Annotated in this window: 91 protein-coding genes (2 of these 91 running past the window's edge); 57 read left to right on the forward strand and 34 right to left on the reverse strand. The window is 45.6% G+C overall.

Annotation, left to right across the window (positions count from 1 at the left end; all coding sequences use genetic code 11):
* From D2V93_RS10860 to D2V93_RS10870, 3 genes are all read right to left on the reverse strand, one after another.
* Nucleotides 1-741, reverse strand: partial view of a TonB-dependent receptor gene (locus D2V93_RS10860; RefSeq protein ID WP_119619501.1) — the 5' portion only. It extends 1,827 nt beyond the left edge of the window; the window shows 741 of its 2,568 coding nt (coding positions 1-741); the start codon lies at nucleotides 739-741; the stop codon falls past the left edge of the window.
* A complete protein-coding gene (locus D2V93_RS10865) occupies nucleotides 719-1,633 on the reverse strand; it encodes a FecR family protein (protein ID WP_119619502.1) in 915 nt (304 codons plus the stop codon). Before D2V93_RS10865 ends, D2V93_RS10860 begins: the two co-directional genes overlap by 23 nt.
* A 128-nt stretch (nucleotides 1,634-1,761) precedes the next feature.
* The gene (locus D2V93_RS10870; protein ID WP_119619503.1) at nucleotides 1,762-2,259 is read right to left on the reverse strand and encodes an RNA polymerase sigma factor; all 498 of its coding nucleotides are present in this window, start codon (nucleotides 2,257-2,259) and stop codon (nucleotides 1,762-1,764) included.
* 114 nt (nucleotides 2,260-2,373) lie between these two features.
* Here D2V93_RS10870 and D2V93_RS10875 point away from each other — a divergent pair, with 114 nt between their 5' ends.
* The 4 genes from D2V93_RS10875 (at nucleotide 2,374) to D2V93_RS10890 (ending at nucleotide 6,787) form a co-directional block, all read left to right on the forward strand.
* Nucleotides 2,374-4,113: a hypothetical protein gene (locus D2V93_RS10875; RefSeq protein WP_119619600.1), complete on the forward strand. Its 1,740-nt coding sequence runs from the start codon at nucleotides 2,374-2,376 to the stop codon at nucleotides 4,111-4,113.
* A gap of 104 nt (nucleotides 4,114-4,217) precedes the next feature.
* Nucleotides 4,218-5,549, forward strand: a complete 1,332-nt coding sequence (ffh, locus tag D2V93_RS10880) for a signal recognition particle protein (RefSeq protein ID WP_119619504.1) — start codon at nucleotides 4,218-4,220, stop codon at nucleotides 5,547-5,549.
* Nucleotides 5,550-5,603: 54 nt separating this feature from the next.
* On the forward strand, nucleotides 5,604-5,867 hold the full coding sequence (locus tag D2V93_RS10885; protein ID WP_119619505.1) for a four helix bundle protein: 264 nt from the start codon (nucleotides 5,604-5,606) through the stop codon (nucleotides 5,865-5,867).
* Nucleotides 5,868-5,899: 32 nt separating this feature from the next.
* On the forward strand, nucleotides 5,900-6,787 hold the full coding sequence (locus tag D2V93_RS10890; RefSeq protein WP_119619506.1) for a bifunctional 5,10-methylenetetrahydrofolate dehydrogenase/5,10-methenyltetrahydrofolate cyclohydrolase: 888 nt from the start codon (nucleotides 5,900-5,902) through the stop codon (nucleotides 6,785-6,787).
* Here the strand turns inward: D2V93_RS10890 and D2V93_RS18665 are convergent.
* A complete protein-coding gene (locus tag D2V93_RS18665) occupies nucleotides 6,784-6,942 on the reverse strand; it encodes a hypothetical protein (protein WP_177190063.1) in 159 nt (52 codons plus the stop codon). The genes D2V93_RS10890 and D2V93_RS18665 overlap by 4 nt on opposite strands.
* Before the next feature lie 119 nt (nucleotides 6,943-7,061).
* On the opposite strand from D2V93_RS18665, the gene D2V93_RS10895 reads away from it, so the two are divergent.
* Nucleotides 7,062-7,688 (forward strand): DUF2306 domain-containing protein, encoded by a 627-nt coding sequence (locus D2V93_RS10895; protein WP_119619507.1) that lies wholly within the window; start codon nucleotides 7,062-7,064, stop codon nucleotides 7,686-7,688.
* A gap of 5 nt (nucleotides 7,689-7,693) precedes the next feature.
* Here the strand turns inward: D2V93_RS10895 and D2V93_RS18670 are convergent, their stop codons facing one another.
* Both D2V93_RS18670 and D2V93_RS10905 read right to left on the reverse strand, forming a co-directional pair.
* Entirely contained in the window at nucleotides 7,694-8,116 is a 423-nt protein-coding gene (locus D2V93_RS18670) for a VOC family protein (RefSeq protein WP_182849985.1), read from the reverse strand.
* Between the two features lie 32 nt (nucleotides 8,117-8,148).
* A complete protein-coding gene (locus tag D2V93_RS10905; RefSeq protein ID WP_119619509.1) occupies nucleotides 8,149-8,988 on the reverse strand; it encodes an alpha/beta hydrolase in 840 nt (279 codons plus the stop codon).
* Between the two features lie 98 nt (nucleotides 8,989-9,086).
* Between D2V93_RS10905 and D2V93_RS10910 the strand changes: the two genes are divergently transcribed.
* Nucleotides 9,087-9,509, forward strand: coding sequence for a winged helix-turn-helix transcriptional regulator (locus D2V93_RS10910; RefSeq protein ID WP_083569722.1), 423 nt, complete (start codon nucleotides 9,087-9,089; stop codon nucleotides 9,507-9,509).
* Between the two features lie 20 nt (nucleotides 9,510-9,529).
* Here D2V93_RS10910 and D2V93_RS10915 read toward each other — a convergent pair whose 3' ends face one another.
* Both D2V93_RS10915 and D2V93_RS10920 read right to left on the reverse strand, forming a co-directional pair.
* A complete protein-coding gene (locus D2V93_RS10915; protein ID WP_119619510.1) occupies nucleotides 9,530-10,078 on the reverse strand; it encodes a hypothetical protein in 549 nt (182 codons plus the stop codon).
* Nucleotides 10,079-10,083: 5 nt separating this feature from the next.
* Entirely contained in the window at nucleotides 10,084-11,592 is a 1,509-nt protein-coding gene (locus D2V93_RS10920; protein WP_072881324.1) for a helicase HerA-like domain-containing protein, read from the reverse strand.
* A gap of 145 nt (nucleotides 11,593-11,737) precedes the next feature.
* Here D2V93_RS10920 and D2V93_RS10925 point away from each other — a divergent pair, with 145 nt between their 5' ends.
* The 3 genes from D2V93_RS10925 (at nucleotide 11,738) to D2V93_RS10935 (ending at nucleotide 15,506) form a co-directional block, all read left to right on the forward strand.
* Nucleotides 11,738-12,190, forward strand: a complete 453-nt coding sequence (locus tag D2V93_RS10925; RefSeq protein ID WP_119619511.1) for a Rid family detoxifying hydrolase — start codon at nucleotides 11,738-11,740, stop codon at nucleotides 12,188-12,190.
* A gap of 98 nt (nucleotides 12,191-12,288) precedes the next feature.
* Nucleotides 12,289-14,826, forward strand: a complete 2,538-nt coding sequence (locus tag D2V93_RS10930) for a T9SS type B sorting domain-containing protein (RefSeq protein ID WP_119619512.1) — start codon at nucleotides 12,289-12,291, stop codon at nucleotides 14,824-14,826.
* Between the two features lie 47 nt (nucleotides 14,827-14,873).
* Nucleotides 14,874-15,506, forward strand: coding sequence for a 7-carboxy-7-deazaguanine synthase QueE (locus D2V93_RS10935; protein ID WP_119619513.1), 633 nt, complete (start codon nucleotides 14,874-14,876; stop codon nucleotides 15,504-15,506).
* A 9-nt stretch (nucleotides 15,507-15,515) separates the two neighbouring features.
* Here the strand turns inward: D2V93_RS10935 and D2V93_RS10940 are convergent, their stop codons facing one another.
* Nucleotides 15,516-16,343 carry a hypothetical protein gene (locus D2V93_RS10940; protein WP_072881332.1) on the reverse strand — a complete coding sequence of 276 codons (828 nt, stop codon included), beginning with the start codon at nucleotides 16,341-16,343 and terminating at the stop codon, nucleotides 15,516-15,518.
* Nucleotides 16,344-16,385: 42 nt separating this feature from the next.
* A complete protein-coding gene (locus tag D2V93_RS10945) occupies nucleotides 16,386-17,096 on the reverse strand; it encodes a class I SAM-dependent methyltransferase (RefSeq protein ID WP_119619514.1) in 711 nt (236 codons plus the stop codon).
* Nucleotides 17,097-17,170: 74 nt separating this feature from the next.
* Here D2V93_RS10945 and D2V93_RS10950 point away from each other — a divergent pair, with 74 nt between their 5' ends.
* Entirely contained in the window at nucleotides 17,171-17,665 is a 495-nt protein-coding gene (locus tag D2V93_RS10950; protein WP_072881336.1) for a YkgJ family cysteine cluster protein, read from the forward strand.
* 21 nt (nucleotides 17,666-17,686) lie between these two features.
* Nucleotides 17,687-18,517 (forward strand): sterol desaturase family protein, encoded by an 831-nt coding sequence (locus D2V93_RS10955; protein ID WP_119619515.1) that lies wholly within the window; start codon nucleotides 17,687-17,689, stop codon nucleotides 18,515-18,517.
* 194 nt (nucleotides 18,518-18,711) lie between these two features.
* Here D2V93_RS10955 and D2V93_RS10960 read toward each other — a convergent pair whose 3' ends face one another.
* Complete coding sequence (locus D2V93_RS10960; protein WP_119619516.1) at nucleotides 18,712-19,938, reverse strand: exo-beta-N-acetylmuramidase NamZ family protein; 1,227 nt, start codon at nucleotides 19,936-19,938, stop codon at nucleotides 18,712-18,714.
* Between the two features lie 3 nt (nucleotides 19,939-19,941).
* On the opposite strand from D2V93_RS10960, the gene D2V93_RS10965 reads away from it, so the two are divergent.
* Together D2V93_RS10965 and D2V93_RS10970 are read left to right on the forward strand one after the other, a co-directional pair.
* Nucleotides 19,942-21,183, forward strand: coding sequence for an ABC transporter permease (locus tag D2V93_RS10965; RefSeq protein ID WP_119619517.1), 1,242 nt, complete (start codon nucleotides 19,942-19,944; stop codon nucleotides 21,181-21,183).
* A 32-nt stretch (nucleotides 21,184-21,215) separates the two neighbouring features.
* Nucleotides 21,216-21,992: an aldose epimerase family protein gene (locus D2V93_RS10970; RefSeq protein WP_119619518.1), complete on the forward strand. Its 777-nt coding sequence runs from the start codon at nucleotides 21,216-21,218 to the stop codon at nucleotides 21,990-21,992.
* Nucleotides 21,993-22,003: 11 nt separating this feature from the next.
* Here the strand turns inward: D2V93_RS10970 and D2V93_RS10975 are convergent, their stop codons facing one another.
* Entirely contained in the window at nucleotides 22,004-23,374 is a 1,371-nt protein-coding gene (locus tag D2V93_RS10975; RefSeq protein ID WP_119619519.1) for an exonuclease domain-containing protein, read from the reverse strand.
* Nucleotides 23,375-23,931: 557 nt separating this feature from the next.
* Here D2V93_RS10975 and D2V93_RS10980 point away from each other — a divergent pair.
* The 7 genes from D2V93_RS10980 (at nucleotide 23,932) to D2V93_RS11010 (ending at nucleotide 39,471) form a co-directional block, all read left to right on the forward strand.
* Nucleotides 23,932-26,856 (forward strand): SusC/RagA family TonB-linked outer membrane protein, encoded by a 2,925-nt coding sequence (locus tag D2V93_RS10980; protein ID WP_245750686.1) that lies wholly within the window; start codon nucleotides 23,932-23,934, stop codon nucleotides 26,854-26,856.
* Between the two features lie 11 nt (nucleotides 26,857-26,867).
* On the forward strand, nucleotides 26,868-28,472 hold the full coding sequence (locus D2V93_RS10985) for a RagB/SusD family nutrient uptake outer membrane protein (RefSeq protein WP_119619520.1): 1,605 nt from the start codon (nucleotides 26,868-26,870) through the stop codon (nucleotides 28,470-28,472).
* A gap of 626 nt (nucleotides 28,473-29,098) precedes the next feature.
* Complete coding sequence (locus D2V93_RS10990) at nucleotides 29,099-32,296, forward strand: SusC/RagA family TonB-linked outer membrane protein (RefSeq protein WP_119619521.1); 3,198 nt, start codon at nucleotides 29,099-29,101, stop codon at nucleotides 32,294-32,296.
* 10 nt (nucleotides 32,297-32,306) lie between these two features.
* Nucleotides 32,307-33,761, forward strand: a complete 1,455-nt coding sequence (locus D2V93_RS10995) for a SusD/RagB family nutrient-binding outer membrane lipoprotein (protein WP_119619522.1) — start codon at nucleotides 32,307-32,309, stop codon at nucleotides 33,759-33,761.
* Between the two features lie 142 nt (nucleotides 33,762-33,903).
* Entirely contained in the window at nucleotides 33,904-35,640 is a 1,737-nt protein-coding gene (locus D2V93_RS11000) for a DUF885 family protein (RefSeq protein ID WP_182849986.1), read from the forward strand.
* A 334-nt stretch (nucleotides 35,641-35,974) separates the two neighbouring features.
* The gene (locus D2V93_RS11005) at nucleotides 35,975-37,726 is read left to right on the forward strand and encodes a DUF885 family protein (RefSeq protein ID WP_245978193.1); all 1,752 of its coding nucleotides are present in this window, start codon (nucleotides 35,975-35,977) and stop codon (nucleotides 37,724-37,726) included.
* Between the two features lie 2 nt (nucleotides 37,727-37,728).
* Nucleotides 37,729-39,471, forward strand: coding sequence for a DUF885 family protein (locus tag D2V93_RS11010; RefSeq protein ID WP_182849987.1), 1,743 nt, complete (start codon nucleotides 37,729-37,731; stop codon nucleotides 39,469-39,471).
* A gap of 43 nt (nucleotides 39,472-39,514) precedes the next feature.
* Here the strand turns inward: D2V93_RS11010 and D2V93_RS11015 are convergent, their stop codons facing one another.
* Nucleotides 39,515-40,390 carry an AraC family transcriptional regulator gene (locus D2V93_RS11015; protein ID WP_072881357.1) on the reverse strand — a complete coding sequence of 292 codons (876 nt, stop codon included), beginning with the start codon at nucleotides 40,388-40,390 and terminating at the stop codon, nucleotides 39,515-39,517.
* Between the two features lie 267 nt (nucleotides 40,391-40,657).
* Between D2V93_RS11015 and D2V93_RS11020 the strand changes: the two genes are divergently transcribed.
* The 8 genes from D2V93_RS11020 to D2V93_RS11055 all read left to right on the forward strand — a co-directional run bounded on the left by D2V93_RS11020 (nucleotide 40,658) and on the right by D2V93_RS11055 (nucleotide 55,810).
* On the forward strand, nucleotides 40,658-41,581 hold the full coding sequence (locus D2V93_RS11020) for a dihydrodipicolinate synthase family protein (RefSeq protein WP_072881359.1): 924 nt from the start codon (nucleotides 40,658-40,660) through the stop codon (nucleotides 41,579-41,581).
* On the forward strand, nucleotides 41,578-43,104 hold the full coding sequence (locus tag D2V93_RS11025; protein ID WP_119619524.1) for an aldehyde dehydrogenase (NADP(+)): 1,527 nt from the start codon (nucleotides 41,578-41,580) through the stop codon (nucleotides 43,102-43,104). The genes D2V93_RS11020 and D2V93_RS11025 overlap by 4 nt, the downstream gene beginning before the upstream one ends.
* A gap of 47 nt (nucleotides 43,105-43,151) precedes the next feature.
* A complete protein-coding gene (locus D2V93_RS11030; protein WP_119619525.1) occupies nucleotides 43,152-44,159 on the forward strand; it encodes a 4-hydroxyproline epimerase in 1,008 nt (335 codons plus the stop codon).
* A gap of 11 nt (nucleotides 44,160-44,170) precedes the next feature.
* A complete protein-coding gene (locus tag D2V93_RS11035; protein WP_119619526.1) occupies nucleotides 44,171-45,415 on the forward strand; it encodes an NAD(P)/FAD-dependent oxidoreductase in 1,245 nt (414 codons plus the stop codon).
* 183 nt (nucleotides 45,416-45,598) lie between these two features.
* Entirely contained in the window at nucleotides 45,599-47,863 is a 2,265-nt protein-coding gene (locus D2V93_RS11040; RefSeq protein WP_119619527.1) for a S9 family peptidase, read from the forward strand.
* Between the two features lie 27 nt (nucleotides 47,864-47,890).
* Complete coding sequence (locus D2V93_RS11045; RefSeq protein WP_119619528.1) at nucleotides 47,891-50,941, forward strand: beta-L-arabinofuranosidase domain-containing protein; 3,051 nt, start codon at nucleotides 47,891-47,893, stop codon at nucleotides 50,939-50,941.
* Between the two features lie 12 nt (nucleotides 50,942-50,953).
* Nucleotides 50,954-53,659 carry a DUF5695 domain-containing protein gene (locus D2V93_RS11050; RefSeq protein WP_245978195.1) on the forward strand — a complete coding sequence of 902 codons (2,706 nt, stop codon included), beginning with the start codon at nucleotides 50,954-50,956 and terminating at the stop codon, nucleotides 53,657-53,659.
* Between the two features lie 3 nt (nucleotides 53,660-53,662).
* Complete coding sequence (locus D2V93_RS11055) at nucleotides 53,663-55,810, forward strand: family 43 glycosylhydrolase (RefSeq protein ID WP_245978197.1); 2,148 nt, start codon at nucleotides 53,663-53,665, stop codon at nucleotides 55,808-55,810.
* 34 nt (nucleotides 55,811-55,844) lie between these two features.
* Here D2V93_RS11055 and D2V93_RS11060 read toward each other — a convergent pair whose 3' ends face one another.
* The gene (locus D2V93_RS11060; RefSeq protein WP_072881373.1) at nucleotides 55,845-56,582 is read right to left on the reverse strand and encodes an NUDIX hydrolase; all 738 of its coding nucleotides are present in this window, start codon (nucleotides 56,580-56,582) and stop codon (nucleotides 55,845-55,847) included.
* Between the two features lie 376 nt (nucleotides 56,583-56,958).
* Between D2V93_RS11060 and D2V93_RS11065 the strand changes: the two genes are divergently transcribed.
* Genes D2V93_RS11065 through D2V93_RS11100 form a run of 8 tightly spaced genes read left to right on the forward strand, consistent with a single transcriptional unit; the run spans nucleotide 56,959 to nucleotide 69,316 of the window.
* Nucleotides 56,959-58,491 (forward strand): alpha-N-arabinofuranosidase, encoded by a 1,533-nt coding sequence (locus D2V93_RS11065; protein ID WP_119619529.1) that lies wholly within the window; start codon nucleotides 56,959-56,961, stop codon nucleotides 58,489-58,491.
* A 6-nt stretch (nucleotides 58,492-58,497) separates the two neighbouring features.
* Nucleotides 58,498-60,483, forward strand: a complete 1,986-nt coding sequence (locus D2V93_RS11070) for a glycoside hydrolase family 127 protein (protein ID WP_119619530.1) — start codon at nucleotides 58,498-58,500, stop codon at nucleotides 60,481-60,483.
* Nucleotides 60,484-60,487: 4 nt separating this feature from the next.
* Complete coding sequence (locus D2V93_RS11075) at nucleotides 60,488-62,509, forward strand: alpha-L-arabinofuranosidase C-terminal domain-containing protein (RefSeq protein WP_119619531.1); 2,022 nt, start codon at nucleotides 60,488-60,490, stop codon at nucleotides 62,507-62,509.
* Nucleotides 62,510-62,557: 48 nt separating this feature from the next.
* Complete coding sequence (locus tag D2V93_RS11080; protein WP_119619604.1) at nucleotides 62,558-64,234, forward strand: ribulokinase; 1,677 nt, start codon at nucleotides 62,558-62,560, stop codon at nucleotides 64,232-64,234.
* 3 nt (nucleotides 64,235-64,237) lie between these two features.
* The gene (locus tag D2V93_RS11085; RefSeq protein WP_119619532.1) at nucleotides 64,238-64,939 is read left to right on the forward strand and encodes an L-ribulose-5-phosphate 4-epimerase; all 702 of its coding nucleotides are present in this window, start codon (nucleotides 64,238-64,240) and stop codon (nucleotides 64,937-64,939) included.
* A 17-nt stretch (nucleotides 64,940-64,956) separates the two neighbouring features.
* Entirely contained in the window at nucleotides 64,957-66,462 is a 1,506-nt protein-coding gene (araA, locus tag D2V93_RS11090; RefSeq protein ID WP_119619533.1) for an L-arabinose isomerase, read from the forward strand.
* A gap of 42 nt (nucleotides 66,463-66,504) precedes the next feature.
* The gene (locus D2V93_RS11095; RefSeq protein WP_119619534.1) at nucleotides 66,505-67,689 is read left to right on the forward strand and encodes an aldose epimerase family protein; all 1,185 of its coding nucleotides are present in this window, start codon (nucleotides 66,505-66,507) and stop codon (nucleotides 67,687-67,689) included.
* Between the two features lie 7 nt (nucleotides 67,690-67,696).
* On the forward strand, nucleotides 67,697-69,316 hold the full coding sequence (locus tag D2V93_RS11100) for a sodium:solute symporter (RefSeq protein ID WP_119619535.1): 1,620 nt from the start codon (nucleotides 67,697-67,699) through the stop codon (nucleotides 69,314-69,316).
* A 219-nt stretch (nucleotides 69,317-69,535) separates the two neighbouring features.
* Here D2V93_RS11100 and D2V93_RS11105 read toward each other — a convergent pair whose 3' ends face one another.
* From D2V93_RS11105 to D2V93_RS11115, 3 genes are read right to left on the reverse strand one after another with little or no spacing between them, the layout of a single operon-like run.
* Nucleotides 69,536-70,846, reverse strand: a complete 1,311-nt coding sequence (locus D2V93_RS11105) for a TolC family protein (protein WP_119619536.1) — start codon at nucleotides 70,844-70,846, stop codon at nucleotides 69,536-69,538.
* Nucleotides 70,836-73,934, reverse strand: coding sequence for an efflux RND transporter permease subunit (locus D2V93_RS11110; protein ID WP_072881390.1), 3,099 nt, complete (start codon nucleotides 73,932-73,934; stop codon nucleotides 70,836-70,838). Before D2V93_RS11110 ends, D2V93_RS11105 begins: the two co-directional genes overlap by 11 nt.
* Entirely contained in the window at nucleotides 73,931-75,007 is a 1,077-nt protein-coding gene (locus D2V93_RS11115; RefSeq protein WP_119619537.1) for an efflux RND transporter periplasmic adaptor subunit, read from the reverse strand. The genes D2V93_RS11110 and D2V93_RS11115 overlap by 4 nt, the downstream gene beginning before the upstream one ends.
* A 266-nt stretch (nucleotides 75,008-75,273) precedes the next feature.
* Between D2V93_RS11115 and D2V93_RS11120 the strand changes: the two genes are divergently transcribed.
* Nucleotides 75,274-76,119: a universal stress protein gene (locus tag D2V93_RS11120; RefSeq protein WP_119619538.1), complete on the forward strand. Its 846-nt coding sequence runs from the start codon at nucleotides 75,274-75,276 to the stop codon at nucleotides 76,117-76,119.
* The gene (locus D2V93_RS11125; protein WP_119619539.1) at nucleotides 76,116-76,985 is read left to right on the forward strand and encodes a universal stress protein; all 870 of its coding nucleotides are present in this window, start codon (nucleotides 76,116-76,118) and stop codon (nucleotides 76,983-76,985) included. The genes D2V93_RS11120 and D2V93_RS11125 overlap by 4 nt, the downstream gene beginning before the upstream one ends.
* 25 nt (nucleotides 76,986-77,010) lie before the next feature.
* Here the strand turns inward: D2V93_RS11125 and trxA are convergent, their stop codons facing one another.
* Nucleotides 77,011-77,310 carry a thioredoxin gene (gene trxA / locus D2V93_RS11130; RefSeq protein ID WP_119619540.1) on the reverse strand — a complete coding sequence of 100 codons (300 nt, stop codon included), beginning with the start codon at nucleotides 77,308-77,310 and terminating at the stop codon, nucleotides 77,011-77,013.
* A gap of 157 nt (nucleotides 77,311-77,467) precedes the next feature.
* Complete coding sequence (locus D2V93_RS11135; RefSeq protein WP_177190061.1) at nucleotides 77,468-78,064, reverse strand: Crp/Fnr family transcriptional regulator; 597 nt, start codon at nucleotides 78,062-78,064, stop codon at nucleotides 77,468-77,470.
* Nucleotides 78,065-78,289: 225 nt separating this feature from the next.
* Between D2V93_RS11135 and D2V93_RS11140 the strand changes: the two genes are divergently transcribed.
* Together D2V93_RS11140 and D2V93_RS11145 are read left to right on the forward strand one after the other, a co-directional pair.
* Nucleotides 78,290-80,038 (forward strand): TrkH family potassium uptake protein, encoded by a 1,749-nt coding sequence (locus tag D2V93_RS11140; protein ID WP_119619542.1) that lies wholly within the window; start codon nucleotides 78,290-78,292, stop codon nucleotides 80,036-80,038.
* 9 nt (nucleotides 80,039-80,047) lie between these two features.
* Nucleotides 80,048-80,734, forward strand: a complete 687-nt coding sequence (locus tag D2V93_RS11145) for a potassium channel family protein (protein ID WP_072881569.1) — start codon at nucleotides 80,048-80,050, stop codon at nucleotides 80,732-80,734.
* 11 nt (nucleotides 80,735-80,745) lie between these two features.
* On the opposite strand, the gene D2V93_RS11150 is transcribed toward D2V93_RS11145, so the two are convergent.
* From D2V93_RS11150 to D2V93_RS11220, 14 genes are all read right to left on the reverse strand, one after another.
* On the reverse strand, nucleotides 80,746-81,462 hold the full coding sequence (locus tag D2V93_RS11150) for a formylglycine-generating enzyme family protein (RefSeq protein WP_119619543.1): 717 nt from the start codon (nucleotides 81,460-81,462) through the stop codon (nucleotides 80,746-80,748).
* Nucleotides 81,463-81,472: 10 nt separating this feature from the next.
* Entirely contained in the window at nucleotides 81,473-82,420 is a 948-nt protein-coding gene (locus D2V93_RS11155; RefSeq protein ID WP_119619544.1) for a formylglycine-generating enzyme family protein, read from the reverse strand.
* 211 nt (nucleotides 82,421-82,631) lie between these two features.
* Complete coding sequence (locus D2V93_RS11165; RefSeq protein WP_119619546.1) at nucleotides 82,632-83,642, reverse strand: hypothetical protein; 1,011 nt, start codon at nucleotides 83,640-83,642, stop codon at nucleotides 82,632-82,634.
* 25 nt (nucleotides 83,643-83,667) lie between these two features.
* On the reverse strand, nucleotides 83,668-84,183 hold the full coding sequence (locus tag D2V93_RS11170) for a hypothetical protein (protein WP_119619547.1): 516 nt from the start codon (nucleotides 84,181-84,183) through the stop codon (nucleotides 83,668-83,670).
* Nucleotides 84,184-84,195: 12 nt separating this feature from the next.
* Nucleotides 84,196-84,834: a hypothetical protein gene (locus tag D2V93_RS11175; protein ID WP_119619548.1), complete on the reverse strand. Its 639-nt coding sequence runs from the start codon at nucleotides 84,832-84,834 to the stop codon at nucleotides 84,196-84,198.
* Nucleotides 84,835-84,878: 44 nt separating this feature from the next.
* Nucleotides 84,879-85,310 (reverse strand): hypothetical protein, encoded by a 432-nt coding sequence (locus tag D2V93_RS11180; protein WP_119619549.1) that lies wholly within the window; start codon nucleotides 85,308-85,310, stop codon nucleotides 84,879-84,881.
* Between the two features lie 45 nt (nucleotides 85,311-85,355).
* A complete protein-coding gene (locus D2V93_RS11185) occupies nucleotides 85,356-86,291 on the reverse strand; it encodes a toxin-antitoxin system YwqK family antitoxin (protein WP_119619550.1) in 936 nt (311 codons plus the stop codon).
* Nucleotides 86,292-86,298: 7 nt separating this feature from the next.
* The gene (locus D2V93_RS11190; RefSeq protein ID WP_119619551.1) at nucleotides 86,299-87,435 is read right to left on the reverse strand and encodes a hypothetical protein; all 1,137 of its coding nucleotides are present in this window, start codon (nucleotides 87,433-87,435) and stop codon (nucleotides 86,299-86,301) included.
* 278 nt (nucleotides 87,436-87,713) lie between these two features.
* Nucleotides 87,714-88,511: a LuxR C-terminal-related transcriptional regulator gene (locus tag D2V93_RS11195; protein WP_119619552.1), complete on the reverse strand. Its 798-nt coding sequence runs from the start codon at nucleotides 88,509-88,511 to the stop codon at nucleotides 87,714-87,716.
* A gap of 143 nt (nucleotides 88,512-88,654) precedes the next feature.
* The gene (locus D2V93_RS11200) at nucleotides 88,655-89,044 is read right to left on the reverse strand and encodes a DUF1398 domain-containing protein (RefSeq protein ID WP_119619553.1); all 390 of its coding nucleotides are present in this window, start codon (nucleotides 89,042-89,044) and stop codon (nucleotides 88,655-88,657) included.
* A gap of 180 nt (nucleotides 89,045-89,224) precedes the next feature.
* A complete protein-coding gene (locus tag D2V93_RS11205; protein WP_119619554.1) occupies nucleotides 89,225-89,932 on the reverse strand; it encodes a galactosamine-6-phosphate isomerase in 708 nt (235 codons plus the stop codon).
* Nucleotides 89,932-90,483 carry a gluconate 2-dehydrogenase subunit 3 family protein gene (locus D2V93_RS11210; RefSeq protein WP_119619555.1) on the reverse strand — a complete coding sequence of 184 codons (552 nt, stop codon included), beginning with the start codon at nucleotides 90,481-90,483 and terminating at the stop codon, nucleotides 89,932-89,934. The genes D2V93_RS11205 and D2V93_RS11210 overlap by 1 nt, the downstream gene beginning before the upstream one ends.
* Before the next feature lie 16 nt (nucleotides 90,484-90,499).
* Nucleotides 90,500-91,579 carry a Gfo/Idh/MocA family protein gene (locus D2V93_RS11215; RefSeq protein ID WP_119619556.1) on the reverse strand — a complete coding sequence of 360 codons (1,080 nt, stop codon included), beginning with the start codon at nucleotides 91,577-91,579 and terminating at the stop codon, nucleotides 90,500-90,502.
* Nucleotides 91,580-91,594: 15 nt separating this feature from the next.
* Complete coding sequence (locus tag D2V93_RS11220) at nucleotides 91,595-93,286, reverse strand: GMC oxidoreductase (protein ID WP_119619557.1); 1,692 nt, start codon at nucleotides 93,284-93,286, stop codon at nucleotides 91,595-91,597.
* A gap of 194 nt (nucleotides 93,287-93,480) precedes the next feature.
* Between D2V93_RS11220 and D2V93_RS11225 the strand changes: the two genes are divergently transcribed.
* The 17 genes from D2V93_RS11225 (at nucleotide 93,481) to D2V93_RS11305 (ending at nucleotide 114,402) form a co-directional block, all read left to right on the forward strand.
* Nucleotides 93,481-94,296 carry a helix-turn-helix domain-containing protein gene (locus D2V93_RS11225; protein ID WP_072881455.1) on the forward strand — a complete coding sequence of 272 codons (816 nt, stop codon included), beginning with the start codon at nucleotides 93,481-93,483 and terminating at the stop codon, nucleotides 94,294-94,296.
* A 321-nt stretch (nucleotides 94,297-94,617) separates the two neighbouring features.
* Nucleotides 94,618-95,346 carry an MORN repeat-containing protein gene (locus D2V93_RS11230; RefSeq protein WP_119619558.1) on the forward strand — a complete coding sequence of 243 codons (729 nt, stop codon included), beginning with the start codon at nucleotides 94,618-94,620 and terminating at the stop codon, nucleotides 95,344-95,346.
* Between the two features lie 37 nt (nucleotides 95,347-95,383).
* Nucleotides 95,384-98,245 (forward strand): CHAT domain-containing protein, encoded by a 2,862-nt coding sequence (locus D2V93_RS11235; protein WP_119619559.1) that lies wholly within the window; start codon nucleotides 95,384-95,386, stop codon nucleotides 98,243-98,245.
* A 25-nt stretch (nucleotides 98,246-98,270) separates the two neighbouring features.
* Nucleotides 98,271-99,284 carry a hypothetical protein gene (locus D2V93_RS11240; RefSeq protein WP_119619560.1) on the forward strand — a complete coding sequence of 338 codons (1,014 nt, stop codon included), beginning with the start codon at nucleotides 98,271-98,273 and terminating at the stop codon, nucleotides 99,282-99,284.
* Between the two features lie 28 nt (nucleotides 99,285-99,312).
* On the forward strand, nucleotides 99,313-99,651 hold the full coding sequence (locus tag D2V93_RS11245; RefSeq protein ID WP_119619561.1) for a hypothetical protein: 339 nt from the start codon (nucleotides 99,313-99,315) through the stop codon (nucleotides 99,649-99,651).
* 107 nt (nucleotides 99,652-99,758) lie between these two features.
* Nucleotides 99,759-100,757: a hypothetical protein gene (locus D2V93_RS11250; protein ID WP_119619562.1), complete on the forward strand. Its 999-nt coding sequence runs from the start codon at nucleotides 99,759-99,761 to the stop codon at nucleotides 100,755-100,757.
* A gap of 81 nt (nucleotides 100,758-100,838) precedes the next feature.
* On the forward strand, nucleotides 100,839-102,773 hold the full coding sequence (locus D2V93_RS11255) for a tetratricopeptide repeat-containing sensor histidine kinase (protein ID WP_182849988.1): 1,935 nt from the start codon (nucleotides 100,839-100,841) through the stop codon (nucleotides 102,771-102,773).
* A gap of 16 nt (nucleotides 102,774-102,789) precedes the next feature.
* Complete coding sequence (locus tag D2V93_RS11260) at nucleotides 102,790-103,446, forward strand: response regulator (RefSeq protein WP_119619564.1); 657 nt, start codon at nucleotides 102,790-102,792, stop codon at nucleotides 103,444-103,446.
* A 283-nt stretch (nucleotides 103,447-103,729) separates the two neighbouring features.
* On the forward strand, nucleotides 103,730-104,416 hold the full coding sequence (locus D2V93_RS11265) for a TetR/AcrR family transcriptional regulator (protein WP_119619565.1): 687 nt from the start codon (nucleotides 103,730-103,732) through the stop codon (nucleotides 104,414-104,416).
* Nucleotides 104,409-106,076, forward strand: a complete 1,668-nt coding sequence (locus D2V93_RS11270) for a peptidase domain-containing ABC transporter (RefSeq protein ID WP_119619566.1) — start codon at nucleotides 104,409-104,411, stop codon at nucleotides 106,074-106,076. The genes D2V93_RS11265 and D2V93_RS11270 overlap by 8 nt, the downstream gene beginning before the upstream one ends.
* Nucleotides 106,077-106,082: 6 nt before the next feature.
* Nucleotides 106,083-107,435, forward strand: a complete 1,353-nt coding sequence (locus D2V93_RS11275) for an HlyD family secretion protein (protein ID WP_072881477.1) — start codon at nucleotides 106,083-106,085, stop codon at nucleotides 107,433-107,435.
* Nucleotides 107,419-108,831: a TolC family protein gene (locus D2V93_RS11280; protein ID WP_072881479.1), complete on the forward strand. Its 1,413-nt coding sequence runs from the start codon at nucleotides 107,419-107,421 to the stop codon at nucleotides 108,829-108,831. The genes D2V93_RS11275 and D2V93_RS11280 overlap by 17 nt, the downstream gene beginning before the upstream one ends.
* Nucleotides 108,832-108,906: 75 nt before the next feature.
* A complete protein-coding gene (locus tag D2V93_RS11285) occupies nucleotides 108,907-109,563 on the forward strand; it encodes a TetR/AcrR family transcriptional regulator (protein WP_119619567.1) in 657 nt (218 codons plus the stop codon).
* Nucleotides 109,564-110,877, forward strand: coding sequence for an ABC1 kinase family protein (locus D2V93_RS11290; protein WP_119619568.1), 1,314 nt, complete (start codon nucleotides 109,564-109,566; stop codon nucleotides 110,875-110,877).
* Entirely contained in the window at nucleotides 110,874-111,491 is a 618-nt protein-coding gene (locus tag D2V93_RS11295; RefSeq protein ID WP_119619569.1) for a flavin reductase family protein, read from the forward strand. Before D2V93_RS11290 ends, D2V93_RS11295 begins: the two co-directional genes overlap by 4 nt.
* Nucleotides 111,492-111,505: 14 nt before the next feature.
* On the forward strand, nucleotides 111,506-112,924 hold the full coding sequence (locus D2V93_RS11300; protein ID WP_119619570.1) for an SDR family oxidoreductase: 1,419 nt from the start codon (nucleotides 111,506-111,508) through the stop codon (nucleotides 112,922-112,924).
* Nucleotides 112,921-114,402 carry a cryptochrome/photolyase family protein gene (locus tag D2V93_RS11305; RefSeq protein WP_119619571.1) on the forward strand — a complete coding sequence of 494 codons (1,482 nt, stop codon included), beginning with the start codon at nucleotides 112,921-112,923 and terminating at the stop codon, nucleotides 114,400-114,402. The genes D2V93_RS11300 and D2V93_RS11305 overlap by 4 nt, the downstream gene beginning before the upstream one ends.
* 684 nt (nucleotides 114,403-115,086) lie before the next feature.
* Here the strand turns inward: D2V93_RS11305 and D2V93_RS11310 are convergent.
* A protein-coding gene (locus tag D2V93_RS11310; protein WP_119619572.1) for an alpha-hydroxy acid oxidase crosses the window boundary here: on the reverse strand, nucleotides 115,087-115,343 show its 3' end. The gene runs 901 nt beyond the window's last position; 257 of the gene's 1,158 nt are visible here — the last part of the coding sequence; its start codon lies off the right edge, out of view; it ends in the stop codon at nucleotides 115,087-115,089.

Below are 115,343 nucleotides of genomic sequence, written 5' to 3' on the forward strand. Positions count from 1 at the left end.
CACATTGATGTCGGATACCGTCTCGTCTATACTCTTGATGCCCGGAAGGGCCTGAACAGTTTGCAGTACGTCGGGTTCGATGAGTCCGGGAAGGATACCAAATTCTGAGGTGTTCAGGCTTATGCTCGCATCTTTTTCCTTGATGATGCCCGAGGTAAGGAACTTGTAGACAATCACTTCATCCAGTTCCTCATAGTGTTGGCCCAAAAGAATTATGGGGCATTCGCCTTGGTTCAAGAGCTCTTCCACACTGATGTATTTGGTGAGGTATCCCAAGTATCGGATTTTGAGTGATGCTTTTCTGGGCACCTGTCTCAGGTTGAACACGCCATTGGTATCCGATATTTGGGCAATGTCCGTCCCTAGGATCTCCACAGTGGCCCCGGGGATGGTATTTTCGGCAAAGTTGTCCAGCACAATACCGCATACATCCACCAAAGAACTCTTGGTGAGCGTATAGTAGCGGTCGCTCAGTTTTTCGGCCTTTATCTGGAATTGGGATTGGATGAAACGTAGAATATCTTCCAGTTCCCCAAGATTTTCTGGTGGGTCGATGGATAGACCGTCCATATCTTCGTTGATGTACGAAAACTTAATACCGAAACGGTCTTCCAGACTTTTGATATAGGAAATAAGGTCAATAGGGGATTGCTGCTCTTCCTGCGCATGTGTGGAATGGAACAGGAAAAACAAAAGGGCGATAAAAAGGCCCGAATGCTTATTGAAGAGTGTTCCCAGCATAAAAAAGTACGTTGTCGCCTTCTATTTTGTATTGGATTTGGGACGGGGTACTTATACTTTTTAACGCCATTTCTAGATTTGTGTTGTTGAAAGTGCCGGTAAACAATAGATTGGTGTTTACATTTTGGGTCTTTACCTTGATGTTGAACTGTCTTTCCAATTCGGCAAGGACATATTGCAACGGAATGCGCTCAAAGCTACTTTCGTTGCCCATCCACGCAGGTCGGTTTCCGTTGGGTTTTGTGGAATCGATGATTTTTCCGTCGATGACCACAAAGGAAGTCCCGGCGGGCAATTTAGTCTCTGTGTTGTTGTGGATAACGCTCACGAGACCTTCATAACAGGTCACTTCAAAAAAGCCCTTTCTGTTTTCCACATTGAACTGGGTGCCCAGAACGGTCACGGTCCCATGTTCGGTGGATACGGTGAATTTTTTTCCCTTGGCGACCTTGAAGAAAGCCTCTCCCTTTAGGGAGACATCCCTTTTTTGATCCCATTTCTTTTCGCTGAACGATACTTGGGAACCGGCATTAAGGAAAATTTCCGAGCTATCGGGAAGGATCACTTCGGAACGTTCGGCAAAATCAGTGGTGATGGATTCATCCAAGGTGTTCAAATAAAAATAAGAACCCACTATGAGTACGGCGATAACGGCAGCGACCCGTAGAAATTTCTTGAAAGGGTTCAGGGCAATAACCTTTGGGGCATTCCCGATGCGCTCGTCCTTAATGCGTTGAAGTGCGCCGTCCACATCAAAATCGGGTGCTTCCATGGTGCTGGAAACCTCCAACAATTTAGCATAGGAAGCATACTCGTCGGATTTTTTGAATTCCGCAAGTTCTTCCGCGGACAGTTCGCCGCTCAGCCATTTTGCCAAATAATTTTCTTGCATGGGTCTATGCTTTACCTTATTACAACAACTAACTTATACAATACCCTACTTTTTCAAATTCCAAGTTCAATTTTCCATTTTGTATTTCACAGTCTCGATTCTTTTTTCTCTTGTCTCTTGTCTGATGATTAAATCCCGTCTATATGTTCCCGCAGGCTTTTCAGGGCCAAATGCATCCTTTTTTCAATGGCCTTTACGCTGACACCTTCCATCTCGGCAATTTCCGCATATTTTTTTCCATCTATCCGATTGAGCAGAAAGGTAGTACGTTGGTTTTCCGGAAGGGCATCCAGTGCTTTTTCCAGTTTTTCCTTGTATTGTTTTTCTTCCATCAAAAATTCGGGGGACTCGTTGGACCGGTCATTTCCTTTATCCGCATACTTTATCCGCACCTTTTCCGCTTTGATCACATTCAGGTAAAGATTGTTGGCCACGGTATAGACAAACGATTTTGCCTTTTCGGGACTTACCTTGGCGCAATTTTCCCATAGTTTCACAAAGGCTTCCTGAACGGCATCGTTGGCCTTTTCCTCGTTACCGAACTTATAATAGATATAGTTGAAGACCGTTTTGGAATGTGTCTTGAAAATGGAACTGAATATATGGTCCTCACAAACATTTTCCATAGGGGGAGAATTGTTTTTTGGTTCAAATATATTTGAAAATTATGGAGCCAAAGTAGGGTTTTTTTGGAAAGAGTTGTTCTAAAGTTGAATTATAACCCCAAAGTTCAAATAGTTATGAAAAGTATTGTGAAAAAGATAGTGTATGTTGCCCTGATAGGGATTGTTTCCCTTTTCTCATCTTGTCAGGAAGAGTTTGAAGATGTCAACGACAACGGCGAAGAACAGACCATCCAGGCCAATTCAACGACGGCAAGTTTGATTGAGAAGACCACTACGTTTGATGGCTCTTATGACGATGTTGTGGATGATTCAAGTTGTTTTGCCATAAAATTCCCCTATACCCTAAGCATCAATGGTACTGCCGCCATCACCATTACTTCCATGGAAGACCTTCAGAACATCAAAGTGACTCTGGCAGGGTTGGATAACGGAGTCCTGGAAATCAGTTTTCCGATCACCATCACTCTTTTCAATCATGGCGAAATTGTTGTGGAAAACAAGGAACAGTTGTTGGAACTTGCCAGGGAATGCGTGGAAAGTGGCGTGGAAGACCACATCAAATGTATAGATTTTGTATACCCCATAGCTCTTTTTACCTTCAATATGGACAATCAAATGACTGGCGAGGTAGTTGTGGAAAGTGATCTGCAAATGAGAAGGTTCTTCTCTGAATTGGAGGACGACCAACTGGTCAGCTTCAGTTTTCCCATTACCCTAAAGAAAAGTGATGGAACTGAAATCGTTGTTGAGAACAATGCTGATTTGCACATGGCCCTTAGCACTGCCGGAAATGAATGTGACCGTAATGCCCTCAGCAAGGAAATCCTGGATGCCTTTCTATTGGCCTGTCAATTGGAAGTGAGGGAAGTACTTAGGGACAATGTGAACAGTACAGAACAGTATTTTGAATCCATCATGACCTTTTCCCAAGATGGGACCGTGGTGATCGGCGGAGGAGCAAGTGCACCATTAACGGGCACATGGACCTCTCAAAACACAGACCATGGTGTACAGTTGACATTACAGTTCAATGCCCTGGCAGATTTTTCCATGACCTGGGATGTATATGAGTGGGAGCCTGGTGTCATCAAATTGTATAAAGATGGCGGAAACAGGATCATCCTTAAAAAGAGATGTGATGTGGACCCTGTGGAAGAAATAGACCCTGATACCCTAAGGGCCATTTTGAACGAGTGTGAGTGGATCATCAAAAAGGTGAAGAACAATGGAGAGGAAGTCAGAAGGCTTTTGGGCTATGAGTTCCAGTTCATGGCAGATGGCACCCTAACCTTGAGCAATGGCACAAACGTATCGGAAGGAACTTGGGAAATCGGCCTCAATAGCCAACTCCAATTGTCCGTTATGATCAGTATGAGTAACGAACAAGGGGTCAGTTTTGAATGGCCTCTCAGGGAACTGACCGAGACCCGATTGAAATTTGAAATACCCGGCACTGACCATGAAATGACATTGCTCCGCGTGTGCAACGACAGCGCAGATGATGGCGATGTGGTCGAAATAAGGAATATAGCAATGGACGGGCCATGGAACATTGCACTTTACAAAGAAGGAGAAGTGGACATGACCGCTACTTACGCCGGAATGGACTTTAATTTCAATACGATGTATCAAGTAGAGGTTTCCGTAAATGCCGATCCTACGGCCAATGGGCTTTGGAGGGTACTTCGCGATTCTGAGGATGGATTGAAATTCTATATCAATTTTGATAGTGCCGACGAACTTGGAGATTTAACAGATGATTGGAAGATTGTTTCGGTTTCCTCCACAAGGATAGAGCTTGTGGATGATAGTGATGAAGCCAATCCAGAGACCTTGGTGTTCGAAAAACCATAAAATTTTTCCCCAATTCTTTTTTTAAGAGGACGGCCATCCCCAAAGCCGTCCTTTTTCTTTTTTATTATTCTTAAATTTGTCGCTCCTTTAAAAAACAAGAACTTATGTTCGATAATTTAAGCGAAAAACTGGACAAGGCGTTCCACGTCCTCAAAGGGCATGGACAGATAACCGAGATCAATGTTGCGGAAACCCTGAAGGAAGTACGAAGGGCCCTTTTGGACGCCGACGTCAACTTTAAGATAGCCAAAGATTTTACCAATAAAGTAAAGGAAAAGGCACTGGGACAGAACGTATTGACCACCTTGCAGCCAGGGCAGCTCATGGTAAAGATCGTAAAGGACGAACTTACCGAACTGATGGGAGGCGACGCAGAGGATGTCAACCTTTCAGGAAACCCCTCCGTGATCTTGATGTCAGGTCTGCAAGGATCGGGTAAGACCACCTTTTCCGGGAAACTCGCCAATTACCTCAAAAGCAAGAAAAACAAAAAACCTCTTTTGGTCGCCTGTGACGTGTACCGTCCGGCTGCTATCGACCAATTGCATGTGGTCGGCGAACAAATTGGTGTGGAGGTTTATTCCGATAGGGGGAACAATGATCCCGTGGCCATTGCCAAAGCAGGTGTAGCACAGGCTAAAAGCTTGGGCTGTAATGTGGTAATCATAGATACCGCGGGTCGTTTGGCCGTGGATGAACAGATGATGGCCGAGATTGCCAACATCCACAAAGCCATACAGCCCCAAGAGACCCTTTTCGTGGTGGATTCCATGACAGGTCAGGATGCAGTGAACACGGCAAAAGCCTTTAATGATGTCCTCAATTTTGACGGGGTCATCTTGACCAAACTCGATGGTGATACCCGGGGTGGTGCTGCCATTTCCATCAAATCTGTGGTGGACAAGCCCATCAAGTTCATCGGAACGGGTGAAAAAATGGAGGCCATCGATGTCTTCCACCCCTCCAGGATGGCCGATCGGATTTTGGGAATGGGTGACGTGGTCTCTTTGGTGGAGCGCGCCCAAGAACAGTTCGATGAAGAACAGGCACGTAAGATCCAAAAGAAGATTGCCAAGAACAAGTTCGGTTTTGATGATTTCTTGAGCCAGATACAGCAGATCAAAAAAATGGGGAGCATGAAGGACCTGATGGGGATGATTCCCGGTGCAGGAAAAGCACTGAAAGGTCTTGATATAGACGACGATGCCTTCAAACACATTGAGGCCATCATACATTCCATGACCCCTGATGAGCGTTCCACACCTTCCAAATTGGATGCCAGCCGCAAAAAGCGCATCGCTGCAGGAAGCGGGACATCCGTTCAAGAAGTGAACCAGCTCCTGAAACAGTTCGACCAAATGAGCAAGATGATGAAGATGATGCAAGGAGGTGGAGGCAAAAAAATGATGCAGATGATGAACGGCCTTGGCCGCTAGTATGTAGTGAGCAGTTGCAGTAACCATCAAGAATAAACCAAAATTTGAAAAACCATGTCTTTTAAAAAACTGATGGCCTATGATAAAGGATTTAAACTGGCTATGGAGATTTTTGAAGTATCAAAAAAGTTTCCAAAAGAAGAGACTTATTCGTTGACCGATCAAATAAGGAGGTCTACACGATCGGTTTGTGCAAATATTGCTGAGGCATATAGAAAATCGAGCTCACAATCAAGGGAGTTTGAGGACCAAAGTGAAGAAATAGGGAGACTTATCCAATTTATGATTAATAATCCAGGAAAGTTTGGCGTTCAATAACTGCCAACTGCTACTGCTAACTGTCAACTATAATGGAAATCCTTGACGGAAAAAAAATATCCAACCAAATCAAAGAAGAGATTGCCGTTGAGGTAGCTCAAATGAAAGAAAGAGGGGAGAAGGTTCCCCACTTGGCCGCAGTCCTTGTCGGTAACGATGGGGCCAGCCTCACCTATGTGGGCAGCAAGGTGCGGTCCTGCAAAAAGATCGGTTTCGAATCCACACTGATCCATCTTCCGGAAGATACTACCGAGGAGGCCTTGTTGAAACAGGTAGCAGACTTGAACGCCGATCCAGACATTGATGGGTACATTGTGCAATTGCCATTGCCCAAGCACATCGATGAGGAAAAAGTTTTATTGGCTGTGGATCCCGATAAGGATGTGGATGGCTTCCATCCCACCAATTTTGGGAAGATGGCCCTTGATATGGAATCCTTTATCCCCGCCACACCCTTTGGCATTATGGAACTGTTGCGGAGGTACAATGTGGAAACTGCCGGAAAGCACACTGTGGTAATTGGCAGAAGCCATATCGTGGGGAGGCCCATCAGTATTTTGATGAGCCAAAAAGGAAAGGCGGCCGACTCCACGGTCACCCTTACCCATAGTAGGACCAAGGACCTCAAGGCACTCACCCTTCAGGCCGATATTGTGGTATCCGCATTGGGTGTCCCGAACTTCCTAAAGGAAGATATGGTGAAGGACGGGGTCACCATCATCGATGTGGGCATTACCCGTGTACCCGATGATTCCCATGAAAAAGGATACTACATCACCGGGGATGTCGATTTTGGGAATGTAAGCAAAAAAGCATCCTATATTACCCCTGTTCCGGGTGGTGTGGGCCCCATGACCATTGCCATGCTCCTCAAGAATACCCTATTGGCCAGGGAAAGGCATAAGTCCAAAGAGGTTTAGTTTGCCTTTTCTTTCTGTTCCGTTTTCACAATGGTGGCCTGTTGCTCCTCTTCTGGATTGATACGGTCAAATTCGGTCTCACCCTCATCGTTGGTACAACTGGATATTGCCATGGAAGAAAAAAGCACGGTGATCAAAAGTAGAATTGTTTTCATAAAGGTAACATTTGGGATGACACTGTGGCCTGTTCTGTACATGATAACGAATTCCGTTGCAGAATCTTGTTTTTGTTGTCAAATAATCGATAACTTACCTACCTATAAATCATAACGTTATGGCTGGGTCCGTTAGGAACAAAACAGCTTGGGCCGTATTTGCCATTTTGGCCATAGGGATAGGGCTCTATCCTTTGATGTACTTCTTTTCGGCAGAAGAATTTGGCCTTTTGCAAGGGAAGTCCAAGGAAGTATTGGCAAATGTGCTTTGGAGAATCGGCTTTTACGGACATATTATATTTGGCGGATTGGCCCTTTTGACGGGTTGGTCCCAGTTCAGCAAAAAACTCAGGACCAAAAAAATGGAGATCCATAGGAATTTGGGCAAGCTGTATGTCCTATCCGCTTTGGTAAGCGGTATTTGTGGGGTGTACATTGGGTTTTATGCTACGGGCGGACTTGTATCTTCCTTAGGATTTATCAGTTTGGGAATCGTTTGGTTGTTTACGACCACAAGAGCATACGCTGCCATACGAAAGAAGGATGTTTCCCTTCACCAAGGGATGATGGTCTATAGTTATGCTGCCTGCTTTGCAGCAGTCACCCTTCGTATTTGGCTGCCCTTTTTGACCATTATTCTTGGGGAATTCCTGTTGGCCTATAAAATTGTGGCCTGGCTCTGTTGGGTGCCCAATATCGTATTTGCCCATCTTTGGGTACGGAGAAAGGGACTCACCTTGGTTTGATGGTTTTATTTGGCAAACAATTGCCCAATATCCTTAAAGGCCTTGAATTCCAATGCATTCCCTGCTGGGTCTAAAAAGAACATGGTGGCCTGCTCCCCAACTTCCCCTTTGAACCTGATGTAAGGCTCAATGACAAAGGCAATGCCCTTTGCCTCCAGTTTTTTGGAAAAGGATTGGAACACATCCCAAGGCAGGACCACACCATAGTGCGGCACGGGAACATTTTTTCCATCCACGGGATTGGTGTGGAGTTCCTCTTCGGATTTTGGTTTGTAGTGGATGACGAGTTGGTGCCCAAACAAGTTGAAATCTACCCAATGGTCACTGCTTCGGCCCTCCTCACATTCAAGGATTTCCCTATAAAAAGTCCGGCACTCATCCAGATTGTGCACAGGAATGGCTACGTGAAAAGGAGTTACGTTCTGCATGGAAAATTTTTCTGAAAAGTAGGACAACTTTTTCAGGCTTCCAAAAAAGAGATGATTTGATCGTTCACGTCATCTTGGTGCATGGAGTGCCCCAGACCTTCCGTGCTCACCAAGGAACTGTCCTTCCAATTGGCATTCACCTGAACGGAGGCATGGTAGAGTGTAATGTTGTCCAACTTGTCATGGAAAAGCAGGCCTTTTTTGTCGATGGACCTCGCAAAACTTGAAGTGGAAAATTCATGGATCCTAAAACCGAACCGATCCATTACATAATCATCCAAGTGACTCAACACCCTGTTGTTGAACTTCAAGATTTTCTGGAAATGCGTCATAATCTCATAAAATTCAGAAGGGGAACCAATAGTGACCATTTTTTCCACATGGTCACAAGGATTTTTGTATTGGTTGTACATGATGGTCATACCGCCCACCGAGTGGCCGATAAGGTGCTTTGGGCCATATTTTTTGACCATGTGGTCCACCGCTTCCTCATATAGGGGCACATACAGGTGTTTTCCCGAAGAGTGGCCATGGGATGGGGCATCAAAGCCAATAATGTTGAAATCGGCCTCTTGAAGTTTCTTGATCAGGTTGCGCCAACGGAAGGTATTGCTCTCCCAGCCATGGACCAAGAGAACGGTTTCCTTGTTCCCTGGCCAATGATAGACCTGTAGCTGATGATTTGCCACGTTTTCCACTGTCAACTTTGCTCTTTCCAGGTACTCGGCCTGTTGGGGAAGCACACGTCCTTTCCGTACGGTACAGAACAGATGGAACGCATTGTGGGCCACCTTTTTTGGGGCGATCAAGGAATAGGCATTGTAGTATTGCCCATAGGCCAGCGGCATTATCTTGTTGAGTAGTTTTTTCATTCAGGTTACTTTTTGTAACTTACTCTGTATTTGATACTAAAAATACAGATTCATTTTTGAACAAAAAAGAAGTCACTGTTGCAAAACTAGGTATGGGAATGGAAACTATTATTGATAATCAGAAAGTTAGGACCATAAAAAAATTGGAAAAAATGTTCGGCCACATCGATTACAGAAACCCGCCCGAACTTTGCCCAGTGAGGGATGTGATGTCCGTGGCTTCGGACCAGTGGAGCATTTTGATACTTCTTTGGTTGGGTTATTTTTCCGTACTACGTTTCAATAAGCTCAAGAAATATGTGTATGGCATATCCAACAAGGTGCTGAGCCAACGCCTAAAAGTGCTCGAGGCCGATGGTTATATTGAGCGAAAGGCCTATCCGGAAGTGCCTATTAGGGTCGAGTATAACCTGACCGAATTTGGACGGCTGTATGTGGATAAACTCTTGGACCTGGCCGAATGGATGCATGACAACAGCCCCAAGGTGTTGGCCAATCGCAAGAGATATGGACTGGAATAAAATAGGCTAATTCCAAGGGTTTATTCCCATCCCAACATCAAATATTTGATCTTGGCCTCATCGGGGATCTGCACCGCTTCAATGGTGGAAGTGGTGAACCTGAGTTCCGAGGGTAGTTCCTGCTTATCTATGGTGAAATACAGATTGCTTCCCTTTGGGAAGATCACGATGCTGTTCAACGTGGTCACGATTTTTTTGGACTTGTAATTTTTTTCAATATCCTTGAAAGTACTCTGAAGTCCAATGCCGTTTTCAGAAACATAGCGTGGATCATGGATTCGAATGTTTTCAATGGTCGGGATGCTGTCCGAGCTAGGGGTCAGGGTGAGAAGGTGCTTGCCCCCTTTTTCGAATACCTCTATTTTTTTGTTGGAGTCACCCAATTTGATGGCCGTAGTGTCCTGAACAATGGAATCTTGTGCAAAGACCGATTCCAGTTCACTGACTTTGGTGGTTTGTGACAATGGCCCCACACTGTTTTCGGTGATGAGGAACGAAGTATCTTTTTGGCAGGATTGAATCGATGTCATGCTTAACATCAACACCAGTACTTTTGCAGTTTTTTTCATAAAAATTATCGCATCACTTTTTTTAACACGCCCATCACGCCCCTGATAAAAGTAGCGCTGGTCAAAACTTTGACCACAGGGTTCATCCGGGTACTCCTTCTAGGGGATGAAGACCTGTTGGTGGGTCGTTGCTCTTTTTCTTTTTCGGCCTCTTTTTCGGCCTTTTCAATTTTTTCGTTGAGGATCTCATAGGCGCTTTCGCGGTCTATTTCCTCATTGTATTTTTTGATCAATTTGGATTGGTCCAACACATTTTTGAGCTCATCATCCGTCAAAATGTCCATTCGGCTCATGGGGGCCCGCATTAAGGTCGCGGCCAGTGGGGTAGGCCTGCCCTTTTCGTCCAATACGGAGACCAAGGCTTCCCCTGTTCCGAGGGAGGTGAGCACCTCTGCGGTGTCATAGAACTCGGTAATGGGGTAGTTCTGTGCCGTCAGTTTGATGGCTTTCCGGTCCTTTGCAGTAAAGGCACGGAGCGCATGCTGTACCTTCAACCCCAATTGGGCCAGGACATCATCGGGGACATCGGTTGGGTTCTGGGTCACAAAATAGAGTCCTATTCCTTTGGAACGGATCAATTTTACAATACTTTCAATTTGATCTAAAAGCGCCTTGGACGCATTGTCGAATATGAGATGGGCCTCATCGATGAATAGCACCAGTTCCGGTCTGTCACTGTCCCCTTGTTCGGGGAAGGTGGAGTAAATTTCGGCCAGCAGGCTCAACATGAATGTGGAGAACAATTTGGGACGGTCCTGAATGTCCGTCAATCGGATGATGTTGATGTATCCTCTTCCTTTTTCGTCAATCCGGACCAAGTCATCCACCTCAAAGGACTTTTCCCCAAAGAACAGATCGGCTCCTTGCTGTTCCAGTTCAATGATCTTTCTCAATATGGTGCCTGTGGAACTGGTGGAAATACGCCCATAGGACGATTGGAACTCGTCCTTTCCCTCTTCGGTCGCATATTGCAGCACTTTTTTGAAGTCCTTCAGGTCCAGTAACGGTAGTTTATGGTCATCACAATATTTGAACACCACGGCGACAATGCCTTCCTGGGTTTCCGAAAGGTCGAGGATCCTGGACAACAGCACGGGGCCAAATTCTGAAACCGTGGCTCTTAAGCGGACGCCTCCTTGCTCTGAGAGGGACAAAATCTCCACAGGAAAACTTTTGGGTTCAAAAGGAATCCCGATTTTTTGGTGGCGCTCATCAATTTTAGGATGTCCCGGACCGGGTTGGGCGATACCGCTCAGGTCTCCTTTGAGATCCATCAGCAACACGGGAATGCCCTTGTCCGATAGATTTTCGGCCAACACCTGAAGGGTCTTGGTCTTTCCCGTACCCGTGGCCCCGGCAATGAGGCCATGTCGGTTAAGGGTCTTTAAGGGAACCTTGATCAAGGCATTGGTGATGGCCTCGCCATCCAGCATGCCAGCACCAAGGGTAATGTAATCCCCCTTCATGGCATAGCCCTGTTCTATCTCTGCAAAGAATTTTTCTTTGTTGCCCATGCTGTTCAATTTCCGATAAAAATAGGGTAATTTTAAGCAAAACTGAAACCAGAATTATGAAATGCGCCATGACAATTCTTGATACCCACCGATATGTTCTGGCGAATTGCATCTAACCGATTAAAAAACAGTAAAATTTGAACAGATGAAACCTTTTCAATATACCCTATTGGCCATTTTGATCAGTGGAATCATGGCGACGAGCCATGCCCAGGAAAACACTGAGCTCATTTTTCATCAATCGCACGAACCCAAAAAACAGGACGCTCCCTTCAGCGATGTGGTACAAGCCGGAAACCTGTTCTTTTTGGCAGGACAGATTGGGATGGACCATTCCACGCGCACAGTGGTCCAAGGCGGGATACAGGCCGAAACGGAACAGGCCATTAAAAACATTGAGGCGGTATTGGCCCAGCATGGATTGGGATTGGGGAATGTGGTAAAGTGTACGGTGATCTTGGGCAGCATGGATGATTTTGCGGCTTTCAATGAAGTATACGTCAAATATTTTACGAACAAACCCGCAAGGACCACCTTTGCCGCAAGTGGATTGGCAAGAAATGCCAAAGTTGAGATTGATGTTGCTGCAGTAAAGTGACCCTCAGGGGGCGCATGGTCGAAGATATGGAACAATTGACTGGTAAAATTGGAACCTTTGTCTTACTTTGTGATTTTCATAGCAGAAGGTAAAGGTCCATGCAGAAAAAAAGTTTTTTTAATGCCAACCGTATCCGAAAAACTGGGTTCTTCGGCATTATTGCTTTCCTGTTCCCATTGCTTTCTATTGTTCAGGCCCAGAACAATGTTGCCCCGGTAGTAACTGCGAACGGGGATCAGGTCTATTGCCCGGAGACTTCTATCCCAATAGCCACTTCCTTCAATATTGTTGACCCAGACGACACGGAGATCGATGCATTTTACATTCAAATTTCCACAGGCTATGAAAGAGGGTACGATCAATTGCAGCTGACAAACAACCATCCCTTGGTCACTATGGCATGGGATGCCCAAGAAGGAAAATTGACCCTAAGGGGGCCTTCTGGCGGTGCAGTTTCCTATTCCGATCTGATCGCGGCCGTACAGGATGTGGTTTTTGTAAGCACTTCCGAAGCACCTGTAGAAGAAAAATATTTTTCGTTTACCATTGGGAGTGCCAATTACTTGCCAGAAACAGGACATTACTATGAGTATGTTCCTGCACTTGGTATACGATGGGACGATGCGAAGGTCGCTGCAGGGAACAGGACCTTTTTTGGCCTACAGGGATATTTGGCTACCTTAACTTCGGATGCTGAAGCCCAGCTTGCGGGCGAACAAGCTGCGGGAACAGGGTGGATAGGAGGTTCTGATGAGCAGACAGAAGGTGTCTGGAGGTGGATGACAGGCCCTGAGGAAGGGCAGATTTTTTGGAACGGGGACTATAGTGGCAGCAGCCCCAACTTTGCTTTTTGGAACACCATGGAACCCAATAACCTGGGTGATGAGGATTATGCCCATATCACAGCACCGGGGATTGGGATAACGGGCTCTTGGAACGATTTGCCCATAGCGGGGGACACCATGGGGGATTATCAGCCCAAGGGCTATATTGTGGAATATGGGGGCCTTCCAGGAGACCCTGTTCTGACACTCTCGGCCAGTACCAGAATAAGCACGCCCAAAGTATTGGAAGTTATCCCCAATACAATTTGCGGACCGGGAGAGGTAACTTTGCAAGCCGAAGCGAGCATGGGTGATATTCTATGGTTTGCTGCAGAAGATGGTGGGGCTCCTTTGGGCATGGGGACCACGTTCCAGACCCCTTGGCTGACCCAAAGCACCACTTTTTATGCCTTGGCTTCCTACAATGGATGCCTGACAGGGGAAAGGGTGGCCGTGGAAGCAGTTGTAAAGCAAAGACCGTCCATCAATGATGGCTTTACGATCACCAATTGTGATTCCGACGGAGCGCTCGATGGTTTCATGGATTTTGACCTTACCCAATATCTATATCTCATTGGACCAGATCATGTCAATTTGGACATCACATTCCATCTGTCCGAAAGTGATGCCGAAAACAATGTGAACCCACAGATAGCTACGCTTTTCAACAATAACATTGCCAATGAGCTCTATTTTAGGGCCGAAGGTTCGGGGGAGTATTGCCATTCGGTGGGCAGGTTGTTTTTGGATGTGACAACGACCTCACTGCCCCAGGACTATCAGTTTGAACTGGAATCCTGTGATCAGGGTGTCTCGGACGGTATAACTTCATTTGATTTGGAGGAAGCGGCCGCAGCCATTCTTTCGCAGTTTCCCAATGGTCAAGATTTATCCATTTCCTTTTACCAAAATGAAGATGATGCCTATTTGAATCGAAACAAGATCAGCGCAACCAATATCCATTCCAACACAACACCGTATTCCGAACTTGTGTATGTGCGGGTCGAGGATGAACAGTCGGGTACCTGTTATGGGGTCGGGCAGCATTTGTTGTTGACGGTCCATCCAATCCCGTCCTTTCAGATGGAACAAAACCACATATTCTGTACAGGAGGAAGTGTAACGGTGCAACCCTTCGGCGCGGATGGGGATTATGAATACGAATGGTATGATGCCAATGGTCAACCCATGGGAAATGCCAATTTCAATACCATTTCGCAACAGGGTTCCTATAGTATAGTGGCCATCTCGGAGTATGGATGTGCATCGGAACCTATGTCATTTGAGGTCCATGAATCGGGGCCTCCCAACTTATCGCCCCAATATGTGAGTGTCGAGGATGATGGGGAAACCGGTACCATAACCATTTTGCACCAAAATGGACAATTGGGCCTGGGAACTTATGTGTTTTCATTGGATGGTCCGTTTGGGGATATGCAGTCAGAAGGTGTTTTCGCCGATTTGGAACCTGGACTTTATACCCTCTATGCCACGGATGTGAATGGTTGTGGGTCCGATATGATCAAGGTTGGGGTCACGGGCGTTCCAAAATTCTTTACCCCAAATAATGATAATGTCAATGATCAATTGAAGGTTTTGGGGGTCACGGAGGAATTTTATCAGAGCGGTGCATTTTACATTTATGACCGTTATGGAAAATTGCTTGCCCAAAGAGATCCAATGGTTGAGAGCTGGAACGGGTTTTATGACGGAAAACCCTTGCCGCCTTCCGATTATTGGTATGTCATGGAACTGGTGGATGTCGATGGAGCACTACATCGGAAGCAAGGACATTTCACCTTGAAGCAATAATGGACAAGTTGCACCATTTTGCAATTTCTTAGCATTATCTTTGCACCATGGTAGAAGAAAACGTGATGGATTTGGTGGACAAGGGGCTGATGCTTCCCTTGATGGAAGAATTTTATACCATTCAAGGGGAAGGGTTCCATAAAGGGACGGCCGCCTATTTTATTCGTGTTGGAGGTTGCGATGTGGGCTGCCATTGGTGTGATGTGAAGGAAAGCTGGAATGCGGAAACACATCCACCGACCTCCATTGACAGTATCATTGCCAATGCAAAAAAATACTCCGATACCATTGTCATAACAGGTGGTGAACCCTTGACCTGGGATATGGGACCATTGACCCATGGCCTCAATAAAGAAGGGATGAAGACCCATATTGAGACTTCTGGCGCCTATCCGTTGACCGGGGTTTGGGATTGGATCTGTCTTTCTCCCAAAAAGAACAAATTGCCTATAGGGGATATCGCCAAAAAAGCGGATGAGCTCAAAGTAATCGTGTACAACAAGCACGATTTCATATTCGCGGAGGAACAGGCGGCCCAAGTGGAGGACAACTGTATTCTCTATCTACAACCGGAATGGAGTGTTCGTGATAAGATGGTTCCCTTGATCGTGGACTACGTCATGAAAAATCCCAAGTGGAAGATTTCCCTACAGACCCACAAGTATCTGAACATTCCTTGATTTTAAGACTTAACGCCCCCCATTGTTCTGAAGGTCCAGCAGGCATTCGGCATCCAATTGGGGCACCGAGGCCAAACCTTTAGAAATGTTGCTTTGCATGGATTTCACCATGGGGCCTCCAAACTGGAGCTCGGCACGCATCAAACAACCGTCCACATTGCAGTGGTTGTTGCCTGTTTCTACATCATTTTCACCAATTTCTGTGTCCTCATGCTCGGGGTGGACAGGGTCGGTACCTAGATTGACTAGGCCCAATAAGTGCCCAAATTCATGGTTGAGAGTGGCCGCTTCCAAATCGGCAACGGAAATGGACAAACTTCTACTGGCCAAATCCCTTACGGTGGATTCATAGATGATCATGGATGTATTTCGATATACCGCACCCAAGGTGACCAAGTCCTCGCTTTCATCATCTGAATCGGAAGGGGCATCGGCAAAATAAATATAAATGGCTAAAGTGCTTCCATCGTTATAAGCCGTCCTATTATCCCTTTCCAGTTCCGCTACCTCATTGAGGGTAAGGGTCTCCTCACCAGGCGAAGAGAGCGGGCTGTATTTGAATTCTACATCTTCTTTAAAAGTCCTGGCCCGAATGAATTCTTCAAGGGTGTCAATGGCATCTACCGTAGGTTGAAAACCGGAGACATAACCTATTTCTATAAGGAGTTTGTCAAACGAACCATTGGATAGGATATCATTGGCGGAAGCCCCAGTTGCCAATAAATTGGCAGACCTGTTGGGGGTCGGGTTGGAGTCTGGATCATTCCCGGAATCCTTGGAACAGCCCAAAAAGAGCATCAAAGAAAGAACGGAATAAAGGGCAATTTTCTTTTTCATGATCTTGAATATAAGATAAAAAACGTTCCATAAAGGAAACTATTATGGTTCCATGGTAAGTTTGGCCAAGTAATCATAATGTTCGCCCTCCATGACGAGCTCACAATGGATATGGTTTGCCAAACATGCATTTTGCAAGGTATTGAAATCCACATAGACCCAGTCAAAAGGCTCACTTTTCAATCCCTTGTATTCCATGGTAAAGTTGACTTCGCCATAATACCCACCATTGTCAGGAATCCAGTACCCACCATCTTCATCTTGATCGAACATATAGATGATGTCGCTACTGTCCAACAATATCTGTCCATTGGGCCGCAATAATGAGGCCAAATGCCGCAAAAAAACATCCAATCGATCCAAAGTGCCAGCCAATCCAATCCCGTTCATCAGCAAAAGGATGGTGTCGAACGTATCGTTGCTATACTCCAAGATGGGGCTTTTCACCGTGTTGGCTATGCCACGTTCCTTGCACACCGAGATGCATCCCTCCGAGCTGTCCAGAGCGGTAACATCCAGACCTTTTTGCTGAAGGTACAGGGAGTGGCTCCCGGCCCCGCAACCAATATCCAGTACTTTACCATGGGCCATTTGAAGGGCCATTTGCTCCATTTTTGGCATTTCGTCAAAATCGCGGAACAGATAGGGTATGGGGATGACATCCTCTTCATCCAAAGAGGAATAGGTTTTTATGTCCTCGGTGTACTTGCCGTGTTGAAAGTCCATCAACGCCTTGCCAAAAACATCTGCCATGGGTCGGAAAAGTTTCTGCAAAGGTCTGACTTTAATTGTTTGGAAAGGTTTAAAATGGATAAGTTTGTGGTGTTATGGACGAATTTTTGGAAGAATTGCCCCAAAGAGCCAGGGAAAAGCATGCAGAGAACAAGAAGTTTTTTGCGAAGCTGAAAAAAAAGCCGCCCAAGGACCTTGACTACGTAATGCAGGAACTGCATGAAGAAGAGTTTAGGCGCACGGACTGCCTTGCCTGTGCCAATTGCTGCAAAACAACAGGGCCTTTGTTCACCAATGCCGATATTGAACGCATTGCGAAGCACTTTCGGATGAAACCTTCCCAGTTCATAGATCGGTATTTGAGGATCGACGAAGAGAACGACCATGTGCTCCAAGAGGTTCCCTGCACTTTCTTGGGGGCGGACAATTACTGCTCCATTTATGAGGTAAGGCCAAAGGCCTGTCGCGAATTTCCACACACCGACCGCAAAAAGTTCCAGCAGATCAGTAATCTCACCCTGAAGAACGTTGCCATATGCCCTGCAGCTTTTAACATTGTAGAAGCGATGAAAAAAAGCATAAAAATTTGACGATTTTTTATATTTGGGGATATGGAGCAGATCATATCCTATTTTGAGACCATCCCATCCTTGCACCGAAGCTTGATCTTGGTAGGGGGGATTACTTTTTTTTGGGTTTTGGAAGGAATCGTACCCTTGTTCAATGTACCCTATAAAAAATGGAGACATTCCGTTCCCAATTTCTTTTTTACATTGACCACGATCATCGTAAACTTTCCGTTGGCGTTTCTGTTGCTGAAGTCCTCGGATTGGGCGGTGGAAAACCAGTTTGGGATCATCAACTGGTTGCCAGAAATGCCCTTGTGGCTCTATGTAGTCTTGGGGGTCATGCTCTTGGACCTGATAGGCGCCTACGCCGCACATTGGGTGGAGCATAAGGTAAAGCCGCTTTGGATGGTCCACTTGGTGCACCACTCCGACCATAATGTGGACACGACCACGGCCAACAGGCACCATCCGCTGGAAAGCCTGATCCGATATACTTTTACCTTGGTAGGGGTTTTGATCGTGGGTGCGCCCATTGGCATCATCATGCTCTACCAGAGTCTTTCCGTGGTGTTTTCGCAGTTCAACCATGCCAATATCCGTTTGCCCAAAAAGGTGGACAATGCCATCAGTTGGTTTGTGGTAAGTCCCGACATGCACAAAGTGCACCACCATTATCAGTTGCCCTACACCGATTCCAATTATGGCAATATTTTCTCCATCTGGGACCGACTTTTTGGTACCTACATGACCTTGGACGTGAAGGACATTGTCTATGGAGTGGATACGTTTCCGGATGAAAAAGAGAACAGCAGCATCAAAGGACTTTTAAAACAGCCATTTCATAAATACCGAAGGCCGACTACTAAAGGGTAAGTGGTCATTTCGAAAAGAGATGCTTTCCATCTATTGAAAAACCTTTACTTCATAAAATATCTCGACTGCCCCTTCGACTTACTTCGACTACGCTCAGCAACCAACGCTCAGGGTGACAACTCAGGATGACAGTTTGATGTGACGAATGCAATCAATATTCGAGAAAATTCGAGCAATTCGTGTCAAGGGTTATATCAATCATAAATTAAATACTTAGCCCTAATTTTTTTGAATTTTTCCAGATCATCTTGCCAAGTGGCCTTGATCTCTGCATTCGTCATCCCTTGTTCAATCTGTTTTTGCAATAGGGGAGTACCAGCATGTTTGGTGAATCCATCCGTTAAAAAGAATTTAGATTTATCCGTAGTGTTTTGGTAGGCATCAATGACCCATTCCATGGTCACTTCGTTCATTCGTGGTGTTTGGGAAAGATCCTTGCCATAACAGGTCTTGCCTTCCTCTTTCGGGGTTTTGGAACCGAAGTTGGGTTCCGGCACATATTTGAAATCATACTGGGTGCTGTCCATAAAGGAAGCCCCATACCGCTGGAACTGAAATTCGGTGCCGCGTCCCGCATTCACATTGGTACCTTCAAAAAGTCCCAAACTGGGATAAAGGGTAATGGAAACATCGTTGGGCAGGTTGGGCGAAGGCCGGATGGGCAAATGGTACTCGGAAGCATGGGTGTAGTTTTCCAATTCCACAACGGTGAGATCGGCCTTTAGGCCGTTTTCCAACCATCCTTCCCCATTGAGCATCTGGGCATATTCACCCATGGTCATTCCATACACCAACGGTATCGGGTTTAGGCCAAGATAGCCTGCGTGTTCTTTCATCATGGTGGGGCCATCCACGTAATGTCCGTTCGGGTTGGGCCGGTCCAGCACAATAATGGGGGTTCCGTTTTCCGCACACGCTTCCATCACCAATTGCAACGTGGCAATGTAGGTATAGAACCGAACGCCCACATCCTGGATATCGAAAACCACCACATCCAATTCTTCCAATTGTGCTTTGGAGGGCTTTCGGTTTTTTCCGTACAACGAAACAATGGGAAGACCTGTTTGTGAATCCACACCATCCTTTACATGCTCCCCAGCATCGGCCGTGCCCCGAAAACCATGTTCGGGCGCAAATACCTGTTTTACCTCCACATTATGGGAAAGTAGGGAATCCACCAAGTGGGTATGACCATTTCCATGGAACACAACGCTAGTGGGATTGGCCACGACGCCCACTCGTTTTCCTTGCAACAAGGGAAGGTAGGCCTCGGTCCGGTTGGCGGCCACGATGATTTCCGGTGCCGGTTCCATAATGGGTTCGGTTGTGGCAATAGGATCCTGTTTTTGTTGGCCCTTGCACGCGCAAAGGATCAAAAACAATAATAAAACTGTACTTTTGACTTTAGATAAAATGGGCATTCGTTGAATTTAGAATTGTTTATTGCCAAGCGCCTGATCACAGGGAAGGAACATAAAATTAGTATTTCCGCCCCTATTATAAAAATCGCGATCGCTGCGATTGCCATTGGCGTGGTCATGATGCTAATTGCCATTGCCACCGGCGTGGGGCTAAAACATAAGGTCAGGGAGAAAATCGCGGCCTTCAACGGGCACATCCAAGTTTCCAACTACGACAATAACAGTTCCGAGGTTTCGGTCTCCCCCATATCCATCCATCAGGATTTTTATCCCCGATTCAAGGATGTGGAAGGGGTGCGGCACGTCCAAGCGGTGGCCACCAAAGGTGGGATCATCCGTACCGAGGATACATTCGAAGGGATGTTGGCCAAGGGAGTGGGCACCGATTATGACTGGACAGCTTTCAAGGACTTTCTTGTGGAGGGCAGATTGCCCGACTACTCCGGAAAACTCAACGATGAGGTGCTGGTCTCCAGAAGAATGGCCAATAGGTTGCAATTGGGAGTGGGGGATACCTTCTTTTCCTTTTTTCTAAAAGATGATGATGCTTCGCAAATACCCAATAACCGACGCTTCAAGATCGTTGGGATCTACGACAGTGGTTTTGAGGAGTTTGATGCCACCTATGTCTTTGTGGATATCCGCCACATCCAGCGCATGAACAAGTGGGAGGACAATCAAATCGGCAATTTTGAGGTCTTTTTGGACGATTTTGACCAGTTGGAAGAAAAGAGCAATGAGATCTATGGCAAAACCATTTCCAGCCTTGACACTCAGAACATCCAAACAAAATACTATCGAATTTTTGAATGGTTGGGCCTTTTCGACTTCAATATCGCCCTGATCATCGGGATAATGGTCATCGTGGGGGGCATCAACATGATTACGGCCCTTTTGGTCTTGATCTTGGAACGCACCCAGATGATAGGCATTCTAAAGGCGTTGGGATCTGCCAACTGGAGCATCAGAAAGGTGTTTTTGTACAATGCGGCCTATTTGATCGCCATCGGACTTTTCTGGGGCAATGCCATAGGACTGGGTTTCATTTTCCTTCAGGACAGGTATCGTATGTTCAAGTTTCCCAATCCTGAGGAATATTACATCGAATATATCCCGATAAGCATTGACCTGGCCACCATTTTGCTATTGAATGTAGGGGTGATGCTCCTTTGTCTATTGATGCTCTTGGTACCATCCTATATCATCACCAAGATCACTCCGGTGAAGGCCATACAATTTGAGTAGTATTTGAAATCTAGATTGATCTATACCATATCATGATACAGCTTAAGAACAATACATATACTGTGGGAATCGATGCAGGAGAACTGGTCAATTTTGTGGTCGATGGATATGAATTCATCCACCAAAAGGGAAGTCCGGGCTGGGGAAGTTCGGACACGGAGATGTTTCCCATCATCGGCCCAGTGAACGAAGCCAATTTCAGGGTCAAGACACCCAAAGGGGAAGCAGTCCAGGATCAACACGGATTATTGCGGCAAATGGAGTACGGGTTGGAATCGCAAACGGAAACATCTGTCTTTTTTGCAAAGCGATACCATGCGGGCAGTGCCGTGAACAATTCCAAGTACCCCGACAAATCCACCGAGCCCCAATTGGCGTGGCCCTACGATTTTGTTTTTGAAAAATCCTTTCTGTTGAAGGACGGTGTGCTGGAAATCACGTTCAAGATCACCGGCGAGAAGGGAATGCCCTTTATGTTGGGGTACCATCCGGCCTTTAAGTTGCATTCCAGTTCCCCAAAGATCGTGGCCAAAGGCAGGGAAATCTCTTTGGATGAGGTCCTCGCCGTTGGGAACAGGGCGTTGCAGGTGCCCAATTGTAGCTCCATCACACTACAGGATAGCAGGCAGATAACCGTGGAGACCGAAGGTTTTGGAAATTTTATGTGCTGGACCGAAGTGGACAATATGGTCTGTATCGAGCCGATTTCGTTTTATCCCTATGACGTGAAACAATCGAACCTGCACGAAGGCTTTCTGCATTTGGACGGAACAGCAACATTTAAGGTGAGCTTGAAACCAGGGGTCTAGCAGGATCAATTTTAAGGGGCCAGAACGTTGGTCTTGGCGTGTTTCAACAAATAGGTAGCCAGAATGCTGTCCGTTTCCACCGTATTCTTTTGTGGGGTGATGAATGCCTCGATATCATCAAATGAATTGATCTCAACATCACTGTCGATAAAGCCATAGCCTCTATATATTCCCTCAGAGATGAGCACTACGGCATTTTCATTTTCATCCCTGCCTTTTTCCTTGATAATCTTCACTTCGGAAGCCAACATCTTCATGTGGTCAATGGCTTCCTGTACTTTTTCATTGTAGGATGCAACGGTTTCCTCCCCTCTGCAGATTCCTTCACAGGTGTTGATTTGGTGATGGGAACAGGCGGCATTCGTCTGTTGCAAATGGCAATACTTGGGGCAAAGCGCAAAATTTTTGCACAGTTCTTCCAAATAGGCCCTGCAATCGGTCTGGTTGTAGAAAATCTTTAGTGGGTTGGGAACTCCTTTGTTGGTATTGAAGGCCAGGTGCACAATACCGTTCCTGTCCTCATAGGCAAAAATCGCATATTGCCGCACCGTGCGTTTTTGGGCACGGTTGTAGGGGGGAAAGAGTCTTTTGATTTCGGCGGATTCCATCAGCAGGGCGACCAGTTCGTTGCCGGAAAGCTTAAAATCGATGTCGGCCGTTTCACTGCACATTTGGGTTTCCTTCACGCTTTTGTCATAAAAGTGTCCGAGCACCCTTTTTTTCAAGTTGATAGCCTTTCCGACATAGATGATTTCCCCTTTTTGGTTCTTGAAATAATAGATGCCCGGTTTGGGTGGGATTTTGTCAAAAACGGACTTGGGCAGGTGGGGAGGGAGGGTGGCCTCTTGACTCCGGGCATTCAAAAATTGCTTGAAGACACTTTCGGAAGTTGGAATGGCCATCAATTTTTGAAAGAGCAGTACGGTGGCATGGGCATCACCTCGGGCCCTGTGCCTGTCCACTAAGGGAATCTGGATGGCAGAGCACAGTTTTCCCAAGCTGTAGGATCCCAATCCGGGGATGAGCTTTCGGGACAACCGTACCGTGCACAATTTTTTTCTTGTAAAATCGACCCCGATCTGTCTGAACTCCTCCTTGATCACCCCGTAGTCAAAATTTACGGAGTGTGCCACAAAGACACAGCTTTCCGTTAGGTCCAGAACATTGTTTGCTATTTCGGAAAAAGTGGGCGCACCCTGCACCATTTGGTCATCGATGCCTGTGAGGCCAGTAATAAAATGTGGAATGGGGCATTGGGGGTTCACCAGAGTGGTGAACTCGTCCACAATCTGGTTTCCATCATACTTGAAAATGGAAATTTCAGTGATCTTGTTGCCTTTGATGCCGTTGCCCGTGGTCTCTATGTCGATGATGGTGTACAAAACGATGGATCCTAATCGACCCTGAAATTAGATATAAAGTAAACAGTTACCAAACGGATGGGCCATTACAGTAGCTATGCACATCAGGGGCAATGTGGCGATAATCGCTCCTATAGCATGTATAAAGGAATTTTTTTTTGAAAGAATGGAAATCTGCCTATTGGTCAAAGTCAACTTTTTCATCCAATAAATGTTTCTTCAGATAAAAAAAAGAGTGGAATCGAAGCCATTTTATCAAAGGTTTGAAAGTGTAAAAAATATACTTGTAATTTGATTTTTGATAGAATTTTTTGACCAAATCCCCAAAAAAGGGCTTAATAAATCAATATAGTATCAAAACAGGATAATATTTCCATAAATCTTCTAATTCATAAAGTTACATTTACAAGTGTAAAAATAACGCTTATTAATTTTTGACAAAATTTCAAAATCAAGAGTGATGAGTTTTATGCGAGAGATTAACTAAACAAACTAAAAATGTATTTATGAAATTGGCTAGCTTTTTATTCAAAGAATGTCAGGGAACAAATCGTTTCAAAAAACAGGTTTTGTTTGCCATGTTCTGCCTTTTTGTGGTGCAGGTTGGACTTTCCCAACAGAAGGTTTCAGGTACTGTGACCGATGAGCAGGGAATTCCCATTGCAGGGGCGGCAGTTATGCAAAAGAACACGACCAACGGTACCGCCACGGATTTTGACGGGAATTTTGAGATCACCACCACTGCTCCCAATGCCGTACTGGTATTTTCCTATTTGGGTTTTGTGGCACAAGAGATCCCCGTTCAGGGATCCACTATAAATGTAATGTTGAAAGAGGATCTACAGCAACTCTCTGAAGTGGTGGTGATTGGTTATGGTACGCAAAAACGTGCCGATGTCACCAGTTCCGTGGCCACAGTGAAGGCCGAGGATTTTGTGCAGGGCAACGTTAGGGATGCTGCACAGCTTATCCAGGGCAAGGTTGCGGGCCTATCTGTTTCCGCACCTTCAGGGGACCCCACCAAGGGGACCCAGATCAGTCTAAGGGGTATATCAACGTTATCGTCAGGAGGATCCAATCCCTTGGTGTTGGTGGATGGTGTTCCGGGCAGCTTGAACACGGTGGCCCCTGAAGATATTGAGTCCATCGATGTTTTGAAAGATGGCTCCGCCACTGCGATTTATGGTACGCGGGGTACCAATGGGGTGATTATCATTACCACCAAACAGGGTACCAATGATATGAAATCCACCATTGAATACAACGGGTATGCCTCCTTGGCCACCATTGCTGATAGGATGGACTTTTTGGACGCATCCGAGCTCAGGGAAAAATTCAACGAGGGATACACTTTTACCGGTGCCAACCTACAGGATTTTGGAGCCGATACGGATTGGGTGGATGCAATTACCAGGGATGCCTTCAGCCAAGTGCACAACATTATCTTTAGGGGAGGAAATTCCACTTCAAACATGACGGCCTCTGTGAACTATAGGGATATTGAGGGAATCTTCCTGAAATCCAATAATGAGAAGTATACGGGTAGAATCAATGTGAACCACGCCATGTTTGATAATAAACTGAAGACCAATGTTGGTGTCATTTTAAGTGAGCAAGTGTACAATGCCTTGGGTGATGGGGAGAGCTTCAACCCATACATTTATCGTCAGGCCATTATTCACAATCCAACGGAACCCATTCGAAACGAGGACGGAAGCTGGTTTGAAAGAGCCGTATATTTTTATGACAACCCAGTTTCCTATATCGAAGAAACATTTGGGGAAAACCGGTACCGAACCAGTAGGATAGATTTCTCCATGAGCTATGATTTTGGGGACCACCTTACCGTAAAAGGTTTATACACCCGAAAAGGGGAAACCAATATCAGGGGATTCTATCAGACAAAGAACCACGTGTCCACCACTGAAAATGGACAGGGTGGATTTGCATCCAGAGGCACGGATAATTACGTAGGGAACTATGGTCAGTTCACCGTGGATTACGACAACAGTTTTGGTGCCCACAAAGTAACTGCACTGGTTGGGTACAACTACGAGGATAACATGAACGAGGGTTTCTGGGCCACCAACCGAAGGTTCCCCACCGATGGTTTTACCTATAACAATTTAGGTAGTGGGCAAGGACTACAGTTGGGAGAGGCTGGTATGGGCAGCTATAAGAATGCGGACAAGTTGATTGCATTCTTCTCAAGGGTGACCTATAACTATGATGACCGCTACCTTTTGATGGCCAGTATGCGTCGTGAAGGCTCCTCCCGTTTTGGTGAGGATTACAAATGGGGTAATTTCCCTGGAATTTCCTTGGGATGGCGTATAGACCAAGAATCCTTCGCTGATAACTGGAACTGGTTGTCCAATTTGAAACTACGTACAGGTTTTGGGGTCACTGGTACCAATGCGGGTAACAGATACCAATCCTTGAGTGGACTTACTTATGGGGATTATTTCTTGAACAATGGTGAATGGGTAAGGCAGTTGGTGCCTTCCCGTAATGCCAACCCCAATTTACGCTGGGAAAAGAAGGAGGAATTTAACGTGGGTCTGGATTATGGAATCTTGGACGGACGGATCAATGGTTCCGTGGACTATTATAACAGGACAACCAAAGATGCCCTCTTCAACTATAGCGTTCCCACACCACCTTATTTTTATGGCAATATAGCGGCCAATGTGGCGCAGATCAAGAACTCTGGTCTGGAATTCTTAGTGAACGTGACCCCGTTCCAAACGGAGAATTTCCAGTGGACCGCGAACTTGACCTATTCCACCAATACGAATGAGATTGTATCCCTGTCCAATGATGAATTCCAATTAACCAACGATTTCTTCGATCAAGGATATACAGGAGAACCCATTCAGATTGCTACCCACAGGGTTCAGGAAGGGCAGCCCATCGGCAACTTCTTTGGATTGAAGAGCGTGGACATCACTGATGATGGAATCTGGATCATTGAAAGACCGGACGGAACACGGGTTCCTGCAACTGAGGCTACCAACGATGACCGTCAGGTATTGGGGAATGGTCTTCCGAAAGCATACTATAGCTGGAACAACACCATGAAATACAAGAACTGGGACCTTATGTTCAACCTTAGGGGTGCATTGGATTACCAAGTCCTGAACTTTTCCCGCATGTTCTATGAGAATCCCACCATCGGTTACAATACCTTGGATTCCGCTTATGATCTGGTGTATGGTAAAGCAGTGCTGCAAGATGTGCAACGTTTTGTGAGCCACTATGTGGAAGATGGTGACTTCTTGAAGATTGACAATGTTACCTTGGGGTATACCCTTCCCAAAGATGCCATTAAGTTTGCCCAGACATTCCGCATCTACGCCTCTGGTCTGAACTTGGCAACCTTTTCAAAATATAAGGGAATCGACCCAGAAGTAAATCGGGATGGATTGGCACCAGGCAATGATGAAAGGGATAAATACCCTACCATCAGGACATTTACATTGGGCATCAACTTCACATTTTAAAATATAAGACTATGAAAAATATACGAAACAAAGTGATTGCACTTAGATTGAGATTTTTGGTGCTGTCGGTCAGTGTGATTCTGCTACCGATAGGCTGTACTGACCTAGAGGAGGAAGTTTTCTCGGAAGTGACCGAATCCTCCTTCGTGCCAGCGGAGTCGGATATCATTTCAGTGATGGCCTCCGCCTACACGCCCATGCGCTATGTTATGGGATGGCAGGGATACTTTGACCTTCAGGAAGAGCCTGCGGATATGTTTGTTACCCCAACAAGGCCCAATGGATGGGATGATGGGGGAACCTATAAAAGGATGCACTTCCATGAATGGACGGAGACCCAGTGGCAGCCAAGGAATACATGGATCACCTGCTTTAATGGCATCAACAGCGCCAATAGGGTTATTCTTCAAATCGAGTCAGGGGAACTGCCCGTGAGTGAGGCCCAAGCTACATCCATCATTGCAGAAATGAGGGCACTCAGGGCCCTCTACTACTCTATGTTGGTAGATACACACGGAAATGTGCCCATCATTGCCAGTTATAGTGATGAACTTCCTGTTCAGAATACCCGTACCGAGGTCTATGATTTCATCGTCTCAGAATTGAACGAGGTGATTCCAGACCTGACCGAAATAGTAGATCAATCCACTTATGGGCGTATGACCAAATGGGCGGCATACCATGTTTTGGCACGTGTGTACCTGAACGCCGAAGTTTATACAGGTACTGCTCAATGGGCCAATGTGATCACTGCTTGTGATGCAATTATCGGTAGTGGGGCTTTCACCCTCTCATCCAGTTATTCCGACATATTCGCCACAGAGAACCAAGGTAATCCCGAAATGGTCTTTGCCATTCCGTATGATCAGATTTTTGCGGGACAATGGAACGCCCACATGAAAATGTTGTTGCCCGACCACCGATTGGTATTCGGGATGCAGGCACAGCCATGGGGAGGATCCAGCTGTAACCCACAGTTCATAGATAGTTACGAACCTACGGATAACCGTTTGGCCGATACTTGGTTGATGGGTGACCAGTTGAACTACTCGGATGGAAGCGTTGTCATGACCCTAAGAAAAGAAATGCCGAGTATATATAACTGTGATTTCACAGATGGGTTCAGGTGTGGAAAGTACGAAATAGAACCAGGGGCCACAGGAGGTCTTAGCGTCGATTTCCCGTTCTTGCGGTACACAGATGTATTGATGATGAAGGCAGAGGCATTGCTCCGAACCAATAGAAGTGATGAAGCTGCTGTCATAGTTACCCAAGTGCGTCAAAGATCTTTTGATGATTCGGCCGATGCAACGGTCACCGGAGCCGAATTGGAAGGGGATACCACGGTCCAGTACGGAACTTTGGCCGAGGATGGCACCATCGATCAACCAGGAGATCAATCCGTAGTGCCCTATGGACGTTTTTTGGACGAACTGGGCTGGGAATTTGCGGCGGAGGCCAGAAGAAGGACAGATTTGATACGCTTTGGAGTATATCAGACCAAAAACTGGTACAACCATACTCCTAAAGGAGACTATACCACTCTTTTCCCTATAGGTTTGGAAGAAAGGAACACCAACACCAACTTACAGCAGAACCCTGGATACCCCAACTGATCGGTAAGTATATAGCATTTCATTAATTGTTTTGAGTTAGTAGTTAGTGACGAAAGCGAATGGATTTCCATTCGCTTTCTTTTTTATGCAAGGACAATTTTTGACTGGAAAATGAGGTGTCGGCAGTATGTATATGGGGGCACTTTTTGCATCTCAAATGACACTTGACAATATGTGTCGAATGCTCCATTGGGAGCCATAAAAAGAGGGGCTAAAGTTAAAAACACCATGGATGTAATAACATATTATCGTATATGCATATTATATTATCCCACACCATTTAAGCTCTTCAAATTTTTTATAAGTTTCGGTAAGGAAATCGTTAAATCCTTTCAAACAGCCTAGCTAAGGATAATAGTGTAATAAATAAAATGCATTTATGGTACCGCTTCTATAGGTACAGATAAATGCGGCCGTGCCAAGTGGATTTTTGGCCCAAGATCCAATTGAACATGGATAGATCTTCAAACTTGGTGCTTTCTCAGTGCGCCAAGGTTCAGAATGCAATTGTAATAATTAATGCTTATATGGAGAAAGAACCCAGAAGTAGTCTTGGTCACTTGACAGTATAAAAGATTGGAGTGAGCCATTAAAAAACCAATTAAACTTAAACCACTAATTCAAACATGAAAAACCTTAAAAAGTTATCCAAAAGGATAACAAACCTATTGTTACTGGTCTGTACGTATATGATTTGTTTTATCGTTGGGACCACAGAGACCTATGCCATGCACCTGCCCCTTTTGGAATGGGAAAATGAAGAGGGGCTGTTCAAGATTTCCGAACTTGGTCTTAACACGAATGGAAAAGATGTCCCAAATGCTAAAAGCACCGAGAATGACATGGACAATCTTCAATTTTCGGCCAGCGGAAATGTTTCGGACGGTACAGGGGTGCCACTCCCCGGTGCCAGTGTTGTGGAAAAAGGGACTTCAAATGGGACCCAGACCGATTTTGACGGTAATTTCACCATCCAAGTTTCCGGTCCGAATGCCATTTTGGTAGTCTCATACATGGGGTACGATTCCCAAGAGGTTGCGATAAATGGACAATCCAGCATTTCTGTGGCCCTAGAAGAGAGTGCGCAGGCCCTTTCCGAAGTGGTCGTTACCGCTCTGGGTATTAAAAGTGATAAAAGGGCATTGGGCTATGCCACGGCCCAAGTGGATGGGGACGACATAAGTGGGGTCAAGGCGACCAACAACTTTGTGAACTCCTTGAGCGGAAAGGTGGCAGGGGTACAGATTTCCAGTACCTCCAGCCAGCCAGGTAGTGGTACCCGTATCGTGATCAGGGGTGGATCTTCCATTACAGGGAACAACCAGCCTTTGATCGTAGTGAACGGTGTTCCCTTTGATGCGGCCAACTCCAGCACATCATCCGGTCTTGGAGATATTGATCCCAACGCCATTGAGAGCTTAAGCGTTCTTAAAGGAGCTTCAGCTGCAGCCCTTTATGGAAGTAGGGCGGCTAATGGTGTATTGCTCATCACCACTAAATCTGGAGAATTCGAATCCAAGCCAGTCATCACTTTCTCCAACTCTGTGAGCTTTGATAGAATTTATGAAGTACCCCTCCAGAAAACATGGTCGCAGGGATTTTGGGATGGTACGGATTGGAGCTATGTAGATGGTGAAACGTCATTTACATCCACCAGTTGGGGTCCAAGAATATCGGATGTGCCGGGGGCACAGTACTATGATAGGTGGGACGTTTTTAAAACGGGTATCACCAATGAAAGTACGATCAATGCTTCTGGAGGATCCTCAAAAGCATCTTATTTTGTGAGCTATAGCAACTTGATGAACGATGGTATATTGGACCCCATGAAGTTTAGGAGAAACTCCATCAATGCCAATACCTCCTTTAAGTTCACACCAAAGCTGACCGTGTCATCCAGTATTCTATATACCACCCAAAAGAATTCCCGCTTGGACGAGGATAGTTCCAACAGTGCGTTCATGAATACAGTTTTGGCGGCGCCTAATACATGGAACCCCTATCCTTTATATAACGAGGAAGGTAATTTAAGATCCTATCGTGGAGGTTCTAGGGACCCCTATCTATGGCTGTTGAACAATGTTGGGGATAATAATATTAGAGATCGTTTCAATGGTACCATCACTATAGAGTACCAGATTTTGCCCAAACTGAGCTTCAGGTCCGTTACAGGTATCAGTACCTCCAGTTTGCATGAAGATGCCCATTATAACAAGGGAGGGTATGCATCTGTTCAAGGATCCTACTCAACTAGTGAGCGATTTGATAGAAATATAGAATCAACAGAAACATTGACCTATGACAATGACTTTGGAGATTTTAGTGTAACGGCCTTGGTGGGGCATAACATTTCCGAAGAGAGAAGACGTCAGGTATATTTCAATGGTACAGGCTTGGTCCTGCCCGGCATTTATAATACGGCCAATGTGAGTGGTTATTCTGCTGGGGAGTATAATAGGATGTTTAGGGCCTATTCCTACTTTGGTCAAGCTGTGATAGGGTACAAAAACTTTTTGTACTACACCGTAACCGGCAGAAATGATTGGGCTTCGAGTTTGGCGGACAGCTTTTTCTATCCTAGTCATAGCTTAGGCTTTGTGTTCAGTGAATTGTTGCCGAAATCAGATGTGTTCAACTATGGGAAATTAAGGGCCAGTTATGCAAAAGTAGGCGCACCAGCTGACCCATATACTCGCAACGTAGTGCTTGGAAGCCCTCTTAGTGATGGTGTTTTATGGCCGTTTAATGGTCAGCAAAGCTATCTGTCCACAACACAGATTGCGAATTTTGGATTGACCAATGAGTTCAAGAGCGAGGTGGAATTGGGTGCCGAATTAAAGTTTTTCCAAAACAGATTGGGAGTCGATTTTGCCTACTATCATAACTGGAGCGACAACCAAATATTGGGGGAACAGTTCCTTGCTTCTACGGGATATACCTATGGAAATGTCAATATTGGGGGCATAACCCATAAAGGTGTCGAATTGGGAATTTATGCAACACCTATCCAAACAGAAGATTTTGAATGGGATGTCAATGTCAACTTTTCCAAGGACAACCCCATGGTCGATAATTTGGGCAACACTGACGAGCCCATTGGTGTAGGATCTTATGGTACTGCAGTTGTGGGCCAACCTTATCCTGTGATCTATGGCCCCGGTTTCCTACGGGACGATCAAGGTAGATTGGTATTGAGTGATGCTCCGGGAACAGGATACGGACGCCCATTGGCGGATAACTCCCAAAACCAAATATTGGGACAGACCGTGCCAGATTGGATGGGAAGCTTTAGAACAGGTTTCAGATATAAGAATCTTTCGTTTTCCGCTTTGTTGGATGTCAGCGTTGGAGGATATCTGTACAGCTTGAACGATCACTATCTTACCTATTATGGTATGGCCAAGCACCAAGAGAACAGGCCCGAGGACAACATGATCACCTTTGATGGTGTCATGGGACATTATGATGCGGGAACCGGTCAAGTTGTTGTGACCAGTGAGACACCCGAACCGACCCGATATGACCTATACTGGCAGACCGTGGCACAGAACGTTTGGGAAGACAACATCATGCCCAGGGACTATATCAAGTTGAGGGAAGTGAACCTGTCCTACAGGATTCCAAAGGATATGCTGTCGAATGTTGGCCTTACCGCTTTGGACATCTCCCTCTCGGGAAGAAACCTTTGGAGAAAGTTCAAGGATGGTTTTGAAGGAGCGGATCCTGAAGTGAATACCGATGGGATTACCAACGGGAATGCCTACTTGGGGTACAGTATGCCGGCCACCAAGACCTATACACTCACCTTAACCGCCAAATTTTAATACAAAGACTATGAAAAGAACATATATAAAGCACTACGCTATTTTGGTCGCTATGATGACCCTGTTGATAGGTTGTGACAGTTGGATAGACGTTGACCAAGATCCCAATAGTATTGTGGATGGTCCGCTGATCACAGAAAATGTGATGTTGATCGGGATAGAGGCCGAATGGGCCGCTTTGGCCACCAATCAGATGGATACCTGGGAAGGTTTTGCCCAATGGTTGTCCTGGCATTCCATTGAAGGTTCAACCTCAAGATCTATGGATATCAATGCCGGTTACGGGAATGAAGTTTGGAATTCCTATGCCTATTCGTTGAAACACGCCGTGGAATTGTATGACAAAGCAGAGGCAAATGGCAACACCCATTACCAAGGTGTGGCCGGTATCATTGCTGCCTTTCATTGGTTCTATATCGCTGATGTATACGATCAGGCACCATTGGAAGACGCTATCCAGGGACTGGATGCGGTACAACCCACCTTGGCAAGCCAAGCGGAACTTTATGCACATGCCAATGGACTTTTGGATGAAGCGATTGCCCTTTTGGGTGCCCCTAACCAAGGGGATCGAGTTCCGGGAACTGACGATTATCTTCTTGGAGGGGATATGGACAAATGGATCAGGTATGCATACTCAATGAAGGCCAGACAAGCTTTAAGATTATCCTATGCTCCCGGCACGACCGCCACGGCCCAGGCCGATTTGGCCCTATCGTACCTCCAAAATGGCATGACATCCAATGATGACAGTGTGATGTGGAGGCATTTGGAAGAATTGGCCAATGCAAACCCTCTATTCAACTATATGAACAGGGCATACTCAGGTGGACTTGGATTGACACCGGGCAACTTTTTGATCGACTTGATGAATTCCTACAATGACCCTAGGAGACCCATGATGTTCACCTATTCAGAGGAGTTCCCTGATGGATTTGTCGGTTTACAGTCCGGAGCAGTTGTCCAACCAGGGCAAACGCCCAGCCACTGGAAATATACCTACATTTCCATGTCCTATCCGGCACAGATTATGTTGTACTCAGAAACCCAGTTCATCAAAGCAGAGGCCCATGCACTCAAGGGACAGTGGGCTTTGGCTGAGGAAGCCATGAAGGCTGGGGCAAGGGCCGATATGGAATTTATTGGAGTGGATGCAGCCGAAATTGATACCTATCTGGCACAAGCATCATTGACCATGCCCACCAATGTGGAAGATGCACAAAAGCTTATCATTGAGCAAAAGTACATGGCGAATGTGTTCAGGACCCATGAAAGCTATTTTGACTTTGTAAGGACAGGGTATCCAGAATTCGATTTTGACTACATGTTGTTGAATGTCTACAACACCGAAACGTTTCCCCGAAGGTTTCCCTATCCGCTCAATGAGGTGGAGCGAAACCCAAACGTTGCCGCTGTTGGTCAACCGGATTGGTTTGCCAAAGGGACCACTTGGGACAATAAATAACCAACCAATGAAGATGGAAAAGGGGCCGGGCCAATGGCCCCCTTTTCCTTTTTTGGACAAGGTATAACAATGGATTGGGTATTTTTGGTAGGGTCTGTTTTTAAATAGACCTTGACCAATGGACATAAAAATGAACAAAAACATGAAGAGATTTTACAAAATGCACCTCAAGGCCCTATTATTGGCTTTGGGCATGGCATGGGCCGGACATTCCCAGAACGGTGTAGGGAACGAACCTCCAGTTAGTGAACTATATCAATTGATGAACGAGATGTCCGCCGATGAAGGAAGTCTGGGCAGGTTTTACATTGTGGACAGTTCGCCCGAGAAAAGGGAACGTTTCATACAGTTTTATCAAGATTACTTGTCTAGGTTGGAAAAGTTTTCCTTTGACCAATTGTCAGTGAATGGCAGGGTAGATTACCTTTTGGTCAAAAGTGACATCAACCGGAATTTGAGAAACTTGGAGGAAGAGAAAAAAGAATATGCCAAAATTGAAAAATGGGTGTCCTATGCAGGCCCCATTTACGAAACGGAGAAATTGCGCAGAAGGGGAATCCATTTGGAATCTTCCAAAATAGCCGCCGAGTTCAATGCGATCAGTAATGAGCTGGAAAGCCTGTCTGCAGCACTTTCCAAGGAACCGCCATTGTTTGACCGTAACCTGGCCGAGAGAGGGCAGGATGTGGTCAAAGGCCATCAGACGGCCCTGGAAAGCATCTATCAATTCTACAATGGATACGATCCAGAATTCACATGGTGGATGGAAAAGCCCTACGCCAAGCTTATGGAACAACTCAAGGCCTATGGGAAGCTTATCATGGACAAAGTGGATGAGAGCACCCTTTCCAAGGATGATGGCAGCGGAATTGTAGGCAACCCAGTGGGTGCAAAGGAACTCAAGAACCTTTTGGAAGATGCGTTCATCCCCTACACGGCAGAAGAGTTGGTGGAAATAGCCAATAAAGAATTTGCTTGGTGCGATAGGGAACTGTTGAAGGCGTCCCGTGAAATGGGGTTTGGGGATGATTGGAAGGCCGCGCAGGAAAAAGTGAAACAATCCTATGTGCCAGAAGGCCAACAGCCCGAAGCGATGTTGGACCTTTACAATCAATCCATAGACTTTTTGAAGAAAAACGACTTGTTGACCATTCCGCCTGTGGCCGAAGAAACCTGGAGAATGAGCATGATGAGTCCTGAAAGGCAGAAAATCGCACCTTTTTTCTTGGGAGGAGAGGTCCTGCAGATCTCATATCCCACAAACACTATGGACCATGATGATAAAATGATGAGCATGAGGGGAAATAACCCACACTTCTCTAGGGCCACCGTGCACCATGAACTGATAGCGGGACACCACTTGCAAGGGTTCATGAACAGGAGGAACAAGACGTACAGAAATTTCAGGACCCCTTTTTGGACAGAGGGATGGGCACTCTACTGGGAACTTATCCTTTGGGATATGGATTTTCCCCGATCCCCGGAAGACCGCATCGGTATGCTCTTCTGGAGAATGCACCGTTGTGCCAGGATCATTTTCTCCCTCAACTACCATTTGGGCAAGTGGACCCCACAAGAATGTATCGATTATCTGGTGGACAGGGTGGGCCATGAAAGGGCCAATGCGGAAGGAGAGGTCAGACGGTCGTTCACCGGAAGGTACGGCCCATTGTACCAATTGGCATACATGACCGGAGGGATGCAGTTCTATGCACTCAAAAAAGAACTGGTGGATTCGGGAAAAATGACCTATAAGGAATATCATGATGCCGTATTGCGGGAAAACAGCATGCCTGTGGAAATGGTGAGGGCCATACTCACCAACCAACCCTTGGACAAGAATTATAAAACTTCATGGAAGTTTTATGATAGAAAATAGTTGTTTTAATTGTTTTGAGTTTAGTTCCCTGGGGCCACCAATTTATTGGTGGCCCTAGGATTTTGTAGGAGCTCTTTAACCCCCGGCCAAAGGGTTACGTTCCAAGGATATCTGCTTGAAACTACATTAGATAATATAATATCAATTACAGTTAATATGCGATTACGGGACGGCATAAATCTACAATACCTTTAAAGTGTCTACGAAAATTCAAGTTTTCGGCTATGCCCAAAAATGATTCGGACCACTCCAGTGCCCATTTCATTTCCTTTAGGCATTTCATTTTTTTTAAACCAAACCAACGATCAGGATGAGAAATAAAAAAATGTTTTGGATGGCCTCTTTAATTCTTATGATGGGGTCAATTTCAACCTCCTTGAATGCACAGGCAAAACAAGAAGCTCTATATGTGCCTTGCGAGGAAATACCGGATTTGATGACCAAGTACGGCGCGGATTACAGTGCATTGGTACGTTTCTATGCGCCAGGTGCCCGTGGATCTTGGGGAAGAACGTCCGACCCAGGGGGCTCACCCGAACGAAGGGAAAGAATGACCAAACTGCGAAACGACTATTTGGCAAAGTTGGCAAAGCTGGATTTCAATGCACTTCCACAAGAATGCAAGGCCGATTATGTGCTCTTCAAACGGGATTTGGAAAAAGAAAATACCGAGGCCAAGGAACAAGAAGTTGTATATCAAAAAATCAAAAAATGGTTTCCCTTCTCGGACAATATTTATTCCTATCTGAAGGGCAGGAGAAGAGGACATCAACCGGACGCCACAAAAATGGCCAAGGAATGGAACGATGTGGTGCAACAGCTTAAAACCTTAAAAGGACAGCTTGAAGCCACTGTTTCCTTGGGAGAGGACGAGGTTGAAGAGGCCCTGCGTGTTATCGAAGACTTGAAAAACTCTGCGGAGAACGTCTATTCTTTTTACAACGGATACGACCCGCTCTTCACTTGGTGGATACCTACCGTGCACGAAGAAATGGGCAAAGGTTTTGATGCCTATGCCGAGGTGTTCAAGAATAAGATAGATAAAGGAAAACCTGTTGATGAAAGTGGCATTGTGGGCAACCCTGTGGGTAGGGAAGAGCTGATGAAACAATTGGAGTATGAGATGATAGACTATACTCCGGAAGAATTGATAAAGTTGGCGAATGAAGAGTTCGCTTGGTGCGATGCCGAATTGTTGAAGGCATCCCGGGAAATGGGATTTGGCGATGATTGGAAGGCCGCCCAAGAAAAGGTGAAGAATGCCTACGTGGAGCCCGGAAAACAACCGGAACTGATATTGCGCCTTTACAACGAAGCCGTTGACTTTCTCAAAAAGAATGACCTGATCACAGTTCCCCCACTGGCTGAAGAAGTTTGGGGTATGGGAATGATGTCTCCTGAGCGCCAATTGGTAAATCCATTTTTTACCGGTGGCTCCTCCATCAGCATCTCATATCCCACTGATGCCATGTCCTATGAAGAGCGTATGATGAGCATGAGGGGCAACAACCCACATTTCTCTATGGCGACTGTGCACCACGAATTGATCGCAGGGCATAACCTGCAAGGTTTCATGAACAGCCGTCACCGCACCTACCGTAATTTCCGCACCCCATTCTGGACAGAGGGATGGGCCCTGTATTGGGAGCTTTTGTTGTGGGACAAAGGTTTTCCACAAGGCCCTGAAGATCGTATTGGCATGTTGTTCTGGCATATGCACCGTTGCGCACGTATCATTTTCTCCCTCAATTATCATTTGGGAAAATGGACGCCACAAGAATGTATAGACTTTTTGGTAGATCGTGTTGGGCATGAGCGTGCCAATGCCGAAGGCGAGGTGAGACGTTCCTTTGTGGGCAACTATCCACCGTTGTACCAATTGGCATACCTGACAGGAGGGCGTCAGTTCTACGCCTTGCACAAAGAACTTGTGGATAGCGGTAAAATGACCGACAAGGAATTCCACGATAGGATCATCACCATGAACGCCATGCCGGTCGAGATGGTCAAGGCCATCATGACGGACCAGAAAATCAACAAGAACTATAAGGCCAAATGGAAGTTCTACGATCCGCCAAAACAATGAAAATGAGAAGTACTTTTTGGGGACTTTTAAGTCTGGCATGGATGGCTACTATTCATGCACAGGAATTTAAGAAAGGGGATTTCATTCCTTGTCAGGAGATGCCATTTCTCATGGAGAATTTTGAAGCGGATTTCCAGGTGTTGGATAATTTTTATAGTCCTTCCACAGGGCCATACTATGGTTTTGGACGAAGAGGTCAATCAGCTTCATATCCGGAAAAATTGGACCGAATGGACCGCTTGTACCATCAGTATTTGGACAAGCTGACCGCTGTTGATTTTGAGGCATTGCCCCAAGAATGTAAAGTGGACTATATCCTGTTCAAAAGAGACCTCAATGAAAACTTGCGTCAATCCCAAGTGGAAAGACGTGAGCTGGACAGCGTGGCCCAATGGTTCCCTTTCAGCGACACCGTGTACGATTTGTTCAAATTGAGAAGAAGGGGAATTCAGCCCGATGCGCAACAAGTGGCAAAGGATTGGTCCAGTATCTTTGATCAAATTGATTCACTGAAAACCGTCTTGAGAAATTCCGATGACCTGAGCGTTTTGGTCATCAGAAAAGCAACTGAGGTTGGCAATGGATTGCAGCAGACTTTGGCTGATGTTCATGGGTTCTATAATGGATACGACCCTATGTTCACGTGGTGGGTCTCAAAGACCTATGAAGATTTGGATGCATCCTTAAAGGAATACACCGAGCTGTTCAAGCAGAAGCAGACCCCGGACAAAAATGGGATCGTTTCCCGAAAACCAGTAGGTCGCGAGGAACTTATCCGCCTATTGGAATATCAAATGGTTCCGTATACGCCTGAGGAGCTCACCAAAATAGCTAATGAGGAATTTGCCTGGTGCGAAAAGGAAATGTTGAAGGCATCACAAGAACTTGGGTTTGGAAACGATTGGAAAGCCGCCCTTGAGCATGTGAAGGATACCTACGTTCCCCCAGGAAAGCAACCGGAGGCCATTTTGGATCTTTACGACACCTCTATCGATTTTTTGAAAAAGAACGACTTGATCACCATTTCCCCCTTGGCCGAAGAAGTTTGGGGGATGTATATGATGTCACCGGAAAGACAGCGTACCAATGCCTTTTTTACAGGCGGATGGAACATTACCATTTCCTATCCTACAAACACCATGGACCACGAGTTTAAGATGATGAGCATGCGCGGAAACAACCCTAATTTTTCGTTTGCTACCGTACACCATGAATTGATCCCCGGACATAACATGCAGTACTTTATGAATGCCCGGCACCGTACCTATAGAGATTTTGGGACCCCATTTTGGATGGAAGGATGGGCATTGTACTGGGAGCTCTTGTTGTGGGACATGGATTTCCCGACCACACCTGAGGAACGGATAGGAATGTTGTTCTGGCATATGCACCGTTGCGCCAGGATTATTTTCTCCTTCAATTTTCATATGGGCGAATGGACACCGCAGCAGTGTATCGATTTTTTGGTTGATAAGGTCGGCCATGAACGGATCAATGCGGAAAGCGAGATCCGCGGACCCTTGTCAAGCAATAGCAATCCGCTATATCAAGTAGGCTATTTAACGGGAGGTCGTCAATTCTATGCCTTGAAAAAGGAAATGGTGGACAGTGGAAAAATGGAGATCAAGGAATTCCATGACAAGGCCATCAAGTTGAATGCCATGCCCATGGAAATGATACGGGCCATCATGACGGATCAAAAATTGACCAAGGATTTCAAGACCAATTGGAAGTTCTACGAATAGATGGGCAACCATGATCGGACTACCCTATTGGAGTTTGTTTGGTTCAAGAAGCCTTGGATTGGTTGTTCCATTTTTCAATGGAATATCTCCTGTACTGGGTTGGGGTAACACCTTTCAGTTCCTTGAACTTCCTGTTGAAATTGGCAATGTTCAGAAAACCACATTGTTCGGAGACCATGGCAATGGAAAGATCGTTGTTCTTGAAGAGCAATCGGCATGCATGTTCTATCCGGATCTCGATCAAAAATTGAAAGAAGGTCTTGTTGGTCCTTTTCTTGAAATAACGGCAAAAAGCATTCTTGCTCATATTGGCCCTATCGGCCACGGAATCCAACGAAAAGGATTCATGGAAATGGTTCAGGGCAAACTCGAACACATTGTTCATGCGGTTGCCCTCGTCGTTCGTGTAAATTTTTCGATACACGAAAGTGGACAAGGGTTGTCTTTCGGAGGAGATCATGATATCGAGTATGTGCAATAAGGTGGCTATCCGTTGTATGCGGCTTTGGTTTTTGAGATGACCGAAATGGAACGATAGCTTTTCCAGATTGGTCAATATTTTAATGCCATATCCTGATTCTTCGAAAAAGAGTTGGAGCCTGGTCATATCCGACAGGTTGAAGAAATCCTTGCCAAAGGATTTTTTTGTGAAGAACAAGGTGTACATGACCGATTTGGAAGAGTTTTTCGGGTCGCTCCTGAACACATGGGGCACATTTTCCCCAATGACCACCACATCACCTGCATTGAAATCGTTTACTGTGTCTCCCACAATGAGGGATCCCTCTCCCGAAGCAACATAGCTTATCTGTATTTCTTCATGTTGGTGCAGTTTGTCATAAAAGACAATGCCGGTATCTTCTTGATACACCAGTGCTTCTTGCTCAGGTTTTGGGATTTTAAAAGGTAGAACTTTCATAGCGCGGAGGTTTTGTATAAAATTAATGACTTTATTGGTTGAAATGGCATATTGGGGTAATATAGTATTGGTTTTAGATAATAAAAATCAAGAAAGGGGCTATGTCCCTTGTTCTGGCTGTTGATATCCTCCGATTTTTTAGCTAAATTTTGCCCATTGAATTGGGTATGTCCCGTTCTTCCGTCAATATAGTATCATAAAAGGCTAATAAATAGACTCGATCTTGGTAAATGGTCTTTTACTTTTGTAATTAAAATACTAAACATTATGATACAATGGGAAGGCATTATGCCTGCTGTAACGACAAAATTCACTAGCGAGGACAAATTGGACCTTGCCATGTTTGAGAAGAACATCAAGGCCCAAATGGATGCTGGAGTCCATGGGATTATTTTAGGTGGCTCACTGGGGGAAGCCAGTACGCTTACCCAAGAGGAAAAAGAAACCTTGATCAAGGCTACACTTAAAATGGTAGGAGGCCAAATTCCTGTTGTGATGACCATAGCCGAACAAAGCACTAAAGAGGCTATTTTCATGGCCCAACAAGCCGAAAAGGCAGGTGCCCAAGGAATTATGGTGTTGCCTCCAATGAGGTATAAGGCAACCGATCATGAAACCGTTGTGTTTTTTAAGTCCATAGCCAACAGCACCTCACTTCCCATGATGATCTATAACAATCCCATAGATTATAAAATTGAGGTAACTTTGGATATGATGGAAGAATTGTTGGAGTGCGATAATATCCAGGCCGTAAAGGAATCCACAAGGGACATTACCAATATCATTAGGTTGAAAAACCGTTTTGGCGACCGTTTGAAGGTCTTCACCGGGGTGGACACTCTAGGACTGGAGAGCCTGGTGAGTGGTGCCGATGGTTGGGTGGCCGGATTGGTATGTGCCTATCCAGCAGAGACCGTTGCCATATACGAATTGGTCAAAGCGGGAAAAATCGATGAGGCCCTAGAGATCTACAGGTGGTTCATGCCTTTGTTGGAGTTGGATATAGTCCCTCAATTGGTGCAGAACATCAAGTTGGCGGAAGTGGCCACTGGGATCGGTACCGAAAACGTAAGGCCACCAAGATTGCCCTTGCAAGGAAAAGAAAGGGAGCGGGTCCTCAACATTATAGAGACTGCCATGAAGAGCAGACCGGTGCTCCCAGAATATAAGAATATAAAAAGCACAGTATGATTACAGGTAAAAACTGTATTGCAGGAGATTTTAGCGGAAAGGGGAACGTTGAGTTCAAAACAATGAACCCCAAATTGAACAGTGAAAACCCAACAACTTTTGTGGAAGCCACAAAAGAAGAGATTGAGGAGGCCGTTTCCGAAGCATGGAACGCCTTCAAAACGTATAGAAAACTACCAGGGGCAAAACGAGCAGCTTTTTTGAATGCCATTGCCGATGAAATTTTGGCCCTGGACCAAGAATTGGTGGATACCTACACCACAGAATCCGGGCTTCCCGAAGGAAGGGCCGTCGGGGAAAGGGGCAGGACCGTGTTCCAGTTGAGGACCTTTGCCGAACTGGTCGCCAATGATGATTGGAGGGAAAACACCTTCGATGCTGCCCAACCGGACAGAAAACCCTTGCCAAAGGATGATTTGAGAAAGACAATGATTCCCTTAGGGCCTGTGACCGTATTTGGCGCCAGTAATTTTCCATTGGCCTATTCCACGGCAGGTGGCGACACTGCAAGTGCCTTGGCTGCAGGTTGCCCCGTAATCGTGAAATCGCATCCCATGCATGCAGGGACGTCTGAACTGGTTGCTTCGGCCATTGTAAAAGCTGCTGAAAAAACGGGCATGCCCAAAGGAGTGTTCTCCAGTATCAACGGGGGCATTCAGGCTGGGGTCGATTTGGTGAACCATCCCAAGGTAAAAGCGGTGGGATTCACGGGAAGTATCGGCGGGGGAAGAGCCCTGTTCGATTTGGCGGCAAAAAGAGAAGAGCCTATTCCCGTATTTGCGGAAATGGGAAGCATCAACCCGGTTATCATCACTCCGAGTGCCATATCCAAAAGGGCAGGAGAGATTGCCAAGACATACGCTGGTTCCATCACTTTGGGAACGGGTCAGTTTTGTACCAATCCTGGTCTATTGTTGACGGTAAAGGATGGTAATACAGAGAATTTTGTAAATGAACTGGCCAAAGAGACCATTGCCCTGGACCCACAGTGCATGCTGCACCCCAATATCAAAAGCGGGTATGACAAAAAAGGTGCCGATGTAACTTCCCAGGCCGGGGTAGAGGTCGTTGGAAAAGTGGAAGGAACACTGGAACCCAATTATGCGGCCTCAGTGGTGGCAACAGTATCGGGGACCGAGTTTTTGGCCAATCCCAAATTGCACCAAGAAGTTTTTGGGCCTTTTTCCATGGTGGTCCAGTGTAAGGATGAAACTGAGCTCCTTCAGATCATAGAAGGATTGGAAGGGCAATTGACCGGTACCCTTATTGCGGAGGAGGATGACGCCTTGGACTTGGTAGAAATTGTGGATGCCCTTCAGAATAGGGTGGGCAGGGTCATCTATAATGGCGTTCCCACAGGAGTTGAGGTCTGTCCGGCCATGCAACATGGCGGCCCTTATCCGGCCTCAACGGATTCGAGGTTCACGGCGGTGGGCATCCATTCCATAAAAAGATGGGTAAGGCCTGTGAGCTATCAGTCCTTTCCGCAGTCATTGTTGCCGGAATACCTCAAGGGATACTAATTGCAGATTGATCACTAATAAATAGATGGTTTTTTAAAGAGCTACTAGTGGCAAGAAAAACATTTTTTTGTGTTGATGCACATACCTGTGGCAACCCGGTTAGGGTTGTGGCAGGGGGAGGTCCCAACCTTTTAGGGGCCAACATGAGTGAAAAAAGACAGCATTTCCTCAAGGAATATGACTGGATAAGAAAAGGGTTGATGTTTGAGCCCAGGGGACATGACATGATGAGCGGGAGCATTCTGTTCCCGCCCCATGAACCCGAAAATGACTTCGCCATCCTTTTCATAGAGACCTCCGGGTGTTTGCCCATGTGCGGGCACGGGACCATAGGGACCATAACCGTGGCTATTGAAGAGGGGTTGATTGCTCCCAAAGTGCCTGGAAAGATACGGATGGAAGCACCGGCCGGGTTGGTGGAGATCGAATACCAACAGACCGGAAAAAAAGTGGATTGGGTGCGTTTGGTGAATGTAAAATCCTATTTGGCCGCCGAAAATCTGACCGTGGAGTGCCCGGAATTGGGAGAAATCATTTTTGATGTGGCCTATGGTGGAAATTACTATGCCATTGTGGATCCCCAACAAAACTTCAAGGGAGTGCACCATTTTTCCGCAGGCCAGATCATTCAGTATTCCCAAGTGGTGCGAAATAGGATCAATGAAAAATATCCGGACAAGTTCATCCATCCAGAAAACAGTACCATTCGCGATGTAAGCCATATGCTTTGGACGGGAGACCCAATTGACCCGACCTCATCCGGAAGGAATGCCGTTTTTTACGGGGACAAGGCGATAGACCGCTCCCCTTGTGGTACAGGAACCTCGGCCCGAATGGCCCAGTTGTATGCGAAGGGAAAATTGAAAGTGGGGGAACCTTTCATCCACGAAAGTTTTATAGGCAGCAAGTTTATCGGGAAGGTGGTAAAGGAAACCACATTGGCGGACAAAATGGCTATCGTACCCAGTATCCAGGGATGGGCCCAGGTCACAGGATACAACAACATCATCATAGATGATGACGACCCGTACGCACACGGGTTTCAAGTGTTATAAATCGTTCCAAAATGAAGAAAGTGATTGTTGTGGGGGGAGGCATCTCCGGACTTTTTAGTGCCTATTATTTGGTAAAGGAAGGGTATGAGGTAACGGTATTGGACCAGACCGATATGACCAGTGGGGCCTCTTACATCAATGCAGGATACATCACCCCGAGCCATTTTATACCCTTGGCCGCCCCAGGAATCATCACACAAGGCCTCAAATGGATGCTGGACAGTTCCAGTCCGTTCTACATCAAACCCAGATGGGACATGGAATTCTTCAAATGGGCCCTGCTCTTCAAGAAATCGGCCACTGTTTCAAAAGTGAAAAAAGCAATGCCTGTTCTCATGGAACTCAACCTGAAGAGCAGGGATTTGTATGAAGAAATGCTGTCCGCCCAGAATTTTGACTTCCATTATGAAAGAAAAGGGGTACTGATGGCCTATTGTTCGGACAAGGCCGAAGAGGAAGAACACGAAGTGGCCGAACAAGCCATAAAAAAAGGTCTGGATGTTTCGGTGCTTACCAAAGAAGCACTGCACGAAATCCAACCAGTTTTTTCGGACAAGGTAAAGGGAGCGGTACACTATAAATGTGATGCCCATATGACCCCACACCATTTCATGCAACAACTAAAGGATTGGTTGCTATCGCAAGGAGTGCGGTTCAGAATGGGACAAAAAGTAGAAGATGTCATTGTTGAGGGCAAAAAAATAGTGGCCATCAAAACCCACAATACGGTTTTTGAGGCCGATGGATTTGTTCTGGCCTGTGGAAGCTGGACCTCAAAACTGGCATCCACTATAGGGTTGAACATTCCCATTCAAGGTGGAAAGGGGTATAGCATGGATGTGAACCGCCCCACCGGAATTACATTGCCTACCATATTGGTCGACGCCCGGATGGCAATCACCCCAATGGATGGTTTTACGCGTTTTGCCGGGACCATGGAATTCTCAGGCAACAACGATACCATCCAAAGAGAACGGGTCGAGGCCCTTGCAAAGGCGGTAAAGGCACATTATCAGAATATTGAAATACTGCAAGCAGAAAAGGATAGGGCGACTTCAGGATTGAGGCCAGTATCCCCGGATGGATTGCCATATATTGGAAAAACCTCCAAATACAGCAATCTTGTCATCGCATCGGGACATGCCATGATGGGGTGGAGCCTTGGTCCTATAACAGGCAAGTTGGTAGCACAGGAGATGGCCAATGCACAACCCTTGATCGATCTTTCCCCACTTTCCCCCGACCGATTCAACTAATACATCCTCATCTACTGGTCTCTTGGCACTAACCTATGGTACGCTGCATTTTATATAGGTACCATTCAAATCGTACACTTTTTTGCATCTGAATAGGCATTTAGGGTAATATAGTATCAGTATCAGGTAATAAGAACTGATGGACAATTGGAGATTATCTCTAGTTTTAACCTTATGTATACTATGGAATCTTTTGTCAAAAAAATAAGTGTATTTTTTATACTTATAACTTCGGGAACAGCATTTGCCCAAGGTACTTTAGCGGAATATAAAAAGGCAATTGCCCTGGATTCGTTGTTTCGGGACAAGGTCATCAACTCACCTTCCAGTTTTCATTGGTTGGAAAATGGGTTGTTGTGGTATGTGAACAATACTTCCGAAGGAAAGGAATACTTGTGGGTAGATCCTTCAGGTGAGGCCCAACAAAAATGTTTTGACCATACGGTCTTGGCCAAATTGTTGTCCGAAACATTTGACAAAGAAATTGATGCGGCCCATATTGATATCAGCGAACTGGAGTTTGATAAAGACATGGGTGAAATCAAGTTCATTTTTGACAAAAAGAAGATTTCCTACCGCACAAGCACCAATACGTTGACCATCATCGATGCAGATCCAAAGGATAGGGACCGAAACAGGGGCTATTGGGGCAGCAGGTTTGATGAGACCAGCAATCCGCCCGTGATGTCGCCAGACTCCAGCATGATTGCATTTATCAAAAACAGCAACCTGTACATCAAGAACAACAAGACCGAAGAGGAAACCCGATTGAGTTATGATGGGGCGCCCGGTTTTTTCTATTCGAGTTATATCAAATGGTCTCCCGATGGGAAAAGGATCATGGCCTACAAAGTGCGTCCGGGCGATGACCGAAAAATCTATTTTGTGGAATCCAGTCCGGCAGATCAGTTCCAGCCCAAACTGCAGTCCAGGGACTATTTGAAACCGGGGGATGAACTTCCCTTCAAAAGCCCGCAATTGTTCTTGGTGGACTCCAAAAAGCACATCCCGATCCCAACAGACGAATTCAACCATCAATTTGGCCTGAACCGAATCGATTGGAGGGAGGACAGCCGGGCCTTCTCCTTCGAGTTCAACCAGCGGGGCCATCAGGCCTACAAAGTGATCGAAGTCGACGCTTTGACGGGGAGCCTGAAAGTTTTGGTGAACGAGACCAGTGACACCTTCATTGACTATAGCAGTAAAAAGTACCGATACGATGTGGCAGATGGCAAAGAGATCATTTGGACCTCAGAACGGGACGGTTGGAACCATATTTACCTCTACGATGGAAAGACAGGGCAGGTAGAAAAGCAACTCACGAAAGGAGAATGGGTCGTACGACAAGTCATCCATGTCGATGAAGAGAACAGGCAAGTCTATTTTACCGCCAGCGGGGTGGACAAGGATCAAGATCCCTATTTCATCCACTATTTCAAGGTGGGTCTTGATGGAAAGAACCTCACCCGCTTCACAGTGGAAAATGCTGACCATGAAGTAACGTTCTCAAAAGATTTTTCATATTATGTGGATCAATACTCAAGAGTCGATGCACCGCCAGTGACCCTCTTGAAATCATCAAAAAATGGCAAGACCATCATGCAATTGCAAAAGGCGGACCATTCCGCTTTGCTGAAAGAAGGATGGATAGCTCCCGAAGTTTTCACGACACAAGGGAGGGACGGTGTCACCGATATTTGGGGCATCATCATTAGGCCGACTTCCTTTGATCCCAACAAGACCTATCCGGTCATAGAATACATATACGCAGGGCCCCACAGTTCCTTCGTGCCAAAAGATTTCAGTGCCTACTATTGGTCTATGTCCTCCTTGGCCGAGTTGGGCTTTATTGTGGTGCAGATCGATGGGATGGGTACTTCCAACCGATCCAAGGCCTTTCACGACATCTGCTGGCAGAATTTAAAGGATGGCGGTTTTCCCGATCGGAAGATTTGGATCAAGGAAGCGGCAAAAAAATACCCCTACATGGATGCGGAAAAAGTGGGGATTTTCGGAACTTCGGCAGGAGGACAGAATGCGGCCGCAGCCCTGGTCTTCAATTCGGATTTTTATGACGTGGCGGTCTCATCCTGTGGGTGCCATGACAACAGAATGGACAAGATTTGGTGGAACGAACAGTTTATGGGCTATCCCATTGGTCCCCATTACGCAGCCAGTTCCAATGTGGAAAATGCAGCCCAAATGGGCGGTAACCTGATGCTCATATTGGGTGAGGTGGACGACAATGTGGATCCTGCTAGCACCATGCAGTTTGCCAACGCACTGATCAAGGCCAACAAAGATTTTGAATTGGTCACCATACCCGGAATGGGACATTCCTCTGGGGGAGATTTTGGGGAGCGTAAACGCAAGGACTTTTTTGTAAAGCACTTGATGGAAGTGGACCCACCTTCATGGGAAGCCATCTATGGTCAGAAAACCAATTAATTTTAAATAGAGGAAAAAGATTTGATTATGAGACTAGCTAAGTTATTCATTTGTACATTTTTGGGTTTTGGCGCTTTGGGACTGAACGGTTTACAAGCACAAAATGGCAACCAAATATTGGATGGTATAGGCGAGACAGGGATGATTGCCCGGTATATTTTCAACGGGGATGCGAAGGATTGGTCCCGAAACAACCTACATGCTAGGATATATGGTCCCAGTGCCAAGTTTGAGGATGATGAAAAATTTGGTAAGGTACTTTCCCTCGCAGCAGATGGCAAGTCATACATTGCTATTTCCGGTGAAGCCGTGGAAGGGGAAGAATCATTGAGCATATCCACATGGGTCAATTTCAGGTCCATGCAAACTGGCCAACATCTTTTTGATTTTGGAAAAGATGACAGGACGCATTTTTTTGTGGCCCCTTCGGGAATCCAAGGCAAAGAGGGATATCAGGCACAGATAGTAAAAGATGGCAAGGAGCAGTTCACGGCCATTGCGGCTAGCTCCAAAATTGAATTGGGCGAATGGGTACATCTGGCCATAGTGCTGGATATTCCCTCCAAATCCATGAACATTTTTATCAATGGGGAACAGGTGGGGAAAGCCGAGAACATGGATATGGAACTGGCAGAACTGTTCACCCATGAGAACCTGCTGTATATCGGGAGGTCGATAACATCCAACAACACCTATCTCGATGCGAAGATCCATGATTTCCGATTGTATCGAATCCCCTTGAGCGAAAGGCAAATAGGAAGGATCCGATACATCGCCCTAAGAGGAGGGGAGGGAACAGCAAGAAGGGAAAGGCCAGAGGACAACTTACCACAATTTGAAGCGGGAACCCCCCAATTGTACAATACGTACCTCACCGGGGTATCCAATATTGAAGTGGAGACCGAAGTGGGCCATCTGCCCAGATTGCCACGTTACGTCCAAGGCACCTACCGTAATGGCGTCAAAGGTCCCGAAGTAAGGGTGTTGTGGCCATCCCCAACGGACAACACCCAGGTGTTGCAGACAGGGACCTACGAGATCATCGGTCAAGTGGCAGGCACGGATTTTCAGCCTAAGGCCAAGGTCACGGTAAGAACAGGCAAAGAAATGGGCACACCCAGCCGCAAACTGGAGGTATTCGGATTGGATGAGGTGTCCTTGGATGCCGATGCCAATGGCCAACAGACAAAGTTTATCGAGAACAGGGACAAATTCATCAAGACATTGGCGCAGACCAATCCAGATTCCTTTCTCTACATGTTCCGAAATGCCTTTGGGCAAGAACAACCGCAAGGCGCAAAGCCATTGGGCGTTTGGGACAGTCAAGAGACCAAATTGAGGGGGCATGCCACGGGCCACTACCTTACCGCCATTGCCCAAGCCTATGCCAGCACAGGTTATGACAAGGAATTGCAGGCCAATTTTGCCGATAAGATGGACTATATGGTGGAAGTACTCTACCAATTGTCCCAAATGTCCGGACAGCCCACCAAAGCAGGAGGGGAACATGTGTCCGAACCAACGGCCGTTCCCCCAGGACCAGGCAAGTCTGCCTATGATTCCGATATTAGTGAAAATGGCATTCGGACTGATTACTGGAATTGGGGAAAAGGGTTCATCAGTGCCTATCCGCCCGACCAGTTCATCATGTTGGAAAATGGGGCCACTTACGGGACCCAGCCTACCCAAGTTTGGGCCCCTTATTACACTTTGCACAAGATTTTGGCCGGTTTGATGGATATTTATGAAGTCAGCGGAAATGCGAAGGCCCTTGAAATTGCCAAGGGAATGGGCGATTGGGTATATGCCCGATTGAGCCAAGTGCCCACAGATACCTTGATCAGCATGTGGAACACCTACATTGCAGGGGAATTTGGGGGCATGAACGAGGCCATGGCCCGTTTGGACAGGATCACCGATGAACCACGCTACCTGAAGGTCGCCCAATTGTTTGACAACATCAAAATGTTCTTTGGTGATGCAGGACATTCCCACGGATTGGCCAAAAATGTGGATTCGTTCCGAGGGCTGCATGCCAATCAGCACATCCCTCAGATCATGGGCGCGCTCGAGATCTATCGCGATTCGGAATCACCTGAATATTATCGGGTGGCCGATAATTTCTGGTACAAGGCCAAGAACGATTACATGTACAGTATCGGAGGTGTCGCCGGGGCCAGGAATCCCACCAATGCGGAATGCTTTATTGCCCAGCCCGCCACATTGTACGAGAATGGGTTTTCAGCAGGAGGACAAAATGAGACCTGTGCCACCTACAATATGTTGAAACTTACCAAAAACCTGTTCCTGTTTGACCAGAGGACCGAGTTGATGGATTATTATGAGCGTGGACTCTACAACCATATCCTTGCCTCTGTGGCTGAGGACAGTCCGGCCAACACCTATCACATATCGTTGAGGCCCGGTTCCGCAAAAAGATTTGGGAATGCTGATATGAGTGGCTTTACTTGTTGCAACGGCACCGCTTTGGAGAGCAGCACCAAGCTCCAGAACTCCATTTATTTCAAAAATCTGGATGCGAATGCCCTGTATGTGAACCTCTATGTGCCCTCCACATTGAACTGGGAAGAGAAAAATATTATCATTGAGCAGAAAACAGCTTTCCCGAAAGCGGACGAAACCCAATTGATCATCAAGGGGAAGGGGAAATTTGACCTGAACCTTAGGGTACCCCAATGGGCGACCAAAGGTTTTTATGTAAGGGTGAACGGCAAGGAAGAAAAAGTAATGGCCCAACCGGGTAGCTACCTCACCTTGAGCCGCAAATGGAAGGATGGTGATATTGTGGATATCCAAATGCCGTTCCAGTTCCATTTGGAGCCCGTGATGGACCAACAGAACATTGCCAGTCTGTTTTACGGTCCTATACTATTGGTGGCCCAAGAACCTGAATCCAGGAACGATTGGCGCAAAGTGACCTTGGATGCCAATGATATTGGTAAGACCATTGAAGGTGACCCCAAGGCTTTGGAGTTTACCATTGACGGAGTGGTCTTCAAACCGTTCTATGAAACCTATGGGCGCCACTCGGTGTATTTGGATGTAACCTTGAAATAAAATTGGATCGTAATGGAGATGAAGCATAAGAAATATGGATTGGCCTTGGTATGTTGTTTGGCGATCCTATCGGGACTGCAAGCACAACGAACTTATTGGAGCAGGGTAGAGAACAGGGAATCTACCTTGGGCATTGCCGATGTCTATCAGAAATTCAGCACACCAGATTTTCAGCTAAAATTGGTCAAGGCCTCGCAGACCGTTGCCGCCCTTAGACCCAATAGTGAACCTTATTTTGATTATACCCCTGGGGAACGCCTTGAGATGAGGGACAAGGACAGCCTTTATCATTTGGGCGACATCAACTTAAGAATCAAAAATGTAGAGGGTATATGGAAATCGTATTCCACCGCTACCAGCCGTGCAGCCGTAAAACCTTTGGAAGTCAGTGGAAGTGTGCTTGCCGCTGCCGATTTGGCCAATACCTTGCCCAGTGATATTCCCGTTTCGGTAAAAAGGTATTATGAATTGGACAATGATCAACTGATCATGCGCTTTGAGATCAGCAACAAGCAAAATACACCTGTGGAAATTGGGGCATTGGGCATCCCGATGACCTTTAACAACATCCTGGAAGGGAAATCATTGACGGAGACCCACGCGCAAAACGTATTTTTTGACCCCTATATAGGAAAAGATGCCGGCTATCTGGAAGTGAAAAGACTGAGCGGAAGAGGCCCTGCACTTTTGGTACTGCCCAAGGAAAACATGGCCTTTGAGGCGTACCGACCCTTATTGGACGACCCAACGCCAAAGAGCATCGTTTTTGAAGGCTTTCATGAGTGGATGGCCCATAGCAAGGCCTATGCGGAAAAGGAATGGCAGGGAGTGGAGCAGTGGAACAACCCCACCTCGCTCATTCTTCAGCCCAAGGAGACCAAAAACTTTTCCTTGAAGTTTGTCTTGTCCGAAGGCATTAAGAACATCCAGGAAACATTGGTAAAGGAAGAACACCCAGTGGCCGTTGGGGTCCCAGGTTATGTGTTGCCCCAAGATGTGGAGGGCCAATTGTTCGTGGATTACATAAGTGAAGTGGCTTCTTTGGAGATTGAACCTAAAGGTTCTTTGGAGGTCAAGGAGAATGGGAAGACCCCATCAGGAAAGAAGAAATATCGTGTCCAAGGGAAAAAATGGGGTAGGGCAAGGCTTACCATAACCTACGCCGATGGTGTGGAGCAGACCATCAATTACAAGACCATCAAACCGGAAACCGAGGTTATCAAGGATTTTGGACATTTTTTGACCACGGAGCAATGGTTTGATGACCCCAACGATCCCTTTGGACGGAATCCATCAGCCATCACGTATGATTATGAGAAAAAAGAGCAGGTGGTGCAGGACGAAAGGGTCTGGATCAGCGGGTTGAGCGATGAAGGTGGTGCCGGAAGTTGGTTGGCCGCCATCATGAAACAATTGGTGCAGCCCAATAAAGAAGAGATCCAAAAGTTGCAGGGATTTGTGGACGAGACACTTTGGGGAGGTATTCAGTACAATGAAGGTCCCCACAAGTACGGCGTGAAAAAGAGCATATACTACTACGAGCCCGATTCGCTGCCCAAGGGCACATACAGTGACAAGATCAATTATAAGACCTGGGCGGCCTGGGACCACAAGCATGCCAACGACCCGGGAAGATCCTATAACTATCCCCACGTAGCGGCTGCCTATTGGGTCATGTACCGCCTGTCCAGATATCATCAAGGGTTGGTGGACAATAGGTCCTGGGATTGGTATTTGGAAAATGCCTACCATACCAGTGTGGCCATGGTAGAGCAGGCCCCTTACTATGCCCAGTTCGGGCAAATGGAAGGTTCTGTGTTCCTTTTCATTTTGGAAGATTTGAAAAATGAAGGGTTCGCGGAAATGGCCACAGATCTGGAAAAGCGGATGAAGGAAAGAGCGGACCACTGGAAGGCATTGGACTATCCCTTTGGCAGTGAAATGCCCTGGGATTCCACAGGACAGGAGGAAGTCTATATGTGGTCCAGTCATTTTGGATATGACCGAAAAGCGATGGTGACCCTAAATGCCATATTGGCCTATATGCCCACCATGCCCCATTGGGGCTATAATGGCAATGCCAGAAGATATTGGGACTTTTTGTACGGTGGCAAGGCAGGAGAAACTTCCCGTGTGGAGCGTCAGATACACCACTATGGATCGTCGTTGAACGCCATTCCCGTATTGAGCCATTTCCGTAAAAAACCGGACGACCTATATTTGTTGAAAGTGGGTTACGGTGGCCTTTTGGGTGGAATATCCAACATCACCCAAGATGGATTTGGTCCGGCGGCCTTTCATTCCTATCCATCAACGCTAAAAATAGATGGGATTTCTGGGGATTATGGCTCCGGTTTCTATGGTTATGCCGTGAACACTTCGTCCTACCTTGTCAAAGATGAGGATATGGGATGGTTGGCCTTTGGGGGCAATTTGTCCCAAAAAGGGGGTGTGGTGGAAATGGAACTGACCACCGCTGCACGGTCAAAAGTATATATCGCCCCAAAAAAGATTTGGCTCACCTTGGATGCGGGATCGTTTGAAAAAGTAATCTACAAGGAAAGTACTGGTGAGGTGACCCTTATTTTGGGTGCAAGAACAGCTCATGCCCCCAATGCCTATTTGCGGATGGATGGAGAGGCAGAACTGCCATATCCAAAAGTGCGGGGTGCCTACGAAATTGCACTGGACAAAAAGGAAACGGTGATCAAACTGTAGGATTTGGGGAATAGAACGCTGAACATAGTATTGCTGACCTTGGTGTTGGCGAATGCCTTTGGCCAGCAGCCTATGGGCCAACTCCCCATGGAAAAGGTGAATCCTATCCTCCCCGGGTATTTTGCTGATCCCACCATCAAAAAGTTCGGGGACACCTACTACATCTATGCCACGACCGACAACGAAATGCTGGCATCCGGTGTTCCCACGGTCTGGTACAGTACGAATTTTGAACATTGGTACAACTATACCATGGAAGTTCCTTCCTTGGAGTCCGTCAACCTCAGGAATTTTTGGGCACCGGATATCATAGAAGGGGATGATGGCAAATATTACCTCTATTTTGGCAATTGTCAGGCCGGGTGCAACATCTACGGATATGTGTCCGATACCCCTGTGGGCCCTTGGGAAAAATTGAACAAGGACGATAGTCCGGTAATCGCACACAACTATCCCAGAAAAGGGTTTCCTTCCCTCGATGCCCAATTTTTTGAGGATAGTGACGGGCGGATCTATGCCTATTGGGGCACATGGGTGCATTACAATGGTGGATATGCCGTAGGGGAGTTGGACACGGATACTATGGCCGAGGTCAAGAATTCGAAGAACATCCCTTTGGAAGAGACCCCGGAACCTTTTGAGGCCGCTTATATGATGAAAAAAGGGGACAAATACATTTTGATGTATTCTGGCGGTTCCTGCCATGATGAAACCTACAATGTAAGGTATTCCCATTCAGATACACCCTATGGGCCATTTGTTCCGGGGGAGAACAACCCCATTTTGTCCACCAATGAAGAAGGAACGGTCCATGGTCCGGGACACCATTCGGTGTTGGAGGAAAACGGGAAATATTACATGGTCTATCACAAACATGATTACCCTATGACAAGGGGTGGCCTGTCCCGACAAGTTGCTGTGGATGAAATGGTTTTTGAAAACGACTCTACCATTAGAAAAGTGGTTCCGGGACAAAAAACCCTTCAGGATTTGAGGGCACCCGACCTACCGAGGAATTTGGCATTGGGAGCAGAAGCCACGGCATCGTCATTTTATCATTTGCAATCCCTTCAGTACGATTATGCCCATAAACCCTCTTTTGCCACGGATGACCATAACGCCACTATGTGGAAGGCGGCAGACAATTCCTTCCCACAACAGTTGACCCTTGACCTAGGAAAAGTGACCGACATCAAAAGGGTGATGACACAGTTCGAGTTTGCAGGGTACTATTACCAATACAAACTGGAACATTCCACGGATGGAGAAAACTGGAACCTTTATGCAGACCGTTCCAGCAACAAAACACCGGGAAGTCCCATGGTCGATGACAATGATGTCAATGCCCGCTATTTGAAACTAACGGTCTCGGATGTTGAAAAAACAGGGCTTTATGCGGCAGTTTGGAACATCAAGGTGTTCGATTCCTTGTTCGAAATCCCATTGAACTTGCAGGGCAAGCCCTCAAATGAGAGCAATGGGGCAAAAAGTGCTCACCGGAAATTGGTGGATATTGATGCAAAAGGTTTTCCTTCCCAAAATGAATTTGTCCATCTGCCCAATAGTGGGAGCCTAGGTGGAAATTTTGAAAAGGAAGGGGAAGTGGTAATTGAAGAGGATAAAGAGGGAATTAGGGCCTTCAACTTTACAGAAGGAGCCTTGGTTTTGGACCAAGCTGTTCCACGAAGTTTAGAGTGGAATGGGGCTTTCACCGTGGCTACTTGGGTAAAAAATCCACAAATAGCCAAAGAAGGGGAGTGTTTGTTGTCTTGGTGCGATAGGTTCAGGTTCAATCTGGCCAATTCATACACTGCCTTGCATTTCAATAGTGGACATTATGGGGCTGCCGCACATTTGGATGGTCATTTCGACATGGGGTACAATACCCTTCCTATGGCCAATGAATGGCACCACATTGTACTTACTTTTGATGGGGTGGTCGAAAAAATATATGTGGATGGTCAACTGGACAATTCCCAAAACATGACCTTGGCCTCACAGATCACCAATGCGAAAATCAGGATAGGAGCTTCGGATGTGGGCGAGCATTTTTCTGGACACATGGCCTCCTTGCAAATGTATGACTATGCCTTGACCCAAAAGGAAATAGGTGAATTGATGTTGTTGACCACACCTTTACGGAAAAAGTAGTTTCATTGTGGGAAGATCATTCCCAAAACCATGCTCAGAGCTTAAAGCTGAACCCGTCTTCCTCGACCTTCTTCTTGTACTTCTCCTTATCAAAAACAAAAAGATAGGCTCCTTTTCGGGAAACGGTCATGTCCTTCTCGTTCAATTTTACCAGGACATCCAAGGAATTCACCTTGTTGATAAAGTTGCGCTTGTCCAGTTTTTTGTTCAGAATGGATTCATATAGGTTTTGGAGCTGGCGCATGGTGAATTTTTCGGGAAGCAGTTCAAAACCGATGGGCATGGTCATGGCCCTGCGCCGCAAACGGGCTATGGCCTTTTGGATCATTTCCTCGTGGTCAAAGATCAAGTTGGGGGCTTCGTTGAGGTCGAACCATCGGGCGGACTCGATCTGTATGCCATCGAACTGATGCGAATCTACATCGATCAGCGCAAAATACGATACCGAAATGGTACGTTGACCGGGGTCCCTGTCTACTTTACTGTAGGTGTACAATTGCTCCATGTAGATATTGCTCAAGCCGGTCAAGGTGTTCAATACCCGTGTCGCAGCTTGGTCCAGGTTCTCATTTTTCTTCAAAAACCCACCAATGAGGGACCATTTCCCCTTTTCAGGCTCAAAATTCCGTTTGATGAGCAATATTTTCAAGTTGGTCTTGTCAAAACCAAAAATAATACAGTCCACAGCCAGTAGTACTTGGTCTTCTTTCTGATAAAAATTAAGCTGCCTGTTAATATCTGTGGACAAATCTGCTTCTTTGGGTATTTCCATAAGGGCTAAAATCCTAAAACTAAATTTTTTAAACAAATATCTTTTGATGAAAAACCTTAAAAAAAATCCCCTAAATCCATAAATGGAAAAAGAAAATACATCATTTACACATAATTCCTTTATATGTATCTGAAAATGAGAAATTAATGTTTAATTTTATATATGGTGTAAAATTGACACATTAAAATTGAAATTTAATTTGTTTTAACAAAAAAACTTTTGTTAATTTATAAATGTAAAAACAACACTTGAATAATGATTTCAACACGCAAATTGAGTTGATCTATTTAGGTTAGTTTAAGTTTAGTAATTATAGTTCAAGGCCATGACTGGTTCGTGGCCTTTTGACTTTTACAACAATTAAAAAAACGTTTTTATGAGATACCTGACTTTACTCTTGGCCTTAATGCTCTCGTCGCAGTTGTTTGCCCAGCAACCTGTTTTGATAAGTGTAACCGAAGCTTCCGATTCTCCGCAGATCAGTAGGCACATTTACGGCCATTTTACCGAACACTTGGGACGTTGCATTTATGAAGGCCTGTATGTTGGAGAAGAAAACAAGATCATACCCAATACTGAAGGTGTGCGCAATGACATTATTGAGGCCCTCAAGGAACTCAATATCCCCAACCTGAGATGGCCTGGAGGCTGTTTTGCCGACACCTACCATTGGAAGGATGGAGTGGGGCCCAAGGATGAAAGGCCGACCATTGTGAACCGTTGGTGGGGCGGGACGACCGAGGACAACAGTTTTGGCACACATAACTTTCTGAACCTTTGCGAGGTGCTTGGTGCAGAACCTTACCTCTCTGCCAATGTGGGCAGTGGCACTGTACAAGAACTGATCGACTGGGTACAGTACACCAACCATGATGGCGTTAGTCCGATGGCCGATTGGCGCCGGGAAAACGGCCGTGAGGCCCCATGGAAAGTAAAATACTGGGGCGTGGGCAACGAGACATGGGGATGTGGTGGAAACATGACCGCCGAATACTATGCCGATATCTACCGTCAGTATGCCACTTTCATGCCTGGATGGTCCGGGGAAACGGAAATCTACAGAATAGCCTCGGGAGCTTCCGAAGATGATTACCATTGGACGGAGACCTTGATGAAGAATGTACCCTACCATTTGATGGAAGCAGTAGCCCTTCACGATTACGCAGTTTTTGATTGGTCCGACAAAGGGCCGTCTGTCAATTTCGACGATGAGATCTACTTCAAGTCGATGGAACAGGCACTGAAAATGGAAGAGTACGTTACAAAGCACATCGAAATCATGGATAAGTACGATCCCGAGAGCAAAGTGGCCCTTTTTGTGGATGAGTGGGGCGGCTGGTACGATGCCGAACCCGAAGTGAAAAATGGCGTGCTCTACCAACAGAACACCATCAGGGATGTGATGATCGCAGGGACGGTGCTCAATACGTTCAACAACCATGCGAGAAGGGTGAAAATGGCCAACTTGGCCCAAATGGTCAACGTGCTCCAGGCCGTGATCCTCACCGATAAGGAGAAGATGATCAAAACCCCCACCTACCATGTCATGCATATGTACAAAGTGCATCAGGATGCGCAATTGTTGCCTTCCAAAATAGAGGGCAATATGGAGTTCAGGGAACTTCCGTCCATCTCCGTTTCTGCCTCCAGAGACAAAACGGGGAAGGTCCATATCTCCCTAGTGAACATCGATCCTGAAAATGAGATACCTGTGGAATTGGATGTGGCTGGCTTGGACATCAAAAATATAGATGGACAAATCTTGACATCGGACAAGTTGCAGGACCATAATTCCTTTGATGCGCCCGAAAAAGTAACGCCAAAGGAATTCAAGGGTGCCAAACTGAAAAAAGGAAGCATATCCCTTACCATTCCAGCCCATTCACTCATTGTTTTACAAGGGAAATAAGCACAGATGAAAAAAATGATATGGATAGTCGCCAGTCTATTGGTGTTGGTGACCTCATGCAAAAAAGAAGCGGAAAAGCAAGCGGAGACCAAAGATGGAATCTATGCGGAATCCGGTTATCCCATTGAACCGGTGAACATTCAAAATGTAAAAATCAAGGATGAATTCTGGTTGCCGATCATACAGCGTGTTCAAGAAAAAACCATCGAGTATGCCTTGGAAAAATGCAGGGAAGAGGGTCGGTTCGATAACTTTCTGATCGCAGGAGGTAAAATGGAAGGGGCGGTAAAAGGGGCCATGCCCTTTGATGATACGGATGTCTATAAAATCATAGAAGGAGCTTCCAATTCCTTGATTAGCGCACCGAATCCACGACTGGAGCAATTGTTGGATTCCTTGGTGTCCATCATACAAGTAGGGCAGGAAGCAGATGGTTATTTGACTACCTGGCGCACCATAGACCCTGCAAATCCCCCCGCAAATTGGGTGAATGTAGAAAAGGGAGAACGTTGGGAATCCTTGGCAGCAAGCCATGAATTATATAATGCAGGGCACTTGTTCGAAGCTGCCGTGGTGCACCATAAGGCCACGGGCAAGCGCAACTTTTTGGACATCGCCATAAAAAATGCAGACCTGATGGTGGAGACCTTTGGCGAAGGAGAGGGTAAAATTGCCGCCGTACCAGGACACCAGATCATTGAAACAGGCCTGATCCAATTGTATCAAACCACAGGGAAAAAGGAATATTTTGACCTCGCCAAATATTTCTTGGACCATAGGGGCAAACCGGAGCACCATGAACTTTTTGGGGCCTATTCCCAAGACCATCTGCCCGTGGTGGACCAGGACGAAGTGGTGGGGCACGCCGTGAGGGCCGTGTACATGTATGCCGGGATGACGGACATTGCCGCCATTGAAAAGGACTCGGCTTACCTTAAGGCCGTAAACGCCCTTTGGGACAACATGGTGAACAAAAAAATGTATATCACAGGAGGGATTGGCGCCAAACATGATGGAGAAGCCTTCGGCGAAAATTACGAATTGCCCAACCTGACCGCTTACAACGAAACATGCGCATCAATCGGAGATGTCTATTGGAACCATAGGTTACACAATTTGACAGGAGATGTAAAATACTTCGATGTCATTGAAAGAACCCTCTACAATGGTCTCATTTCGGGGCTCTCTTTGGACGGACAAAAATTCTTTTACCCCAATGCATTGGAATCGGATGGGGTGTATAAATTCAATCAAGGGGCTTGTACCCGAAAGGATTGGTTCGATTGCTCTTGCTGCCCCACCAATGTGATTCGTTTTATCCCAGCTATGCCCGGTTTGATTTATTCCAAACAAGATAACACCCTGTTTGTGAATCTATATTCGGCCAACACAGCCAAAGTCGAACTTATGAACCATACTGTTGCGGTGGAACAAGAAACTTCCTACCCTTGGAACGGCAAGGTGAAATTTACGGTAAAACCGGATGAGGCAGGTGAGTTCACCATCAAACTTAGGATACCGGGTTGGGCCAGAAATGAAGTCTTGCCTGGGGATTTGTATCAATACGCATCCAAAGATGAAGCCGCCAATAAGCTTTTCCTGAATGGCGAGCAGCTTGAAGGGGTAGTTGATAATGGCTATTTCACAGTGACCAGAACATGGGAGCCTGGGGATGAGGTGGAACTCGAATTTCCAATGTCCGTTCGAAAAGTGATCGCCAATCCAATGGTAGAGGAAGACAAAGGAAAAATGTCACTCGAATATGGTCCCGTGGTGTATGCGGTGGAGGAAATCGATAACAAGGGCAAATTTGATGACATCCAACTATCTACGAATGAAGAATTCAAGGTGGAGATGCAACCCGATTTGTTAAAAGGGGTCAATACGATATCAAATGAAAAGCTGACCGCAATACCTTATTATGCATGGTCGAACAGGGGCATTGGAAAAATGAAAGTTTGGTTGCCAACTGAAAAGCAAGGTAATTACTGAAACTATGAAGGGATTTTCGAAAGTGGTTTTTTTAGGGGGACTGGTGTTTATATTGGGTCTTTTCTCATGTAAAACTGAGAAAGGGGATACTGTTCAAGGTGCCACTGGGGAAAAGCGTAATCTGGCAATCGATTTGGGCGATACCGGAATCAAGATACAGCCTACCATGTATGGAATTTTTTATGAGGATATCAATTTTGCCGCAGATGGGGGTCTATATGCTGAATTGATCAAGAATCGCTCCTTCGAATTTCCCGACCCAAAAATGGGATGGGAAGAGCCCAATAGTGTAAAATACTCCTTGAACAAAGAATCAGGTTTTTCCAAGATCACCGATTATGTCGAGCCAAAAGGAGGAAACAAAAGGTTCAGTCACACCGTTGTCCAAAACGATGCAAGGTACGAACTCTTCAACACCGGGTTTCGCGGTATCGGTCTAAAAAAGGATGCATCATACCATCTTTCCATTATGTTGGCCAATGCCACAGGGGTAAAAAAGCTGAAAATTGCTTTGGTGGATACCGTTGGAACTGTTTTGGCCTCCTCTGAAATCATTCCGGATAATAAGGACTGGAAAACGTACGAAAGGGTTCTGGTTCCCAATACAATAGAAGAAAAAGCCAAACTCAAGATCACTTTTGAGGGCAATGGAAGCATTGATATGGATATGCTCTCCCTTTTTCCCAAAGACACATGGAAGGGTAGAAGGAACGGTCTTCGCAAGGACTTGGTAGAATTGTTGGAAGGATTGAACCCTGGATTTTTAAGATTTCCCGGAGGATGTATTGTGGAAGGGAAAACCTTGGACCAACGTTACCAATGGCAAAATACGGTCGGCCCTGTAATGGAACGGGAGCTGTTGATCAACCGATGGAACAATGAATTTGCGCACAAATCGGCACCGGATTATTACCAAACCTTTGGCCTTGGGTTCTTTGAATATTTTCAATTGGCCGAAGATTTGGGTGCACAACCTGTTCCCATTTTGGGATGTGGAATGGCCTGCCAGTTCAACTCAGGCGAATTGGTACCATTGGAAAACCTTGGTCCGTTTGTGCAGGAAGCTTTGGATCTAATTGAGTTTGCCAACGGCAATGTAAGCACCCCATGGGGAAAATTACGGGGAGAAATGGGACATCCTGAAGCTTTCAATATGAAATATTTAGGTATTGGGAATGAACAATGGGGGCCGGAATATTTTGAACGGTACAAGATTTTTGCCAAGATCATTGGCGAAAAGCACCCCGAAATCATATTGGTCTCCACACCAGGCCCTTTCCCTGATGGTGACATGTTCGACTATGGTTGGGAGCAGATGAGGGAATTGAATGTGGCCTTGGCAGACGAGCATTATTACAAGCCACCGGAATGGTTTTTGGAAAATGCCAATCGTTATGATAGCTATGACCGCAATGGCCCGAAGGTATTCGCGGGTGAGTATGCCGCGCATCCCAAGGAAGTGGAAGACGGTACATTGGAGAATAATTGGAGAGCGGCACTTTCCGAGGCGGCCTTTATGACGGGCCTTGAACGTAATGCAGACTTGGTTCACATGACATCTTATGCCCCTTTGATGGCACATGCCGAAGGGTGGCAATGGGCACCCGATTTGATTTGGTTCAATAATCTTGATTCGTATGGCACGGTCAATTACCAAGTGCAAAAGCTATATTCCAACAATGCAGGGACGGATTTATTGAAAATAACCGAGGAAGGCAAAGCCTTGATTGGACAGGATGGATTGTATGCAAGCGCCGTTAAGGACGCCGATACCGGAGAGCTTATTATTAAAATAATAAATACGGAATCGCATCCACAGCAACTCAAGCTTGTAACCAATAATGGAACTCTGGATAAAACAGGTGCAATGTTCAGCCTGCAAAGCAGTGATTTGCAGGCGGTGAACTCATTTGAATTCCCAAACATGGTAAGTCCAAAGGAGAGTACATTGACAGTCATTACTGACATGGTCGAAGTTGCCGTTGAACCCTATTCGGTGAATGTTTTGAAAATCAAAATACTATAAATGTAAAATATGTTTTGGGCCATAATGGCCCAAGCACTGACCCACACAATGAAAGCATACGTAATAGGACTTGATTATGGTTCCGATTCGGTAAGGGCTGTACTGATCGACACCCAAAATGGTACAGAGCTGGCCTCTGAAGTGTTTTGGTATCCCAGATGGAAGGCGCAAAAATATTGCAGGCCGGAGATCAACCAGTTCCGTCAGCATCCATTGGACCATATCGAAGGATTGGAGCAGACCATACGGGCCGTGATGAAGCAAAGCGGCGTGTCCCCGGAAACCGTCAAGGGAATCTGTATCGATACCACTGGATCTTCCCCAATGCCGATTGCCGAAGATGGAACAGCATTGGCCATGGTGCCAGGATTTGAGGAGAACCCAAATGCCATGATGGTGCTTTGGAAAGACCATACCGCAGTAAAAGAGGCCAACGAGATCAACGAATTGGCCCGAACTTGGGGAGGGGAAGATTTTACCAAATACGAAGGGGGCATCTATTCTTCCGAATGGTTCTGGGCCAAAATACTCCATGTGGCCAGAGCTGATAAAGAGGTGGTCAATGCCACCCATACTTGGATGGAACATTGTGATTATGTCACCTATCTTCTGGCTGATGAAAAGGATCTTAAAAAATTCAAGAGAAGCAGATGTGCAGCAGGCCACAAGGCGATGTGGCACGAAAGCTGGGGCGGACTTCCAGACGCGGAATTTTTAGCAAAACTGGACCCTTATCTGGCATCGCTTCGCGGAAACTTATACCATGAAACCTATACTTCCGATGAGGTGGCAGGCCATCTAAATAAAGAATGGGCAAGTAAACTGGGTTTGACCACCAACACGGTCATTGCCGTAGGAACTTTTGATGCCCATGCAGGTGCCGTAGGTGCCAAAGTGGACCATCATGCCCTGGTCAGGGTCATGGGGACTTCCACATGCGATATTATGGTGTCTCCCAAAGAAGCAGTGGGCAGCAAAACGGTCAAGGGAATCTGCGGGCAGGTAGATGGTTCCGTAATCCCGGGAATGATTGGGCTTGAGGCAGGGCAATCCGCTTTTGGTGATGTGCTCGCATGGTTCAAAGATCTATTGGAATGGCCCATGGACCATCTGATTATGGAATCAACCGTGCTTTCAGAGGCGCAAAAACAAGAACTTCAGGCTGAAGTGGAATCAAAATTCATTCGCACCTTGTCCGAACAAGCAGAGGGGATTCCTTTGACGGAGTCTGTTCCCATTGCTTTGGATTGGGTGAACGGGCGAAGGACACCGGATGCCAATCAAGAGTTGAAAAGTGCCATTGCCGGTATCTCATTGGGGACCACGGCACCACATATATTCAAATCCTTGGTGAATGCTATCTGTTTTGGTGCCAAAATGATCGTGGACCGTTTTGAAGAAGAAGGGGTAAAGATCGAGACCGTGATCGGTATCGGTGGGGTGGCACGAAAATCCCCTTTCATTATGCAGACTTTGGCCAATGTGCTGAACATGCCCATCAAGGTGGCCGAGTCCGATCAGGCCCCTGCATTGGGAGCGGCAATATATGCGGCCGTGGCATCGGGAATCCATAAAAATGTGATCGAAGCTAGCAAGATCATGGGCAGTGGCTTTGAAGCGGAATATGTGCCAGAGCCCTCCCAAGTGGAGACCTATGCCCAATTATTGGGAGAATACAAGGCCCTTGGGAGCTTTGTGGAAGAACGAACCAACAAAAACAAATAAGATATGGGCTCAAAATACAAATCGCTTAAAGAAGAATGTTATGAGGCCAACATGGAGCTGAATGCCCTTGGTTTGGTCATCTATACCTTTGGGAACGTGAGTGCCGTGGATAGGGGAAATTCGGTTTTTGCCATCAAGCCCAGCGGTGTGCCTTATGAAACATTAAAACCTGAGGATATTGTCATCGTGGATTACGATAACCAAGTGGTGGAAGGGAAATTAAGACCTTCATCAGACACCAAGACCCATAGCTATCTCTACAAAAATTGGGAAAACATCGGCGGAGTGGCACACACCCATGCCATGTATTCCGTATCCTGGGCACAAGCCCAATTGGACATCCCGATTTTTGGTACCACCCATGCGGACCATCTCACACATGACATTCCCTGCGCCCCGCCCATGGCGGACGAACTCATCCAAGGGAACTACGAGCACAATACCGGAATCCAAATCTTGGACTGCTTCAAGGAAAGAGGGTTGGATCATAATGAAGTGGAAATGATATTGATAGGAAACCATGGTCCGTTCGCTTGGGGCAAAAATGCGGCAAAAGCGGTCTATAACACCAAAGTTTTGGAAACCGTGGCACAAATGGCCTATTTGACCCTACAGATAAATCCCGATGCACCAAGACTAAAAGAATCACTCATAAAAAAACACTACGAGCGTAAGCATGGTAAAAATGCCTATTACGGTCAATAATATAATTTTACATCTAAATGAAAATAGCTTCTAAAGAAATCTGGTTCGTGACCGGAAGTCAACACTTATATGGCCCAGAAACCTTGAAACAGGTGGCCTCTAATTCCCAAAGTATAGTGGACGGACTCAATGGATCGGGCCAATTGCCCATCAACTTGGTCTTTAAACCGATAGTGACCACTCCCGATGACATCCTAAAATTGTGCCGCGAAGCCAGTAACGACCCTTCCTGTATCGGCCTGGTAGCTTGGATGCACACCTTTTCGCCTTCCAAAATGTGGATTGCCGGACTTACTGCACTGAGCAAACCCTTGTGCCACCTGCATACCCAGTTCAATGCAGAGATTCCCTGGGAAAATATCGATATGGACTTCATGAACTTGAACCAATCTGCTCACGGTGACCGGGAATTTGGATTTATGATGTCCCGCATGCGAAAGAACCGAAAAGTGATTGTGGGCCATTGGAAAAGTGAAAGGGTGCAACAAAAACTGGGTGTTTTTGCCCGTGTGGCGTTGGGCGCCGATGAACTTCGGCATATGAAAGTGGCCCGTTTTGGGGACAATATGAGGGAAGTAGCCGTTACCGAAGGTGATAAAGTGGCCGCACAGATGCGTTTTGGTGTGGCTGTCAATGGATATGACTCTTCGGATATCACGGGCCGTATCGATGCGCTGGACCAAAAGGGAGTGAATCAACTCCTTGAAGAATATGAAACGACATATACCCTGTCGGATGCATTGCAAAAAAATGGAGCGAAACGCCAATCCTTGGTGGAAGCGGCCAAAATTGAACTCGGACTTCGCACATTTTTGGAAGAAGGAGGCTTCAAGGCATTTACCGACACCTTCGAAAATCTGGGCGTTCTAAAACAATTGCCAGGAATTGCCGTGCAAAGGCTCATGGCCGATGGTTATGGATTTGGGGGCGAGGGTGACTGGAAAACAGCGGCCATGCTCAGGAGCATGAAGGTGATGGCCCAAGGACTGAAAGGAGGCACCTCTTTTATGGAAGATTACACCTACCATTTTACCCCGCAAAAGGAATATGTGTTGGGATCCCATATGCTGGAAATCTGCCCGTCCATAGCCAGTGAAAAAGCTTCATGTGAGGTACACCCCTTGGGAATCGGGGGCAAAGAAGACCCTGTTCGGTTGGTCTTCAATTCCCCTGCGGGAAATGCGATCAATGCTTCTTTGGTCGATATGGGAAACCGCTTTCGGTTGATCGTCAACGAAGTGGAGGCTGTGGAGCCTATGGCCAATTTGCCAAAATTGCCCGTTGCTAGGGTGCTTTGGGAGCCAAAACCCAACCTGGACATAGCGGCAACGGCATGGATCTATGCAGGTGGCGCACACCATACCGTGTATTCCCAAGCATTGGACACTGAATATATGGAAGATTTTGCCGATATTTTCGGAATTGAACTCTTGGTGATCGATGCCGATACCAAGATCAGGAATTTCAAAGACCAATTGCATGCCAATGAAGCCTACTATCATTTGTTTCAGCATGGTATGTAGCCAATACAGACTAAAGATTAACTAACAAACAAACAGATTATCATGAGGACAGCACAACCTTCCCTTTTTTGTTTTGTTTTTCTCCTAACACTTTTAAATTTGGGATGTAAGGAAAACAAAAAAGAAAGCCAACCAAGTATGGAAACCACAGATGCCCAACAAGGGAAAGATTTTATTGAGAAGCGCATTTTTGGAAAAATGCCGGATGGGCAGACAGTGGAAAAATACACCTTGAGGAATGCCTCGGGAATGGAAATCGATGTGATCACCTATGGTGGTATCATCACACGTTGGACGGCCCCGGACAAAAATGGTTCGTATGAAGACATTGTCCTAGGGTTTGACGATTTGCAACAATACCTTGATGGAAACCCCTATTTTGGGGCCTTGATAGGCAGATACGGCAACCGTATCGCCAACGGAAAGTTCAGTTTGGATGGTGAGACCTATACCCTCGCTACCAACGATGGCGAGAATCATCTCCATGGTGGCGAAAAGGGCTTTGATAAGGTACTTTGGCAAGCCAAAGGGGAGAGTGCCGCCGATGGTGCATCACTGGAGCTGATCTATACCAGTGCCGATGGGGAGGAAGGATATCCAGGCAAACTGGACGTGAAGGTCACCTATACCCTGACTGGCGACAATGAACTGGATGTGCGCTACGAGGCCACAACGGACAAGCCTACCATTGTGAACCTTACCCAACACAGCTACTTTAACCTTTCGGGTGATTTTACCCAAAGTGTACTCGATCACGAACTTTTCTTGGATGCCGACAGTTATCTGCCCGTTGATGGTGGACTTATCCCGACTGGGGAGTTTCGTGATGTGTCGGGAACCCCGTTTGATTTCAAACAACCCAAATTGATAGGCAAGGAGATCAATGCCGAAGATGGGCAGTTGAAATTGGGCAAAGGATATGACCACTGTTGGGTACTCAATCCCAAAGAAGGCAATTATGGTCTGGCTGCAGCCGCATATCATCCTAAAACGGGACGTTTATTGGAGGTGTATACAAATGAGCCCGGAATTCAATTCTATAGCGGAAACTTTTTGGATGGCACCTTGCCCGCACAAAAAGGTGGAACCTATGGGCAAAGAGCAGGATTTTGTTTGGAGACCCAACATTATCCCGATACCCCCAACCAAGAAGGATTTCCTTCCGTTAGGCTGAACCCTGGCGAGACCTATTCATCCAGGACCACGTTTAAACTATCTACCAAATAAGCAGGACATGAGGACATTGGATACTTTTGATTGGATTACTATATCCGCTTATTTTGTTGTGCTTTTAGGAATCGCCGTTTGGGTGATACGCAAGAAAAAGGAAAGCACGGAAGATTATTTCCTTGCCGGTAGAAATGTGGGATGGTTTGTGGTGGGTGCCTCCATTTTCGCCTCCAACATAGGTTCCGAACACGTTGTGGGACTTGCTGGTGCTGGTGCCGGTAACCGTTTGCCCATGCTCATTTATGAGATACAGGCATGGGTGGTGCTCATCTTGGGATGGGTATTTTTGCCTTTCTATGCACGGGCAGGTGTCTTCACTATGCCAGAATTCTTGGAGAAGCGTTTTGATGCACGGTCCAGATGGATTCTTTCCGTATTTTCCATTGTGGCCTATGTGCTCACCAAAATATCGGTGACCATTTATGCAGGTGGAATCGTGGTTTCTGCCTTATTGGGCATCGATTTCTGGACGGGGGCCATCGCTACTGTGGTCTTGACAGGGGTCTATACCGTTCTGGGCGGGATGCGTGCCGTGGTCTATACCGAAACCCTTCAGGCCATAATATTGGTTATCGGTGCTGCTGCCCTTACCCTCATCGGTCTGGACCATGTGGGAGGTTGGCAGAGCATGAAAGAGACCGTTACCCCGGAATACCTTAATATGTGGCGATCCGCTTCCGATCCCGATTTCCCATGGCCATCCCTTTTTATTGCGAGTACGATCACGGGAATTTGGTATTGGTGTACGGATCAGTACATTGTCCAAAGGGCTCTTACGGCAAAGAACATCAAAGAGGGTAGGAGAGGGACCATTTTTGGCGCCCTGTTGAAGTTGATGCCTGTTTTCCTCTTTCTGATTCCTGGCGTTATTGCTTTGACCTTAAAAATGCGCGGTGAACTGGATTGGGACAGCCCAGATGAGGCTTTCCCCGTTCTGATGAGCAACCTGTTGCCATCCGGATTGCGCGGTCTGGTCGCGGCAGGACTTTTGGCAGCATTGATGAGTTCCCTGGCCTCTGTTTTCAATTCATGTTCCACGCTGTTCACAGTAGATATCTACAAAAAATTACGACCCAACACACCAGAGAAAAAATTGGTAAGGACGGGACAGATTGCTACGGTGATCGTGGTGATCATCGGTATCATTTGGATTCCTATCATGGCCAACATATCGGGAGTCCTTTACGAATACCTTCAAAGTGTACAATCCTATATAGCCCCGCCGATCACGGCCGTTTTCCTGTTGGGGATATTCCACAAGCGTATCAATGCACAAGGAGCTTTTATCACCCTTGTTGTTGGATTTATAGTGGGGGCACTAAGGATTATTCTGGAATTGGTGAAAGAATCCTTGGATCCTGGAAGTTTCTGGTTCCTTTTGGGAGATATGAACTTCCTATCCTTTGCATCGTGGTTCTTCCTGTTCTGTATCGTGTTGATACTGGTGGTAAGCTATGCGACCAAGGCACCTTCGGAAGAAAAATTGCAGAACCTCACCTATGCCACTATTTCTGAGGAGGAAAAAAGTAAGAACAAAAGCAGTTACAACTGGAAGGACATTGTCATTTCCCTCCTTATTGTGACCATTGTCATCTATGTGATGGTGTGGTTCAATGGGAAGTAGTATTGTCCAAAGAACTTCTTAGCTGTCAGTTCGAGCGCAGTCGAGACCTACATCCGTATCAAAACCAATAGGTTTCGACTACGCTTAACCTGACAACACCTGAATTTGATTCAAGGAATATCCGAATATCAGCATAGATTTAAGACAAAGTCCAGTTTCTTGACTCTAAAAGCGAAGCGGTCTTTTATATGCCCTGTATCAAGACAATAGTTTTGAGGTTTATATCTCCAGGTTTCCCGCCAATTGTTTCAGCACAATCTCGGATAGTTTGGCCTGGAATTTTGCATTGCTGAGCCGTACACTGGCATTGATGTAGTTCAACTGTGCCGTTCTGAACTCTATGGTGGGAATGATACCGATCCGGTATTTTTCCATGGTAATCTCCAGATTTTCTTTGGCAATGCTCTCGTTCCTTTCTTCAAGCTCCATGAGGCTTATGTTGGTCAGATAGGTCTGGTAAGTGGTGTTCACCAAAGATATCAGCGCCTGTTCTTGTTGGGCAATGGCAATTTCAGCATTCTCTAGGGCCACTTTTCCCATTTTCTCGTTCCTGTTCTGGTTGAAACCATCGAACAGATTAAGCGTAGCCCCGAAACCATAGCTGAATCCCTTGGATTCTGAACTTATGGCAAAGCCCAACTCTGATTTGGAATTGCCAATGTTGTACCCAGAGGTCACAAATACGGACGGATAACGGGCCGCCTTGATCTGCTTGAGTTCCAGTTCGCTGATGCGCTTGTTTATTTTTTCGGCCTGCAGTTGTGGGTTTTCCTCAGCTACCTTGGTTTCCAGTTCGTCCAACACCAATTTCTGGTCCACGAAAATCTCAGGAATTACCTTGAAATCGATTTTCAGGTCACGGGCCAATTGTTCATTCAGTTGGGTCTTGGTGTTCTTGTAGAGTTCTTGTTGGCGCTGCATCAGGGTCTGGTCCGTATTGAGGTCCACTTGGGCGTTCAGTACTTCCAATTTGGATGCCTTACCTATGGTAAAACGGTTCTGGGCCAGTTCCACACGTTGCTCCGAAATGATGAGGGTACTGTCCAAGGCAGATAGCTGTTGCTGTTGTTGTACGAGGTCATAGTAGGTGATCATGACCTCTCCAACAGTGGTCAAGATCGCCTGTTTCAATTCGGCTTCACCCAATTTTTTGGTTTCCTTCAGCTGCTCGTAATTGGCGAACATGCGAAGACCATCAAAAACGGTCCACTCCAAGGCCACACCATAATTGAAGTTGCTGTTTTTTACATTGTCCCGATCCTGAACAGTACCATCATTACGGACTTGGGTCAAACTTTGTATGGTGTTGTTGTCATTCAGATTGGCCCCGACCTGAGGAAGCATTCCAGCCTGTCCCGGGGTAGTGCCCAACGCGTCTATCTTCAGTTCGTTACGGGCTGTCTTTATTTGATAATTGTTCTCAAGGGCTATTTTGACCGCATCTTGCACGGTAAGGATTTCCTGTGCATTGGCCAAAGCAATGCTGCCCAGTACGAATATAAAAATGCTTATTCGCTGCTTAATGTCCATGTGAGGAAAGTTCTAAGTTTTTGAATTCTGGACGAATGACTTTTTTTCTGGACCACATAAGGTACAGGGCCGGGATGATGAACAAGGTGAGCACCAAGGAGAACAAGGTGCCACCAATGATCACAACGCCCATGCCGGTACGACTGGCAGATGCGGCACCGAGCGACAGTGCTATGGGGAGTGCTCCCAACGCAATAGTGAGACTCGTCATCAATATGGGCCGTAACCGTGATACCGATGCCCTCATGATGGCGTCCATTTTGGATAGACTCTGGTCCTCTTCTTGTAACTGATTGGCAAACTCAACGATAAGAATCCCGTTCTTGGTCACCAAGCCTATCAGCATGATGGTACCGATCTGGCTGAAAATATTCCAAGTTTCGCCGAACAACCACAACGAAAACATTGCTCCGGCAACGGCCATGGGCACGGTAAGGATGATGATGATAGGATCAATAAAACTTTCAAACTGGGCAGCGAGTATCAGAAATATCAACAGGAAAGCAAGGCCAAACGCAAATGCGGTGTTGGAGCTACTTTCAACAAAGTCGCGGGATTCACCGCCAAGATCGGTGGTAAATGTGTCGTCCAAGACCCTGTCCTTTATGGCGTTCATGGCGTCAATTCCATCACCGATACTCTTGCCTGGGGCCAAATTGGCCGAAACTGTTGCCGACATATATCGGTTGTTGTGGAACAATTGTGGCGGACTGCTGTGTTCTTCGGTCGTCACCAAATTGTCCAACTGGATGAGCTGGCCCTCGTCGTTTTTTACAAAAATGGAGGTAAGGTCCGTGGGATCGTTGCGATCTTGCTTGTCGAACTGACCGATTACCTGATATTGTTTTCCGTTCATCAAAAAGTACCCAAAACGTTGCCCGCTCAAGGAAAGTTGTAAGGTTTGTGCCACATCCCGTACGGAAACCCCGAGGCTTTCCGCTTTTTCCCTATCAATGGAGACGTAGATTTCTGGCTTGTTGAACTTTAGGTTCACGTCCACAAAGGAGAAGGTTGGGTCTTTTTCTGCCTCGGCCATGAACTCAGGAACCTTTTCTTGCAACTTTTCAAAATTCTTTGCTTGGATGATGAACTGTATGGGCGGTCCTCCGCGTCGGTTTACCGAGATGGTGGGCCTTTCGGATACATTCGATCTTCCGCCGACATAGGCCTTGGCCCATTCTCCAAGATCCTGGGCTATTTCCTGTTGGGAGCGTTCCCGTTCACTGGGATCTACCAAAGCTACATTGGCCCTTCCACTGTTCACCGATGAGGTGCCAAACCCAGGGGAGGTCAAGATGAGACTGACTTTTTTCTCTGGGATGGAGTCATTGATGAGTTCCGTGATCCCGTTCATCAACTTGTCCATGTATTCATAGGAAGACCCTTCGGGAGCGGTAACGCTCAACCTCACAAAGCTACGGTCGTCATAGGGTGCAGTCTCTTTTTGGAGCAGGGAATAGAAAAGCACTATCAATCCCAGACATCCGATAAGAATGGGGAAACTGAGCCATTTCTTCTGCATGAACTTTCCCAAAGCACTTTTATAGGATTCGTTCATGGCCACAAAATATTTTTCAGTAACCTGATAAAATTTTGATTTACTCTGCTTACCTGGTTTGGTAAGGTATGCATTCAACATGGGCGTGAGCGTAAGGGAAACAAATGCCGAAACCAATACCGCTGTCCCCAAAACCACACCGAATTCCCTGAACAATCGACCCACAAAACCTTCGAGGAAGATAACGGGCAGAAACACTGCTGCAAGGGTGATGGAGATGGAGATGACCGCAAAAAAGATTTCCTTGGAGCCTTTTACGGCCGCTTCAATGGGATTCATGCCCTCCTCAATTTTTTTATAGATATTCTCCGTGACCACAATACCGTCATCTACCACCAATCCAGTGGCGAGCACGATGGCCAATAGGGTAAGCACGTTAACGGAGAATCCCAAGAGCCACATGAAAAAGAAAGTAGCGATCAGCGAAACAGGAATGTCCAACAAAGGACGTAAGGCCAGGGACCAGTTCCTGAAGAACAGATAAATTACCAAGATGACCAGGATAATGGATATCAGAATGGTCTCCGCAACTTCTGTCACCGCTTTCTTTACGAATACGGTATCGTCGATAACAACATTCAGTTTAAAATCTTCGGGGAGGTCGTTCTGTAATTTTTCATATTCTTCATAAAAGGCATCGGCGATTTCGAGATAATTGGTCCCAGGTTGGGGAATCACGGCAACGGCCACCATGGGCTGTCCAGAATCACTCATTTTGGTTTCCATGTTCTCGCCTTCAAGGCTGGCACGGCCTATATCGCTCAATTGTACCAATTTTTCACCGTCGGCCAATATGATGATGTTGTTGAACTCCTCTTCGGTATTGAGGTTGCCAAGGGTTTTTACGGTCAGTTCGGTATTGTCCCCTGTAAGTTTACCAGAGGGCAATTCGATGTTCTGGGCCAAAAGTGCAGCGCGCACATCGGCCACGGTAAGTCCGTAGGATGCCAGTTTTAAGGGATCTATCCATAATCTCATGGCATACCTTCGTTGTCCCCAGATCTGCACTCCACTCACTCCGGGAATGGTCTCGATCCGTTGGGCGATCACATTTTCGGCATAGTCCGAAAGCTCCAGAATATTTTTGTTGTTGCTCTGGACGGTCATGGAGATGATTCTGTCGGCATCGGCATCGGCTTTCGACACTACGGGCGGCGCATCCAGATCTTCGGGCAAGCTACGCAAAGATTGTGATACTTTGTCGCGTACATCGTTTGCGGCAGCTTCCAGGTCCTTATCCAGTTCAAACTCAATACTGATGGAACTGGAACCCTGTACACTTGATGATGTAATGTTGCGTATCCCATCGATGGAGTTGATGGCTTTTTCCAGAGGCTCGGTGATCTGGGACTCAATGATATCGGCATTTGCTCCAGAATAACTGGTTCGAACCGATACCACTGCAGGGTCTATGGAGGGAAACTCCCGAACACCCAAGAAAGTGTAACCAATGATCCCAAAAAGGATGATGGTTATGTTCATCACAATGGTGAGGACCGGCCTTTTGATGCTTATCGTGGAGAGATTCATTGTGTTTGGGTCAAGGGTTCAAGTTCTTCGAGAACGACTTTCACCGGAGAGCCGTTCTGCAGTGCCATCACACCATAGGTGAGTATGGTGTCGCCAGGGTGGAGATTGGTCAGCACCCGAACCACTTTGCCGGTACGCGCCCCGATTTCAACATCCACTTCTTTGGCCTTTCCATCTTCCAGGATAAAGATCCTTTTTCCATTTTGTACGGGAATCAATGCTTCTGAGGGCACCAGTAGGGCGTTGTCCACTGTTTCCAAAGGCAACTGGACACTGGTGTAGGCGCCTGGATATAGTTTGTTGTCCCTATTATCCATGATAGCCCTCATCCTGAGGGTTCTGGTGGTGATGTCCACTTCAGGGTCTATGGCATAGATGGTGGCACTGTATTCTTCCCTTGAATCGGAAGCGGTAAAGGTCAGCACAGTGCCCACTTTTACTTGTGAAGCATATTTCTCAGGAACCGAGAAGGTGATTTTCAGTTCGTCGGTATTCACCAATTTGGCAATGACTGTAGTTGGGGTCACATAGGTGCCCTCGGAAATGGCACGCAGGCCAATGGTTCCTGAAAATGGGGCCCTAAGGGTAGTTTTGGACAATTGCGCCTGAATCAGTTCGGCTTCGGCACTTGCCGATTGGTAGTCCGCACTGGCAATATCGTATTCTTCTTGGCTTATGGCCTGTTTTTCCAACAACAGCTTTGCCCTTCGCTCATTTTCAGAGGCCAATTTTTTTGCGGTCAGCGCCTTGGAAAGCTGGGCACGTAGCTCAATATCGTTCACTTTTAACAGTACCTGCCCTTTTGATACTTTACTTCCTTCCTTGAAATTGATGCTCTCGACAATTCCCGATACTTCGCTTCTGATCTCGATCTGTTCATTGGCTTCGAGAGTCCCGGCTATGGAAATGTTGTCCTTAAAGATCTGGGGTTTTAGGACCATGCCGGAAACTGTGGGGATGCTGGGGCCTGGACCGCCCGATTTGCCCACTTCTGCATTGGACTTGATTCTGTAGGCGATGAGTGCACCTATTCCAATGACTAATAGGATGTAAACAATGTTTCTTACTTTCATTTTGGTTTGGTGGATGGGAACACTATTTTAAAAAAATAGTGTACGGTCAAAGATAAAGTTTACCTGTTGTTCCATGAAGATCGATAAGGGTATTTTAACACAGGAAACCTTTGAACGTCCACTTGTTATGGGTTAACGACGAATACTGGGGCACAAACCGCATTTCAACTACTGAACTGTTAATTTTTTTTTTTGCCCTCGGGATTGACCAATGTCATTTCACGTCCAAAAAGTGACCTTTATCTTTGGGTAAAACAGAGATTCCGATGAAAACCGTACTGATCCCCACAGATTTCTCCACAAATGCGCTCCAGGCGCTCAAGTATGCCCAAGAACTCTTCAAATGTGAGCGGGCATGCTTTTTTGTGTTACATGCCTATGCGGAACAGGTGTATGGGATGTATGGGACCACTCCGCGGGAAGATGTTGACAAGCTCAAAAAGGAGATAAGTGAGCAAACACAGAAGAAATTGGATCAAATGCTGGAACCCATCATTGGAACGCCCCCGAACCCTTTGCACAATTTTGAGGCCATCGCCTGTTTTGACAGTTTGGTGGACGGGATAAACGATGTGGTGGATGAAATGAACATAGACCTGGTCATTATGGGGACCAAAGGGGAGACCAGTGACCATAAGACCACTTTTGGAAGTTACACCATAGAAGTCTTTAAATATGTAAAGTGCCCCGTACTGGCCGTTCCCGAAGGTTTTGGGTATAGGCAGCCCAAGACCTTTCTTTTTCCTACGGACTATATGCTTCCCTACAAGCGGAGGGAGTTGAAACTTTTGGATGATCTGGCCAGCAAGTTCAAGTCGGAGGTACATTGTCTCTACATTACGGATTTTGATGACCTCAGCCCACGGCAACTGGACAACAAACATTTTTTGGAGGGAACACTTTCCCGCTCTTATCTGTTTTTTGAAACCATGCCCATAAAGAACAGGGCAGAGGCCATTTTGGAACAATTGGAACAGAAAGCAGCCGATATGTTGGTCATGGTGAACTCAAGACACTCTTTTTTTGAGGATATGCTCTATCGTTCCACAGTGGACCTTTTGAGCTTGAAATTGAAAATACCCTTCTTGGTGATGCAAAACTTGAATAGATGAAAAAGGTAAACAGGAAACGGGTGGTGCTGCCCACGGATTTTTCAAGTAATGCATGGAATGCGATAGTGTACGCGCTGACCCTGTTCAAGGATGTACCCTGCGATTTCTTTCTCCTGAACGCCTTTCAGGTGGGCACTTCTGGGTTGAGCACCAGAATGGGGCAGGCGAACGATACCCGTTTGTTCCATTTGCTGAAGGAGCAATCGGAACGCGACCTCAAAAGGACTTTGGAACAGGTGGAGGATATGGATCTCGGCCCAGAACATACTTTTGAGACCGTATCCATTGCTGACAACCTTGTCAATGCCATTGGGAAGACCGTGTACAACAAAGGGATGGATTACATCATCATGGGCACCAAGGGCGCCACGGGTCTCAAGGAAGTGTTCATGGGCAGCAATACGTACAAGATCATCAAGGAAATTGATTTTTGCCCCATAATCGCTGTTCCGGAGGATTTCAAAAGTGACGGGAGCATCGATACCATTTTATTGGCCACAGGATACGAGCACCTTTTCGAATCCTATGAACTCAGGCCACTTCTGCAACTTGCCAAACTCTTTGGTTCCAAGATTTGGATAACCCATGTGGGCAATTTGGAGGAACTGACACCAGAGCAACAGGCATCGAGAAATATCATCAAAAAGCAGTTGAAGACGGTGGTATATGACTTTGTGTCGGCGGAAAAGGAGACTTCCATCAACCATACCATCCAAAAAATGGTACAAGCGAACAGCAACATTCACATGGTGGCAATGATCAATCAGGATAGGGGCTTTTTTGAGCGTCTGACCCGTGAGCCTGTGATCCAAAAAGTTTCCTTCAATTCCAAAGTACCCTTTTTGGTCATCCACTTGTTCGAGTAAGGGCGGCGGGCAAATTATGCGGACATCACAGATAGGACCTTACCACTTGCAACAACTCAGATTTTTGAAGCACTCCCGATTGTCTCCAGAGCTGTTTCCCCTTTTTGAAGAGCATCATGGTGGGTACGCCCCTTACCTGATATGTGCTGGCAAGGGATGGGTTTTTGTCCACATCGATCTTTACGATTTTTAGCGGGTCGCCCACTTCATCTTTTACCTCTTTAAGGATTGGGGCAAGCATCTTGCAGGGGCCGCACCATTCTGCAAAGAAATCGATGAGCACTAGTTGGTCCGAATGTATCAGGGCAGAAAAACTTCCTTTCATGGTTCAAAATAATGATGGTATGCAATTTAAAGAATCTGAATGGCTTTGAAATTGACGGATATCATTTTCATGCTTTTTCTTGAAAAAGGATTTTTGGGAGCTGGAAACGGGATGAAATAAGCCTGTGTCTATGCCTTACCAATAAGGAAATCTTCGGTCATGCATTTTCTTTCATCAGCCTTGAGAGCGTTTCGGGCCTCATCGCCAAAAAGGAGGCCAAATATTTTCTTGGGATCCTATTGACAATCTGGGCCTTGCTGTTCTCCATGAAATAGATGAGACGTTTTCGGGCATTGGGTATCCTGGCCAAATATACCCTGTGCTCGGCAAGAATGTAGTATTCTTCCAGCATGATCCTGTTGATCTGTCGCATTTCAGGAAAATTTTCCAGACAATATTTATAATCATCATACTCCAAATAATCACAATACGTGTCTTCAAGACTTTGGATGTATTCACGGCTCTTCTCGTTCCTGAAAAAGCCTGTTATGGATGTAAATATTTCATTTTCAGCATCTATCCATGTGGTTATCTCCGTAGATCCGCTGATGAAGTAGCCCCTTACCATGCCCTGTTTGATAACATATAGCCTATTGCAGATTTCCCCCTCCTTGCTTATGATCTCATTTTTGTCAAAAACACAGCTCTTTATCTTCTGGATCAAAAAGGCCTTAAGGCTGGGACTAAGGGGGTAAATGGAATTGAGGTAGAGGATGATGAACAGGTTTTTCTCAATGCTTTGGTTTGCTAACATGAAACTGGTTGTTTTTTGATTGGATAAATTGTTTTGCAAAAATAACACATAGAAGTGAACTGAAGTTTTTTCTTGTCGGGGGTAAAAACGTATGTCCTGGTCTCCCCTTGTGAAATCAAATGCAGAATGACTGCTTTTTTTATCACAATATCCATACATTTACTGGTTCAAAGGGACCTGGATGCAGGGCCCGATTAAAAATCGGAAAAAATTAATTTTTTTGATTTGAAGTACTCCAAGGTCTTTTTTCAGGTCACGTTCTATACCAGTATTTTTGGGATATTGCTCTTTGTTGCCGATTTTGGCTTTGATAAGCCCCGACAGGTACAGGAAGTGTTCAACACGATCTACTTTTTTGTAATTGGTCTGGGCATTGTTTCCACCGTCGTCCGTTATCTGGAACGCCAAAAGGAGATGAAACGTTCCGTCATCTTTTTCGATGCGGCCACCATTTTGGCCACCCTTGTGATACTCTATGTCCATTTTCTTGGGGAAGAGGCCCATCGGCACATTTCGTTCCTCTATAGTGATAATTGGGTAAAGTTTGCCATTATCCTCACTTTCATCAGGGAGTTTTCTGAACGGAACATCAACTATAAACGTACATTGCTCAACCCGGCGCAGCTCTTTATCGCAAGTTTTCTGGGTATCATATTCGTGGGGGCCTTGCTGTTGATGCTGCCCAATGCGACACATGATGGTATCTCTTTTTTGGATGCCCTGTTCACATCGACCAGTGCGGTGTGTGTCACGGGTCTTATCGTTGTGGATACCGGCAGCTACTTCACCCTTTTTGGTCAATCCATCATCCTGTTTCTCATACAGGCAGGGGGTATCGGCATATTGACCGTGGCCAGTTATTTCAGCTATTTCTTTAAAGGAGGGGCTTCTTATGAGAACCAGTTGACCTTGGGCGATATGACGGGGAGCAATAAGTTGGGGGAGGTGTTCTCTACCTTGAAACGTATTCTTGTCATCACATTTTCCATAGAGTTGGTGGCCGCACTATTGATTTACCTGAGCTTGGAAAAAGGATATTTTGGTTCTTTTTTTGAACGTTTCTTTTTCTCTGTGTTCCATGCGGTATCCGCTTTCTGCAATGCAGGGTTTTCCACCTTGCCCAACAGCCTTTACGAAACAGGGTTCCGCTTCAATTATGCCTTGCAAGGGGTCATTCTATTGGCTTTTGTATTGGGAGGACTGGGTTTCCCCATCGTGGTGAACATTATAAAATACCTTAAATATTTTGTCCTTAGGAAACTGTTCTATTTGGCAGGTCATGAACAGAAGTACAAGCCTTGGGTATTGAACCTGAACAGTCGCATCACGCTTGTCACCACGGCCACATTGACCATTTTGGGCACAGTAATGTTCTATTTCAACGAATATGACAATACTTTGGCAGAACATAAGGGAATCGGGAAGATAGTGACGGCCCTGTTCGGTGCCGCCACCCCACGAACGGCAGGGTTCAACAATGTGGATATGACAGCCTTGGATTTTTCCACAGTGATGATGATCTTTCTCTTGATGTGGGTCGGGGCATCCCCGGCTTCCACTGGTGGTGGGATCAAGACCAATACCTTTGCCATTGCCACGCTCAACTTTTTGAGCCTCGCCAAGGGAAAATCGAAAATAGAGATCTTCCGAAGGGAAATTTCCGAAATATCCGTGAGGCGCGCCTTTGCGGTCATATCTTTGTCCTTGCTGGTCATAGGATCGGGCATTATCTTGATTTCCGTCTTTGATGGTGAAAAAAAATTATTGGACATTGCCTTTGAATGTTTTTCGGCCTATAGCACCGTCGGACTCAGTCTGGGTATAACGGCACAACTGAGCGCTGCCAGCAAGTTTGTTATCATCGCGATCATGTTCATTGGAAGGGTAAGTATGCTCACCCTATTGATAGCGATGTTCAAAAAAGTAAAACAAAAGCAGTATAAGTATCCTGTTGAGGAACTTACCATAAATTAAATGCAGCACATGAAATACATTATAGTTGGTTTGGGCAGTTTTGGTGCATCATTGGCAGAAAAATTGACAGAGCAGGGAAATGAGGTCATCGGCATAGACACGAACATGGACAAGGTGGACAACTACAAAGAGCGCATTTCCCATACCATTTGTATGGATGCCACGGATGAGTTTACTGTTTCCGGTCTACCTTTGAAAGATACCGATATTGTGGTGGTGGCCATAGGGGAAGACAAGGGGGCCAGTGTGATGGCAACTGCCCTGTTCAAGAATTTTCAGGTGAAAAGATTGATAAGTAGGTCCATTGATGAACTCCACGAAAAAGTACTGCATGCCATAGGGGTGGACGAAATTGTACACCCTGAGGAAGAATCGGCCGAACGTTGGGCCAAGAAATTGTGCTTGAAAGGTGTGGTGGACTCCTTTGAACTGAACGATGATTATAGCATTGTGGAGGTCAGTGTTCCTTCACGCCTCCACGGAAAGACCATCAAGGAGAGCAATATCAGGGAAGGGTATAACTTATTGGTGTTGACCACTATTGCAAGCACACAGGAAAAAGCTTTGATAGGTAAGGTTAGGAACGTCACCCGGGTAAAAGGTGTGGCCCACCCTGATGACATGCTCAACAAAGAGGATTTCATTGTAGTCTATGGGGCCAACAAGGACATAAAAAAATTCTTGAGGGAAGATTGATCTCACACAATCTACTTATGTGCATTCACCACGACCCTGAACCCAATGTCCTGACGACGTAAATTTTGAGGGAACTCTTTTCGTGAGTGCACTTTCACATTATCTGCATCCTCAAAAAAACTGCCACCCATTACGGAAGGTCCCCATCGGTTTCCCAATTCCTTCAGTGTCCACTCCCAAACATTGCCGCACATGGCGTATAGCCCCATTTCATTGGGCTGCATGCAGGTAATGCAATCCGGCTTTTCCTTGCTGTTGCCGCTATAGACCACGTATGGGTTGGGCAATTCCGCATGGTACACAAAATCCTCGGTATCGAAATTTCCGGCCCGAGCAGCGTATTCCCACTGTGCAACGGTGGGCAATGTAAAGGGAATCCCATGCTTTTTTGTAAGCCAGGCACAATACTGCAGCGCATCGGAATAGGTGACGTTCACTACAGGCAGTTTGGGATCTCCCCAGCCCCAATCAGGTGGTGGTGGCATATCGCGCTCTGTCTCCTTACAGAATTGCTTGAAATCCTGGACACTGACCTCCGTATTGCTCATACGAAATCCTGGAATGTCATGGGACGGATAAGTTTTGGTCGTGTTGGAGATGCTGTCATAGGTCTGTATGCCGTAGGTTCCTCCTTGAACATAGACCATATCCTCCGGCAGGTTGTTCTGGGCATGCAAGGCCATTGGCAAGATGGATAGAATCATCAACAGTTTTTTGTAGGTGTCCATTGTTGTGGTATTAATTGTTCTGGGTTTCCATAAGCTGTCTTACAAGTTGTTCCAATTCCTTTGCCAAAGAAAGTTGGGAAGGGTCAAAATCGAAAGGTAGGCCTAAGTAGGTGATCCTTTCGGTTTCCAATGCCCCATCTTGTTCAAATTCCAGATTTTGCAGACAGCAAAAAATGATCTGATGGCTATCTTCATCCACAGTAATTGGAAAACTTTCAGGAGGTGTGTCCCCAAAGCCCATGGAAAATTCCCCTACTTGCATATCATGTTGGTAGATGGTGATGTCCTCATTGGGCAGCAATGCCTTAACAATGGCATTGGCCTTGTTGATATGTAACATGGTCTCAAAGTCCTGGGCGTTGGCCATAGGCCTGAAGCCGATGTTCATGTCTCCCATGTCCTCACTCACGGCAAACCTTGTTTTTGGAGACAGGCTTTTGGGCAGTTCCTGGAAGTCACCGCCCTTAATGATGAAGTAACGTTCGTTCTCTTCGGTTTCGGGTGTGGAGGTCCATTCCCAAACATTGCCCAACATACCGAACAATCCATACTCATTGGGGGCTGAACAACCAACACAGCTGAGTTCCCTCGTCCTTTTGGGCGTAGATGACCCTTTGGCGGCCAATTCCCATTCGGTTTCGCTGGGCAGCCGAAAAGGGATGTAGTAGCCATCCGAAATGTCCGCTAAATACCTTTCGGCTTCTTCTTTGGTGACCAAGGCAGGCAGGTTGGCCTCTTCATCGGACAGCTCATGGGGCGAGGCTTCGTCCCATAGTTTCAAGGACTCATTGTATTCCCCTGCACTGATTGCATATTTGTAGATGTAGAAATGATGCCCATCCGCTTTGATTTCCACAAAATTTTCCAGAAAACTATCTTGTTGTGCCGTGGCACCATGACCCAATGAAAAAGTGGCAACCAGAGTAAGGATTTTGATTTTTTTCAGTTTCAGTTTCATGTTTAGTCTCTAATGGTTTTGATGTATTCTGAACTACTGCCATCCCAATGACATTTTACACATCGGCCGTTTTGGAAATCGTGCGGGCAGTTTTCATATCCGTACAGGAAATGGGCACATTCGGGGCATAGTTCCTGCATAGGGGATGATGCGGCATAATAATCGCTCCCGCATTCGGAGCAGGTTCTTCTTATTTCATTGTTCTTTACTATCATACGGTTGATGTTTCCGTACATGCTTTTACAATCATTTCCTCCCGTAACCTCATTTGCATCTCTTTTTCGATTCGATAAAATTTTTCGAGCAAGTCATGTTTCCATATCGTTTTATAGATGCCCGATTCCGTTGTAAGCCCACTGAAAACCGATTGATAAAGATCCAAAAAGGGTTCCGCTTTTGCCGAGGCATATAGCGGTAACCGTAACCGGACTTCCAGTAGGGAAAGAAAAACATCCAAAGGATGTGTTTTGTTTTCCATTTGTAAAATATCCTTCCAAATATCCTTGAACCTTATTTTCAGGTTTTCCATCCCTTGATAGGCATAGTGAACCGTCCCAGTGGAAAAGGAACCAGCTTCCCAATTTACATCGAACAGTGCTTTTTTGAAATAATTCCCGCCTTTTGTCCCACTAAGGGAAAACCCCAAGAGGATGCCTGCATTACAATCCGTGGAACAAAGGGTGCTGCCAAATGTATAGAGCTTGTGTAGCAGGTGTCCATTTTCAGGTATTTTGCATACCAAAGCAGGTACAAATTCCGAGAACAAGGGTTTCTCCATTACTTTTTCAATTTCATGGGTGACCAGTTCCACATGTGGCCCACAATCGAAATGGAGCAGTCCCATTACGGCGTTTTTGGAAATTTCGTGGTCGTTTTCCTGAAAGGCATATTCCAACAATATGGGCACAACTGGCCGGTACCCCATGCTCCCCAGCACTTGGAACACTTCTGAATAATCGGGATTTACCAGGTTTTCCTTGTGTATGAATGTATCGTACAACCTGTGGGCATCCCCTTTCTTTCCAAATCGGTTAAAAATAGGACGGAGCAGTTCCGGTTCAATGTCAAAAGGATGGTCAAAAACGGTCTGTATGAGGGCTTCGCCGTCCTCTTGCTTGCCGAACAGCATAACGGGGGCCAAGAGTGCTTCCATAATGGAAAAATCCTTTTCCCCAGGGTTTTCCCATAAATATCCGATAAATTCTTTAGTGGCTGGAAGCATTGTTTTCTAGGGTCAGGATATATGGTTAAAAAGTATTCTCTTTAACTACGGGTTTTGGTCTTGCCCCCTTTAGTTTTGCCAAATGCAAAATGGCCTTGGCAAAGCGGTGGGCATTGTCCTCAACTTTAAAGTGTAATGTAAAGTCAGCTGCCGAGTAGCCATAGTTTTCCTTTACCTGTACATATACTGGATGGATTCCTTTGGGAAGGTTGAACCATAAGAGGAAATTAGTGCTGTTGGCATCTGGGGGATATATGCCATAATCCAGGAACATCTTGCCAAAATCATTTATGTTTATGCGTTTTTCGACAAAGTTTCCACCATACCCATTGGTTCCTTTAGTATATTCTTCCCTCAAAATAATCATATTGTTTTCGATTTCCATACGGGAGAAATAGTTTTCAGGATTCCAAGGGGCTATCATTTTTAAACCATATTGCTCTAGCCATAGGATGGTTTCTTCCTCCGTTTGCGCCTGTGCTGTAAATGAAGTTGAAAAAAATACGATTGTTGTCAATAGTACTTGGGTTATTTTTTTCATGGCTTTTTATGATTAAAATGTTTCTTTCTTCAAAGGCTTTGGATAAAAAATTTTTAAATGCTGGATGGCCTTGTTGAAACGGTTGACGAAATCTTCTTCTGGATCATTTTGGAAAGAAATCCTCAAGACGGTATTGGAAAATGCCAATTGCTCGGTTTCCTCCATGTATTTTTCCCATTGTTCTGTTCTGCTCAATGAATTATTTGGGATCATTCGTGCTTTCGTATATTTATATTCACAATATTCCTTTGAATACTTATCTACATTAAAGTTGAGAAATGTGTCGCTATATTCACTATACCCCTCATCATAACCATTTTTGTTTTCTGACCTCAATGTGACTTCACCTATGGCCCATATCGGAAATGTCCAATTTCGAATGGTATATTTGTTGCGGTAGCTAGTCCCACCTCCTCTCCCATTGTAACTCGCATCTATGTACTTTACTGAGGTGATTGTGAGAAAACGCATTTTAACATAACCATTAGTTGTAAATTCTATTGTGTTGTACACTTCACTTGTAGAACCTCCTTTATGGCTTGTGTATTTGAAGATTTTTTCCCTAATCCAATTTTCTGTTTCCTCCTTGGTCTGGGAAAATGCCCCCGTAACGGTTGCCAAGAGCACAATGGTCAATAAGATTTTTTTCATAGCTATGGTATTTTAAAGTTATTCTGCTTCTTGTCTCCAAACGATTATCTGCAACTGTAGGAGAAACGGTTGTCCTGTTTGATATTGTATTTGACCGTACTGTTCCTGTAATTTGCAATAGCTTGGCTACGTGCCGACTCCGCTTCCGAGCGGCTACCATACAGGCGTCTGTTTCCAAAAGCATCGAATCCTGTATTATAAGTGTAGGGGTTGCTGTATTGCGCCCCGAACCATTGGTCAAAGGCAATGGCAATATGGTCTATGGCATCCCGTCCATAGCCATATTTGGAAGTGTTGTCCCAATCACAGGTGGCTGATTTCACTTCGGAAAAGACAACATCATAGCTGTAATCACTGTTCTGATCTTTTTTGGATATTTCCAGATAGTAATAATAGGTTTTGTTCAATGTTTCCTCCTTGGGAATAGGATATAGGCTGAACAGTAAAGCACTGAATGTGATAAGAAATGGTTTCATATGGGTTTGTTTTTATGTTTGATGTCTTATTTTTTATTGTTGTGATCAATGAAACTCTGATTTTACATATTCATCATTGGACCATTTATAGAGTTTCCATTCCCCCGTGAGCTTGCCATCGCGGTATTCGCCTATGGCGTAGTTTCCCGTGAACAAACGGTTTTCTTTCCAGCGGCCCTCTTTTTGGCCTTTTACATAGTTTCCTTCGGTAGTCACCGATTTCGGGTTGTGATCATTTTCATAAAATCTCCAAAATCCATGCTTGAATCCATTCTCATAATGCCCTTCTTCTTTCAGCACACCCCACTTATATCTTTTATAGACCCCATGGTTTTTCCCGTTCACATAGTTGTTTTCTGACCAAAGGGAACCATTTTCCTCATAGGAGATACATTGTCCATGCAATTCTCCGTTCACATAAGTGCAATCTGAGATTACCTGACCGTTTGCCCAAAATGATCTGTCTTTGGTGATTTTCCCTTCATTGTAATCAGTGATTCTGGAAACACTGCCATCTTCATGGAACTCTTTGCGCTCGCCATGCAGGGCATCAATTTTATAGTGCTCGATGACGCGGGTTTTGGGAGGACCGTTTTTGAATAAATAGTCTTCCGTTATAAAGTATAGTTTCCATTCCCCGTGTTTTTTATCGTTAAGGACCGATCCTTCCTGTACCACTTTTCCATATCGATACTCTTGGAGATAGGTGGCCTGTCCGTTCTCGAAACGTATTTTTCGGCCAATGTTGCCATCTTGGTAATTTTGGGTCCATTCCCCAGATTGTTTTCCATTTTGGTAATATCCTTGGGTGCTGATTATCCCGTTCTCGAAATATGAGGTATAGGAGCCGTGTAAATTTCCATTCGCCATTTGGGCCCTTTCCCTGATTTTTCCATTGGGATAGTAGGTCAAAGTGTCTTTTTGCGCAAAGGCCAGTGCGGAGAGGAGCATCAGGCCTATAAATGACAATAATTTTGGCATAGGAATTTTATTGTATGGTTTTGGTCAATTTCACTGAAGGGTCCTGTATGACCCCTGCCAGCATTTCGGCACTCAATTTGGCCGTTACCACTGCACTGTCATGGGGTGAGAGCAAATTGGCCCATTTGAGCACTTTGTTCATGTCCCCCAGCAAAGCGGTGATTTCTGAAATCTCGAAGGTGTCTTCCTCGTTATCGGTCGTGTCATTGGAAATTTCTGTGGTTGCATCGATATCCTCCACCACTTCGGAGTTCCATTGGATCCGTCCCAAAAAGGAGTAGTTTTTCAATGTCTTGTTCAACATTCGGATATTTTCCATGGCCTTGACCCCAAACTTGCTGTTGGAATTGTAAACAAAGGTTGCCGGCATCACGATCCCGTCTTCGTTCACATAGTGAATGATCAATTTTGAAGCATCTACATTAGCTTTGCCCACTTTTGCGCCACCGGTCTGCGATGCGGCACTCACAATGGTCTGCGCCATCCTTCGGCCCACATCGGCACCGACCCTTTTGAGCTCCCTGCCCTCTGCCAGGTCCACGACCTCAAGCTCCAAAATGGCGGCCAATGGGATTTGGCTGAACTTATTTTTCAAAGGGGTGTTTTTTTCCTGCTCTTGGGGACTGGAATGATGGAATTCCAGAATCCCATCCTTTATCTGGGCCACAGTGAACTGTTGTTTCAACTCGGAAGGTCTCAACAGATTGGCACCGGGAAGCCCGCTTACATAACGGTGGAGCGGTATGGTATAATTGTCGCTCGCCTCCGAGATGCTTTTTTGCAGGGCAAGGCTTTCATAGTTTTTACGGTTCCTGATGTTTTCCGCCTCGGCTTTTGTATAGGTGGCAGTGCCCAACATTTCGGCATATTGTTGTTCTGAAGTATTATCCTTGGTGTCCTTTTTGGCAGCGCTTCGTTCCGCTTGCGCCCCAGAAGTATCGGCACCGTAATCGAACGCTTTTTGCTTAAGGTTGGTGAACCAGTTGTAGAAGCGCAGGACAAATGGCAATACGAGAAGCACCCACCAGTATTCCACAATGGCGGATTCCATGCTGTCATACCCTTCAATGACCCATAAGAGAATGGCTCCGGTAATAAAAAGGACAAGGGTAAGCTTAAAGTTTTTCCATATTTTCTGTATCATGGTGTTGGTTGGTCTTTTTGGTTGTTGATATCATTCCTTTTCTAGGCGAACGGACAGAATAAGTTGCTTGGCCTTTCTCATGGCTTAGATCTATTTCTGACAATGGAATTTGAATTGAAAATGAATAAGATAGCTTTTTCCATAATCAAGTTTTTTAGGTATAGATTTAGGACTATCAACAAAAATAAATAGGTACAGACATTGTCCACAATACCCAATTTTGGGTATTTTGGCCCTGTGAATCACTTAGATAACGTTGAAAACGGGCTTTTTTATATCTAGATATAGCCTTTTCTGATGCAATCAGCTACCAGTTCCGAAGTGTTCCTGGCATTGGATTTGCGCAGAATGTTCTTTCGGTGGGTGAAGACCGTTTGGATGGAGATGTTCAGTTCCTTGGAAACCTCATCTGTGGATCGGCCCTTTGCCAATAACCGAATGACCTCCAGTTCTCTTTTGGTGAAGGATGGGCTCTGCGTTTCATAATCAAAGGGAACAAAATTATCGAAGACCTGGTCCTCGAACACATCGATCTCAAGAAAAGAGGGTTCCCCGTTCAGGCCGATGAGGGACAGCTTTCGGTTGCCGATGGAAGTGATGTGGTTGATATCGGTGTGGGTGCCAAAAACCTTCAACAGTGCGCCATTTTCCGTGGTCCTCAAAGTAATGGTCTGCATCAGGAACAATCTGTAGGTGCCATTGGCCATTCTTTCCCTTAGACTATAGGTGATCTTATAGTTGACCATCTTGTCCGGGCTTATGCAGTTTTTTAAAAAGTGGGCCACCACATCTTCACACCGAAGGAAAAAGTCGAGGTCGTCAGGGTGTATCGCATTGATAAACCTATCCAACGAGAAATCGTTTGGTGCTATGCCCAATAGGGTTTGGACAGAATCACTCACCACATCCAAGGTAAGGGTAGGGGAGTCAATGATGTAGTAGTAATAGGGGCCCGGACAAAAAAGATTGGCCATGTAGTCAACGATGTTGACAGCCTTGAGCTCCACTGATTTTTTGGCCAGATAATTACTGTGCGACTTCCAAATGTCCACAACGACTTCATGGTTGGTCTTCATGTGCTTATGGATAAAATAGGCTCGGTCTGTTCCATAACAGAACAGGAAATTCTCGGTTTTTAGTATGTAATATAGGATAAAAACTGCAAATTTTGGACACCTCCATTGTAGATACTTGAGGTATTTTCTCCATATATGTTGTACTACTGGGGTATTTTTTCGACCAGTATTTCATTTCCTTTTTTATCGAAATAAGTGCAGGTCATTTTTTTCATGGATACCGCCCATTTCTCGATACCCATTTGGGCACTCATGACTATAAAAGTGAGATAGTCCGTATTCCCTTTTTGGTGCTCTTTCAATTCAATCATGAACTGCTCCCGGTTGCACTCATCCGCAATGGCAATGGCCTCGTATTTGGCAGGAGCCATTATGGTCTGTCCGTTTGCCCCGTGATAGTCAATGTGACCATCTGCCACATAGGTTTCATATTGAGTGACCCCCAGAGTTTTGATTTCCTGTATGTAAGCGGGAAAATCTGCACCTGACCTTACTTTGTTATGTGCGGCTTTAATTTGTTCTATCGTAAACATGATCTTTCATTAATAGATTGCACAATTTTCATAAATCGATATAAATTATCGAAGAGAAAAATGAAAGAGTCGAACAACTCTTTTACTTCATCCCCATAGATGTAAATGTAGTGGAAAATCGATGATGTATGATCACCAAAATGATAGTGGTCAGGAAGGACAAAACCAAAGAAACTTATTTTAGGGTTCTCTCACCCACAGGCAATCCACTTGGGGATGCAGCCATAAAAAAGTTACGGGAAAATGGGTGGTGATGGTTTTTTTTAGGAGCATGGTGGTCGCTTCCTCCTTTCCGTTTCCACAAATCAATAAGATGATCCTTTTTGCGGACAGGATGTCGTGCATTCCAAGGGTCATCCCATATTCTGGTCTTTGAGGCAATTCGCTTACCATGCCGTGCGCTTTGGATTCCTCCGACAGTTCGGCAACATGGCAAAAAGGTTGGAGCGCGTCTGCAGGTTCATTGAAGCCGATATGTCCGTTCTTTCCCAGACCCAGAATACAGAGATCTATCTGTCCTTTTTTTTCGATGAGCTGTTGAATCCGTGCGCATTCGGCTTCGGGATCTTTGGGGTTAGGAAGAAAACCTGTATAGCGATCGTTGGTTATTTTGAGGGGATGGAGCAGCTGTTCTAGCAAATAGCGTTCGCAGGAACTTGGATGGTCTGCGGGAAGTCCTCCCCATTCATCCAACTTTAGAACATGGAGCCCCTCAAAAAGTTTGGGGTCGTCCATAAAAGCATCTGCCAATAGCTGATAGGTTCCTGTGGGCGAATTGCCCGTAGCGGCACAAAGGGAAAAGTTTTTTTTTCGTTCCAATTCATCCATGATGATCTGGGCGGCATGGGCGCTCATTTGCCCATAATGGTCAAAAATATGTATGTTCATTACGCCCAGGCATTTTCACCATTATACGGAATGCAGCCTTCAAACCTGCCCGGGACGGGGTTGTACCGAAGGGCCTTTGTGGCCCCAGGCTCAGAGGAGAAATACCCCCACAGGGTCAGTTCTTTGAGCATGCCAAAAAAATGTGGTTTGCCGGATAGACGGTATTTTCTTGCCTCATCATCAAACTGGGTCAATAGTTCTAACTTTTGTTCCTGGGTCAGGTCAAGAAACGCCTTTCCGTATGTTTCTTCAGATTGTTCGGCAATGGTTTCGAGTCCGTTGATGAAGATGGAAGCCTCATCAAGATCATAACAATCGTTCACCATGGCTTTGATGAATGTCCCGACATGGGCCGCTTTGGCTCCGGGCGATTGGACGGTGTCGGGGAGAATGGTCTCACTGATTTCATCCAATAATGGTACATCGGTAACCGTGATCAGTTGCGCCCTTTTTTTGGGAGGAGCGGAACAGCCTGACAAAAATAGTTCGGCTCCGATGATACTGCTGCCCAGTGCAATGGTCGTGAGTTTTAAGGCTTCTCTTCTTTCCATGGTTTGTTCTTTATAACTACTGCTTCCATAATTTATAAGGTTTGTCCACTTCGGTCTTGAAGGGCAGTTCCACTTTTTTTCCAGAACCTGCCGATTCATAAGCCGCAAAAATGACCTCCAAAACGGCCTTGCCGTCCTCCCCGGTCACCAAGGGTTGCTTGTCGTTTTTGACGCAATCCACAAAGTGTTCAAACTCTTGGGGAAAGCCATAATTCCAGCTTTCCTCATACATGGTGTAGCTCCATCCAATGGTGTTCCCTGCCTTTTCCACTGCGTAGCCGACCCCTTTGTTGCTATAGGTCTGGATGGAACTGCCTTGGAGCAGGTCGGCATAGGCCACACCTTCCGAGCCATGTATCTCCGCCTTGTCGTCCATACCGCCCAGTTTGGTCCAACTTTCCTCCATCATGGCCACTACACCATCCTCAAATTCCAAAATGATGATGGCATTGTCCTCTCCCTTGGTCTTGTCCGCATGGACACTGGTCATCATTTGTGCATATACCGATTTGATGGCCTTTTCGGGATGTAGCCAACGAAAAAATTGGATGGCATGGCAGCCCATGTCCATGGTGACCCCACCACCGGAACGTTCCACGTCCCAGAAATGATCGGCATGTGGGCCGTCGTGCTTTTCGGATTGTTTGAAGAGGACAGGTTTTCCTAGGGCACCTTCATCCAAAAGTGCCTTCATGCGAACATATTTTGGGGCAAAGCACAGTTCCTCTGCGTACATGAGCTTGACATTGGCCTGTTTGCATGCATCGATCATGAGGTCGGCTTCCTTTAAGTTCATGCACAGGGGCTTTTCGACCACGACATGCTTGCCTGCCTTTGCAATTTTCAGTGTGATCTCACAATGAAGGTAATTGGGAGCCCCGATGACCACCATGTCAATTTCAGGCATGGACAGCATCTGGTCCAGGTCGGTAAAGTGGTTGGGGATGTTGAATTTTTCCGCAAAGTTCTTGGCATTCCCTTCGGTGGGCGACATTACTGCCAAAATTTCCGCATCGGCCACCCTGCCCAGCGCATCTGCATGTATGCTCGATATAAATTGTGAACCTACGAGTCCGATCCCTACTTTCTTGTCCATTGGTGCATTTTTATGTTATAAAATCCCACTTTTGAATTGTGCTACTGCATAAGTGGCCGCCCTGGCCGTAAGTGCCATGTACAAAATGGAAGGGCTTTGGTTCCCTGTGCTGGTCATGCAGGCGCCATCCGTGACAAAGACATTCTTGCAGGCATGTAATTGGTTGTGCTCGTTCAACAGGGAGGTCTTTGGGTTTTTGCCCATCCGTACACCGCCCATTTCGTGGATGTCGAGGCCGGGGGCCTGTTTGTTATCCAATGTCTCAATGTCCGTACAACCCATTTGTTCCAGCATTTTTCGGCTTTCGGCCAAAAAATCGTTGACCATTTTGTCATCGTTTTCATCATAGCCTACATCGGTCACCAATAGGGGAATGCCCCAATCATCTGTCTTGTCAGGGCTAAGATATACTCTGTTGGAAGCCTTGGGAATGGTCTCGCCCTGCATGTACATGTAAATGCGCCAATCACCCGGCTTACTGATCCGGTGCTTAAAGTCGGCCCCAAGTTGGGGGACATTTTCAGGCACTTCTTCGGTCCTGTTCCTATAGCCCCCTGTGAAAATGGTATAACCGCCCACAAAGTCGGTATCCTGTTCCTTGAGGTTACGGTAATTGGCTATGATGCATTCCGAAGGCCTTGATCCATAGTAGTATTTGTCCTCGAATCCACTGATTTTGCCGCCCGCACTGGCCCTATAATTATGGAAGCCGACATATCTTCCCAACAGATCGTGGTCATTGCCCAAGCCGTTCGGAAAGCGTTCCGATCTTGAATTGAGTAAGATCAGGTTGGAATTGAGTGCTGATGCATTTACAAATATGATACGGGCATTATAGATGATCTCTTCTTTGGTGTTCGTGTCGATGACCTTGACCCCTGAAGCTTTTCCGGTAGCATCATCATAGATGATGGAGTGCACTACGGAAAACGGACGTATGGTGAGGTTCCCGGTTTTTTCCGCCCAGGGCAAAGTGGAAGCGTTGGAACTGAAATATCCTCCAAATGGGCAGCCACGCATACACTTGTTACGGCATTGGCATTTGCTCCGACCTTGGTCCAGATGGATTTGCTCCGGTTCGCTCACGTGTGCCCATCGGCCTTGGGCCAAGTACCTTCCAGGAAACTGTTTTTCAAGAACATCCTTCATGTGCTCTTCCACACAGTTCAGCTCGAAAGGGGGAAGAAATTCGCCATCGGGCATGGCTTCGATGCCGTCCTTGTTACCACAGACCCCTATGAATTTTTCTACATGGGAATACCAAGGTGCGATATCATCATAACCAATGGGCCACGCTATCCCGTAGCCATATTTTTGGGGCGCCTTGAACTCATAATCGCTCCAACGTTGGCAGGCACGCCCCCAGATCAGTGACTTACCACCCACTTGATAGCCCCTGATCCAGTCGAACGGTTTTTCTTGGACGTAGGGGTGATCGGCATCCTTGATGAAAAAATGGGCCGTGTCCTCGCCAAATCCCGCAGCTTTGGTGATCAGGGGATTTTCTTGGTAGAACTCCTTGGCCATCCTGCCGCCATGGGCAAAATCCCAAGGATCCATGGTCATGGTCGGGTAATCCTTGATGTGCCTTACATCCCGCCCCCGTTCCAATACCAGGGTTTTGAGACCCTGCTCACAGAGTTCTTTGGCCGCCCAACCCCCGGATATGCCCGACCCGATCACGATGGCATCAAACTGGTTTTCCATTGGAGATATGTTTGTGGTTGTTTTAAAGTTATAAAACCTTTTGTACAATTTCAGGTTTTCACCTCATACATAATGGTCTATTTATGAGGGATTTCTTGCTCGGCGGTTTATGGCCAGATTTCCAAAGGTGGTTGTTTCATCCGACACTCTTTTTGTAAATTACCCCATATTTTTTGTAAAATCGTGATGGGACAATGATCAAAGAGGCAGATTTAAAACGCTTTTACTTTGAACTGGATGAAGAAACACCTGTCCAAGTGCTTCTGAACAGACATGAAGATATTGGTGAAGGCTGGTTCGATATGCATTATGAACTGGAACTGGGGGTAGTGGTAGAAGGAAGAATGGTCAGGGAATACTTTGGTCACAAGGTGGAAATCGGACCTGGGGACATTTGGCTTTGCAATATGTGGGAGCCACATGGTTTTGAGATAGTGGAGGCTCCCTGCGAAGTGGTCGTTTTTGTAGTGGACCCAAAATATTGTGCCACATCCCATTTTCTGAACAAGGACATTTCCATGGCATTCATGGCTTCACCTGCCGAAAGACCTAGGACATTGTCCAACTCAAAGCAGGAGATGAAAGGTTTGGCAAAAAAGGTCCAAGTACAGTTCTCCGAAGATGATGATCCTGATTGGGCCAAGCTTTATTTTTTTCAGGCCATGCTTTCATTGATTGAAAAATGGGAGCCGCAGAGTCCTATGACCAGTTATGGTTCCCGAACATCCATTCAAGGTGCCCTTCGGTTGATTTTCAGGGAAAGAAGATTGATCACGACCAAAGAGGCCGCATCGGTCTGCAATATGTCGGTCACCAAGTTCACGGCCTTGTTCAAGGACCTTATGGGGTCTACCTTTTCTGATTTCGCCCTGCAATATAGGATAAAAGGTGCCGCTTCCCAATTGAAGAACTCCGACCTCACCCAAGAGGCCGTGGCACTGAATTGGGGATTTACCGATGCAAGCCATTTGCACAAGCACCTTTATCACGTAGTGGACAAAAAGTTATGAGCCAAGGCGGTATACATGCCCTACTTCCCATCAAAAAGAAGGAGGGGAGTGATTGGGGCTATTCTTGGGTTCCGGTGACCCATTGTTGGTTGTGCCTTGGCGGCCCTTTTGTATGGAATTTCGTCTTGGGCATGACACCGCTATTATTTGGATCAAATTCAGACGATTGTTTATATCGGCTGTTTTGTTTTCATGTGTTGGGCATTCCTCTTTCCATTTCTTCGCAAAGAAGTTGTTCAGCAGATATACGTCAATTGCCGTATTGAGCCAATTTGTTTTTCCCGTTAGGTTTGTGCAACAACCATTTTAACAACCAATCCCATGGGAAAATTTAGATTGATTTTGACTTTTGTGGCACTTTCAACATTCGTTTCAACTGCCCAACAAAGCATACAATGTGTCAAAGGCGATTGCCAAAACGGATATGGTTTTGCCACTCTTTCGGAAGGCAACAAGGAAATTGGCTATCAGGTCGGTTTTCACGAAAATCAGCTTTTGCAGGGAATAGGAAATCAGACCGGCGACTTTGGCAAGTATTGGGGCAAGTTCAAAAATGGAAAGAAAGAGGGCTTTTTCAGCTATGAAAGCGAAGGCAACATGTATGCTTTTGGTATGTACGTGGATGGTAAACGGGAAGGGCTGCATGTGATCAGGAACAAAACGGGCTACGAGTTCAGGGACTACCAAAATGATAAGCATGTTAGCAACAGTCCATTGGTGACCACAGGCATTACGCCATGTGTGATGGGCAACTGCGAAAATGGCAAGGGGGTCAAGGTCAATGGCAACGACGCCGTTTACAGCAACTGGAAAAATGGACAAAAGAACGGGATGACCATGGAATTTTTGATGTTGGAGAAAAAAATCATTTTTTCTGAGTTCGCCGAAGGTATTGTTGATGGTCTGCAAATGATATGGCATTTTGATGGAAGTAGGGAAATCATGCAAATGCAAAATGGTACCATAAATGGTCAATACTTGAAAAAGAACCAGAACAATACCCATGAGGCCGCCATATACAGGGATGGCCAACCAACAACTTCCTTTTAGACTTTCAAAACCTAGTCCTCCAACCTAAAAACATACCATGCGATATTCTACCTTTTTTGCGTTTATGTTCGCCCATGTACTTTGTTGGTCACAAGTGACCATTCCGCCAAACGATCCCACGTCCCACCCCGGCTATGCCGCTTTTTTGGAGGCGGGGAGATTGAAGAACAACAATGCCCGATTGTCCACCGCAGGGGAACTTTTGGAGGTCTATCCGGAAAATGCAAAGACTTTTGGTTGGGTGGCCAGCGCCCTGTATGGCAATAATAGACCTGATGATGCGGTGATGTTCTCGCAATGGGCAATGGCCTTTGACAGCTACAATCCTGAGACCAGTTTTTATGGGTTTACGTATGCCGTATTTGCCAATAGGCCAACTGAGGCCAAACTCTTTTTGGAGAACATGCAGGCCGTGGGCCAAGATCAGGCAACCATGCAGCGAGACTATCAAGCATTGAGTGGCTATGTGAACTCCTTGGCCAATTATCCCCAATTGTCTGCAACGGTGCAGATGGCGAACGGATTTCTAACCGACTATAACAACCGGAGCATCACACGGGCAAAGGCCACTTTTGAAAATTTGGGATCCAGTCTGGGGGCCACCTATGAAGACATAGCCCAGAATGCTACCGCAGATAACATATTGTCCGATTGGGTCAATGCCGGAAAAGCGGTGGAAGAAGGTTTGATTTCCAGAGCCCTCTATACCGAAGCCTTGGTCTCTATGGCCCAGTTGTCGGAAAAGGTCAACTTTTCCTTTGGACAAAAACTGGAGCCATATTTGGAAAAAATCGTTTTTGACCAGAAAAACTATTCCTTACCCTCCAGGTACAGGGCGTTTTTAAAATTGGCCCGTGTGCAGGCCGCTTTAAAAAGGTGGGATAAGGTGTTGGCTACCAGTAGTTTTATGATTGATGAACTTAAAGGGAAGACCCCTTCTACTGCGGTACTGGCAAAAACCTATTTCTATACGGTCATGGCCCTTACCGGGCAGCAAAAATATGACGAGGCAGCCATCATTGCAGATGCATATGTCAATCTGTTGCCCAAGATAAAGTCACCACAATATTTGGCCGAAGCCTATCATGTGTTGATGCGTGCCTATGCCTTTAACAAAGATGTGGAAAAGGGCAAAGCCATACGCAAAAAAGCTCAGGAATTTCTGAAAATTCCCGGAATGGAAAATCAACCCTTTATTGGTTTTGTGACGGATGGGTTGTCTGCTACGGAGAATATTCTTGGGGAAGGGGTCGTTGCGTTAACCGGTAATGCCTATAATGACGGTGTAACATTGGTAGGACTTAAAAAATATACCGAAGCCGCTCATCAATTTGAAAAAGCGAAAGAAGAGGAAATCAAAGTGCTGGAAGGTTTGTCCACCTTGGCCCAAAGAGGCTATTTGGACAAGTTCCAACGGATAAATGGTAATTTGGCGGGTACCTACTACGAGACCCAGCAGTTTGAAAAGATTTATGACGTTATCGAATCCAACCGGTCCTATTCCTTGTTGAACGATAAAAGAAGCAACGTGAAGCAGTTACCGTTGAAAGAGCTTCAGGCTGTTCTCGAACCCAATGAGGCCTATCTTTCCTTTATCGATGTTTCCAAAGGAAGCACCTATGAGGGTACCTATTTGATGTGCTTGGTACGCAAGAACGATATCACCATAAAATACAACAGATCTGCCGGGGCCTTTGCCGATATGTTAGAAAATGACAAGGAACTCATCGCACTTGAAAAGGAAATGGCCAAAAATGAATTCCGTCAACCCAATCTGGACTATTTCAATGGGGCGAAGGCAAGAAAGTCCGGGATGTTCGCCCCCGGGGAATTCAAACTGATGACCCAATACCTTCGCAAACATATGGAGGCCAAGGTGGTGGATGGGCAATATGTGTTCTATCAAAAAGAGAAGATGCCGGACCTGCTCCGCCGATTCTACATCACATTTATAGATGGGTTGGAGGATAAATTGCAGGGTGTCACCAAGCTTACCATAAGTCCCGAAGGATTGACAGGCACCATTCCTTTTGATGCCTTGATGGATTGGCAGGGGCGTTATCTGGCTGAACGGCTTGAAATAGGGTATGTTCCCAGTGCTTCGCTCCTGTACAGCCTCAGAAAACAGCCTAAAAGAAAGTTTGAAAAGAATGTGTTGGCTTTCGGAGGTGCCACCTATGATCTATATACCGCTCCCAAGGCCCCATTGAATTCCATTGGGGACCTGGAAAAGTTGCGTTACCGAGTGCGGGAAGACCTAAAAAAGGGATTGCCATTGGACTATGCCTTTGCCACTTTTCAGAGTGATGAGCCCATGGGCTTTTTGCAAGGGGGGAGAAATGAAGTGGTGTTGATCCAGAAAAAGGTACCGCTCACGGATACCCGGCTTGATGAGATGATGACCGAAAATGAATTGAAGCGAATGAGCAAGGCCAATGAACTGGGAAAGTACAGGGCACTTCACCTTTCAAGTCATGCCAGTGTGCACCCTTATGTGTTTGATCTGAGTGCCTTTGCCATGACCGTAAAGCCCGAACCGGTAGATGGTGAAGATGGCATGCTGGTTGTGGGCGAGGTGGAAAAATTGAACCTACCCATCGATTTTGTAATGCTAAGCGCATGTCAGACTGCCTTGGGCATTGAGTCGCCGGGGGATGGGATCAAAGGACTGAACCAAGCCCTTTTCAACGCAGGAGTGAACAGTACGTTGACTTCCCTATGGAGCGTCAGCGATTCGGGAACTATGTTCTTGAGCGTGGAACTTTACGACAGAATGTTCAACAAAAATATGGCCACGTCTTCGGCCCTGGCCGAAGTGAAGCGCAATTTCATTGCAGGGGTGTACGGCAATCAGACCCACCCTTATTTTTGGGCACCATTCATCTATACGGGGTATTGATATCATTTTGTAGAGATAGCTTTCTATGCCCATAAAAGAGATCTTGCCCTTATCGTCCGCCGATATCAAAAAACTCAGGCAACAGTTGTTCGCCATGTTGGTATTTCCTGTGGTGGTGATTGGGATGTTTCTGTTGCTCATTTCCTTTGTGTTCAAGGATTTCAGGAACAGTTTTGCAGGGGACACCATGGTGTTGTATGTGTTCATCGGTTTTTGCCTGTTCTTTTTTGGCATCATCGCGTATATGATCGGGACCACTGCCATCGATTTACGGCGCGGGATAAAACACCGCATCTCAGGGAAGATAACGGACAAAAGACTCAATGTACAGACCACGGGCGGAGAATCGGGAACAGGAGGGAAAACTAGGACCACCAGACAGTATTACCTGTATCTGGATGATGATGAGTTTTCAGTGGACTACAGGGAATATGCCAAAGTAAAGGTAGGGATGGACGTGGTGATGGACAGGGCACCCAAATCCAAAAGGACGCTCAAACTCGATATTCTTTCCCAGTCCGATGCAACAAATGATTCCCTTCCCCGCATGGATACGGATAGGTTCCTTGAAAAACGGATTCCCCATACCCGATATACCCCAAAGGACTTTGAGGCCCTTAAAAGAATTTGGCACGCAGCGTTAAAAAGACGTTTGTTTCTGGCCGCTCCTTTTGTTTCAGTTGGCATCTTATTGTTGATAAGCGGCTTTTGGGGTTTTGCAGTATTGCTCTTCCCACTTTGGATGGTTCCCTTGTACCAGACCTATAAACTCTTTGTTGCCCATAGAAATTATCGACGGGATAAGTTCAGTGCCCATAAAAAGGGAATAGCGGCACTGGTTGAGGACAAACTGACCATCACATCCAACCGTAAGTCCAATACAAATAATATACGAACCACCCATGGAACATTGACGGTCAATACGGTACTGTACGACAAAATTTCCGTGGGCGATGGGATTACCATTTTTAAGACCCAATTTGGAAATACACCGATCAGTGTTTGGACCATGGACGAGGAAGAATTCTATCTGGTGTAGTACCAATGGATCAACCAAACCGAAATTTATGATAGGCATTGTTTTTTTATTGATTGCATTGATCGGGCCCATGGTGCTGCTTTCCACGTTCTTGTATTTCCGCTATCCGGATGCCGAAGTGAGAAGGGTGGACCGATGGATTCCTCCACTGACATCCACATTGGCCCTTTGGTCGTTTTGTACCTGTTGGTTGTGGTTTTATCTGTTCAACCTGTATATCGGTTTGCCGGTATTACTGATGGCGATCGGTTTGCACTTGTACGCCATGTCCAAGAACTTGAATCCGAAGCTTCGTCGGATCAATGCCATTCTGATTTGGGCCGCATGCGGCGTTGGCTTCCTCAGCTATTTTTATTTTGACGTGTGACCAAGGATGGTATGAGGACATTTTACGTCAATTGCCGTATTGATTGCCAAAGGGTTCAGGTCTATGTTTGTCCTAATCTGAAAAGAACAATTCAAACTTTAAAACAAATGAAGAAAATATCCTTTTCGATGGCAGTGTTCCTGTTTGCCATCCTTGCCGTATCTGCCCAAACTGTGGGTGAAGTAAAGATCAAAACGCTTGGTCCTGCCAACCTCAGCTACAGAAAAAGTCCCAAAAAGGTGATGATCTCCGATTTTCAGGTCAATTACCAAACCGCCCTTAACCTTGAGGATTCCAAAAAAGGGGGCAAGCTATGGAGAGGGGGGCTCAAAGGTGACGCGAAAGCATCCCTTACCTTGGTGCTTGACGGACTCAATCCAGACGACCTTCAAAAGTTGACAGATCAACTCTATCAGGAATATGTGGAGGATTTGAAATCAAAGGGCTTTGAAATTGCCCCTATTGAAGAACTATGGAACAACAAGGCCTATGAAAAGAACCGTGAGAAAAGATGGGAACTCACAGCCGGACAAGGACCTGAAAAAGGAAAGGAGTTCGGGATCATTCTCACACGGCCCACCACCCAGAAGTTTGTGGTACCGTTCAGGACCATGGGGAAAGATGCAATACCTCTCGCCGGCTTTGCCGATTATGCTGGGAATACCGAAAGCCGGGTAGTGAACCAGAAAACCGATTTTATCTTCAACAAAGTTATTTTGGTGGTCAATGTTTTTGAAGATAGCCAAAGTGAGGTTTCAAGAACTTTGAACCGACACGCGGGAAATGCCAGGGTAAAGGCGGAGACCACTTTTGTGATCAGCGAGGAAAGCAGTATAATGTTTGATATGGGCCACTTTGTCCCACGGGGAGGGGTCGAGGTCTCTGGGGTCATGGAAAGACAAAAATTTGATGTGGCCCAAACTCCGGACAGGGACAAACTGGGAACCGATTGGGGAGTGCTTAGGGTCTGGAGTGTGGACCATCAGGAAAAGTCCAATTTTTCCATCGTGAAGTGCGATCCTGAAAAATATTTGCAAGGTGCCAAAAAAGGATTGAATGCCTATCTGGATGCCGTGGTGGAAAAACTGGCGGATAAGGCGGATTAATTTTGAAAGGACAAGCGTCATAAGGCCCGAAAATTTATCTATTTTTAGAAAATGTCTTCGATAAAACAACTTCTTACATCCTTGACGGTATTAGTGCTGTCAGGGATGTTCCATACAACTTTGAGTGCCCAGACACTGGAGGAAGAGCTTAAAATGCTTAAAGACTCTGCGGCCATAAAAAAGGGTGGGGACAAAGTGTTGGCCCTTAAGGATGTCGGAATGAAGTTTCGATCCATAAATGTGGACAGCGCTAGATATTATGTCGACTTGGCTTTTAAGGAAGCAGATGCATTGGACGATGATTATTACAGGGCCAGGATTTGGATGACCTATGGTATTCTTTCATGGGATGCTGGCAGACCTAAAGAAGCGTTGGAGTACCACATGATGGCCAAGCCCATTTTGGAAAATTCAAAAGACTACTATGTATTGGGAAGCCTCTATACCAACATGTCCAATGCTTATGAGGCCCTTACTGAATTTGACATCGCCGTAGATTATCAGTTCAAGGCCTTGGAGAACTTTATTGCGGGAAAGGATAGTATTTGGATTGCGGGGTCCTATCTGAATCTGGGAAACAGGTACAAGTTGATCCAAGAACCGGACCTGTCTTTGGAATACTACCTGAAGGCATCGGATATGTACAGGAAGATAGGGAACGATTATTTTGTGGCGATGAGCTATAACAGTGTGGCTGCGGCTTATCTCGAAAAAAAACAGTTTGATGAGGCATTTGACTATGCCAAAAAATCGTTGGAGGGCTATGACACCATCGGCGCAAGGTTGGATAAAGCTTATCCGTTAACGAACATGGCCTTGGCAAGTTGGGGGCTTGGAAATTTTGATACTGCAGAACTTTATTATAATCAAGCCATAGCCCTTCAAGAGGAAAGGGGGGAGCGTTTGGCCCAGATTTCTTTAAAAAATGATTTGGCCAATATATATCTTAAACAGGGAAAAGTGAATAGGGCCGAAGAATTGGCCTTGGCTACCTATGCGGAAGCGGAGCAAATCGAATTTCTTCCAGGCATAGATGTGCTTTCCAAGACTTTGTCGTTGATTTATGAAGAAAAGCCAGATTTCAAAAAAGCATATCAGTATCATCAAAAGCACAAAACGGCAAGGGACAGTCTTTACTTTTTGGAAAAAGCACGGGAAATGCTCAACCTAAAGGAAAAGTATGAGACCGAACAAAAAGAGAACGAAATCCTTCGCCAACAGAACGAACTGGTTGAAAGCGAACTGTCCATAAAAAAACGCAACAATATGTTGATTGGAAGTGGGGGGCTAATGGCCTTACTTTTGATCATCGGCTTTGTGCTGTTCAGGGAGCAGAAAATAAAAGCAAGGAACTTGGCAAGGGAAGCCGCTTTGGAAAAGGCCATATCCGAGGCCAAGGCGCAGGAGAACCTGAAGGAACAGCGTATTCGTATTGCCCGCGACCTGCACGACAATATAGGGTCCCAACTCACGTACCTCACATCGATAACCGATTCCGCCAAAAGAGGGATTGACAAGGGCGAGGTTTTTCTTATGGAAAAGTTGACCCAAATGAAACAATTTTCATTGGTCACCATCTCCGAACTTCGGGACACGATTTGGGCCATGAACAAGGACGAGATCAGTTTGGAAGACATTCGGGAACGCACCCAACAATTGGCCGCGACCGTCCATGAGGCCACAGACAATAAAATTATGGTGCGTACCGAGGGCAATCCTTCCGACAAAGTGCTCAATGCCTTTGTGGGGATGAACCTGTTCAGGATCATACAAGAATCCGTAAACAATGCCGTGAAGCATTCGGAAAGCCCCGAGATAGTCGTAACGTTTACAGAGTTGGAAAATCAGGTCGAGATCGTGATCGAAGATTTTGGTAAAGGATTCGATACGACAAAAGAATCAACAGGAAACGGACTCCACATCATGCAAAATAGGGCGCAGAAAGCAGGCATCGATTTTAGCCAAATAAGTGTACCGGGAAAAGGGACCAGAGTCGAGCTAAAGGTGAACGTGTAAACTCAAAGACAAAGCGATGGGCAAGATCAAGTTGGCCATAGTGGACGACAATACATTTTTGGCAAGGGCCATCCATGAAAAGCTTGCCGATTATGGAGATTTGGACATCAAATACATGGTGTACAATGGCAGTGAGCTTTTGGCCAAGTTGGAAAAGAGCCATAACCTGGACTTGGTGCTCATGGACATTGAAATGCCCATATTGGACGGGATAGAGACCGTGAACATCATAAAGCAAAGATATCCGCACATTAAGGTGCTCATGCTTACCGTTTTTGACAACGATGAAAATATTTTCAATGCCATACAAGCAGGGGCCGATGGCTATTTATTGAAAGAAATTGAGGCGGACAAACTACACAATGCCATAACGGAGACCATAGGTGGGGGTGCGGTCATGAGTCCTTCCATTGCGGTGAAGACATTAAAGCTATTGCGATACCCCGAGCGACAGGAATCTTTGTCCACAAAGGAAGATGGGGTCGAACTCAGCACGCGGGAGCTGGAAGTATTGGAACAATTGGCAGAAGGACTCAGCTATACGGTCATTGCCAACAACCTCTTCCTTTCGCCCAGCACAGTGCGAAAACACATCGAGAATATCTACAAAAAGCTACAGGTGCACAACAAACTGGAGGCCGTGCAAAAAGCAAGGAGGCAAAGCTTAATTTGAAATTGATTCAATAGAGGTCTCAATTGGTCAAAAAGCATGCTTCTCTTGTATTCCAGATTGATACCCAAAGACTTTCCATTTTTTAGAATCATGTGATTTGGGCATCACATACCAAAATCTTCTTTTGGTATTTTCCTCGCACCAGATCTGTACTTCCATGTTACCAAGGATATATATATGACCCATAACACTATTGGCAATATGTTAATTAATAGTAAAACTATTATTTTATGATAGTTTTACTATTATTTTTGTGGCATTTTAATTTTTATACGTACTGAAAATGGAGCGATTGATGCAATCCCTACGTATGGGAATCAATGAAAAACTGTATTTAAAGGACCCTGAATCCTCAGCGCTTGGCAAAAAGATCATAGAGGAAAGCATATTGATGATCAATGAAATGGGGTTTGAAAATTTCAATTTTAAGAAGCTTGGTTCCAAAATTGGTTCCAATGAAAGTTCCGTATATAGGTACTTTGAGAATAAACATAAATTATTGCTTTACCTGGCTTCATGGTACTGGCGATGGATGGAATATAAAATGGTCCTGGCCACCCATAGTATTTCAGATTGCTTTGAAAAACTGCAAAAGGCAGTGGAGATATTGACGCAAAATGTAGAAGAGGACATCGCTTTCTCCCATGTTAACGAAGTCATATTGAATAAAATAGTCATTAATGAATATTCCAAATCTTATGTGACCAAAAATGTGGAAAAGGAAAACAAGGAAGGATACTTTGCGATCTACAAAAGATTGGTGTATCGGCTTGAAGAAATGATAGCTACCCACAATCCAGAATATCCCTATTCCTTGAGTTTGGCCAGCACTATTTTGGAAGGGTCCCTCCATCAGCATTTTTTAAGGGAACATTTTCCGGGCTTGACCAACTGTAACCAAGATGTGGAACCAGTACACTTTTTTATGGATTTGATAACAAGGTCTCTAAAATCAAAAGCCAATGGCTAAAGACATTCTAACCGCCTGGCAAAGGCTTATGCGCATGCTTGCGTTGGACAAGAAAGACATTTTCCAAGTATTCTATTATGCAATTTTTGCAGGTTTGGTGAACCTTTCCCTTCCTTTGGGGATCCAAGCGATCATCAACCTCATACAAGGTGCACAGATCAGTACATCATGGGTAGTTCTGGTGGTTCTGGTGACTGCTGGGGTTGCCTTTGTAGGTGTCCTGCAATTGATGCAGATCAGGATCATTGAAAATGTACAGCAAAAAATATTTACACGGTCTTCCTTTGAATTTGCCTATCGCTTTCCAAAAATTCGAATGAGCCAGTTGAGCAATTATTACCCACCGGAACTGGCCAACCGTTTTTTTGACACCTTGACCATTCAAAAGGCGCTATCCAAGATATTGATCGATTTCCCTGCTGCACTGCTCCAGATAGTCTTCGGGCTTATTTTGCTCTCTTTTTACCACCCGTTTTTCATTATCTATGGACTGCTCCTGATATTGTTGATCTATGTGGTGTTCAAATTCACGGCACAAAAAGGGTTGGAGACCAGTTTGGAAGAGTCCAAGAACAAATACAAGGTAGCACATTGGATACAGGAGATTGCCCGGTCCATCATCAGTTTCAAACTTTCTGGGAAGACCTCGCATGCCATGGAAAAAAACGACCGTCTTGTGGCCAAGTATCTGGATGCCAGGGAAAGTCATTTTAGGGTGATCGTGTTGCAATTCATCCAGATGGTCGGATTTAAGGTGTTGGTCACGGCCGGCCTGTTGCTGATCGGTGGTTTACTGGTCTTGGACCAACAAATGAACATTGGTCAGTTTGTGGCCGCGGAAATCATCATCCTTTTGGTGATCAACTCTGTGGAGAAATTGATCTTGGGATTGGAAACTTTTTATGATCTTTTGACATCCCTTGAAAAGTTAGGCCAGGTGGTGGATAAGAAACTGGAGCCCCAAGAAGGCGAAACTCCTTTCAATGGTTATGATGGGCTCACCATCGAACTTCATAATGTGACCTATAAAGTGCCGGGGAGGGACAAAAAGATCCTGGATGGCATATCGTTTACCATAACTCCCCATTCCTCCATATTATTGAAGGGGCCTAGTGGATCAGGACGATCAACACTGCTCCGGTTGATTGCGGGTATTTTGGAACCGGCAGAGGGGAAAATATATATCAACAATGTGGACCTCAAAGGCATATATTTGAATGAATACCGTTCCCATTTAGGGCAGTCCCTTACCGAGGAATATCCTTTCGAAGGGACCATGCTGGACAATATTACCTTTGGTAACAAGGACATCCCAATGGAAGATGTGTATTGGGCCATAGAAAAAACGGGCCTTACGCAATTTGTGAAGGAGCAGCCCCATGGACTTCAGACCGTGCTCTATCCAGAAGGTAAAAAGATTCCCTACATCATTTCAAAGAAGATTGTTTTGGCCCGTAGCATTGTTCGTCGCCCTAAGCTATTGATTCTCAAAGATCCCTTGGACCAATTTTCCGAGGAGGAGACGGATAGAATCATGGAGTTTTTGGCCGATATATCCAATGGGTGGGCATTGGTCGTCATCAGTGAAAACCCCAAATGGACACGATTGTGCAATAGGACAATTGTTATAGAGAATGGAAGGTTGATCAAAGAAAGCTAGAATATCATGCTGAACATATCACATAATAAACTCAACCAAAAGGTTGATATCACAGGGTACAAGGCTGGAGCAAAAGTGTTCCATAAGCGCCACTACAAACAGTTCAATCGCTTTTTGGCCCTATTCTTTGTCCTGGTATTCGTGGTCCTGTTCTTCCCGTGGACCCAGACCATATCCGGAAGGGGGTTTTTGACCACATTGACTCCAGACCAACGGCCCCAGACCATCCAGTCCCCAATTCCTGGCCGTATCGAAAAGTGGTTTGTGAGAGAGGGTGATTTTGTGGAGAAAGGCGATACCATCCTACAAATTTCAGAAGTAAAAAGCGAATACTTCGACCCCAGATTGGTGGAACGCACCGGTCAACAGATCAGGGCAAAGGAGATGTCCGTAACCTCTTATCAGGAAAAAGTAGGAGCATTACAGACCCAGATCCAGGCATTGACCCAAGAACGTCAGCTAAAGCTGGAGCAGGCCAAAAACAAACTGATACAGTCCAAACTTAAGGTGAAGAGTGACAGTATTGACCTGGAAGCGGCCAAGACCAACATCGCCATAGCACAGCGACAATACGATCGGGTGGTGCAGTTGGAAAAGGAAGGATTAAAGGCGGTCACCGACTTGGAAGAGAAACGATTAAAACTTCAAGAGGCCCAGGCAAAGATTATCTCACAGGAGAATAAGCTATTGGCCAGTAAAAATGACGTCATCAATGCCCAGGTCGAGATCACCAGGGTCCAAGCAGAGTATACCGATAAGATCTCCAAGGCCCGTAGCGATCTGTACTCGGCCCAGTCCAATCAATTTGATTCCGAGGCACAGGTGACCAAGTTGGAGAATGAATACACCAACTACGAAATGCGCAATAGTCTTCAATTTATTCGGGCACCACAAAGCGGGTACATCAACAAGGCCCTGCAGTCCGGCATCGGTGAAACTTTCAAGGAAGGGGACCGGCTCGTTGGGATCATGCCCGATAAATATGACATGGCCGTGGAAACCTATGTGGATCCCATTGACCTGCCCCTTATTCATGTGGGCGAAAAGGTGCGTATCCAGTTTGATGGCTGGCCAGCCATTGTGTTCAGCGGATGGCCCAATGTTTCCTACGGCACCTTCGGCGGAAAAATTGTAGCCATTGAAACCTTTATCAGCCCAAACGGAAAATATAGGGTGCTGTTGGCGCCGGATGAAGAAGATGCGGAGTGGCCAAAGGATATTCGTGTTGGCTCAGGGGCAAGTACCATGGCCTTGTTGGAAGATGTCCCTATTTGGTTTGAACTATGGAGACAACTCAATGGTTTCCCGCCCAATTATTACCAACCTCAAAATTCAAACATCGATGCCACTAAGCAGTAGGACAACCCATTTTTGTTGGATTTTTTTCCTTGTCGCTTTTGCTTCACAGGCCCAACAAGATAGTTTGGTCTTGGGTTTCAAGGAGTATTTGGGGTATGTGAAAAAATACCATCCGATTGCCAAACAGGCCCAGTTGACGATTGCCACAGGACAGGCCAATCTTATGAAGGCCAGGGGAGGTTTTGACCCCAAAGTTGAGGTGGATTACGACCGAAAGCAGTTCAAGGACACCGAATATTGGGACCGGCTCAATACCACTTTTAAAATACCGACGTGGTTTGGGATTGAACTCAAGGGGAATTATCAGCAGAATGCAGGGGAGTATCTCAGTGCCAGTGAGACCCTTCCCAAAGATGGACTGTACAGTGCTGGGATTTCCATGTCTTTGTTGGATGGTTTTTGGGCCAACGAACGCATGGCCACCTTACGAAAGGCCAAGTTTTTTAGTGAGCAGTCAAAGGCCGATCAAGATATTTTGGTGAACGAGGTATTGTACAAGGCATCCATTGCCTATTTTGACTGGATGAAAGCGTATCGGGACGCCGAAGTTTTTAAGGACTTTTTGGACAATGCCGATATTCGGTTCCAAGGTATCCGTAAAAGTGCCTTGGCGGGCGATATCGCCATGATCGATACGGTGGAGGCCAAAATAGCGGTCAGTAATCGGGAACTGGGGTACGAACAGGCCAAGGTGGAGTTGATGAAGAAATCCCTTGAGGTATCCAATTTTCTTTGGATTGAGGATGTACCGGTCGAATTGCGGGAAGATGTGACCCCAGACCTCAATACAGAAAGTGAGATTGATGTCACCTTGGAAATTTTGGGCAAACCGTTGGACAGTTTTAGTCTGGAGAACCATCCCAAATTACGGTCGTTGGAATACAAAATAGATGGGCTTACGGTTGATAAACGACTTAAAGCCAATAAATTGCTTCCAAAACTGGATGTGGAGTACAATTTTCTTTCGGAAACCCCAGATCAGATAAACTCTTTTGTGACCGAAAATTACAAGGGTGGAGTTTCATTCCAATTGCCGTTGTTTTTACGGAAAGAGCGTGGTGACCTAAAATTGGCCAAATTCAAACTGATGGATGCCGAGTTTGAACGCGACAATGCGCAAGTTGAGATTCAGAACAAGGTAATTGCCATCTATCGAGAGTTGGATTCGTTCATCACCCAAAACCAATTGATAGCGGACATTGTTCAGGATTATAGTACCCTATTGGATGCCGAGGAGCGTAAGTTCAGTTTTGGGGAAAGCTCCCTGTTTTTGGTCAATTCAAGGGAAAGCAAGCTGATTGATGCCTATCTGAAACGAAACGAAATGCAGAACAAATTTTTCCATACCAAAGCCAAATTGTTCAAGAGTCTGGCCATCAACCCTGAAAACTTGTAAATAAACCTTGTTAAAAATGTTTAATGTTTGATTTAAAAAATTAAACATTTCATATCTTTACAAGAAACAAGGACAATGGCCAAAAAGAAGAATTTTTCCAAACAGCAAATAATCACATGGTTCATGGACTATATATTGGAGCAAGACCAAGAACCATCTTCGGTATATAAGTTTTGTAAGACTTACAATCTGGACGAAAGTAGTTTTTATGACCATTTTGGGTCTTTTGGAGCTATAAAATCCTCTATATTCTCGACTTTCCTTGACCATACCTTGGAGTTGCTTCAAAAAGATGAGACGTATGCCAATTCCAATGCTCGAAATCAACTGTTAAGTTTCTATTATACCTTTTTTGAAATTTTAACGGCCAATAGGAGCTATGTTGTATTGGTCTTGCGAAATAAAAAGCAAGCGCTGGACAATTTAAAAACGCTGTATAAACTTCGGGAAGGCTTTACTGGCTATGTGGATAGCTTGGACATAAAAACCTTGGACATTGACCAAGAGCAGATAAAAAAGTTTCAGCGTAAGGCCATTTCAGAAAGTGCATGGGCACAGCTACTGTTTACGCTGAAGTTTTGGTTGGATGACAACTCACCTTCCTTTGAAAAAACAGATATCCTCATCGAGAAATCCGTGAACAGTTCTTTTGATGTCTTGGAAGCGACCCCATTGCAAAGCCTTGTGGACTTGGGGAAGTTTATTTTCAAGGAAAAAATGGCGATGTCGTAAATGAAAACAATAGATAGTATCCCCACTTCCAAAATTCAGCGCGCTACAAAACTGGTACAGACCGGAGCCAAAGTCGGTGTAAATTACCTCAAATATTATGGAAATAGGATGACCACCTCGGAAGAGGAGGCCAAGGAAAAATTGGATCAGGACAATGCAGAGGATATTTACGGCAGTCTCCGGGAGTTGAAGGGCAGTGCCCTTAAAGTGGCCCAAATGCTGAGCATGGAAAAAAGCATGTTGCCCAGGGCCTATGTGGAAAAGTTTTCCCTTTCCCAGTTTTCTGTGCCCCCATTGTCCGCACCTTTAGTGAACAAGACCTTTAAAAAATATTTTGGAAGCGCTCCATCCGAAGTTTACGATTCTTTCAATCCCGAAGCGGTCCATGGTGCCAGCATCGGACAAGTCCATCAAGCGGAAAAAGATGGAAAGAAACTGGCCGTAAAAATCCAATATCCCGGGGTTTCGGACAGTATTGCCACGGATTTGGCCCTTGTAAAGCCCATCGCCCTAAAAATGTTCAACATTAAGGGAAAGGACAGCGATAAATATTTTAAGGAGGTCAGGGATAAGTTGATGGAAGAGACCAATTATCTGCTGGAAGTTGAACAAAGTCAAAGTATTGTGGATGCTTGCAGCCACCTGCCCAATCTCAAATTCCCATCGTATTATGTGAATCTTTCTTCGGAAAAAATCATAACCATGGATTGGATGGAGGGTGAGCATCTGTCCGAATTTACGGCGCACAACACGGACAATGCTGTATCCAATGTTTTGGGCCAGGCTCTTTGGGATTTTTACATGTACCAAATCCACCGATTGAAAAAAGTCCATGCCGACCCGCATCCGGGTAACTTTTTGGTATCCAAGGACAACCAATTGGTGGTATTGGATTTTGGTTGCATCAAAGCGATACCAGATTCATTTTACATTCCCTATTTTGAGTTGGCCAAAAAAGAAAATATTTCCAATCCCGAATTTTTTCAAAGGAAACTCTTTGAGTTGGAAATCCTTCGCCCTGAAGATTCACCGGAAGAAATCAAATTCTTCACGGCCATGTTCCAGGAAATGCTGAGCCTATTCACCCAACCTTTCCATAATGAGGTTTTTGATTTTTCCGACAAGGTCTTTTTTGGGAAAATAACCGAGCTGGGCAAAAAGTATGCACAGAACACCGAACTGCGGCGGATGGATGGCAACCGCGGCTCGAAGCATTTTATTTATATCAACAGAACGTTCTTTGGACTCTACAACCTGATGCACGATCTTAAGGCCAACATGGTCAAGGTAAACAATTTCAATATGTTGGCATGAAATGTTTTACGCAATCGGACTTGGATTCCATGGATAGGCTGTATCGCATCAATTTGGTCAACAGTCTTTCTGGGTTTAAATCGGCCAATCTCATAGCAACTGTGGATGACGGTGGCAATGAGAACGTAGCGGTTTTCAGTTCGGTGGTGCATTTGGGTTCTGACCCGGCCGTTCTGGGATTTGTGCTAAGGCCCACTACGGTAGCTAGAAACTCTTATGATAACATTAAAGAGATGGGTTATTATACCATAAACCATATTTCCAAGGAGATTATGGAAGACGGACACCATACTTCGGCCAAGTACCCCAAGGGAGTGTCAGAGTTTGAGATGACCAACTTGCAATCTGAATACATTAATGACTTCAGAGCTCCCTTCGTGGCTCAAGCACCTATCAAGATGGCCATGAAATTTGCTGAGGAATATGCCATAAAGCAGAACGGGACCATCCTTGTGGTGGGTGAAATCCTTTCGGTCTATATTCAAGATGACTTGCTCGAAGAAGATGGCTTTGTAAACCTTTCCAAAGGAAACATCGTCAGTATTAATGGTCTTGATGGATATACTTTGCCCCAGCTACAGGCAAGATATCCCTATCAACGTCCCAAGAATTAAAAAAGACACCATACATGCGGATTCTCATCACAGGTACAACAGGGTATATTGCCAAGCGATTGGTACTGAATCTGCTGGCGAAAGACCATCAAATCATTTGTTGTGTGCGGGATTTAAACCGGATTCCAGATGAAATGGAATCCAAAAAAGGTATTGAATTCATTAAAGTGGACTTTTTGGATACGGAGGATGTGGTTTTTCCCAAAGATATTGACGTTGCTTATTATCTCATTCATTCCATGGCCGCCACGGGCGATGACTTTGAGGACTTGGAGCAACAATGTGCACAAAACTTCAAGGATTTAATGGATAAAACGACATGCCGACAAGTCATTTATTTAGGCGGAATTGTGAATGATGCGTCGCTTTCGAAACACCTTAAATCCAGGTTGGCGGTTGAAAAGACCCTAAAGTCCAATGCATATGCGCTCACAACTTTTAGAGCGGGCATCATTGTGGGAAGTGGTAGTGCTTCCTTTGAAATTATCCGTGACATTGTTGAAAAATTACCGGTCATGGTGGCCCCCAAATGGCTGAATACCCGAACGCAGCCCATCGCCATTCGAGATGTGCTCCGTTTCTTGGAAGGGGCAGCAGGAAAAGAGGAAGTCATGGACCAATCCTTCGATATCTGTGGGCCGGAGATACTGACCTACAAACAAATGCTGTATCAATTTGGGGAGGTTCGGGGATTAAAACGATATATTCTGACATTACCCGTGCTTACCCCGCGCTTGTCCTCGTACTGGCTCTATTTTGTCACATCCACCTCTTTTAATTTGGCTAAGGCATTGGTCGACAGCATGAAAGTGGAGGTGATTGCAAAACCAAGTCAGGTGAATGAAATTTTACAAGTAAAACCACTTTCCTATAAGGAGGCAGTACGGCTTGCATTTCAAAAAATTGAACAGAATTCTGTCATTTCCAGTTGGAAGGATGCCATCAGCAGCGGGGTCTTCCACGACCAATTGTCGGACCACATTCAAGTGCCCAATCATGGCTGTTTTAAGGATGTACGCTCCAAAATTGTGGTGGATGAAACCTACACAATCAATAAAATCTGGTCCATTGGCGGGAAAAATGGATGGTATGGGTTTAATTTACTCTGGCGCATTCGCGGGTATTTGGACAAAGTATTTGGTGGGGTAGGACTGCGTCGCGGCCGTAGACACGACACCAATTTAGAGGCAGGTGATCCCTTGGACTTTTGGCGGGTTTTGTTGGCCGATAAAAAACAAAAGCGATTGCTCCTGTTCGCTGAGATGAAATTGCCCGGGGAGGCGTGGTTGGAGTTCAAAATAGTGAAGAACACCTTGTTTCAGCGGGCTGTTTTTAGGCCCAAAGGGCTTTGGGGCCGCTTGTATTGGTATATGGTACTGCCTTTTCATGCTTTTGTGTTCCGGGGAATGATCAATGCTTTGGTGGGCAAATGAAAAGGGCCAGCATCCGTTTTCCGCATCAACTTTTTAAAAATTTGGATTTGCTTCCGAAATACGCTCCTGTTTTTTTGATGGAAGAAACCTTGTTTTTTAATCAATACAATTTTCACAAGCAGAAAATCCTGTTTCATCGGGCCTCCATGAAATGTTATGCGGATCATCTATCTCATAATGGTTTCGAGGTTCATTATATTGATGCCCAAGAAGACCGCTCGGACATAAGGGTGCTGCTAAAAGAGTTGGTGACTGAGGGATATGGGGAGTTTCATATAATCGACCCAACGGATAATTGGTTGGAAAAGCGAATCAAATCAAGCGTATCTGAAACCATGGTCAAGTGGCACGATTCTCCACTTTTTTTGAATACTATGGATGATTTGTCCCATTTCTTCAAGCCAAGCAAGAAAAACTTTTTTCAGACATCCTTTTACAAACAACAGCGTCGCAAACGCAATATTTTAATGGAAGGTGAGAATCCAAAAGGAGGGAAGTGGACCTACGATGTGGACAATCGGAAGCGATATCCCAAAAACCGAACTCCTCCGGCAATCGCCTTCCCTGATGCCGATACCTATTTTACGGAGGCAAAATCCTATGTGGAATCCCATTATAAGAACAATATTGGATCACTTTCACAGACCCCGTTATATCCCATCAATTTTGAGTCGGCAGAGCGCTGGTTCCAAGATTTTTTGGAAAATCGGTTTCACAAGTTTGGTGATTATGAGGATGCCCTGGTTAAGGACGCTTCCTATTTGCACCACAGTGTGTTGACACCTCTGCTTAATGTGGGTCTGATTTCTGTGGAAGATGTCTTGCAAACATCGATTTCATTTGCAGATGAACATAAAGTGCCCATCAATTCAGTGGAGGGTTTTGTACGGCAAATTATCGGTTGGCGCGAATTCATCCGGGGAATGTATCAGGTAAAGGGGGCCGAAGAACGAACCCGTAATTTTTGGGGATATTCCCGAAAGATGCCAAAGTCATTTTATGATGGTACTACTGGGATTGTTCCGGTGGACATCACGATAAAAAAGGTGTTGAAAACGGGCTATGCCCATCATATAGAACGACTGATGGTCCTCTGCAACTTTATGCTTCTGTGCGAGTTCGACCCGGATGATATTTACCAATGGTTCATGGAACTGTTCATTGATGCGTATGATTGGGTAATGGTGCCCAATGTCTACGGAATGGGGCTCTTTGCGGATGGTGGGCTTATGAGCACCAAACCGTACATCAGTAGTAGCAATTACATCAATAAAATGGGAGATTATGAAGGTGGCGAATGGGAAGAAATTTGGGATGGCCTATTCTGGAACTTTATGGACAAGAACCGGACATTTTTTGAACAAAACCCTCGACTTGCCATGCTGTTGCGGAATCTTGATAAGATGTGCCCCGAAAAGAAAGAGAGGCATTTACAGAATGCAGAAGAGTTTTTAAATCGGTTGGATACTAGGGAATAAACAACAATGTGTTGACTACAAACAAAAAATACTTGTACACGACTTCATCATGAATCTATAAAAGCCAATTTTTGGATGATTGGTGTCATCGGGGCTATCTATGTTCTTAATAGAATTTATTTTAATAAATAATTGAAAATTATAATCTTACATACATTCCTTTTTTATGCTCACCGAATAGGTCACCATTTTAACGAATATATTTAATTCATTGATTATTAAATATTTATATCTTATTTTGATTTTTCTGCGGTCAGACAACAATTTATTCTATCCCTTAATAAATTGAATGCAAAAAATTGGATGAGGAAGGGTTCATATCCACGTCATTTATGTCACTAACTTTAAATTCTTTTTTCTGTTGTTCATTGATACTTTAACTAAGTTCAATTTTTCCCAGAGGGGAAGGAATGCTATCATCATTTTTTGCAGAATATCAATAGAATTTAATACACGCACTGAAAAAAGGACGCTTTAAAATATTTGTTTGTTCAATGAGGAATAAATCTACCTCCACCTACTTTTGTCATGTTCACTGACCCTGTAAAACTGGGGACAATTCGTTAAAAATGAAGCAAGAAAAGTATTATCGTTACACTAAAAAGTTCTAAAATCAGACAATGTTTTTCGGGCAACCCAAATTATTTTATATGCTAATTAAATGATCATTGGATTACTCTCTATCTATTTTCTGAAAAGAGGCATTTGCTCAACTTCAGGGCATCCAATTTGTTCCATTACCTGTTTCAATTGCGTTTTGAGCAAGGAAATGGTGTGGTCGCCCCCTTTGCTTCCCATAGCTGCAACGCCATACATAAAGGAACGGCCTAAAAATGTAAACTGGGCCCCACTGGCTATTGTTCGGGCGATATCGGGTCCGGAGCGCACACCGCTATCCATCATCACAGTGAGTTGATTGCCATATTTTTCCGATATTCGGG

It is taken from the genome of Flagellimonas taeanensis (genome assembly GCF_003584105.1).
Taxonomy (GTDB): Bacteria; Bacteroidota; Bacteroidia; order Flavobacteriales; family Flavobacteriaceae; genus Flagellimonas; species Flagellimonas taeanensis.

What these genes read in the sequence shown, in the direction of transcription:
- D2V93_RS10865 (WP_119619502.1), bottom strand. Translation starts at nt 1,633, where the DNA reads ATGCAAGAAAATTATTTGGCAAAATGGCTGAGCGGCGAACTGTCCGCG.
- D2V93_RS10870 (WP_119619503.1), bottom strand. Translation starts at nt 2,259, where the DNA reads ATGGAAAATGTTTGTGAGGACCATATATTCAGTTCCATTTTCAAGACA.
- D2V93_RS10875 (WP_119619600.1), top strand. Translation starts at nt 2,374, where the DNA reads ATGAAAAGTATTGTGAAAAAGATAGTGTATGTTGCCCTGATAGGGATT.
- ffh (WP_119619504.1), top strand. Translation starts at nt 4,218, where the DNA reads ATGTTCGATAATTTAAGCGAAAAACTGGACAAGGCGTTCCACGTCCTC.
- D2V93_RS10885 (WP_119619505.1), top strand. Translation starts at nt 5,604, where the DNA reads ATGTCTTTTAAAAAACTGATGGCCTATGATAAAGGATTTAAACTGGCT.
- D2V93_RS10890 (WP_119619506.1), top strand. Translation starts at nt 5,900, where the DNA reads ATGGAAATCCTTGACGGAAAAAAAATATCCAACCAAATCAAAGAAGAG.
- D2V93_RS18665 (WP_177190063.1), bottom strand. Translation starts at nt 6,942, where the DNA reads ATGAAAACAATTCTACTTTTGATCACCGTGCTTTTTTCTTCCATGGCA.
- D2V93_RS10895 (WP_119619507.1), top strand. Translation starts at nt 7,062, where the DNA reads ATGGCTGGGTCCGTTAGGAACAAAACAGCTTGGGCCGTATTTGCCATT.
- D2V93_RS18670 (WP_182849985.1), bottom strand. Translation starts at nt 8,116, where the DNA reads ATGCAGAACGTAACTCCTTTTCACGTAGCCATTCCTGTGCACAATCTG.
- D2V93_RS10905 (WP_119619509.1), bottom strand. Translation starts at nt 8,988, where the DNA reads ATGAAAAAACTACTCAACAAGATAATGCCGCTGGCCTATGGGCAATAC.
- D2V93_RS10910 (WP_083569722.1), top strand. Translation starts at nt 9,087, where the DNA reads ATGGAAACTATTATTGATAATCAGAAAGTTAGGACCATAAAAAAATTG.
- D2V93_RS10915 (WP_119619510.1), bottom strand. Translation starts at nt 10,078, where the DNA reads ATGAAAAAAACTGCAAAAGTACTGGTGTTGATGTTAAGCATGACATCG.
- D2V93_RS10920 (WP_072881324.1), bottom strand. Translation starts at nt 11,592, where the DNA reads ATGGGCAACAAAGAAAAATTCTTTGCAGAGATAGAACAGGGCTATGCC.
- D2V93_RS10925 (WP_119619511.1), top strand. Translation starts at nt 11,738, where the DNA reads ATGAAACCTTTTCAATATACCCTATTGGCCATTTTGATCAGTGGAATC.
- D2V93_RS10930 (WP_119619512.1), top strand. Translation starts at nt 12,289, where the DNA reads ATGCAGAAAAAAAGTTTTTTTAATGCCAACCGTATCCGAAAAACTGGG.
- D2V93_RS10935 (WP_119619513.1), top strand. Translation starts at nt 14,874, where the DNA reads ATGGTAGAAGAAAACGTGATGGATTTGGTGGACAAGGGGCTGATGCTT.
- D2V93_RS10940 (WP_072881332.1), bottom strand. Translation starts at nt 16,343, where the DNA reads ATGAAAAAGAAAATTGCCCTTTATTCCGTTCTTTCTTTGATGCTCTTT.
- D2V93_RS10945 (WP_119619514.1), bottom strand. Translation starts at nt 17,096, where the DNA reads ATGGCAGATGTTTTTGGCAAGGCGTTGATGGACTTTCAACACGGCAAG.
- D2V93_RS10950 (WP_072881336.1), top strand. Translation starts at nt 17,171, where the DNA reads ATGGACGAATTTTTGGAAGAATTGCCCCAAAGAGCCAGGGAAAAGCAT.
- D2V93_RS10955 (WP_119619515.1), top strand. Translation starts at nt 17,687, where the DNA reads ATGGAGCAGATCATATCCTATTTTGAGACCATCCCATCCTTGCACCGA.
- D2V93_RS10960 (WP_119619516.1), bottom strand. Translation starts at nt 19,938, where the DNA reads ATGCCCATTTTATCTAAAGTCAAAAGTACAGTTTTATTATTGTTTTTG.
- D2V93_RS10970 (WP_119619518.1), top strand. Translation starts at nt 21,216, where the DNA reads ATGATACAGCTTAAGAACAATACATATACTGTGGGAATCGATGCAGGA.
- D2V93_RS10980 (WP_245750686.1), top strand. Translation starts at nt 23,932, where the DNA reads ATGTTCTGCCTTTTTGTGGTGCAGGTTGGACTTTCCCAACAGAAGGTT.
- D2V93_RS10985 (WP_119619520.1), top strand. Translation starts at nt 26,868, where the DNA reads ATGAAAAATATACGAAACAAAGTGATTGCACTTAGATTGAGATTTTTG.
- D2V93_RS10990 (WP_119619521.1), top strand. Translation starts at nt 29,099, where the DNA reads ATGAAAAACCTTAAAAAGTTATCCAAAAGGATAACAAACCTATTGTTA.
- D2V93_RS10995 (WP_119619522.1), top strand. Translation starts at nt 32,307, where the DNA reads ATGAAAAGAACATATATAAAGCACTACGCTATTTTGGTCGCTATGATG.
- D2V93_RS11000 (WP_182849986.1), top strand. Translation starts at nt 33,904, where the DNA reads ATGAAGAGATTTTACAAAATGCACCTCAAGGCCCTATTATTGGCTTTG.
- D2V93_RS11005 (WP_245978193.1), top strand. Translation starts at nt 35,975, where the DNA reads ATGGCCTCTTTAATTCTTATGATGGGGTCAATTTCAACCTCCTTGAAT.
- D2V93_RS11010 (WP_182849987.1), top strand. Translation starts at nt 37,729, where the DNA reads ATGAGAAGTACTTTTTGGGGACTTTTAAGTCTGGCATGGATGGCTACT.
- D2V93_RS11015 (WP_072881357.1), bottom strand. Translation starts at nt 40,390, where the DNA reads ATGAAAGTTCTACCTTTTAAAATCCCAAAACCTGAGCAAGAAGCACTG.
- D2V93_RS11020 (WP_072881359.1), top strand. Translation starts at nt 40,658, where the DNA reads ATGATACAATGGGAAGGCATTATGCCTGCTGTAACGACAAAATTCACT.
- D2V93_RS11025 (WP_119619524.1), top strand. Translation starts at nt 41,578, where the DNA reads ATGATTACAGGTAAAAACTGTATTGCAGGAGATTTTAGCGGAAAGGGG.
- D2V93_RS11035 (WP_119619526.1), top strand. Translation starts at nt 44,171, where the DNA reads ATGAAGAAAGTGATTGTTGTGGGGGGAGGCATCTCCGGACTTTTTAGT.
- D2V93_RS11040 (WP_119619527.1), top strand. Translation starts at nt 45,599, where the DNA reads ATGGAATCTTTTGTCAAAAAAATAAGTGTATTTTTTATACTTATAACT.
- D2V93_RS11045 (WP_119619528.1), top strand. Translation starts at nt 47,891, where the DNA reads ATGAGACTAGCTAAGTTATTCATTTGTACATTTTTGGGTTTTGGCGCT.
- D2V93_RS11050 (WP_245978195.1), top strand. Translation starts at nt 50,954, where the DNA reads ATGGAGATGAAGCATAAGAAATATGGATTGGCCTTGGTATGTTGTTTG.
- D2V93_RS11060 (WP_072881373.1), bottom strand. Translation starts at nt 56,582, where the DNA reads ATGGAAATACCCAAAGAAGCAGATTTGTCCACAGATATTAACAGGCAG.
- D2V93_RS11065 (WP_119619529.1), top strand. Translation starts at nt 56,959, where the DNA reads ATGAGATACCTGACTTTACTCTTGGCCTTAATGCTCTCGTCGCAGTTG.
- D2V93_RS11070 (WP_119619530.1), top strand. Translation starts at nt 58,498, where the DNA reads ATGAAAAAAATGATATGGATAGTCGCCAGTCTATTGGTGTTGGTGACC.
- D2V93_RS11075 (WP_119619531.1), top strand. Translation starts at nt 60,488, where the DNA reads ATGAAGGGATTTTCGAAAGTGGTTTTTTTAGGGGGACTGGTGTTTATA.
- D2V93_RS11080 (WP_119619604.1), top strand. Translation starts at nt 62,558, where the DNA reads ATGAAAGCATACGTAATAGGACTTGATTATGGTTCCGATTCGGTAAGG.
- D2V93_RS11085 (WP_119619532.1), top strand. Translation starts at nt 64,238, where the DNA reads ATGGGCTCAAAATACAAATCGCTTAAAGAAGAATGTTATGAGGCCAAC.
- araA (WP_119619533.1), top strand. Translation starts at nt 64,957, where the DNA reads ATGAAAATAGCTTCTAAAGAAATCTGGTTCGTGACCGGAAGTCAACAC.
- D2V93_RS11095 (WP_119619534.1), top strand. Translation starts at nt 66,505, where the DNA reads ATGAGGACAGCACAACCTTCCCTTTTTTGTTTTGTTTTTCTCCTAACA.
- D2V93_RS11100 (WP_119619535.1), top strand. Translation starts at nt 67,697, where the DNA reads ATGAGGACATTGGATACTTTTGATTGGATTACTATATCCGCTTATTTT.
- D2V93_RS11105 (WP_119619536.1), bottom strand. Translation starts at nt 70,846, where the DNA reads ATGGACATTAAGCAGCGAATAAGCATTTTTATATTCGTACTGGGCAGC.
- D2V93_RS11110 (WP_072881390.1), bottom strand. Translation starts at nt 73,934, where the DNA reads ATGAATCTCTCCACGATAAGCATCAAAAGGCCGGTCCTCACCATTGTG.
- D2V93_RS11115 (WP_119619537.1), bottom strand. Translation starts at nt 75,007, where the DNA reads ATGAAAGTAAGAAACATTGTTTACATCCTATTAGTCATTGGAATAGGT.
- D2V93_RS11120 (WP_119619538.1), top strand. Translation starts at nt 75,274, where the DNA reads ATGAAAACCGTACTGATCCCCACAGATTTCTCCACAAATGCGCTCCAG.
- D2V93_RS11125 (WP_119619539.1), top strand. Translation starts at nt 76,116, where the DNA reads ATGAAAAAGGTAAACAGGAAACGGGTGGTGCTGCCCACGGATTTTTCA.
- trxA (WP_119619540.1), bottom strand. Translation starts at nt 77,310, where the DNA reads ATGAAAGGAAGTTTTTCTGCCCTGATACATTCGGACCAACTAGTGCTC.
- D2V93_RS11135 (WP_177190061.1), bottom strand. Translation starts at nt 78,064, where the DNA reads ATGTTAGCAAACCAAAGCATTGAGAAAAACCTGTTCATCATCCTCTAC.
- D2V93_RS11145 (WP_072881569.1), top strand. Translation starts at nt 80,048, where the DNA reads ATGAAATACATTATAGTTGGTTTGGGCAGTTTTGGTGCATCATTGGCA.
- D2V93_RS11150 (WP_119619543.1), bottom strand. Translation starts at nt 81,462, where the DNA reads ATGGACACCTACAAAAAACTGTTGATGATTCTATCCATCTTGCCAATG.
- D2V93_RS11155 (WP_119619544.1), bottom strand. Translation starts at nt 82,420, where the DNA reads ATGAAACTGAAACTGAAAAAAATCAAAATCCTTACTCTGGTTGCCACT.
- D2V93_RS11165 (WP_119619546.1), bottom strand. Translation starts at nt 83,642, where the DNA reads ATGCTTCCAGCCACTAAAGAATTTATCGGATATTTATGGGAAAACCCT.
- D2V93_RS11170 (WP_119619547.1), bottom strand. Translation starts at nt 84,183, where the DNA reads ATGAAAAAAATAACCCAAGTACTATTGACAACAATCGTATTTTTTTCA.
- D2V93_RS11175 (WP_119619548.1), bottom strand. Translation starts at nt 84,834, where the DNA reads ATGAAAAAAATCTTATTGACCATTGTGCTCTTGGCAACCGTTACGGGG.
- D2V93_RS11180 (WP_119619549.1), bottom strand. Translation starts at nt 85,310, where the DNA reads ATGAAACCATTTCTTATCACATTCAGTGCTTTACTGTTCAGCCTATAT.
- D2V93_RS11185 (WP_119619550.1), bottom strand. Translation starts at nt 86,291, where the DNA reads ATGCCAAAATTATTGTCATTTATAGGCCTGATGCTCCTCTCCGCACTG.
- D2V93_RS11190 (WP_119619551.1), bottom strand. Translation starts at nt 87,435, where the DNA reads ATGATACAGAAAATATGGAAAAACTTTAAGCTTACCCTTGTCCTTTTT.
- D2V93_RS11195 (WP_119619552.1), bottom strand. Translation starts at nt 88,511, where the DNA reads ATGAAGACCAACCATGAAGTCGTTGTGGACATTTGGAAGTCGCACAGT.
- D2V93_RS11200 (WP_119619553.1), bottom strand. Translation starts at nt 89,044, where the DNA reads ATGTTTACGATAGAACAAATTAAAGCCGCACATAACAAAGTAAGGTCA.
- D2V93_RS11205 (WP_119619554.1), bottom strand. Translation starts at nt 89,932, where the DNA reads ATGAACATACATATTTTTGACCATTATGGGCAAATGAGCGCCCATGCC.
- D2V93_RS11210 (WP_119619555.1), bottom strand. Translation starts at nt 90,483, where the DNA reads ATGGAAAGAAGAGAAGCCTTAAAACTCACGACCATTGCACTGGGCAGC.
- D2V93_RS11215 (WP_119619556.1), bottom strand. Translation starts at nt 91,579, where the DNA reads ATGGACAAGAAAGTAGGGATCGGACTCGTAGGTTCACAATTTATATCG.
- D2V93_RS11220 (WP_119619557.1), bottom strand. Translation starts at nt 93,286, where the DNA reads ATGGAAAACCAGTTTGATGCCATCGTGATCGGGTCGGGCATATCCGGG.
- D2V93_RS11225 (WP_072881455.1), top strand. Translation starts at nt 93,481, where the DNA reads ATGATCAAAGAGGCAGATTTAAAACGCTTTTACTTTGAACTGGATGAA.
- D2V93_RS11230 (WP_119619558.1), top strand. Translation starts at nt 94,618, where the DNA reads ATGGGAAAATTTAGATTGATTTTGACTTTTGTGGCACTTTCAACATTC.
- D2V93_RS11235 (WP_119619559.1), top strand. Translation starts at nt 95,384, where the DNA reads ATGCGATATTCTACCTTTTTTGCGTTTATGTTCGCCCATGTACTTTGT.
- D2V93_RS11240 (WP_119619560.1), top strand. Translation starts at nt 98,271, where the DNA reads ATGCCCATAAAAGAGATCTTGCCCTTATCGTCCGCCGATATCAAAAAA.
- D2V93_RS11245 (WP_119619561.1), top strand. Translation starts at nt 99,313, where the DNA reads ATGATAGGCATTGTTTTTTTATTGATTGCATTGATCGGGCCCATGGTG.
- D2V93_RS11250 (WP_119619562.1), top strand. Translation starts at nt 99,759, where the DNA reads ATGAAGAAAATATCCTTTTCGATGGCAGTGTTCCTGTTTGCCATCCTT.
- D2V93_RS11260 (WP_119619564.1), top strand. Translation starts at nt 102,790, where the DNA reads ATGGGCAAGATCAAGTTGGCCATAGTGGACGACAATACATTTTTGGCA.
- D2V93_RS11265 (WP_119619565.1), top strand. Translation starts at nt 103,730, where the DNA reads ATGGAGCGATTGATGCAATCCCTACGTATGGGAATCAATGAAAAACTG.
- D2V93_RS11270 (WP_119619566.1), top strand. Translation starts at nt 104,409, where the DNA reads ATGGCTAAAGACATTCTAACCGCCTGGCAAAGGCTTATGCGCATGCTT.
- D2V93_RS11275 (WP_072881477.1), top strand. Translation starts at nt 106,083, where the DNA reads ATGCTGAACATATCACATAATAAACTCAACCAAAAGGTTGATATCACA.
- D2V93_RS11280 (WP_072881479.1), top strand. Translation starts at nt 107,419, where the DNA reads ATGCCACTAAGCAGTAGGACAACCCATTTTTGTTGGATTTTTTTCCTT.
- D2V93_RS11285 (WP_119619567.1), top strand. Translation starts at nt 108,907, where the DNA reads ATGGCCAAAAAGAAGAATTTTTCCAAACAGCAAATAATCACATGGTTC.
- D2V93_RS11290 (WP_119619568.1), top strand. Translation starts at nt 109,564, where the DNA reads ATGAAAACAATAGATAGTATCCCCACTTCCAAAATTCAGCGCGCTACA.
- D2V93_RS11295 (WP_119619569.1), top strand. Translation starts at nt 110,874, where the DNA reads ATGAAATGTTTTACGCAATCGGACTTGGATTCCATGGATAGGCTGTAT.
- D2V93_RS11300 (WP_119619570.1), top strand. Translation starts at nt 111,506, where the DNA reads ATGCGGATTCTCATCACAGGTACAACAGGGTATATTGCCAAGCGATTG.
- D2V93_RS11305 (WP_119619571.1), top strand. Translation starts at nt 112,921, where the DNA reads ATGAAAAGGGCCAGCATCCGTTTTCCGCATCAACTTTTTAAAAATTTG.